Source organism: Acinetobacter sp. 3657 (assembly GCF_031456775.1).
In the GTDB taxonomy this organism is placed as follows: domain Bacteria; phylum Pseudomonadota; class Gammaproteobacteria; order Pseudomonadales; family Moraxellaceae; genus Acinetobacter.
Genome location: NZ_JAVDVH010000002.1, coordinates 1 through 115,343, shown reverse-complemented (window position 1 = coordinate 115,343; position 115,343 = coordinate 1). Strand labels below are relative to the sequence as shown.

The following is a 115,343-nucleotide window of genomic DNA, read 5'->3' as shown; positions in this document are numbered from 1 at the left end:
AATGAGTCGCAATAAAGCGAAGTTACTGTTTAGCCAAGAGGATCTTATTCAACAAACCCAAGGCATTGAATGCCGCAAAGATGCGGGAGTGATTGATGAAATCCCAAGCGCATATAAAGATATTGATCAAGTGATGGCAAACCAATCAGAACTGATCGAAATCGTGCATACACTTAAACAAATTTTATGTATCAAAGGATAATCAAATGAAACTGAAAGAGATGCCAAAAATCAAAGTTCGCAATCCTGTAGCTTTGTCCCCTTTACTAAAGAAAGGAGGGATTCACGAAACAGAAAAGCCACGCGCACAACATCGTCGCGATCGTCAACAAGCCAAACAACAATTGAATAAAGGTGTGTGGTAGACATAGCCTTTGATCAAACGACTCAAACTGAGGAGAAGTAAAATGAATATTTACAAGGTATCGACAATAAAAAAAGCGACTCAAATGAGTCGCTTTTTTATAATTTCAATGACTTGAAATTATTGGCCTGGTTGAACTAAAACAGTACGGCTACCAGAAATCGCAGCGAATACGCGACGGTTCATAGCACGACCTTCTTTAGTTTTGTTGTCAGCAATCGGTTGATCCCAAGCGAAACCTTGAGTAGACAAACGAGATGCATCAACGTTGTATTCATTTACAAGTGATGATTTAACTGAGTTAGCACGAGCTAATGATAAACGTTCGTTTAATGCACGTGGACCAGTGTTATCTGTGTGACCTTCAATACGAGCAGTCGCATTCGGGTACTCAGCTAACTTCTCTGCTACTTTCGCAATTTCAGACTTGTATTGTGGCTTGATGTCTGATTTGTTTGTATCAAAGAATACGCGAAGTTCCATGTTAAGATCTTCGACCAACTCTTGTGGCTGTGGAGCAACTGGAGCTGGTTCAACTGGAGCAACTTCTACGACTGGCGCAGCAGGCTTCAAGTGACCACCAAGAACCACGTTTAAACCAGCGAGTGCTGTGTAGTTCCAGAATTTCTCATCAAAATGATAAGTACCACGAGCTTCTGTACGAAGAGACAAAGCATCGTTCAAGCGCCAGAATACACCACCACCAGCATTTGCTAATGTACCTTCTTGCTTACCACCATAGATGTCATCACCTTCATATTTGTAGTGACCAGCACCAGCTAATACGTATGGCTTGATTTTGCTATCATAGTTTTTAGTGATCAAATCAGATGTTACATAAGCATTAGCAGCAATATTACGACCTTTATAGTCGTTATTGGTACTTGTATCGCCTTTGATTTGACTGTATTCAACTTCAGCGCCCAACCAAGGTGTTACTTCAACACCAATCGCAGCACCAACAAATAAATCATCTTCAAGTTCTGGACTTGGTGTTAATTGACCTTTATCACCACGGTTGTTATGTTCAGTATCAAACATTGTATAACCAAGTAATAATGGCGTTATAGTTACGCCGGCATTCGCAGCAGCTAAAGGAGCAGCAACAAGCATAGCAAGTGCAATACGACTCAATTTCATGGATAACCTCCAAAAAAAAATTTGTTTGTTTTCTAAACTTAATCAATTTTGAATACTGAGAAATAGCCTTGTTGTATCTTTTTCAGGTATTCACTTTATGTTGAATCATACAAATACCCAGTCAATTTTCCAAGTATTTAATACCATTTAGCTAGCAGCCACAGAAAACGACTTATTTCTCTTCCAAAAATCTAGAAAACGCTAATCTGACAATACCCAATAAAGCTGTGAGAGATTATCACTTTTTAATCAAAACATTAACAAGATATCATAATTTTTTTTAATAAAACTAAGTAGTCCTCACAATCTATCCAGCATTAAGACAAGATTATTCTAGTTTTTTAGCCATTATGTTTACTTTTACATCAATACCACAAAACGTTTATATCCATAAAAAAAGCGACTCAAATGAGTCGCTTTTTTATAATTTCAATGACTTGAAATTATTGACCTGGTTGAACTAAAACAGTACGGCTACCAGAAATCGCAGCGAATACGCGACGGTTCATAGCACGACCTTCTTTAGTTTTGTTGTCAGCAATCGGTTGATCCCAAGCGAAACCTTGAGTAGACAAACGAGATGCATCAACATTGTATTCATTTACAAGTGATGATTTAACTGAGTTTGCACGAGCCAATGATAAACGTTCGTTTAATGCACGTGGACCAGTGTTATCTGTGTGACCTTCAATACGAGCAGTCGCATTCGGGTACTCAGCTAACTTCTCTGCTACTTTCGCAATTTCAGACTTGTATTGTGGCTTGATGTCTGATTTGTTTGTATCAAAGAATACGCGAAGTTCCATGTTAAGATCTTCGGTCAACTCTTGTGGCTGTGGAGCAACTGGAGTTGGTTCAACTGGAGCAACTTCTACGACTGGCGCAGCAGGCTTCAAGTGACCACCAAGAACTACGTTTAAACCAGCAAGAGCTGTATAGTTCCAGAAGTCTTCATCGATGTTATAAGTACCACGAGCTTCAGTACGAAGAGACAAAGCATCGTTCAAGCGCCAGAAAGCACCGATACCAGCATTACCTAAAGTACCTTCTTCTTTCAAACCACGACCATTACGACCTAACTGAATGTCAGTTGCATCGGTGAACGAGTATTTATAGTGACCAGCACCTAATAAAACATAAGGTTTGATTTTGCTGTCATAGTTTTTAGTGATCAAATCAGAAGTAACATAGAAGTTACCGTTGATTTGTTGTTGCTTATATTCAGAGTTAGCAGCAGCGCTATCTACGTCGCCTTTAACTTGGTTATATTCAACTTCAAAACCTAACCAAGGTGTTAATTCCACACCAATAGCAGCACCAACGAATAAATCGTCTTGTAATTCGCCGCCGTTAGTTAAGTGCTTATCACCATTGTTGTGCTTAGTGTCTTGGAATGTGTAACCAAGCAATAATGGAGTAATTGTTACGCCCGCATTAGCAGCAGCTAAGGGAGCAGCAACAAGCATAGCAAGTGCGATACGACTCAATTTCATGGATATCCTCCAGAGATAACAATTGTTTGTTGTTCAAGCTCAGCCTATGATTTTTGGCCCCTGAGAACAAGGTATGTTCTACAGTATTTTTTTTAAGCTATTCACTTCACTTTGAATCATACAAACACTTGATGAATTTTCCAAGTGCTTGATAACCTTAACCTCGTAAATTATTGACAAATTTTCTTACAATTTCCGTTGTAGTTCAGTAATTTTTAATTCAAAGCGATAGAGAGAATAGCTTATTGTTCACTGTCTTTGATTTTAGCAGTCTTTGCAGTACGAAGTAATCATTAGTTTGTCTAAATACTAAACTTAACCGAATAAATACAGCCGTTACTTAACACTTTGTTAATAAAAAAATTACAGAAATATTATATGGGTCAAACAATGTTTAAAATTTTAGGTCTCACAATCAGTGAATTAATCACGTGTATCGCAATTTTTGCAATTTTAGTGTGTCTCAGTCTACCCCATTTTAATGACTTAATGATGTCAAATGAAGCCATTCAACTCAAAAGAACACTCACAATTCATATACAAAAATCAAAATCTGATGCACAAACCTACCGAAGAAATGTGACGCTGTGCGCAAGTCAAGATTTATTGACCTGTGATCGGGATTGGAATAAAGGATTTATAAGCTTCATTGATACAAATAACAATCGACAACGTGATCCCAGTGAGACCCTCCTCTATGCCACATCACTTAACTATAAATATGGAAGCTTAGACTGGAGAGGTACACTAAGAATCAATTCGATTACGTTCCAAGGCGATAGTGGGTTACCGAGAGGTTCAAATGGTAGTTTCTTTTATTGTGCAAATTCCCCCAAATATCATACGCGAATAAAATTAAGCCAAATGGGTCAAATTACCCCTGAACCTCTAGCCACTTGCTAAGAACTGTTCAGTCTAGCTTAAGCGATGTAAAACACTTTCTTCATTGCTTTTTTTTACTATACTGCATAGGTTTTGAACATTCTCTGCAAACGAATTATTTGCTACAAACTATAAAGTCTGGAGACACATAATGACTGACATCGTAATTGTCAACGGCGCTCGTACAGCAATGGGCGGCTTCCAAGGTGCATTATCAAGCGCAACTGCACCTGAATTAGGTGCAATCACAATTAAAGAAGCAATTGCTCGCTCAGGCCTACAACCCACTGATGTAGAAGAAGTCATCATGGGTTGCGTTTTACCAGCAGGCTTAAAACAAGGCCCTGCTCGCCAAGCAATGCGTAAAGCAGGTCTGCCAGACTCTACAGGTGCCGTGACCATCAATAAACTGTGTGGTTCAGGCATGAAAGCCGTCATGCAAGCAGCCGATATGATTAAAGCTGGCAGTGCAGAAATCGTTGTTGCGGGCGGTATGGAGTCAATGACCAACGCACCTTATGTTTTACCAAAAGCGCGTGCCGGTTATCGCATGGGACATGGTGAAATTAAAGACCACATGTTCTTGGATGGTTTAGAAGATGCTGAGACGGGTCGTTTGATGGGTTCATTTGCGCAAGATATGGCAAACAAGCGCAATTATACACGTGAGCAAATGGATGACTTTGCTATCCGTTCATTGAAGCGTGCACAAAAAGCCATTACTGAAGGCTATTTCAAAGATGAAATCGTTGCAGTCACCGTATCGAGCCGTAAAGGCGATGTTGTGGTTGATCAAGATGAACAACCATTAAATGCAAAAATTGATAAAATTCCAAGTTTAAAACCTGCTTTTGCAAAAGATGGAACGATCACAGCAGCAAATGCCAGCTCAATTTCTGATGGTGCATCTGCTTTAGTATTAACATCAAGTGATGTTGCTGCTCAACGTGGTTTACAACCTTTAGCAAAAATCATAGCAACGGCTTCAAACTCTCAACATCCATCTGAATTTACCATTGCGCCAGTTGGTGCAATCGAAAAAGCCTTGAAAAAGGCAGGTTGGGATGCACAAGACGTTGATCTATGGGAAATCAATGAAGCGTTTGCGATGGTCACCATGTGTCCAATCGATGATTTCAAACTCGATGCAGAGAAAGTAAATATCAATGGTGGTGCATGTGCACTTGGTCACCCTGTGGGTTCTACAGGTTCACGTATCATCCTGACACTGATCCATGCGCTTAAACGTACTGGCGGTAAGAAAGGTGTTGCGGCACTTTGTATCGGTGGTGGTGAAGCAACGGCGGTTGCGATCGAATTGATCTAAGTTCTAACCGATCTCATAAAAGATCTTGCTTCATGCAGGATCTTTTATTTTCAGAATTACAAAATAATAATCAACCAATCGTTAAATTCCCGCTATGTTATGCATTGTATAAAAAAACAACAATGGAGCTATCTTATGCAACTGAATCATTATTTAAATTTTCAAGGACAAACTGAGCAGGCATTTAATTTTTACAAATCAGTTTTTGGTGGTGAGTTTGCAATGATCAGCCGCTATGGTGACTTACCGCCTGAAGAAGGTGTGACATTGACTGAGGAGGAGAAAAATTCCATTCTCCATGTCTCTTTACCAATCAATGACTTCACGGTACTGATGGCTTCAGACGTCAATGATCAATTTTGTGCCCCAAACAGCATATTCACGCAAGGGAATAATCACTATATATCCATCAATTTAGATGCGGATGAAATGGATGAAGCTAAACGTTTATTTGATGCCCTTTCTGTCAATGGCCAAATCGAAATGCCACTAGAACAGACCTTTTGGGGCGCACTGTATGGTGCTTTTACCGATCAATTTGGGGTGAAATGGATGGTGAACTGTCAGTTAGATGAGTAAGTTAAATCAATAAAACATAACTTCATAGAAATACATCGTTATTTCTATGAAGACTACACATCAATATTGGAATAAATACTGCACGATAATCATAAGCCCAATCGTAATAAAGCCAATGCCAACCCAGCCCGCTAAATCAATATACTGCCCTAAAAAGACCTTAGTCAAAGCAGCTGTTGCAATAACACCAAGCCCCGACCACAGCACATAAAAATCCCAGCCTGCATATATTTCAGAGCAATCGCAGCACACGCAAAAGAGATTAAGTACAAAATCAATGCAATGCCTTGATCGAGTTTATTCACTAAACCATTGCCCTTTGCAGAATAAAATGTAGATAGCACATCAGCGGCAATCGCAAAAAGTAACCACACTACCCCAGGATTTATTTTTGAAAATAATGTAATTATCTATATTTCATTAGAACTTTACGACCTTTTCTCGTAAGCCAATATTCATCATTAAATCCTTGTCCTACCAGTTCTTTTTCTACAAGATTATCTAATATATAACGTAGTTCAAGTAAAGTGGTTGGATTAATATCCTTATTCAAAGAAATTATTTCAGTTGAGTGATGACCGATAGTTTTTAAAACCTCGTACTCTTCTTTTGTGACTTTATAACTTTGAGCAACAGAATATTTTGTTTTTAGATACTCCACAAAGTCGCACAATAAAAAAATAAGCCCAAGAAACAATATAATAAAAGTAGCACTTTTTATTTTGCTCTCAACATTAAATAAACTAATATATTTTTCTTGTAATAGTATAAGCATACAAGAAATTGTCAAAGTAACGACTATTTTTCTTGAACTTTGTAAGACATCAATAATCTCTTTAAAATTCATATTCTTCTATGAGTTGTTAAAATTTAACTTTAGCATAGAAAAGCTGAACCGTAGTTCAGCTTTTTCTATTTCGTCTGGTTTATGCCCCAGTCTGATAGCTCGCTTGTGGTACAGCCGTCGAAGCTTGATAAGGATTGGTAAAATCTTGAAGCCCAGCAGCCGCTTCATGAATATCCTTACCTTCTTTCACGACAAAGGTATCGAATCCAGAGCGTTTTAAATAATTTAAAACATCCTTAAAGATATCACCCACCGCACGTAATTCACCTTGGTAACCTTGACGACGCAATAACGCAGCAAATGAATAACCACGACCATCGTTAAAACCAGCAAACTCAATGAAAATGGCATCAAAATCATTTAATGGAAATTGATTCGTTTCAGGAGAATCATTCACGGTCAAATAAAGTGCTTTTTTACCTTGCACATTTTCCAATTGATCGATTTGCGCAGTTGTTACAACCACATCACCTTGAGGAATCACACCATCTTCAGCGATGACTTGATAAGTATTGTCGGCAATGGTGCCATCTTTAGAAAGCACTTGTAGCGTTGTATTAAGCATAAGCACGCTCCTTAAATGGTTGAATCCCCACACGACGATAGGTATCGATAAAACGCTCGTCTTCTGTACGTAGATCAAGATAAGTATTCAAAATCTCTTCAATCACATCAGGGACAACGTCCGCAGCAAAAGATGGCCCTAAAATATCACCAATCGATGCATCATGATCTGCATGACCACCTAAAGTGATTTGATAGAACTCTGCACCTTTTTTATCGACACCGAGGATTCCGATATTACCGACATGGTGATGACCACAGGCATTCATACAACCAGAGATATTCAGATCAAGTTCACCTAGATTGTAAACAGTATCTAAGTCATCAAAACGACGTGTAATCGCTTCTGAAATTGGAATCGATTTGGCATTTGCCAATGAACAGAAATCACCACCTGGACAGCAAATAATGTCCGTAATAAAACCAATATGCGCACGCGCCATATCGTTCTGGTCAAGTGTTTGCCACAATTCGAACAAATCTTTTTGTGGAACATCAACCAGTGAAATATTCTGTTCGTGTGTGGTACGGAACTCACCAAAAGTATACTTATCCGCTAAATCTGCGATTAAGTTCATTTCTTCAGAAGTCACATCACCTGGTGCAATACCTGCCCGTTTCAAAGAAATCGTCACGATACGATAACCTTTAACCTTATGGGCATTGGTGTTGACGTTAAACCATTGTTTGAATTTTGGATACTCAGCAAACAATGCAGTAAAATCTTGGTCTTCTAATGCTTGATAATCAAATGGCGTAAATTCTTGATCTAGTTTTTTCAATATTTCAGGTTGAATCTTTAATGATTCACGGGTGTGTTCAAATTCAGCTTCAACTTTTTGTGCAAATACTTCAGGCGTTAATGCTTTTACCAAAATTTTGATACGCGCTTTGTATTTGTTATCACGACGACCATGTAAATTGTAGACACGTAAAGTCGCTTCCAAATAAGCAATCAAATCTTCGCGTGGTAAAAACTCACGAATGACATTACCAATAATCGGTGTACGACCTAAGCCACCACCAACCATGATTTTATAACCCATTTCGCCCGCTTCATTACGTACCAGATAAATACCAATATCGTGGAATGCAGTTGCCGCGCGATCTTTTTCTTCTAAAGCAGAAACAGCGATCTTGAATTTACGAGGTAAAAAGGCAAACTCAGGATGGAAGGTACTCCACTGGCGAATTAATTCACAGGTCGGACGTGGATCAGCAACCTCACCTGCAACCACACCTGCAAATTGGTCAGTTGTGGTATTACGGATACAGTTACCAGAGGTTTGAACGGCATGCATTTGAACAGTTGCAAGTTCAGCAAGAATATCAGGCACATTTTCCAATGCAGGCCAGTTCAATTGAATATTTTGACGGGTTGATACGTGAGCATAACCACGATCATATTCAGTCGCAATTTCTGCAATTTTACGTAACTGTTTAGAATTCATTAAGCCATACGGCACAGCGATACGCAGCATTGGCGCATAGCGTTGCACATATAAACCATTTTGCAAACGTAATGGACGGTACTCATCTTCAGTCAATTTTCCCGCTAAATAGCGTTCTGTTTGATCACGGAACTGAGCAACACGTTGATTAATCAATTGTTGATCGAAATCAGTATATAAATACATGGCGTACGGCTAGTAAATTCATGATAAAGGCGACTAGCATAACCAGCTTTCCTTCATCAACAAAATGCTTTTTTTGCATATTTAATAACTGTTTTATTGATAAGCCTATATCACGACTCAAAAAAAAGCCCAGATGAATCTGGGCTTTCAATCTCCCCTAGCCCCTCTTTTATAAAGAGGGGAACTCCTCCCTTTATGAAAGGGAGGCTGGGAGGGATTTAAGGCAATGCGTACGCAACGAGGTAATCACCCATTTTTGTACCAAATGAACCATGTCCACCAGCCATAATCACCACGTATTGTTTGCCATTAATTTCATAAGTCATTGGTGTTGCTTGTCCACCCGCAGGTAAACGCGCTTCCCATAACTTATCACCATTACTGACATTAAATGCGCGAATATAATTATCTTGTGTCGCTGCTACGAACATCACATTACCCGCAGTCGACATTGGACCGCCTAGTCCTGGCACACCAATTTTCACAGGTGGTAATTGGAATAATGTTGGCAAACTATCACGAATCGTACCGATACGTTTCTTCCAAACCACATCATGGGTCTTCAGGTCGACACCAGCAACAAAGCCCCAACCTGGTTGCTTACATGGCAAGCCAAATGGTGAGAGGAACGGGCTAATATCAACACCATAAGGCGTACCATACATTGGCTGCATACCGTGTTCAGTACCCGCACCACGCGCAACCGCTTGACGATTTGGGTCTGCTGGTATTAAACGACTTACAAACGGTAAGCCAATTGGATTCATGACTGCAACTTGACGATCCGCATTGACTGACATGCCGCCCCACTCAAACACACCTAAGTTACCCGGGAAAACTAAAGTACCATTTTCAGATGGTGGCGTATAAATACCATCGTAGTTCAGACGTTTAAATTTCACACGACACATGAGCTGATCAAACATCGTGGCACCCCACATGTCTTTATCAGTTAACTTATCTTTCGGTGCTAAATTAAAGTCAGAGAACGGCTGAGTTTTTGCGTAAAACTCACCTTTGGTTTGTGGTCCCCATTTCACTGTTTGCGGTACTGGTTTCTCATTAATCGGTACAACAGTCTCACCAGTACGGCGATCTAACACAAATACATTACCTGTTTTTGTTAATACATAAATCGCAGGAATGGTTTGACCAGATTTATCTTGAATATCAGCGAGCGAAGGTTGCGATGGTACATCCATATCCCACAAATCATGATGTGTGGTTTGGAAATGCCAGACCAACTTACCTGTGGTTGCGTTAATTGCGAGCATTGAGTTGGCATAACGCTCTTTTAACTCAGTACGATCTCCGCCCCAAATATCAGGGGTACCCACACCTGTCGGCACGTAGACAATATCAAGTTTTGCGTCATAGGCAAGTGGCGCCCATGCATTCGGAGAGTTGTGAACAAAAGTTCCACCCTCACCTGGCAATGCATTTGGATTTTCAGCACCCGTATCAAATGCCCACAGCAATTTACCTGTATTTACGTCATAACCACGAATGACACCAGATGGTTCTTTATTCGAGTGGTTATCTGTCACAGAGCCTGCAATCACTACAGTTGTACCTGATACCACTCCCGGTGAAGTCGGGTTATAGCCACCTGGATAGGCAAAAGGCATAAAGGCTTGTAAATCGACTTCACCATTGTCACCAAAGTCAGAGCATGCTTTACCCGTATCTGCATTGACCGCAACCAAACGACCATCATTGACAGGAACAAAGACTTTACGCGGACATTCTGTCGAACTTGATTTTTTAGCCTGTAAGCTTGTTGCAAACTTGGTGGTATTATCCGCATCGTAGTACATCACACCACGACAGGTTAAGTGTTGGAAGGTTTTATCCGTTTTCAGTTTTGGATCAAAGCGCCATTTTTCTTGACCAGTTGCAGGATCAATCGCAATTAAATGCTGATGTGGCGTACACATAAACAGATTATTACCAATTTTGATCGGTGTAACCTGATTGGTGGTTTCACCTGAATCATTTTCGGTTCTAAAATCACCAGTACGGAAAGTCCAAGCAACTTTCAAATCTTTGACATTTTGGTCATTAATCTGTGCAAGTGGAGAATAACGCTCGCCACCTTGGCTACGACCATAAGCTGGCCAATCCTCAGGTGCAATCCCTTCAAGCGCTTTTGCTTGTTCAGGTTGCGGCGTTTCGATCACACCATTGATTTCTTGTGGATCATTAAAGATCGAATACACCATTACCACGATGGCAATCGCCAAAGTAGAGGATAATGCAACTTTACTTGAGGTCAGATTATCAATTCCTCGCGTTACCGCAGGAACTAAAAGCCACAAGCCTAATATACCTAATATATCTAGACGTGGTGCTAGTGCCCAAAAGTCAGTACCAACTTCCCAAACACCCCACACCACACTGCCTAACATCAAAGCTGCATAAACCCATAAAGGTCCAGATGCGCGCTTATACAGTTGCACCGCTACGATAAGCAACAACACACCAGCAATTACATAATAAAAAGACCCGCCGATTGCTGCGAGCCAGATACCGCCAACGAGCAAGAACAATGCAATGAGGGCAAGAATTATTACCGTCAATGTTCTAAGCCCCGATTTTGAAGCAGATTGATTCATACGATCACCTTGCATCTTTTGTATTTTGAGGTCCATCAACAAGACGATCAATCTTGTAAATGGTCGAGTTCAAATCACAACGAAAAACCTTGCAGATCTCACCCAATAGATGAATCAAATCTGCAAAATTTTTCGAATGTAGAATTAGAAAATAGTTTGGAACTTAATGCCGCCAACCCACGTTTTATCGCCATTCTTCAATGCACCCACATGGTGTACATATTGAATATTTGGTCGAATGGTTAGCCAGTTAGTCGCATGAATGCCGTAATACAATTCAGTGTTGTATTCTTCATTCAATAAACTGTTGTTTTTGTCATTGGCATGAATACGCGCAACACCCAAAGCAAGTTCGTCTTGGGGACGTTGATCAAGTAAGCCTTTATAAATCAAACCGACATTTTGCATGTCTTTGACTGAGTTGGTTTTAGAATCATGCACCGTGACATTGACGAAACCTGTTAGACCACGATCAGATTGACCATCATGACGGGTTAACTGTTGCTTGGCAGTAAACCAACCACCCTGCTTATGTGAAGTTTTCGCTGGATTCGCAATTTCTTCAGCATCCGCTGTACTGTAGTAATAGCCAAAACGGTACTCACCAGCTAAAGCTAGCTCGCCTAATTTTGGTGTCCAAACCACTTCTGCTGGAATAATCGCACCATGAGAGCCATCAGTACTTAAGTTAAAACCTTTGCCGCGCTGCAAGTTTTCAGGGTTATATTCATATGCCCCGATTTGCGCATAAAGATTTGGTTGTAGGTTATATTTGACACGCAATGCCCACTGGCTTACAGGCCAGTTGTACCATTGGTCACCCACCCAGTTACCGACTTGTGAACCACATAGTGCTAAGTTTTGGAAATCACAATCAAAACTGTTGAAATCTGCACCTTCACCAAAACGCCCGACTTTAATATCGAGCGCTTGATCTAAAAATTTCTTTTTGATCCACAATTCAGTTAAGCGCCAAGTTTGACCACGCCCCCAGACTTCTTGTGCAGAACTTAAATGTCCTTGCAAACCATCTGCAGTTTGCGACAACGACTGACCATCACGATAAGTTAAAGTGAGTTGTGCTTCGGTGTCTTGCCAACCTAAAATTTTATTTAGGTCGAGATGCGTGCCTAAAGCCAACTGTCCAGTATATTCACTGCCATGACTAGAATGCTGTTTGGAGTCTAAAACTCCTGCGAATTCACCCGTGTAACCTGCAGAAAACTGATAACCCTGTTCCTGTAACGCAGTGCGTTGACCGTTCCAATCACCAAACATCCACTGACCATTTGGATCAAATGCTGCGGCTGCTTGAGTATGATGTGAAAAAAGACTCAATGATAGAACGGATAAACAAGAAACAATCATAGATTTAGAGATTGTCATGTTTACGTAACCTTTTATGTTATTGTCTATAAAAGGTTACTCCGATTTTTAAATAACAATTTATTCAAAATGTTAACGATCTGTACAATATTTTAACAATCAGTGATTAAATGCACATATTTTCTACCATTTACCTTCACCCAAGCCCTGACCAATAAAAGCGTACTGCATTTTTGAACGTGAAAATTGAATCGGACAGCCCAATTGAGGCTCGGTCTGTTCAGCATTCTCAGATACCGGAACATCCACGACCCAACCTCGTTGTTGAGCAATTGTCGATACCAATGCCTCATCCAGCGTTAATACAGGTTCTACGCAAATATCTAACGCTTGGAATATTGACTGCCAAACTGCGAAGTCTTGAGTTTTAAATTTATCTTTTAAAGCTTGTTTTACTGTTTGACGATCTTCTGGATCGAATGATGTGCCTTTTGCCAAAAGTAATGGCAACTCTAAAGCAGCAGCTAAACCAGCCATGAATTGAGGTTCTAAACTCCCAACTGAGAAATAGCGACCATCTTTGGTTTCATAATAGTCATAGAAACTCGCGCCGTTTAACATTCCAGCTTCAGGTGCTTGTGGTGTTTTCCCAGCAAGACTGGCTGAAGCCGCCATACTATTTAGACTCGCCACACAATCGGTCATGGAAATATCAATATATTGTCCCATACCACTGCGTTGGCGCTCTACAACTGCGGCTAAGATTCCAATCACAGCATGTAAAGAACCACCTGCAACATCAGCAATTTGAATCCCCAGTGGCGGTGGTCCACTGTCTTGACGCCCACTATGACCTGAAATACCAGCCAGAGCTAAATAGTTAATATCATGCCCCGCTCGATCCTTATATCCTCCCGTTTGACCATAGCCCGTAATCGAACAATAAATTAAACGTGGATTTATCTCTGCCAAGGTTTCATAATCCAAACCTAGACGGCGCATTACATCAGGACGGAACTGCTCAAGCACAATATCAAACTCAGAAATTTTATTTTTGATCAGTTCAATATTTGCCGCATCTTTCAAATCTAGTGCAATCGACTGCTTATTTCGGTTGAGATAACTGTGTGCAGTGGCTTGACCATTGGCATAGGGTGGCATAATCCTTACAAGATCTGGACGCGTTGGAGATTCAACATGGATCACTTCTGCACCCATGTCTGCTAGATACATACTGGCAAATGGACCTGGTAATAATGTGGAAAAATCTAGGACTTTCAATCCCTTTAGTGCAGATGGCATAATAATTTTTACTCAATTTGTTCAAATTTTCTTTTATACTAGGTGTGGATAAACACAAAAACAATGTCATGTTCAGCCATTTACCTTGATAGTTTCGGCAATTTAACATGTACGCATTGGGCAATTATTTTTATTGTCAATTGCCCAATTTGATATTTTAGACGGTTATTTAGGTCAATTATCGTGAATAGTAAAGAAACTGAAGGATTCAATATGAGCCGTGATACGATCAGCATCCACTTCGTGAATGCGGCTTTAACAGGTGTAAAACGCCTAGGCATGGACGTTGAAACATTACTTTCACATGTCGGTATAGAGGCTGAGCTGCTGCGACAACCCAAAGCACGGATCTCCCCAGAGCAGTACACTCGCTTTGTCAAAATGTTATGGATGGTCACCCAAGACGAGCATGTTGGTTTCGATGTCCAACCGCGTCGTTTAGGTACATTTGCCATCATGTGCCAATTAATAATTCACTCGAAGACACTTGGACAAGCACTTGAGCTGTCATCCCAATTCTACAAACTGTTTGGGGATGAATGGTCAGTAAGCTTAGAACGCGATAAACATGAAGCGCGTTTGGTTCCACATATTCCTAAAGCATTAGACCCAGATCATTTCATCACTGAAAGTATGCTGATGATTTGGCATGGACTTGCCTCATGGTTGATTGAACGTCGTTTACCCTTAGAGCGTGTTCATTTTGGTTATGAACGCCCAAATCATGCCGATGAATATGATGCGCTGTTTTTTGCGCCTGTGATGCAATTCGACGCACCACGTACCGAAATTACTTTTGCCGCAGATTATCTTGATTTACCCATTCGTCAAGATGACAAAAGTTTAGAAGAATTCTTGAAAGCTGCACCAGCTCAATTATTGGTGAAATTCAAAAACACCAACTCGCTGACGTCACGTATTCGTGATGTGCTAAAAAGCCAAATCGGCGAAGAGATGCCAACACTCAATGATGTTGCGTCAATGTTGTATTTATCTCCACAAACCTTGCGTCGTCGTTTAGCTGCCGAAGGTAAGAGTTATCAAGGTGTGAAAGACGCATTACGTCGTGATGCTGCGATTCACTTATTGTTGACGCCGAATCTCACCCTTGAAGATGTTGCTCAACAAGTCGGCTTTAGTGAAACCAGTACTTTCCACCGTGCCTTTAAGAAATGGACAGGTGTCACGCCGGGTTTATATCGCCAGTTGCATGGGCATCACAATTAATTAGTTCGATATGGTGTTCAACTTATCAAAGTTGAACACTTATTAAAAATTATGGTATTTATCTACCATAGTTATCAACAATCAAAATGAATAATGATTTTTAAAAAAGGTGATTTTTCACATCCGCAAGTTCAGGAATTAATTCGTATCCATTTATATGGTATGCATCAAAACACCCCAATTGAAAATAGTTTTGCATTAAATCTAGACAGTCTACAAAAGGACAGTATTAGTTTTTATACTCTTTGGAATGAAGACAAATTATTAGGTTGCGGCGCTATTCAAGAATTGACACATCAACATGCTGAACTCAAATCAATGCGAACTCATCCTAATTATTTGCGAAATGGGGTAGCCACGCAAATTCTAGATTATTTATTAAGAATAGCAAAACAACGTCAATATCAAAAAATCAGTTTAGAAACTGGAAAAGATTCAAACTTTGATGCCGCAATCCATCTGTATAAAAAGTTTGGTTTCATACAAGGGGCGGCTTTTGCTGAATACACAGAATCTGAGTACAGCCAATTTTTTCATTTAGATTTATCAAATAAATGAAAGCAGTATATCTATTCTGTAAATAGCCACTGCTCTATTCCTTTGGGATAAAAAAGATGTCATTCCAACATATCAATCTTCTTTAAAAATTCTTCTGTCTGCTTAGGCGAAGTTAAACGAATAAATCGAATATGCTGATATTCTGGATTTTGCATCATGGCTAAATATCTGTGTTTATTTTGTGGATATTTCTGAAACATCCACAGAAAGATTGATTGTTTAGAGAGCATCATTTTCCAACTTTCTCTGTTATTAGAATTTTCCCATAGCGGTTTCCGACTCAGAGCACGCCACAAAGTTCGTTTCGTTAGTCGATATAAATTTATAGAAAATGAATAGTCGAGCCAAATGACGGTATCAACCTCAGACCAAATCATATCGATACTACGTGTATAAAGATTATCAATGACCCAACCTGTTGATGCGGCATCCATGCTCGATTTAAGCTTGCAAAAAAATGCATCATTTGGCGATTCCTGCCAATCATCCAGCCAAAGTAAATTATCAAGTTCGATATATTGCAATTGTCGTTTTTGTGCCAGTTTCCGAGCAAGCGTAGACTTACCTGAACCTGTTATACCAATAATATTAATGAATTTCATCAAGATAATTATGTTGAATTATGGCTGCCTATTTTACTGAACAATTCACTTATCAGACAATCCAGTAAATTGGCGAAAAACATCAGATTTGCCAATGTTTATCATCATTGCACTGACATTTAAATTGAGTACACTCAATACACAACAATTTTAAGGTGACACAAGGAAAAGCTATGAGCGAGGCCTATATTATTGATGCCATTCGCACACCACGCGGAAAAGGAAAAAAAGACGGCTCACTGCATGAAGTCAAACCTATTACTTTACTCACAATATTACTGAATGAATTACAACAACGTCATCAACTCGATACCTCAAAAGTCGATGATATCGTTTTAGGTTGTGTAACCCCTATTGCTGACCAAGGCGGTGATATTGCCAAAACCGCAGCGATTGCAGCAGGTTGGAATGATGATGTTGCAGGTGTTCAAATCAACCGTTTCTGTGCGTCTGGTTTAGAAGCCGTAAATATGGCAGCACAAAAAGTTCGCTCAGGTTGGGAGGATATCGTGGTTGCTGGTGGTGTTGAATCAATGTCACGTATTCCAATGGGTTCAGATGGTGGTCCATGGGCGCTTGATCCTGAAACCAACTTAAAATCATCTTTTGTTCCTCAAGGTGTTGGCGCTGATCTGATCGCAACGCTTGATGGTTATAGCCGCGAAGATGTCGATGCTTTTGCTGTAGCTTCACAACAGAAAGCTGCAACGGCACAAGCCAATGGATATTTTGATAAATCTGTAGTCCCTATCAAAGATCATTCAGGAGTAATGATTTTAGACAAAGACGAGTTCATTCGAGGCAACACCACCGTTGAAGGTTTGGCAAAACTGAATGCCAGCTTTGAAATGATGGGACAAATGGGTTTCGATGCCGTTGCACTACAGAAATATCCAGAAGCGCAAAAAATTAACCATGTGCATCACGCAGGTAACTCATCAGGTATCGTGGATGGTGCAGCAGTTGTATTGCTTGCTTCTGAAAAAGCAGTCAAAGAACAAGGCTTAAAACCTCGTGCCAAAGTACTTGCAACCGCATTGGTGGGTACAGATCCAACCATTATGCTGACTGGTCCTGCACCCGCTGCACGTAAAGCATTAGCCAAAGCTGGCTTAACCATTGATGACATTGACCTGTTTGAAGTGAATGAAGCTTTTGCCGCAGTGGTCATGCGTTTTATCACTGAACTTAAAGTTCCTGCTGAGAAAGTCAACGTCAATGGTGGTGCAATCGCAATGGGCCATCCATTGGGTGCAACTGGTGCAATGATCTTAGGCACTTTACTTGATGAATTAGAGCGTCAAGGCAAAAAACGTGGTCTGGCAACTTTATGTGTTGGTGGTGGTATGGGCATCGCTACGATTATCGAATTGGTATAAAAACTGGCTGCATTGATCTTGCCACGTTGAAAACATCTTCAAAAATGCTCATTTACACATCGTAAACTGCGCTTTTTCAGATATTTCCGCCTTGCAAGCTCTGCTTCGCCAGCGTTTTTAAGAAATAAATTTAGGACGATGATGTATGAGCGCTATTAAATACGAAAAAAACGCTGACAATATTGTAATTCTTACCCTTGATTCATCTGGTCAATCTGCAAATACCATGAATGCAGAGTTCCGTGATGCTTTAGATGAAGTGAGTCAAAAGCTCAAAGCTGAAACTGATCTCAAAGGTGTTATTTTCCGTTCAGCCAAGAAAACCTTCTTTGCTGGCGGCGATCTTGATGAACTGATTCAGGTTCAACCTGAACATGCCACTGAATTTTTCAACATGATTGAAAAGCTCAAAGGCGACTTGCGCAGCATTGAAACGTTAGGTGTGCCTGTCGTTGCTGCTTTAAACGGCACTGCCCTCGGCGGTGGTTGGGAAATCGCTTTAGGTTGTCATTATCGTATTGCCATCAATGATCCGAAAACCAAGTTCGGTTTACCTGAAGTGACCTTAGGCTTACTTCCGGGTGGTGGTGGTATTGTCCGTATGGTACGCCTACTCGGCTTACAAAATGCATTTCCATTCCTCATGGAAGGGAAACAGTTTGGTGTAGATAAAGCAAAATCTCTCGGTTTAATACATGACACGGCTGAGAATGAACAAGAGCTGTTAGATAAAGCCATTGCTTGGATCAAAGCCAATCCAAAGTCTCAACAACCCTTTGATGTGAAAGGCTACAAAATCCCGGGTGGCGATCCAAAAACCCCAGCAGTCGCTCAAGTGCTTGCGATTGCACCAGCCATGCTGCGTGATAAAACCAAAGGCTGCTACCCTGCACCTGAAGCCATCATGGCCGCGGCAGTTGAAGGTGCACAAGTTGATGTGGATACCGCTTTACGCATCGAATCTCGCTACTTTGCCCAATTAACAATTGGGAATGTCGCCAAGAATATGATTGGTACTTTTTGGCATGGTCTGAATGCGATCAAGTCAGGCGCAAGTCGTCCTGCCGATGTCGCAAAATGGCAAGCGAGCAAAGTCGGTGTACTTGGTGCAGGTATGATGGGTGCAGGTATTGCCTATTCAACCGCGATCAAAGGCACACCTGTCGTACTCAAAGACGTATCTGTCGAAAATGCAGAAAAAGGCAAAGCTTATTCGCAGAAACTATTGGATAAACGCGTTTCACAAGGTCGTATGACTGCGGAAAAACGTGATCAGGTTTTAGCATTGATTACCGCCACAGCAGATGCAGCAGACCTACAAGGCTGTGATTTGATTATTGAAGCAGTGTTTGAGAATCAAGCACTCAAAGCCAAAGTCACCCAAGAAGCTGAACAGTATTTAGTCGAAGGTGGTATTTTTGCATCAAATACCTCGACATTACCTATCACGGGTTTAGCGCAAGCTAGCAAAGATGACAAAGCATTTATTGGCTTACACTTCTTTAGCCCAGTCGACAAAATGCAATTGGTTGAAATCATCAAAGGCAAAAACACATCTGCTGAGACTTTAGCGAAAGCCTATGACTTCGTTCAACAAATTGGAAAAATCCCAATTGTAGTCAATGACAGTCGTGGCTTCTTTACCAGTCGCGTGTTTGGTACGTTTATTCAAGAAGGTATGCGCTTACTGGCTGAAGGTGTACACCCTGCCAAAATTGAAATGGCGGCACTGAAAGCAGGTATGCCCGTTGGTCCACTCGCCATTCAGGATGAAGTGTCACTCACTTTGACTGAACACATTACCAATGAAACTCGTAAAGCACTACAAGCCGAAGGCAAAGACTTACCCAAAACACCTGTGGATGATGTGGTACACAGCATGGTTCACGAGTTAGACCGTAAAGGTAAAGCTGCGGGTGCAGGTTTCTATGAATATCCTGAAAGTGGTAAAAAGCATCTATGGGATGGACTCAGCCGTTGGCAGAAAGACAATGACATTTCTGAACAAGAAATGATTGATCGCTTCTTGTTTGTTCAAGCACTTGATACTTTGCGTTGTTATGAAGAAGGCGTTTTGGAATCTGTGATTGATGCCAATGTCGGCTCGATTTTTGGAATTGGTTTTGCACCGTGGACTGGCGGCGCGATTCAGTTCTTAAATCAGAATGGTATTGAAAAATCATTGCAACGTGCTGAACAATTGGCTGCTCAATATGGTGAACGTTTCAATCCACCACAATTGTTGAAAGACAAAGCACAAAAGAAAGAAATCATCCAATAATTGATTTCTTTCTAATAAGTTAAAGCCCATATCGATCGTCATGATCGATCTGGGCTTTTTACTATTCGACAAAATCACTGCAAAACTTCTGCCTAATACATCACAAAATATGCTATAAATTCTCCTAATTCTGCCTTATTTTTTGTCCTTTGGAAATTTGTCTTATGTCTGAGAAATTGTGCCCAGAAACTTCACCTTGGGGGTGGAAAGCGCTGATTATCACGATCATTCTAAGCTTTGTTTTTATGGTTATTTTTTACTTAGCGATTACCAACGAACCTGACTATATGCCAAGTCACAAACAAACCAGTAGCCAACAACATGCATTGAAAACTGCACCAGCAATGTCTCCTGAAGCCTTAGAAGCGGCTAAAAAAAATGCGGCAGCAACAGTTGCCCCTGAATCAGAGCATCATCAGCACTAAAGTGCTATTGTCGAACATGATAAATCCGTGTTAAACAGGGATTTATCATGTTATTCGAGATTTTCAATGCTTCAACAAAATCGTCAGGCACTCGTCGTTGAAGGTGGTGGAATGCGTGGTGCATTTACCAGCGGTGTCTTAGATGCATTTTTACAGCAACAATTTAATCCTTTCGATCTGTGTATTGGTGTTTCCTCAGGCTCAACCAATGTTGCAAATTATCTTGCAGCCCAACACGGACGTACACTAGAAATTTGTCTAGATCACTCCCTTCGTTCTGAATTCATCCATTATGGTCGCTTTTTCAAAGGCGGTGACTTACTCGATTTAAAATGGATGTGGGATGTGGTGGAAAAAGAGCATCCACTAAATCAAAGCCATCTATTTTCCAATCATCCAGAATTTTATATGGTGCTGACTCATGCCATTTCAGGTGAAGCAACCTATATCAGAGCCTCTAGAGACAATATTCTTGATGGGTTAAGAGCATCCAGTTCTATTCCTGTGCTGACACGTCAAGCCGTTGAAGTCTTCGGTGAACCTTACTTTGACGGTGGAGTGGCAGATGCATTGCCTGTGCATTGGGCAGCCAAACAAGATCATGTTTCCAAACTGATGGTATTGCGAACGCGCCCTAAGAATTACTATAAAGCCAGTAGCAAAGGCGATCAGTTTTTGGCGAAATATTTATTTAAACAACAACATGGTTTTGCTCAAAGTCTACTAGCAAGAACCCAACGTTATAATGATGCGGTCAATTTCGTACGCTCGTCATCGGAACAAAAAATCCTAGAAGTCTGCCCACCTGATTTAAAAAACATGGCAAGTCGACTTTCCAAAAATAAAGCGAAGATTCGCTATAGTTATGATGTCGGCGTAGAAACAGGTCTAAAAGCCATTGAAGACTGGCATTCTCTTTAGACCTGATAATCTTCCGAGTTTATAAGCTAAACAAAAGAAACGATTAGATCGCTTCCATCATTAATCACATCCTCTTTGTGTTTCTTCTATCGGGAGGAGCACAAGGAATCGTGTAAGAAGTCTATTTAAGGTATTGCACAACAAAGCATAAACCTCTCCAAGTCCCCCCCTTGTCAACGGATATAAAAAAGGCGCAAAATCAAATTTTTATATTTGGAATCTCTTATGAGCAATCAACCATCCCCACAAAAAGATTCAAATGAAACGGTATTGGGATGGAAGTTTGTCATCATTGTTGGGATATTAAGCACGATCTTTTTAAGCTTTTTCTATTTGGCGATGACCCAAGAGCCTGACTATATGCCTGGCGCTCAACGTAAAATTCAACAAGAAAAAGAGCTGAACCATAGCCATTCCGCAGCCTCAGAAGTTGCGGAACAACATCAACATCCTTAATACCCATTCAAACCACCAAGCAATCAAATAAGTGATGAGTTCACCTGCTGACTCGACTTATTTGATGATTGGCATCATCATTTCAATATGCGGAATACCACACTCATCATATTCATCACCTTGCACCGTAAATCCAAGCTTTTCATAAAATGAAGTCGCATGCGTTTGTGCAGATAGCTGTAACAATGGATGATTTTGGGATTTAGCATAAGCAATCATATCAAGCATGATCAATCGCCCAATGCCCTGCCCTCGGTATTCTGGTAGTACCGCAACACGTCCTAGATGATGATCTGGCAATAACCGAGCCGTCGCAATCGCTCGATCTTGGTCATAAACCACAAAATGTTGTGACACTGGATCTTGATCATCCCATTCATCTTGTTCAGGAATATTCTGTTCCTGAATAAAGACCAATTCTCGAATGAATTTAGCGTCTTGCTGTAGCTGCAATTGACTCCATTGCCCATTTTCAACTTTAAACATATCTTTCTCAGTTTGAATTAACATTTACAACCCAAGTTCTCGATTGGCATTTGATCTTGCAACAACAATTCCAAACTTTGTTTTTCAATGCCATACATGGTTTTCAAGGCTTGAATTTGTTGCATAATTTTAGGGTCAGGTTGTTGAACATTTTTACGCTTGGTCGCCAAGATCATCTTGTTTTTACTGGTATGTTCCAAAGACACGAATTCAAACACTTTGGTTTCATAGCCATAAGCCTTAAGCAACAAAGCACGTAAAGTATCTGTAAGCATTTCTGCCTGTTGCCCAGCATGAATCCCAAATTGCAACATCGGTTGCAACACTTCTGGACTTTTGAGTTGTGGTCTTAATTCTTTATGACAACACGGTGCGCACATGATCATCGAAGCATTGAGACGGATCCCTGTATGAATCGCAAAATCCGTTGCCACATCACAGGCATGCAGTGCGATCATCACATCTAAGTCACTCGAACGAGGTTCTCGCCTTGCGCTCGGATGAAGCGATGCTTCATTTAATCCTCGCTCATCATCAGGTTGATAACTACGTACGTCCCCCTCAAAGAAATCGAGGTGATTAAATCCTACCTCATCAGCCACTTTCTGACAAAACTCAACCAAGTTTGAGCGGAGTTCAACCCCAGTAATCAGTGGTGTCTTGCCTTGTGCTTGTAAATAATCATATAAGGCAAACGTTAAATAGCCTTTACCTGAACCAAAATCAACGATCTTCAATGCTTGTTGTGAGGCATCAATTTGCTCATAGGCATTGGAAAAGATCTCGATAAACTTATTAATCTGTTTCCATTTACGCGCCATGCTTGGAATAATTTGGCCATTGGCATCGGTAATACCTAAATGTGTTAAGAACGGACTTTGCTGTTGAATATAACGTTGCTTTTCCCGATTGTGCTGTTGTTCAACGATGCCTGTTGCCTGTTTTTTCTGTGCATTTAACATGGCTTTCTTTTTATTTTTCTTGAGTTGAATCTCTTGTGTTGCGCTAAATAAATTCGCCTGCTTAGACTGAGCTAACAATGCTGCAATTCTCTCTACACCCTCGTCCATAGTATAGTTCTTGGTGATGTCTTGCGTCTTATGGTGATATAAACAGGACAAAACCGCCCGCCCTTGCAGCTCAATAATCCGAAACGTCATTTTCTCTAAATCTGCCAACTCACCTTTATATTGACTGAGAATCAGGCGATCAAAACTTCTATTTTCAATAGCTTGCTGTACTTCTAGAAAAAACTGCTGTTCTTGTTCAAAAGAAAAAATCGGCGCAAACATAATGAAAACCTAACAAATAGAAACTAAATTTTAAAGCGTCTTACTTTAAAAGGGAAATTGCATTACGATACAGTCGTATTTTTATGCAAAGCGTATTGCCATGAACATGAACTCACTGTTGGATTATGATCCAAAAGAAGAACGACTAAACGCTTATAGTCATGCTATTGGCGCAATATTCGCTTTAATTGCCTCAATTTTTCTCATTATCAAAGGTTACTATCTCCCTTTAGCTCAATGGATGAGTTTATGGATCTATGGTTTTAGTCTGGTGCTATTACTCCTTAGCTCAACGCTCTACCACTTCGCCCAAGATGAAAACAAACGATATTGGTATAAAAAACTAGATCATACGGCGATTTATTATCTCATCGCAGGGACATACACGCCTTTTTTAAGTATCGCGATTCCAACGGCAAAAGCACATTACCTACTCATTGCACTTTGGGTTATCGCAATGATCGGAACACTGTTTAAATTAGTGTTCATTCACCGTTTCCAAAAGCTTTCACTGGCAGCGTATTTGGTCATGGGTTGGCTCGCTGTTCTACTGATGGATGATATGCAACTCTATCTCTCTCGAGAGGCGCTAGAGCTATTAATCGCAGGTGGACTGGCTTATACCGTCGGTACATTGTTTTATGCCTTAAAAAAGGTAAGATATAGCCACGCAATTTGGCATGTTTTTGTGCTGCTAGGAGCAGGGTTACATTTTTTAGCGATCTACTGTTATGTCCTATGATGAGCACCAATAAATACGCGCTCCATAACATCAGGTTTCCTGAGTAAACTCCGCATTAAAAAAGGAATATCCAAACAATACATCTATCTATGTCTTGGATAATGAGAATTAAGGTCTTGTATGTCGTCAAACGCTACGGCTGCCACCCCTGAAGTGGCAAGCAATTCAAAAGTACGGGTATTATTTGCCAGTCTGGTTGGTACTACGATTGAGTTTTTTGACTTTTATATCTACGCCACAGCCGCAGTACTGGTTTTCCCCCATCTCTTTTTCCCTGAAAGTAGCGATGGCGCAGCCGTATTACAATCCCTTGCAACTTTCGCACTTGCCTTTATTGCCCGCCCGATTGGTGCTGCAGTTTTTGGACATTTGGGTGATCGAATCGGACGTAAGGCAACCTTGGTTGCCGCCTTGCTCACCATGGGGATTTCAACCGTCTGCATCGGCTTACTGCCAACCTATGTACAAATTGGTATTGCAGCACCTCTACTGCTCGCCTTATGTCGTTTAGGACAAGGTTTGGGCTTAGGTGGTGAGTGGAGTGGTGCGGTTTTACTCGCCACTGAAAATGCGCCTGAAGGAAAACGCGCTTGGTATGGAATGTTCCCTCAATTGGGTGCGCCGATTGGCTTTATCCTTGCAACAGGTTCATTTCTATTATTGAATGCATTCATGTCGGAACAAGCCTTTATGCAATGGGGCTGGCGTATTCCGTTCATCGCCAGTGCAGTACTGGTGTTAGTCGGTTTATATATTCGTTTAAAACTGCATGAAACGCCTGCTTTCCAAAAGGTCTTAGATAAGCAAAAAGAAGTGAATGTACCCTTCAAAGAAGTCATGACCAAACACTTCAAAATGTTGGTACTCGGCACAGTTGCTGCGATTTGTACTTTTGTGGTGTTCTACCTGACAACGGTATTCGCGCTGAACTGGGGAACCACCAAACTGGGTTATGCACGTGGAGATTTTCTTCAGCTACAACTGGTTGCCACCTTATGTTTTGCTGCATTTATTCCGATTGCAGCTATTCTCGCAGAGAAATTTGGTCGTAGAAAAACCTCCATCGCAGTCTGCATACTTTCTGCTTTATTTGGATTGTGTTTTGCGCCCCTACTCGATTCAGGTAATCCAATACTGGTATTTTTATTCTTATGTATTGGTCTTTCGATCATGGGACTCACCTACGGTCCAATCGGTACGATTTTGTCTGAACTTTTCCCAACTTCAGTCCGCTACACTGGCTCAGCGTTGACCTTTAACTTGGCTGGCATTTTTGGTGCTTCATTTGCACCTTATATTGCAACCAAACTGGCTGAAAGTTATGGACTTGGTGCGGTGGGTTTGTATCTCAGCTTGGCTTCAATTTTATCGTTGATCGCATTTTTAATGATGCGTGAGACTAAACATGACGATGTAAATAACCAAGTTTAATCACGTCTTTCGTCGAAAATACACCTCCCTTACACAAGGGAGGTTTAAATAAATATACAAAAAATCACCGAATTGGCATCCATTCATCGCATGGCGCGGCAATCAATAAAATTGATTTTATCGCAACATTCTACACAATATTTTTTATGCTAAAATGGCCGCCTCCCATTTTCTAGATGATTGCACTTATGTACGCAGTGATTATCGTTGCCGTATTTTTAGTCAGTTTTTTATATACATATTATCGTGGCAAAGAGCGATTAAAAGCATCTCGACAATTATTCGATCATTCGACCTTCTTAGCTCCTATCAATATGTTTATGACTGGTTTCTCGAAGTTACCGAACCAGCCATTTTTTGATGTGGCGCAATTCCCTGAACTCAAACCACTACAAGATAATTGGCAAATGATTCGGGAAGAAGCGATTCAACTACAAAATCAAATCAAAGCCGCTGAAAAAAATAATGATGCAGGTTTCAACACGTTCTTTAAACGTGGTTGGAAGCGTTTTTATTTGAAATGGTATCGGGATAGCCACCCTTCCGCACAACAACTTTGCCCAAAAACTGTGGCATTACTAGAAAGCATCCCATCAGTCAAAGCCGCTATGTTTACTGAACTTCCATCTGGAAGCTATTTGGGTAAACACCGTGATCCTTATGCCGGTTCAGTTCGTTATCACTTGGGTTTAGTGACGCCCAATAGTGATGATTGCTTTATCGAAGTCGATCAGGAACGGTATAGCTGGAGAGATGGCGAAGCCACTGTATTTGATGAAACCTATGTACACTGGGCACATAATAAAACCGATCAAACTCGGATCATCTTGTTCTGTGATATTGAACGTCCAATGAAATGGGGCTGGGCGCAAAGATTTAATCACTGGTTTGGTCGCAATATTATGTCGGCAGCAAGCTCACCAAATGATGATCAAGATAAGACTGGTTTTATTAACCGTATTTTCAAATATGGTTATGCCGTTCACCACTATGGTCGTGGCTTAAAACAACGCAATCGCCCACTGTACTATGCTTTAAAATGGTTAATGTTTGCGATCCTTATTGGTTTGATTTTATTACCAAGCCTCTTATAAAGGCTGGTATTAAAATAAAAAAGAGATGCCTTAGCATCTCTTTTTTATTGAAAAAATGATCAATTAATTTGTTTTCGCTGTTTGAGTGCTTGCTGTCTGTGGTGCTTGTGCACTCGCAGTTTGTGCAGCTGCTGCATTCGCAGCTTGTACCGCTGCTTCACCAATTAAAGCAATCTTGGCTTTTTCTTGGCTCTTTTCAGAAAGTGCAGGATTTGATGCCACGATACGATTGATATTGGCAGAATTTGCTGGTGCAATCGCAGCGGTTTGCAACACGATTGGACGGTTACCCGTATCGCCTAAAGTATAGCGAATGCCCGTACGTGGACTAATGACCGTTGTGACATCATGCTTAACCTGTGCTTGAGCAGAAGTCTCTCCTTTTGCAGCCTGCACTTTATCCACTGTCGTAGTTTGTGGAACATCTGCCGCAAGTGCAAAACCTGATGTCGTCGCACTTGCTAAAATTAAAAGTTGTAATGCTTTTTTCATTGTCTTCCCGCTTCTAATATCAATTCAACGAAGAACTGTAAGTCTGCTAATAAAACTACAAAGCTTGATTCCACTCAAGTAGTTTATCGTAAAAAAAGCAGAGTCTATGCTCTGCTTTTCTATCATGACCAAATAAAACCTAAGCTTAGATTTTACCGTGACACTGCTTGTATTTTAAACCAGAACCACAAGGACAAGGTGCATTGCGACTCTCAGGCACTGGGAATACTGCATTTTGCTGTTCTGTTTCTTCAGAAGCAGTCACTTCACCCGTTAAACCATCGACCTCATCATGCTCAAAAGAAAGACGCATCGATTCAGCTTGACGCTGCTGCTGTGCTTCCATTTCTGCAAGTTCTTCAGCAGTCGGAACATGTACGCGAGATAGATCAGTCACTACATCAGATTTGATCACACCCAACATATTCACGAATAAATTGAATGCTTCTTTTTTATATTCTTGCTCAGGATTTTTTTGCGCATAACCACGTAAATGAATCCCTTGACGCAAGTAATCCATCGCAGCCAAATGCTCTTTCCAGTGACGATCAAGTGAATTCAACATAAAGTGACGCTCAAGCATAACTGCTGACTCTGCACCCATTTGCTCGCGACGCTGAAGATAGCGGTTCACAATTTCATCAGAAATACGCGCAACTAAACCTTCTTCATCTAAACGACGATCTTGGTCTAACCACTGTTGCACTGGCAATTCAACGCCCAAATCGGTACGTAAAGCAGTTTCTAAGCCTTCAACATCCCACTGATCATGTACCGATTCTGGTGGAATAAAGTTTGCAATCACACCCTTAATCACATCTCGGTGCATTTCTTCAATGTAGTCTTGTAAAGTGCTTTCAGTGAGGACTTCATCACGCTGAGCATAAATAATCTTACGTTGCTCATTATTGACATCATCGTACTTCAATAGATTCTTACGAATATCAAAGTTACGTGCTTCAACTTTACGCTGCGCATTTTCGATCGAACGACTGACCATCTTGTGTTCAATGGCTTCATTTTCTTGCAAGCCCATTGCACGCATCATCGCGACAACACGATCACCGGCGAAGATACGCATCAAGTCATCCTCAAGCGATAAATAGAAACGAGATACACCTGGGTCACCTTGACGACCAGCACGACCACGCAACTGGTTATCAATACGACGAGACTCATGACGCTCAGAACCAATGATATGCAAACCACCAGAACTTAGAACATCCTCATGGTCTTTTTCCCATTGCGCTTGTAAACGTGCTTCATCTTCTGCTGTTGGATTTTCAATTTTCGCCAGTTTTGCTTTCCAGTTACCACCTAGCAAAATATCTGTACCACGACCTGCCATGTTGGTGGCGATCGTGACTGCATTTGGGCTACCTGCTTGGGCAATAATATCGGCTTCGCGCTCATGTTGTTTTGCATTCAAAACTTCATGCTGAATACCCGCCTGTAATAACTTAGAAGATAAGATTTCACTGGCTTCAATCGTTGCCGTACCGATCAGAATCGGTGCAACACCCTGCTGACGAATATTGGCAATTTCTTCAATGATGGCACTATATTTGCCATTACGATTTAAATAAATTAAGTCATTATGATCTTTACGCACCATCGGACGATGCGTTGGAATAATGATCACATCCAAACCATAAATCTCTTTCATTTCTGCTGCTTCTGTATCAGCAGTACCAGTCATACCTGAAAGTTTTTTATAGAGACGGAAATAGTTCTGGAATGTCGTTGTAGCAAGCGTTTGATTCTCAGGTTGAATTTCCATACCTTCTTTGGCTTCAACCGCTTGATGCAGACCTTCTGACCAACGGCGACCAGGCATAGTACGACCTGTGCTTTCATCCACAATAATGACTTCTTCTTTTTGAGTCTGTGGATTTACACCGATGATATAGTGCACATTCTTTTGATACAGATAATGCGCACGAATCGCAGCCGTAACATGATGAACCAAGTTCAGATTGGTTGCTGAATATAAGCTCTCGCCTTCAGCCAATAAACCCATACGAATCAGTTCATCTTCAACTGTTTCATAACCGATTTCAGTCATTTCAACTGAACGTTGTTTTTCATCAACCCAAAAGTGCCCACCATCAGCCACTTTTTCTTCTTTCTGTGGGCGTAATGTTGGTGGAATACTATTGATTAGCTGGTAAAGATGCGATGAATCTTCACTTTGCCCAGAAATAATCAATGGTGTACGTGCTTCATCAATCAGGATGGAGTCAACTTCATCAATAATCGCATAACTTAAACCACGTTGTTTTTTCTCTTGTAGAGAAAACACCATGTTGTCACGCAAATAGTCAAAACCAAATTCGTTGTTGGTTCCGTAAGTAATGTCGGCAATATAGGCTTGCGCTTTTTCATCTGGCATTTGCATGGAATAAATCACGCCAATGCTTAAACCTAAAAACTCAAATAATGGGCGGTTAAGCTCAGCATCACGTTGTGCTAAGTAATCATTTACAGTGATCACATGCACACCTTGTCCACTCAACGTATTGAGGTAACATGCCAAAGTACCCATAAGGGTTTTACCTTCACCTGTACGCATCTCAGCAATTTTACCTTCGTGCAAGGTAATACCACCAATCAGCTGCACATCATAATGACGCATGCCCATGACACGCTTTGCAGCTTCACGGCAGACCGCAAATGCTTCAGGCAATAATTGATCTAAACTTTCACCGTCTTTATAACGTTGTTTGAATTCTTGAGTTTTTGCAGATAGGTCTGCATCGTTAAGAACAGATACCGTCGGTTCGAGCGCGTTAATTCGTTCGACGATTTTACGCATACGTTTGAGCTCACGCTCATTTTTAGTACCGAAGATACCTCCGATCAGACTTGCCAACATGAAGAACTCTCTAATCCTGTTTGTTTAAGTTTAAATAGGTAATTTTTTCTTAGCTGTTATTATGGAGTCAGAAATAAGAACTACAAGGGCTTTACATTCAAACAGGTAAAAAAATCTGCCCTACGATTCTGACATCACACAACCAAAGAGCGTTAATGTAGCAAATTTGCATTTAAGTTACACCGATTTAAATGTGAATTCCTGATCAATTTTTTGACCCCTCTACTTATTCGATATCTAAAAACATCATAAACATATGAAAAAACATTAATTTTATTTATAAAATCGATACTGCATATTAAAGACAGCACACATAAAGTATGTATTGAGGATTGATATGACACTACGTTTAGGCGACATCGCCCCGAATTTCCAGCAGCAATCAAGTGACGGTACGCTTGATTTTTATGATTTTTTAGCCGATGGCTGGGGAATATTATTTTCACACCCAGCAGATTTTACGCCCGTTTGTACCACTGAACTTGGCTTTACCGCCAAGCTTAAAGATGAGTTTATAAAACGTGGCGTCAAAGCGATTGCGCTTTCTGTGGATGATGTTGAATCTCATCAAAGCTGGATTCAAGATATCAATGAAACCCAAAATACAACAGTGAACTTCCCGATTATTGCAGATAAAGACCGTAAGGTTTCTGAGTTGTATGGATTTATTCACCCCAATGCCAGTGAAACGCTAACAGTTCGCTCGTTGGTGATTATCGACCCAAATAAAAAAGTGCGTTTGATTATTACCTATCCTGCCTCTACAGGTCGGAACTTCAATGAGGTGTTACGTGTGGTCGATTCATTACAGTTGACGGATAAACATAAGGTTGCAACACCAGCAAATTGGCAACAAGGCGAAGATGTTGTCATTATTCCATCACTAAAAGATGAAGAAGAAATTAAACAACGTTTTCCTCAAGGCTATACAGCGGTAAAACCGTATTTACGATTAACCCCCCAGCCTGAGCAAGATTGAAGCCGATTAAAGGCTTCAAGCGAAGCGCAAGACAAACGAAGTGCGTAGGAATAAAAACGAGCAACGCTCGTTCCTGAGAAGCGACTAAAGCTTCGCAAGAAGTCGAACAGCTATGCTGTGAGTTAAGAGATAAGTGAATGCTTTAATCGAAGTGCAAGGTAATCAAGTCCATCATTGAATAAGTTTAGCAAACTGAAATTGTGAAAAAATTACAATATCACGCTCAAAAGTAATGAAATATTGCGTTAATTTGTGCGCAATCCACGATCAGATTCAATTGCTATCTTTACCATGAAAAAAACACTCATTTCCGTTATGCTCGTTTCAAGTTTAAGCTTGGGTGGATGTATGAAACACCCAAGTTTGAGTGACGATCAACGTCCCCAAAACTGGGGAACGCTTATTTCCAATACTCATAATTTTTATCAAATTAGCCCAGATGTATTTCGTAGCGATCAACCAGATACTGATTTAATCGCCAGTTTGAAACAGCATCAGATTGGGACTGTGATTAACCTCAGAGCGAAGAATAAAGATGCCCATGTTCTCAATGATCAAGCCTTTGATCTTGTACACATTCCAATTTATACATGGGCGATCAATCGTAATGACCTCTTACAGGCCATGCGTGCCATTCAAACAGCAAAACAACACAATCAAAAAGTCTTGGTACATTGCTATCATGGCTCTGATCGTACAGGCGCTACGATCGCAATGTATCGTATTATCTTCGAAAACTGGTCAATTGATGATGCAAAACAAGAAATGAAGCAAGGGGGCTACGGCTATCATGTCATTTGGAAGAATATTGATCAGTTGCTTAGCCCTGAAAATGTAAAATGGATTCAACAGCAACTGAAGAACCCATTAACTTAGCACTTTGGTTTGGGATGAAATTCTATTTAAAGCAAGCCTCATTTAACTTTGCGGTTTTGCAAAAGCAGAGCTGCTCAGCAGCACCGTCAAAACTTCAGAATCGCCGCCATCACTATCCGTTACCAATAAAAATACCTCACCATCGTCTCTCGATTCTAGCCAAGTAATACCTTCGACTTTAATTGGAAGGGTTTGTCCCTTGTCATTTTGAATCAAATGAGTATCTAAAGTTTTACCGTCAGGCGAGAACACCAAAATAAAACTACCCAACACCACACCGTCATCATAGGTATTTAATGTTTGTTCAACTGAAGCAGTGGCAACGATCAAACTTTTATCCACCAAAAAACATGTATCAGAAATGCCACTTGCTGAACCTTTAATCTCAGGTAATGTAAGGTTAAGCGAATTTATGAATGCACTTTCTAACGAACGTCCCTCTTGAATTTTTGCTAAATCAAACACTAAAACACCATGGCAGCGATTAATATTACCACGTTGAAAAATATAGAGATGACGATCGTCTGAACATACTGCTTCTATATTAAGACCAGCTCCACCGGTTAACTCAAAACTATGTTCCAAAAAATGGTAATCAACCGCATCCAACAAAGTTCTAATTTGATTATTGGATGGATTATAGAGCAAAGCTTGTTTCCGATTGTCCGTAGAACCCGACCCCATAATCAGTAGCTGTGGTTGTCCGTTAAAGATTATGCAAGTTAATGCTTCAAAATCAGGCTTTTTTTCTTTGCTCAATGCGGTAAGTGGTATTCGCTCAGACGGTTCAAATAACGGAATTTTTTCAAAAACCGTCACACTGGTCATGTTTTTTTTACGATTCGTTTTGAGTAAGTAACAAACATCATCACCAACAAAATAGAGGTCGTCCCCCACGCAAGCGACACCAGACAATGCACTAACAACAGAATCTGGTGCAAAAACAACCTGCTCTATTATCCTAACACCTGTATTCATCATTCCCCCTATTCAATGCAATAGTCGCAGTGAGACAAAGCCTGTGAAGCTTTCCTGATTTGATCTAGGGGGTTATCACCATTTAACGTTGTTCGAGTGGCACCCAGTCAATCACCCAAGCTGATTTCATATTTAAACTTTCATCTGCCGCAATTTTCTTACGCGCGGCATCCGCAGTTTCTCTGTCTTTGGATGGACCAACCATGATGCGAATCCCTTTAGAGGTTGGGCTGGTTGTAACTTTATAGCCTTTCGCTCTTAACTTGGATACCACGGCATCTGCATTGGCTTGGTTTGCAGCCAAAGCCACTTGTACCATCCAGTTCTTGTCGCCATTTTCCAAAAGTTCGCGTGCCTTTTCAGCATCTGCTTTCTTCTTCGCATCTTCTTCGGCTTTGCGTTTTTCATCAGCAGCTTTCTTGTCTGCTTCGGCTTTACGCTTATCTTCGGTAGCTTTCTTATCTGCTTCCGCTTTACGTTTATCTTCAGCAGCTTTCTTGTCTGCTTCCGCTTTACGCTTATCTTCGGCAGCTTTCTTGTCTGCTTCCGCTTTACGCTTATCTTCAGCAGCTTTCTTGTCTGCTTCGGCTTTACGTTTATCTTCAGCTACTTTTTTGTCCGCTTCCGCTTTACGTTTATCATCAGCGGCTTTCTTGTCTGCGTCCGCTTTACGCTTCTCTTCTAACTTACGCTTTTCTTCAGCAAGTCGTTGTGCTTTGACTTTGTCATCTTCAATCAACTCTGGTGGAATATTATCCGAGCTTTCTTGTGCAGCATTTCGACGGGCATTAATTGCAGCATATTCCTCCGCTGCCTTACGTGCGGCAGCAGCTTCTGCTTCTTGTTGCATCTTTAAAAAATCAGCCGCAAGCGCTTCTTGTTCAGCAACGGCTTTTTCACGCGCTTGGCGCTGCTCTTCAAGCAAACGTTTTTCGGTTTCAATGTCAACAGCCATGGGTTGTAACGATACCATTTCACTGTCTTGCGCAGGCTGTGCAAGTTTTGGTTTAGACTCAGTTTGAGCACTTGGGTGTTCAATCTGAGTTTGTGTCTTGTCTTGTTCTATTTCTTCATTACCTTTGAGAAGTAATGCTGCCAATAAAACACCACCTCCAAGTAAAACAACGCCGCCCATCCAGCGTTGTTTGTTATTCATTGACATTGTTCTAAATACTCCCAGACCGCTTCTAAGGTATGAAACGAACCACAGACTAAAATCAGCTGATTGTTATTACATTTGTTCAGCGCAGTTTCAAAAGCTTGTTGGATACTGCCAAACTCATGCACCTGTTGACCGTGCAATGCATCATGTAACTGTTGCACAGGCGCGGCTCTAGGCACATCTAAATTAGCAATAAACCAATTTTTTACTGTTGTTTTTAGTAAATCAGTGACCGATGCAATGTCTTTATCTGCCAACATTGAAAATACCGCAACAACTTCTGTGTACTGTTTATTGTATTTTAGGAATTTTCGCAACTGCTTCAATAAAAATTCAACACCATGCGGATTGTGACCTGCATCAAAAACAACCGTTTTACCTTGAATTTGACGTATTTCAAAACGACCTTGCAAACACGCTTGCTGAATTCCTTGTGCGATTGCTGTTTGGGATATTTCTATGCCACTCAAGAGCACAGCAGCAACAGCCGTAGAAATATTATCAAGCGCTAACTGCCCGACTGGGAGCTGTAATGTCGTTCCTGATGATGCAAATGACCATGTTTGACCATCATCATTGGGCTGATAAAAATAATCTCGATTTAAAACAGACAAGTGAGCTTGAGTCTCGGTCACTTTATCTTGCACTGCTTGAGGTAGCTGTTGTTGCCCTGCAAAAATGACGGGGATATTTGGGCGAATAATGCCTGCTTTCTCAAACGCAATTTTTTCGATGCTATCGCCAAGCCAATCAGTATGGTCTAAACCGATATTGGTAATGACTGCAATGTTAGGATCGATGACATTGACCACATCTAGACGACCGCCAAGACCGACTTCAAGCACCCAAATATCACATTGTTGTTGTTTAAAAATAACAAAAGCAGCCAAAGTGGTTGCTTCAAAGAAAGAGAGTGATAAACCACATTCACGGCGAGCTTGATCGACCAAAACAAAAGCATCAATCAAAGTTTGATCATCGACTTCCACACCAGCCAACTTCACACGCTCGTTGAAACGATAAATATGCGGTGACTGATAGAGACCGACTTTATAGCCTTGTGCATTTAAAATAGCGGCTAACGTGGTTGTGGTTGAACCTTTACCATTGGTACCCGCGACTGTAAATACTTTCGCATCGGGCTGCATCACACCTAACTTTTCAGCGACTGGAATGACACGTTCTAGGCCTAAATCAATGCCTGTAACATGAACATGGCTCCAATAATCGAGCCATGTTGTTAGGGTATCTTTTGAATGTGGGTCGTGCGGTTTCAAGGTAAATTCATCAGCTTTGCAACAAGTCGATATACAGTATCACGTAACGCATGACGGTGAACAATCTGATCGATCACACCATGATCGAGTAAATATTCTGCGCGTTGGAATGGTTCTTCCAGTTTTTCACGTACAGTTTGTTCAATCACACGTTTGCCCGCAAAACCAATCATGGCTTTCGGTTCAGCAATATGTACATCACCCAGCATCGCCAATGATGCAGTTACGCCGCCATAAACTGGATGCGTCAATACCACCACATAAGGTACACGTGCTTCTTTCATTTTTTGAATCACAGCCGAGGTACGTGCCATTTGCATGAGAGACAACATCCCTTCTTGCATACGTGCACCGCCCGAAGCAGCAAAACAAATCATAGGTTGATGCAGTTCAATCGCGCGTTCAGCCGCTTGTACAAAGCGATCACCCACAACTGTACCCATTGAACCGCCCATGAAATCAAATTCAAAAGCACAAGCAATCAAATCTAAACCTTTCAGAGAACCTTGCATGACCACGAGTGCTTCTGTCTCACCCGTTTTATCTTGTGCTTCACGCATACGATCTGGATAAGGTTTAGTATCTACAAACTTCAATGGATCTTTGGCGCTAAACTCTTGACCTAACTCAGTATTGACTTGATCAAAAAACCAATTCAAACGATCACGCGCACGCATGCGTAAGTGTTCATCGCATTGTGGGCAAACATAAGCATTGAATGACATCGCAGTACGAGTAACCAGTGCATGACACTCAGGACATTCAATCGTCGGTTCAGTAAAGGTCGCTTTGAATATCTGTTGTTGATCCGCGACCTGAATCCCAGGAACTTCACGCTCCGTCCAAGGGGTTGCAGGGTGAAGTACTTTCCCTGTTATGATTTCTACGTCTTGACTCATACTAACTCATCGAGCGCAGCTCGAAGCTCCTTCACTTTATTCACCGTCTGTTGCACAGCCTCATCGACTGGCAATGTTGCAAAAGATTTAACGAAAGCACTACCTACAATCACGGCGTCGGCAACTTGTCCCATAGCTTTTGCAGATGCAGCATCACTAATCCCAAAACCCACACCGACTGGCACATTAGTTTTAGATTTAATTTTTGCAATCCGCGCTGCTGCTTCTGAGGTATCTAATGTTGCAGCACCTGTCACACCTTTGAGTGACACATAGTAAACAAAGCCACTGGCTTGATTGACCACATGTTGAATACGCTGATCTGTCGAAGTTGGTGCAAGCAAGAAGATTTGATCCATCTCATTTTGTTTTAAGATGTCTCCCAACTGCTGTGATTCTTCTGGTGGTAAATCCACGAGAAGAACACCATCAACGCCACAATCTTTCGCATAAGCGGCAAACTTTTCATAACCAATCACTTCAACAGGGTTTAAATAACCCATTAAAACAACTGGTGTCGTTTGGTCTTGTTGACGAAATTCTTTCACCATATTCAAAGCATCTAAGGTATTTGTTCCACCTGCTAAAGCACGTTCAGCGGCTAAGGCAATGACTGGACCATCTGCCATTGGGTCAGAAAATGGCAAACCCAATTCAATGACATCAACGCCTGCTTCAACCATTTGGTGAAGTAAGGGAACGGTTACCTGTGGATGCGGATCACCTGCCATCACATAAGAAACAAGCGCTTTACGTTGCTGAGATTTAAGCTGTTCAAAACGAGTGGCAAGACGTGACATAGGATTATGCTTTCCTTGATTTATGTTGAGGAGTTGTTTGTAGTCGTACAAAAAACACTGCATTGTAACGCTATTTTTTGTACATTGAACAGCGTTTGACGTGATTGCACGTGCTGATTATGACCACCAACAACAGCCCTAATACATTTATCTATATTTTGGACTTTTTCTCAATGATCAAAGCTTCCTAATTTTAGACCAATCGCACTACATTTTAGAAATCCGCCAAGCTCCTTTATACTATGCGCAATTTTTGAATGTTCTTTTGATTTTATGTCTGCCCACTCTCAGGAAAAAGTACAAAGCAATGCACTTGCTTTGCTACCACTATTGGTATTTTTGGTCATCTTTCTCGGGAGTGGTATTTATCATTCAATGATTGGGACAGAATTTGCCTTTTATCAGATCAAAGCCCCTATTGCTGCTATTCCAGCCGTGATTCTTGCTTTACTTATTTATAAACAAAAACTCAATACTGCAATTGAAGATTTCCTACAGGGCGCAAGTCATCCCAATCTGATTCTAATGTTTATGGTGTTTATGTTGGCGGGGGCATTTGCCAGCGTTTCCAATACCATTGGCAGTGTCGATGCTACGGTCCAACTAGGGCTTTCATTGATTTCAGCAGCGTATGTTTTGCCGATGCTGTTTATCATCTCCGCGTTTATTGCCACAGCAATGGGCACATCGATGGGTACGATTGCAGCCTGTGCCCCGATTGCGTTTGGCTTTTCTCAAGCGACCGATATTGCCCCAATTTATGCGATTGGTGCGGTGGTGGGTGGCGCAATGTTTGGCGATAATTTATCAATGATTTCAGACACGACCATTGCCGCAACACGCAGCCAAAATGTTGAATTAAGAGATAAGTTCCGTGTCAATATTTGGATCGCTTTGCCCGCTGCATTGATCAGCTTGATCGTTTATATTTCATTGAGCCAGCATGCCGAGGAGATTCAATCCAAGCCGTATGATTTATGGCTAATTCTGCCTTATCTAGCCGTTTTCTTGCTCGCATTTAGTCGCTTACATGTACTTGCTGTTTTAATGATTGGTGTGATTTTATCAGGTGTTATAGGACTCATTGAAAAGCCAGAATTCAACCTGCTGCAATTGAATAATTCAATTTATAACGGTTTTGTGGGCATGTTTGAGGTGGCATTACTTTCCATGCTCCTCGGCGGACTGTCGGCTTTGATGCAAAAAGAAGGCGGTTTACAGTGGTTAATCCAACGGATCTACGCCATTACTCGCTTATTTAAATTTGGAAGACAACGTGCAGGTGAATTAGGCATTAGTTTCCTTGTGGTTTTCTCAAATCTATTCGTTGCCAACAATACTGTGGCGATTATTTTATCGGGAGATATGGCACGTGAAGTCGCCAAAGAATACGGCGTTGATCCAAAGCGTAGTGCCGCTTTACTTGATATTTTTTCTTGTGTGACTCAAGGGATTATTCCTTATGGTGCACAGTTGCTTCTCGCGTGTTCGATTGCCAAACTTTCGCCCTTAGAATTGATTGGACATATCTACTATTGCTGGATTTTGGCCATCTTTGCGATACTTGCGATTGTTTTTCATTATCCACGCTTAAGAACATCTTAAAAATTCATATGAGTCTCTTTAGTTTTGTTCTGAAAACTAAAGAGACTTTAAAAACTGTTTCGGTGTAAAACCTGTCCAACGCTTAAACGCCCGTCCAAATGCACTTTGATCCGCATAATTTAAACGCTCAGCAATCTCAGAAAATGATTTTCCTTGCTGCAAATAAAGCTTACTTTGCTCCAACCGATATTGATCTAAGAGATCTTGAAAATTCAGTTGATACCCTTTGAGCTGACGCTGCAAAGTCCGTTCGGAACAATGCAATCGCTTGGCGACATAGCGTTGCAAAACATCTTCTTGCTGCAATAAACCTTGCTCAATATAACTTTGTATTTTCTGTTTAAATTGTTGTTGCTGAATTTCAACGGAACTGGTGCTATTCAGGGATTGCTGTGCTTGACTCGATAAAACCTGATTGAGCTGTTGATCTGCGGCAATACTTTTGGCTTTTAAAATCTGATGGGGAAAGCGAATAGCGTATTGTCCAGCATGAACTTGTATTGAACATCCATAAAACTTTTCAAAATGAAATAATGCAGTATGCGGCGCATAACCAAATTGAATCATTTGTGGTGGAATGAGCGTATCTTGTGCAATTGATTCGGCAATTTTAAAAATCAGCGCCAAGTTCAACTCATACATCTCACGATAATCAGGATACGAGGCACTCCATACAATTTGGATATAATCTGAAAATTGTTGTACATCGAGTTGTTCTAAATTGGTCTGTTTAAAAATCAGAGAATAATAACGCTGTAATAACTGTAACGCTTGCTGTAGGTCTAAGCTGGTTGAAGCCAAATACCCCATTAAACCGAGATCTTGTAAATTGGCATGTTCAGCTAAAACAAGCGTAATTGGTCGGGTAAAATAAGGTTGAGCAGCGCGTAACAGTACGACATAACGCTCGACATCAAACTCTTGTTCATCTGGGTTTTCTAAACACGCAGCAAAATCCTGCAAAAGCTTAGGCGCAACAACTTTAGACAAATCAATGTGTTCTTGTTGCAAAACACGATTCAACAATCGTAAGTATCCAATAATTATTTTAACTGACATGCGCCAATCTCATCCTAATCTGTCGCTATTTGTATAAAACTTGGCTGTAACTGTCAAAACATTTCATCAAACTTTCCCCATACTGAGTACATTAAAAGAAAAGGAAGAGCACCGATGAATGCACATGTATCCTATCAGGTTGATCCAATCGTAAGAACGAACTTAGACTTCCACTTAAATGAAGCACCTCGTTTTTGGTTTGGTGGCGATCCGTTCCGTACCCGTATGTTTGATGCATTGAGCCTCACATTCCCTGATGGTGAGCGCTATTTTATTGAATGTGTTCGTTTATTTCGTGACAAAATCAATGATCCTGAGTTGCAGGAACGCGTGACGGACTTCATTCGTCAAGAAGCTCAACATGGGATTGCGCATGACAAAATGAACCAAGTCATGAAAGAGCAAGGTATGCCTGTTGATCAATTCACCCATCGTTTAAAGAAAATATTTAAATTTGAATTGAAGAATCGTTCTCCACAATACAACATTGCCATGACTGCGGCAGCAGAACATTTAACTGCACTGATGGCCGATACCTTCTATAGTCAAAAAGAAACTTTGGCAGAAGCAGACCCTTTTGTTCGTGCCCTGTTTGCTTGGCATGCGATTGAAGAAATGGAACATCGTGATGTGGCTTTTGATGTGATGCGTGAAGTCGGTGAAGTGCCTGAAGCAACCCGTCGCTTCGCCTTGGTGTTCACCACCGTGATGATGTTTGGTTTTACCCTTTATCGTACCGACGTGATGCTTAAAACTGATGGTTTCAGTTTAAGACAACGTTTTGATATGGCGCGTAAAGGCTTGCCTTGGTTCTTTGGTCGAAACGGTATTTTAACGGCAAAAAGAGCGCAATATAGCGACTGGTTTAAAAAAGACTTCCATCCGAATCAGCATCCTGTGATTCGTCAATACGATGTCTGGATTGATACTTTAGCTAAAACCAATGACCCAATTGCAGCGGGTGAGGCTTTTTGGCAAGCAGGGTTATAATATTTAAAGAGAAGAATCCCCCTCCTTTTTAAAAGGAGGTTTGGGAGGATTTCTCACCCATCACCACTTTGCATAATGCTGTTCCAATAAACCATACTGATCACTCAATACCAATAATTCACCATTTTCTTGCTCAATCGTGCCACTCACTTTGGCTTGCCATTGATTGAACTGGCTTCCGATCAAACGCAAATTGATATTTTCAAAACGACACCACCCTGTTTGCACCAACAAGTTTAATCGGGCATCCAAAGAGCGAATTGTCCAATTTTTTTCATCTTGTTGTTCAAATAAAACATCCGTAAGTGGATATAAACGCCCATCAACCCACAAGGCATTTTCATTGCCAAAGCTTTCATTCACACCAGAAGCAAGGTTAAGCCCAATGCGATGATCATTTGCATCACGGAACTGACAAGACAACCAAAACCATGCTGTCTCTGGGCGTAAAAAACCACAGGTATCATCTAATGATGCAAGACTTTGCGCATTGAATTGTATCTGTTGCTGATCGGGAGTGATAAAAAAACCTTCAACCGCTAAGGTGGTTTGCTTTTGTGTATACGTCCAACCATTGATCCCAGTCGGGCTACATAAACTCAGTGCATCAGTCCCCGCACAAAAGATACGCGCTTTAAGCTGGACCTCACCATGTCTAGTAATTTGGATATAACGCACGCCATTGGCATGTTTCATGTTGAAACAATAGCCTGATTTTTTAAAATAGCTTTGACTAAATAACGGTTGTTCATCCAGTTTGGTTTGATAACCAAAAGGTTGAATCGCATTACATTCAATTACTTTTTCAGATTGATGATCATAGATATAAAAGAAAGCATGTCCCGCCCAAGATAAATCAACAATGGCAACGCCGATACTGTAGTGCTCATGCTGTATACCGCAAAACTTGAATTTCTTATATTTTAATTGTTTACGCCAGCCTTTGAGTGGATGACCATAAGGCGTTTTATAAATATAATCATCTAGGTTAATTCGGGAGGGTAGCTGATCAAAACGTCCATAACGTGGCTGACCATTGGCTTGTATCAAATCCATGATTTTTGGTTCCGTGATCGATTGAGAGCATCCTGCCTATCATAGCCGCTAATTCATAACATTTACCCAAACCAGACCACAATTTTTTGAGTACAGTTCAACTGCACCCTAATCTCTTTGCACTGAGATTAAAGTTCAATATTTCATCAAATATTCATACATAAGTTTTATCTTTAAAAACAATCTTATACCACTTGATCAAAAAATCATGAAGACGCGTACTCTTTTTAAAGTAAATGCATTGTGTGTAATGCTATTGGCGCTAACCGCCTGTAATGATAATGATGATAATCAACCACCCAAAACTGAACGAAAAAATCAAAGTATCAATATTCTTGCCTTTAATGACTTTCATGGCAATTTAGAACCACCTAAACGCTTCATTGAGGCAGATGATCCCCATGATCATAGTAAAACGGTACAAATACCTGTCGGTGGTGTCAGTTATTTTGCTGATGCAATCAAAAAATTACGGGCACAATATCCCAATAATGCGGTGGTGTCTGCTGGCGACTTAATTAGTGCCTCTCCATTAATCTCATCATTGTTTTTAGATGAACCGACCATTGAAGCAATGAACGATATTCAAATCGATTTTAATGCGGTGGGAAATCATGAGTTTGATCGTGGAACCGATGAACTTCGCCGTTTACAAAATGGCGGCTGTCAGCAATATACCAGTACCAAACCTTGTCAAATCAACCCAAACTTCTCTGGGGCAAAGTTTAACTTTCTCGCTGCCAATGTTTCGATGAAAGCTGACCCAACCAAGACACTTTTCCCTGCTTATAAAGTTAAAACCTATGGCGGTATTCCTGTTGCCTTTGTAGGGCTGACTTTAGAGGCAACTCCGAGCATCGTTTCTGCTGCTGGGATTACCGATGTCAACTTTCATGATGAAGCAGATACCGTCAACGCATTGGTTCCTGAGTTAAAGAAACAAGGGATCGAAGCGATTGTGGTGGTGGTGCATGAAGGCGTTGCGCCAAGTACCAAATTCAATAAGAAAACCTGTGATGGGTTGAGTGGTCCATTAATCGATGTATTGGAACGCTTAGATCCTGCGGTTGATGTTGTGGTATCTGGTCATACGCATCAATCTTATATCTGTGACTATGCAACCAAGAATCCACAAAAACCGTTCTTACTCACATCTGCGGGGCAATACGGTACAGCCATTACCAATATCCAACTCGAACTGGATGGAAAAACAGGTGATGTCATCAAAAAAGATGCGACACAAGTACCAGTACAAAGTGAAAGCTATACCTCGGGCACAACGACAGTCAACTTAACCGATCTGTACCAAAAGTTTAGTAAAACGCCAAGTATTGAAGCGATATTAGATAAATATCGTCCAGCCGTTGCGACAATTTCCGCACGCGTGGTCGGATCAGCAAGCACTGTTATTGATCGCAATCGTACTGAAAGTGGCGAAACCGCGCTGGGTAATTTGATCGCCGATGCTCAACAAGCAGCAGCACTGGCAGCAAGCAATCAAGGTTCCGATTTTAGCTTAATGAATTCAGGTGGTGTCCGTGCAGACTTACTGATCAATAGCAGTAATCAAATTACCTTTGGCGATGTGTTTAGCGTACAGCCGTTTGGCAATTCATTGGTCACGTTGAGTCTCACTGGCAAACAAATTCGTGCACTCTTAGAACAACAATGGTCTGGCGCGAATGCAACAACACCTCGCATCTTACAGCCGTCAAAAGAGTTCAGCTATTCTTATAAAAAAGATACGACTGCCACACCTCGAGCGAGCAATATCTTTGTCTCTGGGCAAGCGCTGGTCGATACTCAAATCTATCGTGTCACGGTTAATAACTTCATTGCCGATGGTGGTGATAACTTCACCGTTTTAAAACAAGGGAAGAACCCAATTGGTGGCGGACAAGATATTGATGTTTTTGAGAAATACGTGACTCAAAACTCACCACTCAGCGCACCTGCAACAGATCGCATCAAGCTGATTCCATAATCGATTTTAAACAATAAAAAACAGGGAAGCATATTGCTTCCCTATTTTGCTTGTAAAGAACTGAAGTGCTTTACATCTCAACCATTTCGACACCATCAATTCGTGCAACAGTCATCAAGTCTTTATCACCGCGACCTGAAACAGTGGCGATAATGATTTGATCTTTAGACATCGTTGGCGCAAGTTTGGTGACATAGGCCATGGCATGAGCGCTTTCAAGCGCAGGAATAATCCCCTCGATCTTGGTTAAATCACGGAAACCTTGTAACGCTTCTTCATCATTGATCGGCACATATTCAACACGGTGCATATCTTTTAAGAAACTATGTTCTGGTCCTACACCAGGATAATCCAGACCTGCCGAAATACTATGGGTTTCAATGATTTGACCCTGTTCATCCGACATCAAGTAGGTACGGTTGCCATGTAATACGCCCACATGACCTGCATTCAATGGTGCAGAATGCTTGCCTGTTTCAATGCCATAACCTGCAGCTTCAACACCGTACATTTTCACATCTTGATCATTCAAGAATGGATAGAACAAGCCCATTGCATTTGAACCGCCACCAACACAAGCCACCAAAGCATCAGGTAAACGCCCTGCTTGCTCTTGGATTTGACGGCGCGCTTCACGACCAATAATCGACTGGAAATCACGAACTAACTGTGGATATGGATGTGGCCCAGCCACAGTACCAATTACATAATAAGTGCTATCAACATTGGTGACCCAGTCACGCATCGCTTCGTTCATAGCATCTTTCAATGTTTTTGAACCACTTTGCACAGGCACAACCTTGGCACCGAGTAAACGCATGCGGTATACATTCATCGCTTGGCGTTTAACGTCTTCCGCACCCATGAATACCACACACTCTAGGCCTAAACGCGCTGCAATCGTTGCCGTCGCAACGCCATGCTGCCCCGCACCAGTTTCGGCAATGATACGTTTTTTACCTGATAGTTTTGCCAATAAAGCCTGACCAATGGTGTTATTGACCTTATGTGAACCTGTGTGATTCAAGTCTTCACGTTTCAAGTAAATCTGCGCACCGCCGAGTTGCTGCGACCATCGCTCTGCATGATAAAGTGGGCTAGGACGACCAACATAGAACGCAAGATCACGGTCAAATTCTGCCAAAAACTGTGCATCATTTTTCATACGACCATAAAGATTTTCTAAATCTTCAAGCGCAGCCATCAGCGTCTCGGACACAAAACGTCCACCATGAATACCAAAATGCCCTCGAGCATCTGGAAACTGGGTATAGTCAATTGCCTGATTTTTTTGACTAAGATTTTGCTGATCCACGTTGGACTCCTTGCATAAATTTTTCAATGAGTTGTTGGTCTTTTATACCTTTTGCGGACTCTACGCCTCCGCTGACATCCACAGCAAAAGCAGCTGTAGTATCAATAGCTTCACTCACATTTTCAGGGGTTAGTCCGCCTGCCAAAATTAGTGGAATATCAAGTTGTGGAAATTGATTCCAATCAAAGCTGTGCCCTGTTCCACCCTTCAACTCAGGATGCCATGCATCTAATAAGACTGCACTAGCACCCGCAGCTTGATAACGTTGAATTTCGGTCACAACATCGATATCAGGTTTTACCTGAATCGCTTTATACCAACGACGCTTGCAGTGTTGAGCAATCTGTTGGCATTGTTCGGGTGTTTCATCACCATGTAGTTGTAATACATCCAAAGGAACTGAATCAAGCACCGTTTGTATTTCTGCGGGGCTTGCATTGACAAATAAGCCCACCAATTGCACGTATGGCGGAATGAGCACGGCTAATGATTGAGCTTGTTCAATGCTGACATGACGTGGACTCGGTGGAAAAAATACCAAACCGATCGCATCTGCACCAGCTTGCACAACAGCATGAATATCTTGTGTTCGGGTAATTCCACAAATTTTGGCGCGAGTTCGCAGTTGGATTTGGCGCATGTCATGTCCAATTTTAAATGAATACTTTTAAACCATCGTATTGTAATGCAATTTGACCTTCATAGGGCAAAGTTCATTCCGAAATGCGATTGTTTAAAAAACGTTAACACTTTATACTTTGATAAATTTTGCAACAAGTCTAAAGCAATTTCTTTTGCTTATAGGGAAGTTGGTGTAAGTCCAACACTGCCCTCGCAACGGTAACACCGTATTATTAATCTTAGCTCAATGCCAAATCACTGCATCTGAATGATGTGGGAAGATGATTAATAGCATCATTATTGTGATGATATAGTGAAGTCCGGAGACCTGCTTGTTGTTATCTTCTACGCAAACATTCACGAAGGGTGAATGTATGGAGCAACATCATGTCTACTACTTTTCAACCGACTCGTTTAGTTGGTGCTATCGCTATTGCGATGGGGTTTTCCTCTCCTGCTTTTGCTCAAAGTCAATCTAGTGAAAAAACAGCCTCACTTGATACCATCGTTGTAACAGCTTCTCGTACTGAACAGAAAATTGAAAATGTTCCTGTACGAATCAATGTAATTGATGAAAAGACAATTCAACAATCACCTCTTGCTGATTTAGGACATCTTCTACAACGTGATGCTGGTTTACATATCCTTCAACAAGGAGGAATGGGACAAATATCATCTTTATTTATTCGTGGTACAAACTCAAACCATAGTCTATTTTTGAAAGATGGTGCACGATTAAATACCGCACTAGATGGTGGTACAAGTATTCCTTATATCGATTTAAGCGATGTGAGCCAAATTGAAATCCTAAAAGGGCCTGCATCAGTTCAATATGGTACGGATGCTATTGGTGGAGTAATCAATGTACGAACAGCACCACCAAAACAACAAAAACTATTTTTAACAACTGAAGCAGGCGAAAATAAAACTTATAAATCTATCATAGGTGCAGATCTTGTTTCAGATACTGGCTTGTATGCTCAAATTCGAGCACAACGCCAAGAAAGTGATGGTACAGCCGTAACTAATAAGTCCAACAAAAAAGCCAGTTATGATCAAAAAGGTTACAGTGCAAAAATAGGTTATGAACAGACTCAATATGGCGCAAATGTGAGCCTCAATGAAAATAAAGGTACTAACATTTATTATGGCGGCTCGCATGACTTCCTCAATCGCCTGATCAATACCAACGCCTATTATCAAGTTCTCGATAACTTAAAAATTAATGCTCACTATTCAAACTTTAAAGATGAGCTCACGGGAAAAAGCTCAACCTATTATTTTGATACTGAGCGCAACGAAGGCGATATCAATCTTCAATGGAATTTTACTAAAAATCAAAATTTATTAGTAGGCACTTCAATCAATAATGCTGATGTTAAAAGCCTAGCAATCAAAGGCAATAAGCAAAGCCTAGACTCAAATGGTTACTATATTCAGCATCAATATAACGACCAAAATGGCCTTAGTACGCAAGCGGGTATCCGTGTAGAAGATAATGATCAGTTTGGCACTAAAACCGTAGGCCAAATCGCTGGTCGCATTCAAATTGCACCACTTACCAGTATTTATGCGAATGTAGGAACCGCATTTAAAGCACCAACAGGAAATCAACTCTATTATTCATCACAATTTAAGGATGAATACGGTACTTATATCACCGTAGGGAATCCTGATTTAAAGCCAGAAAAAAGCCTGTCATATGAAATTGGTATTGACCAAAAATTGGCGTATGGAATATCTGCTTATGCATCGGCATACCACACAAAAGTTAAAAATCTGATCCAATACGTTTCAAATTATGATCCAGTAAACAAAATATCTGATGCGACATATAACAATGTGAATAAAGCAAAAATGCTTGGTGGTGAAGTAGGTTTCAAATGGAAACAAGACGAGCTGTTCTTAACAACCGAATATGGTTATGTAAAAACAGAAAATGAGGAAAGTGGATATGAATTAGTTCGTAGACCACGTCAAAGTTTAACCTTGACCGCAGGACTCGAGAATGAAGTTTATGGATTAAGCACCTCTTTAGTTGCTAAATCACACTCAAAAATTTCAGAATCAAAAACATCCAAATATACGCCAGGTTATGCATCAGTAGATTTAAATGCATACTGGAATGTCACCTCAAATGTGAAATTGTTTACCAATATCGAAAATGTAGGTGATGTTAAATATAAAACTGCTAACTTTGGCGGAGATGAGTTTTACATCAACGGTGGTCGCTTAGCTTCAGCGGGTGTCACATTCCGTTATTAATCTTGCGATAACATCATAAACATATTTTCTTAACTCCAGTTTCGAGGTAATGTCTTGACCGCATTGCCTCTTTTTTATTTTAGGAAATCCGATGGGACATCGTTTAAGTAAAATCTATACACGTACAGGTGATTCAGGCACAACAGGTTTAGGTGACGGTTCACGTGTTGCCAAAGATGATTTACGTATCACTGCTTTGGGTGATGTCGATGAGCTCAATGCAACGATTGGCGTACTTCGCGCACAAATTAGCGCGAGTCAAATCAGTGATAAAAACCAATGGGACCAAAGCCTGAGCTTGATTCAACATTGGTTATTTGATTTAGGCGGAGAGGTTTGTATTCCAAACTATCACCTACTTCAACCTGTTTGTATCGAATTTCTAGAAAAAGAAATTGATCGCATGAATGAATCTCTACCGATGTTGAAAGAGTTCATTTTACCGTCAGGTACTTTAGCGTGTAGCTATGCACACCAAGCACGTGCGGTATGTCGTCGTGCAGAACGCGCATTGATGTCAGTGCATGCACGCGACCAAAATATCCAAGCAACCGCATTACAATTACTCAATCGTCTATCAGATTGGTTATTTGTTGCTTCTCGTGCGTTACAACGTGCTGAAGGTGGCAGTGAAGTGTTGTGGCAAAAAAATATTAATGACAGTATTGATCCAGAATAACCATTTTAAGGTAGCACACAAATGCGAATCATCGGTCATCGTGGAGCACGTGGTGAAGCACCAGAAAACACCTTAGGTGGGTTTCATTATCTGCATGGTCTTGGCGTTCGTGCTGTCGAATTTGATGTTCGACAACTTCAAGATGAGCAACTGGTTGTAATTCACGATGACAACTTTATTCGTACCACAGGTCTGTCGCAGCATGTCGAAAGCTGCAGCTTAGCTCAGGCTCAACAATTCGACCATCGCCATCTATGGCAAACTTGGGCTGAACCAGAATACACGCCGAGTTTAGTGCAAGTCATGGCATGCTTAACCGACTTCGAGCATATCGAAGTTGAAATCAAAGCGGTGCCTGATGAAGCTGCTGCGGAAAAACTGATTATCCAGCTATACCATGATCTTAAAGGCTTTGAGCAAACAGCAACTATTACCAGTTTTGATCTCAAAATTTTAGCGGCATTACAACAGTATCAGAGTCATTTTAAACGTGGCTTATTGGTCGAGATACCAATTGCTGAACATGCAATCGAATTGGCTCAGCAATATGGATGCCATCAGATTGGTTGGAAAGATCAGCTTGCAACGGATGAAATCATTAAAATCACTCAGCAAGCTGATCTAAGTATCAGTGTTTGGACCGTTAATGATATTGAACGAGCAAAACACTTACAGCAGTTAGGTATTCAGGGTTTAATTACTGATATTCCAACCACCATGTTGCAACATTTATCCTTATAAAAATGGTGGAATAAATTCCACCATTTTCCTTTATTTTTTCTTTTGTGCCTGAATCAAACGCTGCCCTTTCGCATCCAGCAAATATAAGTTTGTGCCATCAAATTGAAAGCGCTCAACACGTTGGATCGCATCCAACAGATCAGCCTCTTGTGCCAATGCTTTATTACAACTCAAATGTCCCGCCCTTACATCAAAATCAAGTTTGCGTTGAGCAAAATCAAAGGTATAGCGGCCATAGATATTATTACAGCCTGTATGCCCAGAAACACTTTTAGCAATTGAGTTCAGCGAAAAACTTGGATACTGGTTAAAGAACAATGCCCGTTTGTTGTGGATCATGGTAATTTGCCAATCAACATCTTGAATTCCATCAAGACTTTTACGAACCTGCAAACTCGGAAGTTGGTTAGCGTGTTTGGGTTGTAAGGTGTTTTTTTGCACTTTAGTCGGTTGGCTTTGACAAGCGGCAAGCATCAAAACAGCAGAAAGTATTAAAGTTTTGTGAACATATGCCTTCAAAGCGTAAATAGGATTTTTCACGATAATTTGCTCAGACATTGATTTGTTTCACCTTTTAATAGATAAGCCGATGTGGTAAACGAATTCTGTTACGGTTCTTTCGATACAACTGTAGAATAATACTAGTGCTTATTGATTTGAGCATGTTAATATCAGGACTAAAATAGCAATATATCGTCATGATTGGTCTTGCTATCTCGTTTAGTTTTATTATCTTGTGTGAACAAGGTTATTAGGAGCGCTGACGGATATGAATTCCGCCCCACTCAAAAAAGCACCCATTAACTGGACTGCTAGCATTACCTTAATTGGAACTCCAATTCTTGCTGCTATTTTAATCCCTTTATATGCTTATTATTATGATTTTAGTGTAAGTGCTTGGGTCAGTTTGTTTTTCCTTTTGGCTTTAAGTAGCTTAGGAATTACAGCAGGTTACCACCGTCTTTGGGCACATCGTGCTTATGATGCGGCATTACCACTCAAAATCTTACTGATGATTGGCGGTACTTTTGCAGTTCAGAACAGTATTTTGTTTTGGGCTTCAGGTCACCGTACTCATCACCGTCATGTCGATGACATTGATCAAGACCCGTATTCAATTAAACGCGGCTTTTGGTATGCTCATTTAGGCTGGATGATTCGTGATCACTCACCATCTGAACCTGACTATAAAAACTCACCTGATTTATTGAATGATAAATTGGTGATGTTCCAACATAAATACTATGTCCCACTGGTGATTGCTGTCCATGTTGGTGTCTTAGGTGGTATTGGTTGGGCTGTCGGCGATATTTGGGGCGTGGTTTTACTTGGTGGTTTACTGCGTCTCATCATTAGCCATCATGTTACCTTCTTTATCAACTCACTTTGCCACATGTGGGGCAAACGTCCTTATACCGATGAAAATACTGCACGTGACAATTTTGTCTTGGCTATTTTCACTTGGGGTGAGGGCTATCATAACTATCACCACATTTTCCAATACGATTATCGTAACGGCGTGAAATGGTGGCAGTATGACCCAACAAAATGGTTGATTTGGACCAGTTCTAAACTCGGTTTAGCCAAAAATTTACGTCGTATTCCAAGCTTTAATATCAAAAAAGCTGAGCTTGCAATGCGCTTTAAATATGCTGAGCAGGATTTGGCGATTTATGGGCATGACGTCAATACTGACATCGTACAAATGAAACAACGTATTGCTCAAGAATATGAAGCATTTACCCATACCTTAAATGATTGGGCAAAATTGAAAGAACAAGAGCTTCAAGCAAAAAAAGCAGCGATGGCTGAAAGAATCCATCAAATCGACCACAAGCTGAAAGTCGATTTCCAATTGCTTGAACATCGTTTAAGCCACCACCGTGAATGTTTAGAAACGCTAATGCGCAACATCAAAAAAGCGCCTGTTTCTGAATAACTGACTAAATAATTTCTAAAATGGTCTCTTTATGGGGCCATTTTTTATGCCTAAGTGCATGTACAAGCAGCCCCCCTTACACGGCTTTAATCGCGACTCAAATCAAAATTTGCTATAGTCTTTGCTCTGCCCTTTCAAGATTTCTATCTTATGCATTTTAACCCACGTTATGCGTCTCTCGATTCCAAGCTTTATCATCAGCAACAGCCCACCCCCTTACGTGGTGCGAAAGCAGGACATTTCAATGAAAGCTTAGCTGACGAATTGCAATGGAGTGAAGAAGATAAAGCCAACTGGGTTGAGATTTGTAGTGGGCAAAAAACTTTTTCCGAATTCACCCCATTGGCAATGGTCTATGCAGGTCATCAGTTTGGACAGTGGGCTGGGCAGCTTGGAGATGGCCGTGGTTTGTTGATTGGGCAAATTTTAAATCAGCAAGGTCAAACCATAGACCTACATCTCAAAGGTGCTGGTGCGACCCCCTACTCTCGTATGGGTGATGGTCGCGCGGTACTTCGTTCAGTCATTCGTGAGTACTTAGCTGGTCATGCACTCAATGCCTTGGGGATCGCCTCAAGTCATGCAGTTGGTTTTACCACCTCGACCCAAGGGGTCCAACGTGAAACATTAGAACTGGGGGCAATGTTATTACGCACCTCAGAATGTCATATTCGTTTTGGGCATTTTGAGTGGATCAATCAATATGCACCTGAACTTTTGCCAGAATTCACACAAAAATGTATCGAATGGCATTATCCAGAATGTTTAAATGCTGAACAGCCAATTCTCGCTTTTGCTCAAGCGGTGATTGATCGAACTGCGCTGATGATTGCCCAATGGCAACTGGTCGGTTTTGCACACGGTGTCATGAATACCGACAATCTAAACATTACTGGTTCAACGCTAGATTTTGGGCCTTATGGCTTTTTGGAACGCTTCCGACCAAACTGGATCAACAATCATTCGGACGATCAAGGCCGATATACTTATCAAAACCAACCGAGTATTGGACATTGGAATCTTTGGAAATGGTTAAATACACTGATTCCATTGGCAAAGTCTGAAGATAAAGAACAATTCAAACATGATTTGGCGCATTGTTTAGAACAATATGAACCGACATTTTTACAATATTATAGTCAAGGTTTATGTCAAAAAATGGGACTCCCCAATTTTCATAAAGACAGTTTAGATTGTAGTTTTGCTTTCCTCGGAATTTTGCAAACAGAGCAACTGGATTACACCCAAAGCTTTATTCGTTTACAGCAACACGAGTACAAAGCTTTGAGAGATGATTGTATCGATGTGCAACAGTTTGATAACTTCCTCACACGTTATCAAAACATTCGTCAGCATCAAGACACTGATGAATTGGATCTGGCGATGCAACAAGTAAATCCACATTATGTTTTACGCAATCATATGGCGCAAAAAGCCATCGAACTGGCTGAACGCGGTGATTTTAGTGAGGTAGATCGCTTATTCAAACTTTTAAATCAGCCGTATCAGAAGCAATCTGATTTGGAAACTGAACAAGATATCGCACCATTACCAAGTGATGTGCCTGAAGTTGTAGTGAGCTGTTCATCTTAAAAAGAGGTTCAATTAATGAAAGTTTGGCTGGCACTGTGCATTTTTGTAATTCTAATCATCATTGGCGTTGTGGTTTATCATTATAAACAATACCTCCCCAGTTCGATTTCGACACAGCAAACACTCGTGCCCAAAGCACTTTCAACCGAAGATATTCAGCAACTTAAACAAAGCAAGCCAATTACCGAGATCGAAGTCTTTAAAGAAAAACGTCGTCTTCATCTTAAACACCATGATGAGATCGTACGTGATTATCCAATGCGTTTAGGCTTTGATCCAATTGGGCATAAACAATTTGAAGGTGATGGAAAAACGCCTGAAGGTGAATACCGAATTGATTGGCGCAATCCACAAAGTGCTTTTTATAAATCACTGCATATTTCTTACCCCAATCAAGCTGACCTTGCCTATGCACAGCAACATGGTCAATCTGCGGGTGGCGATATTATGATTCACGGCACAGTTCCCAAAGATCGAACATCCATCCCTTCTAGCGCAACTTATATGCCGCAAGGAGATTGGACTTTAGGCTGCATCGCTGTACGCAATATTGATATGGATGAAATCTGGCAATTGGTGGATAACAATACCAAAATCAAGATTCATCCATAATATCGAAACAATCTAGACTAGCAGTAGATATAAGCAGCACTATATAAAGAAAACTATCCACATTTTCTGTGGATAAACTTGTGGTTACCCACAGGATAAAATCTGAAGAATCTTTATCAGTATAAAAAATGCATTTTAACAACGAAAATTGAAGGATCAGCAAGCTGCTAAGTGACTGAAGAATTATTTATAGAGTCATCCTGTTCCAAGATTCAAAACTTAGATGAAATAAATATGGCAAAATAAACTCAATAGAGTCTGGGGATTTAAGATGTCTCAAAAAAGTTTAATCACAATAATTTTAATTTGCACGCTTTCAGGTTTTAACGTAGCCAATGCCACATCTGTTTCTGATCAAGACACACAGGTGATTTCTCGATCATCTTTAGGTGTCTGGATGTTAAAACAGGATTTAAACCAACCTAAATTCAACTGTGCCATACGATTTATATCTGCAAAGGATAGCCAAACCAGTTTTTCTATTTTTGGCCCAACAAAACAAACTTCACATGCAACGATTCTATTTCAAGCTAAAAATATTCCAACAACATATACGCCACAAGAAATACAAATTCAACTTAGGCAGCAAAATTTAGCTGCCACGCCTTTAAAAGCTCAACTTTTACCAAGCTCACAGACAGGCATGCTCGCAGTCAACACAGGAGATATTCAACAAACACTTAAATCAATGCGTGACCAAGAGAAAGATATGCAGTTAAAGTTGAATGATGCAACTATTTACACACTCAACTATGAAGGTCTTGCTCAAGCACGTACAGCAATGCAAGATTGTCTCGCAGGTAAAGCAGTCAAAACTAAATCATTAAAACAAGCAACGGCTGAAATTAGACCTTTAGGAAATTCAACAATTACAGGGCAAGCCTTTTATAAAGGTGCAATACTTGCTAAAAAACAATATCCACCCAAAGACAGTCAAGCTGTTGGTTTAATCTGGATGACAGACGAATTTAAAGCTTGGTATGACCAAGTCAAACGAAATAAAAAACTCCCTGCTCACATTCCAGAATCTATTCTCAAGCATTTCATGTCAACACGTATCCTAGATGATCAAGGGCATTTCAAATTCACAAACTTGCCTGCTGGCGACTACATACTGATTGCAAATTTTTCTTATGATAAAAATGTCAGCCATACCGAAGTAGTTGGACGAACTGATGTATATGCTGGGAATCAATATATCGGTTCAAATGACCAAATTGCACGTTGGAATTATGTGGTAAAAGAAGGAACATCTTTTGAGAAACCTGTGACAATTTCTAAAGATGGTGAAACAATCAATGTAAGTTTAGACAAGTCACAAATTATGTGCTTCTTGGTTTGTTTCTAATCTTCTAGGTTAACTAGGGCCTGCCTTATGATCATCACAAGGCAAGCCTAACATTATTCTGGATATTCAAAACGATAGCCTACGCCATACACAGCTTGAATCCATTCATGACGATTTCCTGTTTCGGCAGCATCAGAGATCTTGCGGCGCAGATTCTTAATATGACTATCAATCACACGGTCTGCCACATCAAAACTATCTGGGTTGATGTGATCCAATAACTGCGCCCGTGAATACACCTGACCCAAGTGCTCTAAAAATAGCTCCAATAAACGGAACTCTGTCGGGGTTAAGGTCAACGCTTTTTGTTGATACCAAATCCGTTGCTGTGCTTTATCAATACGGAATAAATCATTTTGCTCAGGCTCGGCTTTACGTTCTAAGCGGCGTAAAACTGCTTGCACACGTGCGACCAACTCTTTCGGGCTAAAAGGCTTACAAATATAATCATCCGCACCCATATTTAAACCCAGTACCCGATCAATCTCTTCAGTGCGGGCTGTCACCATAATGATGGGTAAATCTGACTGTTCACGCACTTTACGGCAAATGGTCAAACCATCCATCCGTGGCACCATCAAATCTAAAATCATCAAGTTTGGTTTGCGTTGTTGAAAATGCGTATAAGCCTCCTGACCATCATGAAACATACTGACTTCAAAACCAGCCGCTTCTAAATAATCACGAACCAACTGCGCCAGTTCCACTTCATCTTCAACCAACATAATATGTTTCATGTCTTCATCCTATTCATTATCCTCAAGCTAAAGAGGATCTCAACGTTATTTCATTTGTTTGGGAAAAGTCAGCACACAACGCAATCCACCTAATGGTGAATGATCAAAAGTCAACGAACCACCCAATGCCTGTGCCAATTTACATGAAAGTGCCAAGCCTAAACCTGTTCCACCTGTGCTGCGGGTACGTGAGTCATCAACGCGATAGAAACGCTCTCCTAATCGTGCCAATTGTTCGTCATTGACCCCAAATGGACTATCGTCCACATACAATATCCATTGTTGCTCATCTTGTTGAGTGTGAATCTGTATTTTTCCACCCTGTTCTGTATAGCGAACACAATTGCCTAATAAATTCACGATAATCTGTTTAAACCGATCTCGATCTAAAGATAAAGTTGCATCCTCTCCTGCAAGCAATACTTCCAACTGATGTTGTTCAAAGGTTGACTTAAAATTCTCAACTTCTTGTAAAACCACATCCCAAGGATTCACTTCAGCAAAATAACATTTCAATTGTTGCGCTTCGGCTTGCGCTAAATCGGCCAAATCCTGCGTCAGCTTCTTTAAACTGGCGACTTGTCGCATCATTGCATCTAAATGCTCTGGTGTCGCTTTACGAATCCCATCTTGCATCGCCTCAATTTGCGCTTGCAATACAGCCAATGGGGTTTTTAGCTCATGTGAAGTATCGGCGACCCATTGACGGCGTGATTGTTCATGTTGATGCAGAATATCAGCCAAATGGTTCAACTGATTGGACAAATCACCCAATTCATCATTTCGTCTAATCTTAACTTGGTACTGATAATTGCCTCGCGTCAGCTCCAATGTGGCATCAAGCAAACGACGAATCGGATTTCTAAAGTAAGCGGCCATCAGTAAAGCAGCCACCATACTGGATAACACGGTTAATGCGTATACTAAAAGTAAATAGCGCTTTTGATTGCTAAAAAAGTTAATACTTGATGCATCATCTTGATCTAGCACAGGCTTTAAGCCGAGATAGCCCACCACCTTTTGCTCAACCATAATCGGACGATACGAAATTTGATCTGTGGTTGGCTCACCCACAATAAATTGTTGTTTTTCATTATATAAAGATAGTCGAGAACTTAGCCCCAGACGATCAGGAATGGATACAAAGCGCTTTTTCCCTTGCGCATTCACATTATTCGATTTACTTTCCTGTTCACCTTCTGAGCCTTCTTTCTTTAGACGAAATTGACTCGGACTGAGCGGAAAGCGTAAGCCCTCAAAGGGTTGGTATTCAGAAGGCAAATTCTGCTTTAAAACACTGAGTTCTTCTTCATTGAAAATCTGACGATTTCTTATTTCAGTATTGTTTTGAGTCAAAGCTGGAGAAAGGTTTAATAAAGTATGCTCATTAAAATAGCGCTGTTGCAGTGCAATATCATATTGACGACGCAACCACCACTGAGATAAACGATCATAATCGTCAGGCGCAGCAGTACCTTCAATCTGTAAAATTTGTGCCTGAACCGCATTGCCCCAATCATGATAAATCGTATACACATTGGCTAAGTTGGCAATCAGTCGATCGAGCTTCTGCATTTCTACATCAGCAACATAACGTGCAAAGTTCTTTTGCATGGTCCAATGCAAAACACCCAAGCTGATCGTCGCGATCAGCAAAGTGGTCAGTAGCACAGTCAGAAATAAACGTAAGGCTATCGGAATACGACGAACATTCAAAAGCTAAGTCTCAATAGTGTTCTATTTATGGATTGTAACCAACATGGTCCAAAAAAACTCTCCATTGTTTCTTCATGTTTATTATCTAATCTTTAACCATCAAATCACAACCTATTTGCTGGATAAAACAATGAACAAAACAAAAGTTGCCTTTATGACTACACTACTCGGTTCCATGTTTGCTTTAACCGCATGCCAATCAACACCACCAAGCAAATATGCAAATGAAAGACACCATCATGGTAAATATCAAATGCAACGAGACGGTGACTATCGTGATCACAAACAACGCCCACAGCTTACACCAGAACAACGTAAAGAATGGCAAGCAAAACGTGATCACCGCCAACATCAACAAGGGAAAATCCGTCAAGAACGCCAACAACAGCGCGCATTAATTGAAAAAGCCTGTGTCGGCAAAAAAGCAGGGCAAACTGTTAAGGTACGATGGCAACAACGTACCATTCAAGGCAAATGTGAAATGCGCTTTAGCCCTGAAAAATCGCAATATAAACGTCAAAGTAATTAAACAACATAATTTGGATTTCCTCAAAGGCGCACTAAGCGCCTTTTTGGTGTGCACCATTGATTAGCATGAATAAATGAAGGCCCAATACCTGATACACAGCTGCTTACGATTTTCAGTAAGCAGTTGGAGTAAAAAACAATAAAACCGCTACAATCTAATGGTTTGAGCAGGTGACATCACAAACTTTGACTTAGCAGTCACTAAGAAATGACCTGCAAGAGCTTGTACCGAACTATAACTTGTTGCACGATTAGCGGTACAAAATGGTGCCATTGGGCACATTTATCATTGACTAAGATTATAACTCTGGTTTAACCAGTATTGAGGAACCCGCTATGCCACAATACAAAGCACCCTTACGTGATATGCAGTTCGTATTGCACGAATTATTAAATGCTGAAGCACATTACGCGAAACTTCCTGCATTTCAAGACACAGTAAGCCGTGAATTGGTTGATCAATATCTAGAAGCAGCGGCTGATTTCTGTGAGAATGAACTTTCTCCTATTAACCAAACAGGCGACCGCGAAGGTTGTACTTGGAATGATGGTGTTGTTACTACACCGACTGGCTTTAAAGAAGCGTATCAAAAATATATCGAACTTGGCTTCCCTTCTCTTTCTGCAGATGAAGAATTTGGCGGTCAAGCATTACCGAACTCTTTAGGGATTACCATCTCTGAAATGGTGGGTACAGCGAACTGGTCTTGGGGTATGTACCCAGGTCTTTCTCATGGTGCTGTTCGTACAATTGAACACCATGGTTCTGATGAGCAAAAAGCGACTTATATGCCAAACCTTGTATCAGGTGTTTGGACAGGTACAATGTGCTTAACAGAGTCTCATGCTGGTTCAGACCTCGGTATTATTCGTACTAAAGCAGAACCAAATGATGATGGTAGCTATGCAATTTCTGGCGAGAAAATCTTTATCTCTGCTGGTGAACATGACATGGCGGATAACATCATCCATATCGTACTTGCTCGTTTACCAGGTGCACCTAAAGGCACGAAAGGGATTTCACTCTTCATCGTACCTAAGTTCCTTGTAAATGCTGACGGTTCAGTTGGCGAGCGTAACGCTGTACGTTGTGGTTCTATCGAACACAAAATGGGTATCCATGGTAACGCAACTTGCGTGATCAACTTTGATCAAGCAAAAGGTTACTTAATTGGACCAGAAAACCGCGGCCTAAACTGCATGTTCACCTTCATGAACACTGCACGTATTGGTACGGCAGTTCAAGGTCTTGCTGCATCTGAAGGCTCTTTCCAAGGTGCTTTAGCATATGCGAAAGATCGTTTAGCAATGCGTTCACTTTCAGGTCCGAAAGCACCTGAAAAAGACGCTGATCCAATTATTGTTCACCCTGCTGTTCGTAACATGCTTTTAACGCAAAAAGCATTTGCTGAAGGTGGTCGCGCACTTGTTTACTTATTGGCTCAATATGCAGATATCGTTGAAAAAGGCGAAACTGAAGAAGAGCGTAAGTTTGCTGACAACATCTTGTCTTTATTAACGCCAATTGCTAAAGCATTCTTAACTGAAACTGGTTCTGAATCTGCGAAGCACGGTGTACAAGTCTTTGGTGGCCACGGCTTCATTTCTGAACACGGTATGGAGCAAATCGTACGTGATACACGTATCGCTTGCTTATACGAAGGTACAACTGAGATTCAAGCGCTTGACTTGTTAGGTCGTAAAGTATTGCAAACTCAAGGTGCAATGCTGAAAGACTTCACCAAGATCATCCATAAATTTGTTGAAGCAAACAAAGACAATGCTGCGATGCAAGAATTTGTTGCACCATTGGCTGCTGCAAACAAAGAATGGGGCGACATCACCATGCAAATCGGTATGCGTGCGATGCAAAACCCTGATGAAGTGGGTGCAGCTGCGGTTGACTACTTATACTTCGCTGGTTATGTAACACTTGCTTACTTATGGGCACGTATGGCACTTGTTGCTCAAGAGAAATTGGCTGAAGGTACAACTGAAGTTGACTTCTACAATGCGAAAATCACGACAGCTCGCTTCTACTTCAAGAAGATCTTGCCACGCGTTCGTTCTCACGTAGATGTACTTTCAACTGGTGTTGAGCCATTGTTTGAACTCGATGCGGAACACTTCGCGTTCTAATCATAGATTAGAATGGGATGCAACGTTCATCACAAAAAAAGGACTGGTCAGTTTTGACCGTCCTTTTTTTGTTTAATCAGTGCTAAATTTATAGCATTGATTTATTTCTTCGTTTTATTTGATCACTTTGCACATAAGTTGTGCGTATAAGGGAACGATTATGCCAGTTTACAACGCGCCTTTAGCAGACATGAAATTCATCTTAAATGATGTATTTAAAGCAGAACAATTTTGGCAGTCTAATGAGAAACTTGCTCATGTAGATGCTGCAACCGCTGAAGCAATTTTAGAAGAAATGGCTAAATTTGCTCAAAACGTCACTCACCCGCTTAACCGCACAGGTGATGAAGAAGGCGCACGTTGGGAAAATGGTGAAGTATTCACACCTGCAGGCTTTAAAGAAGCTTTCCGTCAATACGCTGAAGGCGGTTGGATTGGTTTAGGTGCTGAGGAAGAATGGGGCGGTCAAGCAATGCCAAAGATGCTGACTGTACTTTCTGATGAGATGTTATTTGCGACGAATCCATCATTCATGCTTTACCCACTGCTTTCTGTGGGTGCTGGTATGGCGTTAAACAGCTATGCATCACAAGCACAAAAAGAAACTTACTTACCTAAGATCTATTCTGGCGAATGGTCAGGTACCATGTGCTTAACAGAACCACATGCGGGTACTGATTTAGGTATTATCAAAACTAAAGCTGAACGTAACGAAGACGGTACTTATAACATTACGGGTACTAAAATCTTCATCACTGGTGGTGATAACGATTTAGCAGAAAACATTATTCACCTCGTGCTTGCGAAAACCCCTGATGCCCCTGCTGGCTCACGCGGTATTTCTTTATTCATCGTACCAAAGTACCTTGTAAATGAAGATGGTTCTTTAGGCGAACGTAACCCAGTTGGTCCAGGTTCTATCGAACACAAAATGGGGATCAAAGCATCTGCAACTTGTGTCATGAACTTTGACGGTGCAAAAGGTTACCTCGTTGGCAAAGAAAATGAAGGTCTGGCAGCAATGTTCGTAATGATGAACTACGAACGTTTGTCTATGGGTATCCAAGGTCTTGGTGCTTCTGAATTTGCCTATCAAAATGCAGCACAATATGCGACTGACCGTTTACAAGGTCGCAGCGCTGCCGGTGCTCAATCACCAAACAAACCTGCTGACAGCATCTTAGTACATGGCGATGTTCGTCGTATGCTACTCAACGTACGTGCTAACAATGAAGCTTCTCGTGCATTTGCGGTCTATGTCGGTCAACAACTTGATATCACTAAGTTCTCGACTGATCCTGAAGCAGTGAAGCAAGCCAACAACCGTGTTGCATTGTTAACACCAATCGCAAAAGCATACCTTACGGATACCGCATTCCAAGCAACTTTAGATGCACAAATGGTCTTTGGTGGTCACGGTTATATTCGTGAATGGGGTATGGAACAATGTATTCGTGATCTTCGTATTGCTCAAATCTACGAAGGTACCAACGGTGTTCAATCACAAGACTTAATTGGTCGTAAAACCATTAAATGTGGCGGTGCATTCATTGCAGAATACATCACTGAAATCCGTGACTTTGCGAATACCTTAGATGCTGATTTAAACTTCATTAAAGATGCAACACTAGATGCTGCAACTGAAATTGAAGCAGTTACCCAGTTCATTATTGAACAAGCGGCTGAAAATGTAGACTTCCCGAATGCTGCTGCAGTTGATTACTTGCATGCGGTTGGCTTACTCAGCTTTGCTTATATGTTCGCTAAGATTGCTGCGGCAGCTAAAGACAAGTCTGGTGATTTCTACCAAAACAAACTTGCCTTAGCGCAATACTTTGTAACGCGTATCTTGCCTGAGTTAGATTCACGCATTAAGAAAGTTGAAGCAGGTTCTGACTTGCTAATGAACTTCAGTGAAGATTACTTCACCAATCAAGCTTGATCATCTAAGTAAACAAAAAAGCGTCTGATTATTCAGGCGCTTTTTTGTTTAAGGGATTGATCATAAATTTAATATTCAGATGATCCATCAGGACTCTGTTTAAATAGATCAGGAAGCCGAGCATTTTCATCAAACAAATCGCCTTTAAAGACCTTTACGATTTCAATTTCCCCGATAATTTGCTGATTAAACTCATCCAATCTTTCCGCTGGAACCCACAGCTCTTGACAAAAATCATCGCCAACCACATGTACTTCAAATTGTGCTAAATAGGTATCGTCCAATTCAAAGCGCGTAACATAGCCTATATAACCACTCGCTTGATCTTGAGTATTCCAATCTAAAGCAATTTTTTCCGCATATTTTTGATTTAATACAGGATAAAAAATAGGTTGCCAGTATAGGCGGGGTGGAAATTGTTTAAATCTACTTTTTTCAATGAGTTGATATTCAAATAAGCCAATAGGTCGATATAAAAACATGATTTATTCCTTTTTTTAATTTTCAGGTCACTATATATAAAAACTAAAAGGATTGTAAATAATCTAAATTTGATAATATTTTTTTAACCTAGATTCCGCTAATTTCAGTACTTATTGTGCACGAAATTTGCTGTATATTCTCGACATTCCTCTGAGATTATTCAATCCATATGTCTACTCAAAAAGATAAACTTGCAAGCTATCACCGCTTATTCGATCGTCTAGGCCACTATGCGGTAGAGGCTTTTCATTATACTGCGCTGTTTATTATCGGCTGTATGATTGCTTGGTCAGCAGTGCATACCATCATCGAAATGCTGACGGTTAAACAATACGCAACGATTGACGATATCCTACTGCTGTTTATTTATCTTGAACTCGGTGCCATGGTCGGTATCTATTTCAAAACCAATCACATGCCTGTGCGCTTTCTGATTTATATCGCCATTACCGCACTCACTCGCCTTCTAATTGCCGATATTCAACATAATCATAAAGCATCCATGGATTTAGTGATCATTACTGGCTCTATCTTGATTTTGGCGGCCGCCATCTTAGTGGTGCGTTTTGCATCATGGCATTATCCTTCTGTACTTCGCGGTAAAGATCAAGAACAAGCTTTAGCTGCCAACAAAACACCAAAACCACAAGATGATGAACTGGCATAAAAAAAGCAGGCAAATGCCTGCTTGGATTTTTGACCATACTTATGCAACACGATACACACGGTATTTGGAATCGACTAGTACATAGCGACCTTGTACTTGCATCCACTTATAACCACGCGGTGGTTGATACAGGCGATGCTGGCGATAGTTTGATACGACATAACGGCTACTACGGAACTGTGATGGTAAACGTTCTCCACGTTTAAAGCTAATGCGTTGACCATAATGATGCCCTTTGTTGGCATTTGACCAATGTGGCGGATTACGATGGTCTTGACGGTGATCATAGCGTTGATCGTAACGATCTTTATGCTCGTTTTTCCAACGATTTGATGAGTCTGCCATCGCAGATGCTGACATGCCTAGCATAAGGGCTGAAACAAGCAATACTAATGTCTTTTTCATTCTTTGATCCTCAGTGTTTTGATCTAAATTCAGATTAAAAGAAACTCAAGGAGAAACCATGAATAAAACAAAGGACATTGCAAAGCTTTGTAATGATATCCAAGAAATTGTGGAGAGCTATCACCTGAGCAGATCTCCAACACTTCTATTCATTACCGAATAATCTCAATGGTAAAGTTATCATTGGTGACCAGAAAGTAACGACCATCAACCATCACCCAGTGTCGCCCTTTTGGTGGTTCGCGCAATGAATAATATCCCCAATCCCGAACCACATAACGCTCACTACGAAACTCACTCGGCAAGGCATTGCCAACTACGAAAGACTCTCGACTATAGCGGTACTCAGTTTGAGTATCTGGATAATACTCTATCCGTACTCGCGGCTGTGGATAGTGAGGATAAGGATGGTTATTTTGGTAAGGCTGATAGTAATATCCTTTCGGCGGTGCTGTAGGGGTATAGCGCTGATTTGAAAATGCAAATGGGTCTTGCGCAGGCGCTTGATAAGACGGCGACGTTTGATGGTATGAACGACGCTCTACCCCACTATAACCACCCCAAGCATTGTCGGCATACAGCAGTGTAGGGAAACAGCTGAACACACCAATCAAAGCATAATGATAATATTTAGATTGCAGCATTGCGCTCTCCCCATATTGAGTACTATTGTCTTATTTTAGAACAAAAAAACAGCAGTGACTGTTACCTTTCTATACTTTTTGGCGCAGATTGAGGATGAAATTAGGAGGCCATTTTTAGCTCACTTTTAGAATATGCTAGAATCCATTTTTCAGTTTTGAGTCAATAGCTGTGTCGGAAATGAACTTTGATCGTCTCTATCAGTTTTTTTGTCATGTTCCTAGTGTTCAAGAGTCTCGTATTGTTGCGCATGGCTCAGATGGTCAACATGCGTGGTGGTTTAAATTTAGCATTGATGTACAACATCCACTCGCTTGGCAAACGGTTCAAGAACTAGGGCATGTACTGAATTATTTATCCACCAATGAACGTTTACCGACACAATTCTTTCCTGTATCGCCCCCACCGTATATGAATGGGGAAGCCAAAGACTTTTTGGCTTGGGTGATTCAATGTAATCATGCAGACTTTACGCCTGATGTCGTTTGTGACTGGTTAGAAGGTCGTCTGCCGAATCCTGTTGATGATGAAAAGCAGTGGGCGATTAAAACCGATCTCAATGAATTAGAAAAGTTAAGCGATAAAGATTTGGATGCCTTAGTTCCACCTAGTCCGTGAATTTAAACGTAGTGAGGAACGCAGTTCCGTAAGACTGTGTTCGCCCTATACACTTAAAAAGTCGATAACCCTGACCATTCCATAAAACGATACACCCAGTACTTGGTTTTCGACTCGTCAGCATACTTTTTATAGTCAAGCGTCACTTGACGACCATTGGCATTGTTCCAAGAAGAATCAAAATACTGTCCAGCATCCTTAAACACAGACGCTTGAGCTGAACCAATCACACGCATATTGGTTTCAAGATTATAGTTTTTCAGATTGCGTGCCGTTAGGTTTGCAGAACCCAAAATCAACTCAGCTTGTTGAGAATTGTATTTCAACAGCATTTTACTGTGGCATTGCTCACCATGCGTATCACACCAGCGAATTGGAATACCAACTGCATTGAGTTCAGAAGCCACTTGTCGATTTGGCATACCATTCTTTTGACGACCAAATGCATCTTTATTTGGATCAAGCACCATACGGATGCGGACACCACGCTGTTTAGCTTGCTTTAATGCTGAAATAATCTTCCGTTCAGACAAGTAGAACATCGCGATATCCAAATGTTCATCTTGTTTAGCGGTGTTTATCATTTCCAATACTGCATCATAAATTGCTTTTTCAGTCAGCACCTGAACTTGGGGCAAGCTTTTATCTTCCGTTAGCTCACCCATGATCACAATTGGGCTTCCCCCCTGCGACATTTGCGCAACCGCCTGTTCAGTTTGCAGCATATCAATCGCTGTAGCACCATCGACCACCAAAGCGACATTGGTATGATGCGAACTTCCATCATGTGGATTGGCCGAAGTCACTAGACTTTTCCAACCTGCCTCAGTATCCACTACCAAGGTTTTACGGTGATTGGCTTTAAAATTAAACAATGCGAGATAACTGCGCAGCGTGATTTTCTGCTCACCAAATGGATTTTTAAGCCAGCCTTTTTCAGGATTATTGCCGACATCTTGACAACAGATATACCAAAATCCCGACCATAGTGGATTCGATGCACGCAATGGTTTTAAATCGGTTTCGATCACTTCAATGTTTGCTTGGCGGAGTTGTTCATAATGCTTTGGTTTAAGCCCACCATAAACAGAATTAATGGGATCGGTAATCACCACAATTTGTATCAATGGATTTTGATGGCGCTTGGCAATCAAAGCGTCAGTCAACTGTTGCATCAATGGAATCTGCTTGATTTTGGATGCGCCAACTTCTTGATTGAAGAGAAACATATCCAAAACAATGGTGCTTCTCGCCTCTTCAATCAACTGAAACACTGCTTTAAAAATCTGCTGATCCACTTGCTGCTGACCCTGAGCATCTAGATAGGTCTGATCGGCTAAAAACTTCACATTGGCATGCCGTAGTTGACCAGTAAAATCCAATCCTTTCGGAAGTGGTTTTACGGTATGGTAAATTGCAGAAGCAAGATACCCAATCACCAAAATACTCAATATGACTGCCATGTAACGCCGACCTGACCAGTTTAATTTTTGATGGATTCGTTGGAAGATACGCATAAAAACAGAAAAAGCCCTAGCCTAATGGATTAAGGCTAGAGCTTATGCTTTGATTTTTCAATGCTAATTTGGTGATCGTTTATAAAATCAAAGTTTTATAATCAATTTTACTTAAGCTTAGAAGCTAAAGTTCACACCTACAGTAAAGTTACGCCCAACTTGTGGAATTGTTGATAAGAAAGACGCATGTTGATACACCTTTTCATCCAAAACGTTATTGGCATTGAGGAAAACACGATAATCCCCAGCATTACTATATTGACCTGAATATGCCACACCAAGATTCAACATATTATAACTTTGGGTATCTGTTTCATATGCTGCAATCTTATTTTGCTGGAATACATGATAGTACTCAGCCGAACCGCTGTATCCATCACCAAAATCAGCCTTTACTTTAGTTCCGACGCGACCAGCTGGTACACGTGGTGCATTTTCATTGTCGATCTTACCACGTACATAGTCACCGAATAAGCTGACTTTATAGATTGGTGAGATTTGATAGCCTGCTTCTGCCTCAGCGCCGTAGAAACGCGCTTTATCTTGCGTGTATTCAACCAAACGGAAATCTTCATAACGATCTAAAGTTTGTGCAAAGATGTAGTCATCAAACCAGTTATGGTAGACGTGTACATGATAATCAAACGTGTTATTGTCATAATGGAAACCAAGTTCTACATTGTTTGATTTTTCTTTCTTCAACTGATCATTACCCAATTCATAGGTATTGGTCGCAAAGTGTTTGCCATTTGCGTACAACTCTTGTGCCATTGGCAAACGTTGTTGATGAGAGGCAACAAAAGACAGCTTGTAATCTGGGGCAAATTCCCAGTTGGCTGCACCAGAGAATGAATAAGCTGAGCCATCAAAATCTTTCTTGCTTGAATCATCAATATCGATCTTTTGTTTATCCGCACGTGCTGCGAGTTCAACATGGACATCATTGAATTGTGCGTGTTCTAAAGCAAATACACTCCATTTCTTGGTGGTATTTGGTGCCAAGAATGCTTCTTCGCCTGTTAATGTGAGTTTTTGCTGACTGTATTGAGTCCCAATCACCCCTTCCCATGCACCGAGTGGATTATGAACCAGCTCAAAACGCCCATCATAACCTTTGTTTTTAAATCGGGTTGTGATGGTATCTTCTTCAAGTTCATCATGGCGATAATCGGTATAGCTTGCTTGCGCACGCATCTTTTTAAAGCCTGCAAATGGATCGTCTAATTCTGTACGGAAGTCATAACGCTCAGACTTTAGGTCAATCCATGGTCCGCCATGTGCATGGTCGTGATCGTGATCGTGATCGTGATCGTGATCGTGATCGTGATCGTGATCGTGATCGTGATCGTGATCATCATGACCGCCATGTCCATGATCATGATCGCCACAATGTAAGTGAGGTCGTCCCGTTAGATGCGCATCACAACTTTCATATTCATGGCTGTGTCCAGGCAAACCATATTTATCTTGACGGTTACTATATGAAATACCAGTAAAACCACGATCATAGATCCAAGACAAACCGACATTTACCGTTTGACCTTCTGCAAAGGTGTTATCAACACGACGTTCCTTTTCGCCCTCATGGAAGTAATTAGGAGCGATATAGTCATTTGCTTCGCGCTTGAGTCCTTCAACACGCAAGGCAACTTGGTCACCTAAACCGACAGTTACACCAGCACTTGCTAGTTTTTCATCACTGCCCGTGTTGTAACGTAGACCCACATTGCCTTCATAACCCTTTTCTGGCATTTGGGTTGGGATTTTGTTGTCCGTTACATTAACCAAACCACCGACAGTGCCAGCGCCAAATAATAACGTTGATGGCCCACGAATCACTTCAACCTGCGAGGCCAATGCTGGATCGACAGTCACAGCATGGTCGGGTGAAAGGGTTGAGACATCAATATTTTCAGAGGAGTTTTGCAACACTTTAACACGTGCACCGTCTTGTCCACGAATCACAGGACGGCTTGAACCAGCACCAAACTGGTTAGAATAAATACCAACTTCGTTGGCTAATGCATCCCCAATGGTTACCGCACCTTGCGCTAAAGTTTTTTGATCAACCACCGTATCTGCAACCGCAAAGTCCTGTGAAGTTTGCTCAAGCGGATGCGCTTTAATTCGTATTGTTTCTAATGTTTTAACTTGCTCATTTTCTGCTGCAAATGATGATACTGATGCAGCAGCTAATATTGATAAAGTCAGAATACTTTTTGAAAATGACATACCGTGTCTCGGATCAGCTCAAATATTAACTGTTATACTATAACATTTCACTTAATTTGCAATAAAAAACATAGCTGAAAAAAACATTTGCTACACTGTCGCTCCATGATTTTAAAAAACTCGTTTTCTAACGATATGCCTTTTACCCTGTCTCATGCAGTTCTTGCACCACCATTATCAAAAATCAGTAAAGGTCATTTGCCCATCGCAGCTTTAGCGATTGGCTGTATGACACCTGACTTATATCGTTTATTTACACAAGGAAATATTGCACTGACCCACCAATGGAGCGGCATTTTATTTCCAAATCTTCCAATTGGCCTATTCTTTTGCATCCTGTGGTATTTACTTTATCGTCCAGTGATCTACCGTCTGTTTGCGATCCAAGATCCTTTACATATCCACTCATTTGACCGTTTTATTTCCTTTAGTTTGATGAGTTGTTTTGCTGTTATCGTGGGAACTGCAACACATCTGATTTGGGATGGACTCACCCATTTAGATTTCCGTACTTTTGCATTTAAAACAATGCTTGCTCAGCAAATCTCATTGTTTGGCTTTAATTATCCATTACATTTCGTTTTACAGATTGGCTCATCCATCATTGCACTACCTTTTATCTTTAGGATGTGTCTGAGCTATTTCCAAAAACATAAACAGGACACGATTATTCCAAAAGAGTTTAAAGTTTTTGTATGGAGCAGCTTGATCATTTCAAGCATTGGCGGACTGTTATCACTTTGGGATTATAATCGTCATATCGCATCCGAGATTTGGATGAAAGAGCCTTATTTTTTCATCGGTAAATCAATCAATGAATTTACTCAAACAGGACTAACGATCTTCACACTGTCTTGCTTATTATTGTTATTTTTCGATCGAAAATCACCTCAGCATTTGTGAAGTGCCAATAAACCCGCTTAAGACTTGAGACAATCCGCTCAACAAGGCATAATCTCCCTCTTCATTGGTGCTGCGCTGTTTACGCATTCACCTTTACAGCCAATATAGTTTGGATAAATAATTCAATATGATGCGCACTCATTACTGTGGCTCTTTAACTGAAGCCCAAATCGATCAAACCGTAACTTTATGTGGTTGGGTTCATCGTCGCCGTGACCATGGCGGTGTGATTTTCCTTGATATGCGCGACCGCGATGGTCTCGTGCAAGTGGTCATTGATCCAGATACTCCAGAAGCTTTTGCGACTGCGGATAAAGCACGTTCAGAATTTGTTTTAAAAATTACTGGTCGCGTTCGTCGCCGCTATGAAGGCACTGAAAATGCCAATATGGTGAGTGGTCAAATTGAAGTTTTAGGCAAAGATATTGAAGTACTTGCTGCTTCAGAAACGCCGCCTTTCCCTTTGAATGATGAAAATACCAATATTTCTGAAGAAATTCGTTTGAAATATCGTTTCTTGGATATTCGTCGTCCAGAAATGTTAGACCGTCTGCGTTTCCGTTCTAAATTAACCAACTTAATTCGTAACTATTTCGAAGACAATGGTTTCTTGGACGTTGAAACACCGATTCTCACTCGTGCAACACCAGAAGGTGCGCGTGACTATCTCGTGCCTAGTCGTGTTTCAAATGGTAGCTTTTATGCTCTGCCACAATCACCACAATTGTTTAAACAATTGCTGATGGTCGGTGGTATTGATCGTTACTACCAAATCGCTAAATGCTTCCGTGATGAAGACTTGCGTGCTGATCGCCAGCCTGAATTTACTCAAATCGACGTTGAAACATCGTTCATGAGTGACGATGACATCATGGATTTGATGGAAGTCTTAACAGTGAAGATGTTCGATGAACTTCTTGGTGTTAAATTCGATAAATTCCAACGTATGACTTATGCGGATGCAATGCGTGATTATGCATCTGACAAACCTGATATGCGTATTCCGTTGAAACTCATCGATGTTGCTGATCTGATGCAAGAAGTTGAGTTCAAAGTGTTCGCGGGGCCTGCTAAAGACCCTAAAGGTCGTATCGTTGCTTTACGTGTTCCAGGCGCAGCATCATTACCCCGTAGTGCGATTGATGAATATACCAAATTCGTCGGCATCTACGGCGCGAAAGGTTTGGCATATATCAAAGTCAATGAATTGGCAAAAGGTATTGAAGGTCTTCAATCTCCGATCGTTAAATTCATCGAGCCAATCGTACTTGAACTGTTAGAACGTGTCGGCGCTCAAGATGGCGATATCGTATTCTTTGGTGCAGATAAAGCGAAAGTCGTCAATGACGCGATGGGCGCTCTTCGTGTCAAAATCGGTCATGACTTGAATCTTTCCACTTGTGAGTGGGCTCCACTTTGGGTTGTAGACTTCCCAATGTTTGAAGAAACGGATGATGGTAAATGGACCTCGGTTCACCACCCATTCACACTACCAAAATCAAGTGTTGAAGAAGTGAAGAACAACCCAGGTGCTGCACTCTCGGTTGCTTACGACATGGTACTCAACGGTACTGAAGTCGGTGGTGGTTCATTGCGTATTTATAACTTAGAAATGCAAAAAGCGATCTTTGAAGCTTTAGGTATTTCTGATGAAGAAGCAGAAGAAAAATTCAGCTTCTTGCTTAATGCATTACGTTATGGCGCGCCTCCACATGGTGGTTTGGCATTTGGTTTAGATCGTCTAGTGATGTTAATGACAGGCGCTTCTTCTATTCGTGATGTAATTGCATTCCCGAAAACCAAAACTGCTGAATGTCCATTGACTCAAGCACCTGCACCAGTTGAAGCAAATCAATTGCGTGATTTGGGTATTCGTTTACGCGAACAACAAAAGAAAGAAGCTTAATCATTTAAGCAAAGCAAAGGCGCTGTTTTCAGCGCCTTTTTTTGTAAATTGAGATTGATTCTCTTTAATGGCATAATAAACCAGTTTTTTATTGAAGGTATCTGCCCATGGCCATGCGTCCAGATGTGCGTCGACACACAATTGTCCTTATTGTGTTTTCACTTGCGCAATGGTTTCTTATGCGTTACATCTTGTCGAATGAACTCTTCAATATGACCACCTATCAACGAATTTTATATTTTTGCGTCAGCAGTCTAGCAGGTGCATTAGTGATTTTTGCCGCACTGATTTACATGGTGCTCAAAGGCAATGCAGATAAAAAAGACTAATTCAAATGTCCTTTTATAGCGCACTGCTTCGTCTTTTACCTTTGCCATTTTTGCGTAGTATTGCAAAAGTGGCAGCATACTTGATCAATCAAAATCCAAATAAAAGTATGTTGTGGAAAACGCGAATCAATCTTGGATTAGCCTATCCTGAATTAACTCCTGAACAACAAGAACAACTGGCTCGAGAAAGTGTGGTCAAACAATGTCTAAGCTATATCGAATCAGGAAAATGTTGGGCTATGTCGCCCGAATGGAGCATCCAAAAAATCCAAAAAGTTCATCAATTAGATGTCTTAACAGATGCCTTAAAAGACCCTAAAGGCGCATTGATCATTACACCGCATCTCGGAACTTGGGAAATAATGAATGCGTGGGTACATCAATACGGCATCCCAACCATCATGTATAAACCGATGAAAGATAGTGGCTTTAATTCCTTTGCTTTACATGCTCGCCAGAGGCTCAATGCAACACTTGTTCCTACTGATGCCAATGGTGTAAAGGCTTTATTTAAAAACCTTAAACAAGGCGGGTTTAGCGTGATCCTGCCCGATCATGTACCTCAACCTTCAGGTGGTGTTGTGGTTCCGTTTTTCGGTATCCCGTGTTTGACCAGTACCCTTGCCAGCAAAATGGCACAAAAAACCCAATGTCGTTTAGTTGGATTAAGCTGCTTCCGTCGTGAAGATGGCGAAGGGTTTGAGGTGTATTGTGATGATCTAAATGATCCTCAACTTTATGATCGAGATATCAATGTTGCCACGACAGCATTGAATAAAGCAGTTGAAAAGATGATCAACCGCTTTCCTAGTGAATATATGTGGGGGTATAAGCGGTTTAGGGATGGCCAACAGGATCATTACGTTTGATCCCTCAAAAGTAAGTGATTCACTCCCTACTCTCTTTTAATTTTAAAGCCTGTAACACCGTAGTACGTAGATTTTCTTGAAAACCTTCAACACTATGTCTGTCTTTAATATATTGAATGGCTTGCTTACCTAATGTATGGCGCTTTTCATCATCAAGCATTAGGTTTTTAATTGCATCGACAAAAAGATCAACTTTATCAAAACCATCTCCCAAAACATCACCAACATGAATACCAAACTTCTCGGTTAATTCTTCTGGATTACGATTACTTACAAGTAATGTACCGAAAGACAGAGCCTCTAAAAATGAGATAGGAAGTGCTTCATGAATAGAAGTGTTCACTAATATCTTAGCATCTTTCAAATATTGCTCTTTTTCGAATCCATCAACATGACCAACAAAATGTAAATTCTCAATTGCATAATAATCTTTCATGATTTCAGAGTTCTGTTCGTCCTCTCTAAAAGTTTGACCTAATATAAAAAACTCATATTCAGGTATTTTTTTAGCGATTTCACAAAATAACCAGCCGCGCTTAACGGATTCAATACGCCCTAAAAAAATAATCATATTTTTTTTCTGGTGTATATCAAAATGAAAACTTTCATCGATATCAATTGGATTTGGAAGGTATTGGATATCTACAGTATCTTCTAAATGATACAAGTCTTTTGCTTTTTGATTTAAAAAATATCCTTGCGATATGAACTTAATTCGGTCTTGTTTGTACCAGTTATTAACTAAATCATATATTTTTTGATTATAATATGACGTCTCAGGAAACAACTGAACTGTATTAATTTCATCCCATTCATAGCTTGGTCTAGGATCCTGAATCCATAAAATCAGTTTTTTATTTTTATTAGGTTCATGTTCTAAAACATAACCATAAGTTAATTCGATACTCAAATAAATATCGTAATCCTGTTTTTTTAACCATTGTTTTGCAAACCATTTTCCTCTCGGTAGACGATATACATCGACATCATCTACCTTATAAGATTCAGCAAAAAAACGATGCTTTCCTCGCCCCAATAAAACATCGACTTGAAAATCTTGGTTCGGTAAATACTTTGCAATATGCCTTCTTGCTAAAAAGCCATATCCACCATAAGGTGTCCCAACCGCACCGAAAAACTCATCAATAATTAAACCTATTTTGATTTTTTTATGTACTACATTCATCTTAAATTTTTTCTCTACGCTTAAATTTCATTTCTAAACATTTTAGCCAAAATACTTTCTGGGGCGATTTTCTCTAAGTCGACATTTCTCAACATCTCATTATACAAATGTACGCAGAGCGTCTTAGAGCTTACAATATCTTCAATCTGCAGTCTTGGGTCCATTAACTGTCCAATACACTGATAGTGCACTGGATAAAAAATATCGATAGGTTGGACTTGATCAATTAGTTGAAGTTGATTGACAAAATAAGTAATCGCATCAGGGCCAATCACCCCCCATGGCATATTTGATATGTGTTGCCCGATACCCAACATTTTTTTAAATTTCAATCGTTTTTGTCGAGACTTCTTATACCATGGTGGTACAAAGAATGGATTATAAGCTGCATCTAATAATAGTTTTAATAAAGAACTGTCTTGTGGAAGTGCTAACACCGCACCATTGATCTTGTTGTCACTTTCATAGCCTAAAAGATAACTAGACTCAGGAATTACCATTGGTTTTAAACAATAGACATCACAATCAACATAAATACCACAAATCTTTGTCAACAACTCATATCTAAACACATCAGAGAATAATGCATAACTGCCTGTTTGATTATGCTTAAAAACCTTCTCTGCTGGAATAATTTCATTTGCATCTACACATTGTACGCCTTCCGGCACATCTGAAACTGTACCATAAGTATGCAATAAGACCTTATGTCCTCGCATAACAAATGATTGAAGGCAAGAACTTGATATTTTGCCTAGTGTATGACCAATCCATAGAGCATGAATCGTTGGAAGTTCCATTAGCACCTCATTAACCTAATCTATAAATTACTTAAAGATAATTTTTACTTTAAAAGGCAGTCGATATAATTGTAAAAATACCCTTACTAACTCTCTTTTAATCTTATTTAGAGGATTCCTTTCTTTCTTTTTATAAGAGCTTCTCCAAGATAAACTAGACTGAAATTTCTTGTCATCTGGGTATAAAAGATATTCTTGAATACATAAGGCAGGATTTACCTGATAAATCGGATATGCACCATGTTTTAAATACTTCTTGAATATAATTTGATCGATATGATCAATCGCAGATAAACTCTGTATATAGTAAAGTAGACTTTGAGCCGCCTTATTCGAAAGAATGTATCCTGCCGTACCAAAATTAGGATTCAATAACCTTGAAATTACTCGATCATTTGCTAAAGAGGTCTTATCAGTCAAAGATAAATAGTTAAATGCTGAATTCTTCTCTATTTTGATAATATCCCATTGAGCTTTTATCCACTCATGATCACTGAGAAAAGCTTTGGCATGCTCCCCTAAATAAATATCATCCTCAAAGATCGCAACATAGTCAATATTTTCATCAATTGCTTTTTTCCAAAGTAGAATGTGGCTAAATAGACAGCCAAGCTCACCTTGGCTTAAATGACAATTACCAATACGAATTGCTAATTGTGCTGCAAGATCTTCAACCTGTTGAGGCTCTATAGCATCAAAAAAACTAAAATCGATCTCCTGCTGCATGAATTGATTTTCGATATGTGTTCGACGATCAACTGCTGTTTTCAGGCTTACTACAAAACTTTTCACCACTTACTTTCCTTACTTAAACCCAACTGTCTTAAAGAAAATAAGATTTCTGACTTGCACATAGATTCGGCTTAACTCTAAAAGAATTTTATCAACTCCACGTTTTTTATTATATTTCATTCTAACTTGGCGTTCTTTATATAAATGGCTGGCAAATCTCACGCTATCTTTTGTTGAGTAAAGTGTCACATCTTGAATACATAACGCGGGTTTCATCTGACATACAGATAAAATTTTATCTTTAACCAATTTTTCAAACATTAAATGGTCTAGAGCTATTAGTTGATCCAACGACTGGATATAGTCGAGTAATTTTTTAGCACCACTGAGAGATAAAATGTAACCTGCTGTTCCTAAGTTCTTACTTTTTAACTCAAAAATAGCTCTATCTGGGTTGCTATTGAACTCCTTCAATTTGGGACCTAGTGCAACTTTTTGAGTAAATTCCTCAACTTTAATCAGGTGCCAATTTGGCTCTAACCATAAAGTATCTGAAAGAAACTCTTTAATATTTTCTCCTAAGTAAATATCATCCTCAAAAATAGTCATATAAGATATATTTTCTTGGATCATTTTATTCCATAAGTAAACATGACTCATAAAACATGCAAGCTCCCCCTTTGTCAAAATAGTATCATCAATTCGTAAGCCAAGCTGATTAGCAAACTCTCCTGCAGGTTCAGGCGTTAAGGCATCAAAAAACTTAAAATCCAAGTTTTTTTTAGCAAATTCTTGGTTTATATGTTCTCTTCTTTGAGTTGCCGTGGACAAACTTATGACAAATACTTCCATATCAACCTCTATCATCAATTTTGTAAACAATCTTACACTTCATCTTCAGATTACGATAATTAAAAACTTAAGACATATAGCTTATATATCTAAAAAAGAATCTTTGAAATAAAAATTCTTTGCATAAAATTTATTTAATATCTTTCTTTCTTTTGCTGCTAACTTAAGTAATTTTGGATGCTGCTTTGGTGGGTAATTAATTGCAAAATCAATCAGTGTTCTTTCTTTTACCCACCTATTTTTTACTTGATAAAAAAAAGCATTTTTGTCACAGTTAATCAAAGTCATACTTGGAATATATTCTCTCATTACCTTCTGACATACGACATAAACTGCTAAATACTCTAAACGACCAATGTTTTGAAATAGATCATGGCTATTATCTTGAGTATCAGCAATATTTTGAATATATCCTTTAGGAGTAAGTTCAATTGCATTCCATAACTCTTCCAACCAGTATTTAAAAAACATATTGCCCTGAGTACTCGCTAATAGCCAAGTTTCTATCACAGGGTAACTCATATTGGTAGTGTTATTTTTTCTATAGTAAGCAAAACAATTTGTTCTTTCTTTCCTGATTAACTCTTGAATCCAATCTAAATTTTCATAAACTATAGTACTCGCATCAAGCCATATACCACCATGTAAAAATAAAAGATTAAATCTAATTAAATCAGATCTTTGTTGTGGTGTTGCTTTTTTATAAAGAATTGATTCAAAATCAATAGTACAAAACTCAATTAAGTCTTGTGGTTTTAGAAAAAAAACCTCATAGCTTGGATGCAAACTTCTAAGTTGCTCTACACATTTTTCTACAATAATTGGCAAATCACCTTCCCAATACATCCAAATTTTTTTTGGAATAACAACATTTGGATTTATTGGATTCAATACAATAATATCTGCATAATTATCTATTGCATCATTCATCTCTCTCTTTTCATTCGAATACATCGTATAGAACTTTAAGAGATAAAATATTTTTTTAAATATTTTCATACAGGTCACTCAGCTATATCTTCAAATCACCTTAGCTCAGCTTTGTTCTAAAGTGATTTGCCCAGACAATTTTAATTAAAAGTAAAGATGCTTAAATGCGTAAAAGCGATCACGCCACATCCGTTTCTGTTTTTTTAAGCCATGAGTTGCATCGCGCTTTTCCAGATCTTTACGTTGAATCCCCTGTGTTACGACAGTGCCCAAAATATCACTATCCAGACCCGCTGGTTTTACGAATGGCCGCCAGACCCCGAGTCCTTTCCCATTTTTACTGAGCCAGCCCTGAAAGAAAATATCGACAGGTACATAAATCTCTTTTCCGAGTCTGACAAACTCCTCAGCGCCTTTTCTTGACCACACCAATCCGACGCCACGAATTGGGAAATAGTAGGCATGCCACAAGTTATAATGCTCCATCTGAACAATATCTTTGGCAAGTTTCTTCTTTTTCGCTGCCAGATTCACCACATACCAGTCCAGCGCTTTATGCTGGTCCAGATAGTTGAGAAGTGATTGAAGATTATTTTTAAAGTTTGGCAGTACCTGAATATCATCTTCCAACACCACCAGATAATCGGCATCTGTTTGGAGGAATTGTTCAACACATCCATAATGGCTCAGATAACACCCAAGCTCTGAGTTAATCAGGCTGCGACCTAAAATTCGTTGTGCCTCTGCATCATCATATTGCTTAAACTCGGATAAGGCTTTACCACGGCCATCATAGGCAGAAAAACGGATAAAGGGCCAATCCTCTTGATCCAACTGTGCTGTTGCACTCGCCAGGCGTTGATCACTACCATCCAAATTAATCAGATAAGTTACGACTTTCATTCTTTATCCTTCGGCTGTATGAGCCAATAAAACTTGTGGTAAATATCCAGCCAACTTTTGGTTTAAAGTTGCATAAATTTGATTTGCGGCAGTAGCACTCAACTGATCCAAACTCTGCATACAACCATACTTAATCTGCTCATTTCCTAAATTCTGTAAGAAGCTATTTAAACTCAATTCATTTTTCAAATACGCAATTTCGATATCTGGCTTTAACAATGCTTCACTATTCTTTATCTTCAAATGGTTCATCAGTGAAATCGGGTTAATCTGCTCGACACTGCGAAATTTAGACTGAATCTGTTTTTCTAGAAACTTAGGATGAGCAAGCAAATAATCTTGGAGAATTTTACGATCCACTGCATGCGGATAATGGTGAATTTCAAAAAACTTTTTAAATCCAAGCATATCAGCACCTAACATTTGAGCAATCATATGTTTAGGCTGTATTGGCTTGGCAAAGTATTGGTTTAAAAGTTGGCGATACCAAAGCTTAGCCTTGAGGACTAAACTGCTTTGCCAATGCCCGTAAATCACCATCTTCTGCTCAATAAGAATATCTTCTAATTGTGCTGGCGCGTTAAAGAAGAAATCATCATTCAAATAAAAAAAGTAATCAGATAAGCCTTGAATATTCCAAAGCATAGTTTCTATCGAACGCGTATTGAACGTGGGCAAATGCTGTTCATACCCTAAAAAAATTTCCCTATGATCAACGATTCGGATCTTACCTGATTCACAAATACCGTCTTTAACAAAGTGATCAATCCATTGAGGCTGCTGATTATCAGTCACTATGTAAATATTTCGGCAAAATGGAACATATTTTAAAATAGATGCAACGTTATAATAAATTTCATGATTGCTGGCAAAACGAGTATCACTGACTGCATCAGACGCTTGTGTCTTGCCCAGATATTGCATGCGTTTCTGCTTTAATTTCGGATCATTTCCATCCACCCAAGCAATCACCACGTCAATAGGTTGCATCATTTCACTCATCAACTTACTCATAAACAATTAGAAATCAAGAAAATACTACTAAGTAATCTAATCCAACCGTATAATAACATTACTCATCCATTTACAGTCACTCTCTTTTCGTAATGATTCCAATATCAACATTGATATAAATCAATATATTATTTCAAACTACCTGTATTATATAAGTAGATCACATAAAGAGTTCTCTCCAAGAATACTTTAACCAGAACATTCCTCTCATAATCCCCAACAAAATCAAACATATTTAAACCAATCTATGAGAAAAATGACGATATTTTTATTAGACGAATTTATGGTTTTTTATTATAATTATTGGTTACTTTGATGGAATTTATTTTTTAACTCATGATTGACTATAACTATTTTGAGTATCAAGCAAAAATAATTAGAACCAAGTTTGTCTCAGACAAAGCTTATCTCACCAAACGCTTTGTCTGCAAATTAGGCTACACCCCTAATTTTTGCTCACCCCAAAGCTTCAATGAAAAAGTTACCGCTCGAATGCTTTTCGAACGCAGTCCATTATTCACCAAATTGGCTGATAAATGTGCAGTAAGAGAGTTAATCGCCACTAAGATTGATGAGGCATTTTTTGTCCCTTTGGTTGGGGCTTATAAATGTTTTGATGAAATTAATTTTGAACAATTGCCTAATCAATTTGTTTTAAAATGCACTCATGACAGTGGCAGTGCGATGGTCTGTCGAGACAAGAGCGGTTTTGATATCACAGCAGCTAGAGCGAAGATAAAAAATCACCTCAAAATGAATATGTATTTTAGAAAACGTGAGTGGCACTATAAAGATATTTGCCCTCAGATTCTAATTGAGCACTTCATTGATTTATACATTGATCCGAAGAGTCACTCAACGATTACCACATGCCGAGTGCACTGTTTTGAAGGCAAACCAGAGTTCTTGGAAATTGATGTGCAAGACACCCAAGGAAACGATTATTCAAATATGTATAATACTGATTGGGAGTTACAACCCTTCAGAGTCGATCTAAAAGAGAATTCTCCTAGCCCCTTAGCGAAACCACAACAGTTGAAAGATATTATTGAGTTATCTAAGAAACTTTGTTTTACATATGGTTACAGTCGTATAGACTTCTTATTGTCTCAAGATCATATTTATTTTAGTGAAATTACACTCACCCCAAATGCAGGCCGAATGGTCATTACACCAGCAGAATGGGATTTTAAATTAGGTTCTCTCTGGCGTTCTTATTAATCATCCACCATATATTAGGTTTTTATGAAAATAGCGATTGCTGGAACTGGGTATGTAGGCTTGTCAAATGCTATGCTATTTGCACAACATCATGAAACCATTGCACTTGATATCCTACAAAGTAAAGTCGATTTACTGAACAAAAAAATATCTCCGATCCAAGATCATGATATTTCCCTTTTCTTAAAAGAAAAACAACTCAATTTTACAGCGACCACGGATAAGCAGCAGGCTTTTCAAGACGCTGATTTTATTATTATTGCCACCCCTACTGACTATGATCCTCAGACCAACTACTTTAATACCCAAAGTGTAGAAAGTGTCATTCAGGATGTATTGGCTATTAACCCAAACGCGACCATGATCGTCAAATCTACAGTTCCTGTAGGTTTCACCGAACAAGTTAAAAACAAATACCAGACTGAAAATATTATTTTCTCGCCTGAATTTCTGCGCGAAGGTAAAGCACTCCACGACAACCTCTACCCATCGCGTATTATTGTTGGAGAACAGTCTGAACGTGCCCAGCAATTTGCAGATTTACTGGTAAAGGGTGCGATCAAGCAGGATATTCCTGTATTGCTGACCCACTCAACTGAAGCTGAAGCAATTAAGTTATTTGCCAATACCTATTTAGCAATGAGAGTCGCTTTCTTTAATGAGTTAGACACTTATGCACAAAGTTTTGACTTGGACACGAAACAAGTGATTGAAGGAGTGTGTCTCGATCCACGAATTGGTAACCATTATAACAATCCATCTTTTGGTTACGGTGGTTATTGTCTACCAAAAGACACCAAGCAATTACTTGCAAACTATAGCAATGTACCAAGTAATTTGATTGAGGCTATTGTGGATGCAAATCGAACCCGTAAAGATTTTATAGCAGATTCGATTCTTGCTCGAAATCCTACAACGGTAGGTATTTATCGTCTAGTCATGAAGAGTGGTTCTGATAATTATCGCGCCTCTGCAATTCAAGGTGTAATGAAACGACTCAAAGCGAAAGGAGTGGAAATCATTGTTTATGAACCAACATTCCAAGAAGACAGCTTCTTTAAATCTAAAGTGACTCAGGATCTCAATGAGTTCAAGCAGTCCTGTGATGTGATTATAGCTAATCGCCTGTCGAGCGAATTATTTGATGTACAGGATAAAGTTTACACACGAGATATTTTTGGAGGCGATGAATGAAAGTTCTAGTCACAGGTGCTGCTGGTTTTATCGGTTTTAGCGTTGCACAGAAATTGCTTGCACGTGGTGATGATGTGATTGGTTTTGATAATTTTAATGATTATTATGACCCCACCCTAAAAGAAGCCCGTGTAAAACAGTTACAGCAACTCGCTGAACATAAAGATACGGGCAGTTTCACCCTCATTCGTGACAATCTAGCCAATAAAGCCGTGGTAGATCAATGCTTCCAAGCACATCATTTTGATCGTGTAATTCATTTGGCAGCACAAGCAGGTGTACGTTATTCGCTTGAAAACCCACATAGTTATGTGGAGAGTAACTTGATTGCGTTTACCAATATTTTGGAAGCTTGTCGCTATGCAGAAACACCGCACTTGACTTATGCAAGTACCAGTAGTGTTTATGGTGCTAACACGACCATGCCATTTAGCGAACAACATGGCGTAGATCATCCGCTTCAATTCTATGCCGCAACCAAACGTGCCAATGAATTGATGGCACATAGCTACAGTCATTTATTTAAGTTGCCAACCACTGGTCTACGCTTCTTTACCGTCTATGGTCCTTGGACACGCCCAGACATGGCCTTGTTTAAGTTCACCAAGAATATTTTTGAAGGCAAACCAATTCCAGTATTTAATCATGGTAATCACACCCGTGACTTCACGTATATCGACGATATTGTTGAAGGCATCATTCGTACCAGTGATAAAATCGCTACACCTGATGAGAATTGGGATAGTAAAAACCCAAATCCATCGACCAGTAATGCTCCGTTTAGAGTTTTCAATATTGGCAACAACCGCACCGTCAAGCTGATTGAATATATTCAGGCCATTGAGAAAGCAGCAGGCAAAGAAGCGATTCTAGACCTCTTGCCCTTACAGCCAGGCGATGTGCCAGATACCTTTGCCGATAGTTCTGCGCTAGAAAACTATGTGGACTATAAGCCCGCTACTTCGGTGGTCGATGGGGTCAAAAACTTTGTTGATTGGTATCGCCAATATCACAATATTTAAATTAATTAAGACAAAAAATCAGGCATCACGCCTGATTTTAATTATGCTTAGCTACACTTTTGCTTACTGCCAAGCGTCTTTAATCCAATCCGATGGCAATACATAACGATACCACTTCCCACCGCCGCCGCTGACTGCATCAGGTGGATTAATCTCACCATGGAAAATAATAATTTTTGCACCTTTGGGTTTGATTGGTGGCTTAAAATAGGCGAGTGGAATTTTTTGTAGACAATGGTATTTATAACTTTTACACCAATCATCATGCCAATAACTGAGCTTACCTTCTTTATGCACAAACCAAGATAAATAAGCCTGTTCATTACGGAACTTTTGACGGATATCATCAAAATTTTCACGGAAATACGGCAAAATTTCGGGGAAAGCACCCAGTTGAAAACGATAAACGGAACTATTACCTGTAATCCGCCACGGACGTTTCCAATCGTGAATGACGAGGAATTCACCATCTTCCTGAAAGAAGCAATCTATATTATCAACAATCACCACATCCAAATCGAGGAATAATGCATTACCTTTCAAGCCGTATAAATCAGGCTCAAAGGTAGAAAGTTTATTCCAACCACGTTCAGGCGCACCTGCTGGCAAATCTAAAGGTGGGATTGGGAAACATTGTACATTGGGGTCAATCCCTTCGGTACGATCAGTGAGACAGACCATTTTAAAAGGTAGAGTCAGGTGGCGTTTGACCATGTTATACAAACGATTGACGTATTCAGCACCGTATTTGGTTCCCCATTTCATACACAAAATGATATTTTCTTCGTGTGTTGCTGAGCTTTGTTGAATGTCGACCATTTGATAACCTTGAATGCCTGAAATAATATTTTTTGCGTTGCGCGTCCGATATCGCAAGCCTTAAATAGTACGCACCGAATATTGAGCTATCTTAGCATAGGCATGATTAAATTGATTATTATAAATTCGTCAAACGATTAGGATTATTTCATAAGGATTGATGATGCTTTGATTGCAATCTGTTGACATCTTCACTATTAAAAAGCAGCTAATAAAAAAGCGAAGCCTGAGCTTCGCTTAATCGATGGTTATTTACTTATTTCACATAAGTTAACCAATGCGCATATTTATCATTACGGCCTTGAACAGCATCAAAGAAAGTCTTTTGAATTTCAGTGGTGATCGGACCACGTGAACCACAACCGATCTCACGATCATCATATTCACGAATTGGGGTTACTTCAGCAGCAGTACCCGTGAAGAAAGCTTCGTCAGCAATATAAAACTCATCACGAGTAATACGGCGCTCTACGACTTCATAGCCGAGGTCTTTAGCAATGGTCATCACTGTTTGACGAGTAATCCCTTCAAGTGCACCACCTGCTAAATCTGGGGTATGTAACACACCATCTTTGATCAAGAAGACATTTTCACCAGCGCCTTGGCAAACGAAACCTTGTGGGTCAAGCAGCATGGCTTCGTCATAACCCGCTCGAGCAACTTCTTGGTGTGCCAAGATTGATACTGTGTAGTTACCACAAGCTTTTGCTTTACACATGGTCACGTTTGGATGGTGATGCGTAAATGAAGACGTTTTTACACGGATACCGTGCGCCATTGCTTCGTCACCAAGATACGTTCCCCAAGACCATGCCGCAACCGCTGCATGAACGGTATTATCCGTTGCAGCGATGCCTAGCTTCTCAGAACCAATCCAAATCAATGGACGTAAATAGCATGACACCAATTTATTTTCACGCACGACATCAATTTGTGCTTGTTCTAAAGTCGCTTGATCAAATGGAACTTTCATTTGATAAATTTTTGCTGAATTTAATAAGCGTTTGGTGTGATCTTGCAAACGGAAGATTGCTGTACCATTCGGCGTTTCATAGGCACGAACACCCTCAAACACACCCATACTATAATGTAGTGTATGTGTTAAGACGTGAATCTTTGCATCACGCCAATCAACCATTTTTCCATCTTGCCAAATAAAACCATCACGATCAGCCAAACTCATCGCACATACTCCATTTTTTTCACTATTATTCACTTTCCAATGCTATTGCATTTGGATCAACTAATCTTTGCCATAACTTGCAAACGATCTCGCGGGTATCGTGCCAATCCGCAGCATTGACTTGCATTGATTGATTTGCAAGCGCTAGACGGTGACTCTCAGCTCGTTCACGGAGGTAAGCTTGTATTAATGCTGTGGCATCTTCACTGGATAAGCAGCCTGCTTTAGCAGCATCCTCTAAAATTCTCACATTGTCGGAAAAATGGGCGAGATCTGTATTCGTCCCACTCCATGCAAGCACTGCATACTGTGCCATAAATTCTATGTCAACGATACCACCCGCATCCTGTTTTAAATGAAAAATGCCATGTTTTTTTTGCTCAGAAGATGAACCCAAATGATCTTTCATTTTTTGGCGCATTTTGATCACTTCATCACGTACTACGTTTTCATCACGAACTTGAGTGAGGATTTTGCACCGGACCTCTTCAAACTGCTGGCACAACTGCAAATCTCCCGCAATCGAACGAGCACGCACCAAAGCTTGATGCTCCCATAACCATGCATGTTTTTGTTGATATTGCTCAAAGGCTTTCAGGCTAGTGACCAACATCCCAGCCTCGCCTGAAGGCCTTAGACGAGTATCAATTTCATAGACACGTCCATCCAAAGTTTGCGTGGTCATGAGTGACATAAATTTCTGTGCTACACGAATCGCAAACTCAGCACCACTAATACGCTTTCTTCCATCCGTTTCGCTTTGTTCTTCAAAGGCATGAATAAACACCAAATCCAAATCAGAGGCATAACCCAGTTCAATTCCACCGAGCTTGCCATAGCCAATCACAGTGAAGCCTTTTACATCTAGACTGCAACGCTGTCCATTGCTCCCCATCGGATAACCATGTCGTTGCGCAACCGCTTCATAGGCCAGATTCAAGGTTGCTTGTACGCTGACCTCCGCGATATCGGTTAGGGCATCTGAAACTTTCATCAATGGACTTTCAGCCAATACATCACTGGCAGCCACGGTTAAAACGTTGCTCTTTTTGAATAACCGCAACACACGCATTTGATCTTCAACTTGATCAATCTCGATACGCAGTAATTGCTGGCGTAGAGAATCCTCTAAGTCTTTACGTAAGGGCAAACCAAAGTCCATCGACAAGAATTCATCGAGCAATACTGGATATTGTGCTAACTCCTCACAAATCCACGGACTCACCGTTGCCATTTTCACCAAGCGTTGCAAAGCACCACGGCTTTCCATCAACATAACCAAATACACAGTACGGCGCAGTACCGACTCAACCAAAGGCATCAAACGTAACAATGCCATTTGCGGCTGATCAGACTGTAAAATCGCTTCAATCAAATGTGGCCAAAACTTCTTTAAGCGTTCGAGTGCACTTGCAGGAATTTTCTTTAAGGCTTGCCCATGCCAGAAGTTCTGAATCAGATTCTGCGCAGCGTCATCCAATACCGTATTGAGCTGCTGTTCCAACTGCTCGAAATCATCAACTGGCTCAGAAAATTCGTTTTCTTGAATCAATTGTTTAAATTGGACTTTAACCTTATCGCGCTTCTGGTTCAGCACATTTAAAAATGATGACCAATCCGCAAAGCCCAAAGTGTCCAACATACGTTGTCTAAGTTCAGGCTCAGTCGGTAAGGATTGTGTTTGCTGATCATTGAGTGCTTGGATCGCATGTTCGATGCGTCTTAGAAATAGATATGCATCTTCAAGATCAGACACCGCCTGTTGATCCAATAGTTCCGCCTGAGCCAAATGCTGCAAATTGACCAAGCATTGGCGATCGTGCAACTCTCGTCTTGATCCACCATAAATCAACTGGAAAACTTGGACGATGAACTCAATTTCACGAATCCCCCCCGCACCGAGCTTAATATCATCCTCGATATTACGGCGCATCACCTCACGCTCGATCATGGCTTTCATTTCACGCATCGCAGCAAATGCAGAATAATCAACATAACGACGAAACACAAAAGGGCGTGCCATCGCCATTAAATCTGCACCCTCTTTTCCACCAGTAATTACCCGCGCTTTAATCCACGCATAGCGTTCCCATTCCCGACCATGCTGACTTAAATATTTTTCTAAACCTATGTGGCTAATGGCCAGCGCGGAACCATCTCCCCACGGACGTAACCGCATATCCACGCGAAACACAAAACCCTCAGCGCTAATGTGATCAAGTAAATAAATGAGTTTCTGTCCCCATAAAATACAGAACTGTTGCACATCAATACACTTACGACCATTGGTTTCACCCTGTTCATCAAAGGCAAAAATCAAATCAATGTCGCTAGAAAGATTGAGTTCCTGTGCACCAAGCTTACCCATACCGATGACAATCAGGTCTTGCACCTGACCAGAATAACCGATCGGTTCACCATGCTTGGCAATCAAAGGGGCACGTGCAAAGGCTTTCGCAGCACAAATACTGGCATCTGCAAAGTCGGAAAGCTCACGAGTCAGCGTAACCACATCCGTCAGCTGATTGGCATCTTGCCAAATCCATCGAAACATCAATTTGGCACGTAAAATACGCAGCGTTTTCATCCATGCCTGTTCATCACTGATCTCTGCAACAGCAGCTTGAACCTTTTGAAAAATACTTTCTGTCGAGAGTGCGCAAAGGAATTGATCTTCGGCATAATCTTGTTCTAATTCTATTGAATATAAATTTAAAACTTGTTCAGCATACTGACTGGCAACTAAGGTTTTTTGTAGCTGTTCTGCATTCATATAAAAAAGCTCGACTAATGTCATCTTAATGAGGTCTGTAGACCTTTCTAGTTATATCAGTTACATGCTTATCTTTAAAATCTCTTTAGACCAATTTTTCTTGGCTTTTATGCTGTTCGATGCATGAATCTACATGTTCACGTGCAGCAGGTAAAAGGACGGTAAATTGAGTACCTCCGCCTTCCTTCGAGCTCGCACTAATTTCACCAAGGTTCATTTCCACGAACCGTTTACACAAGGCAAGTCCCAAACCAGCGCCTTTCTCTCCAGCTGTCCCTTTTAAACTAACGGTAATGCGGGGTTGAAATAAATCTTTTATTTGTGCTTGAGTCATACCCAAACCCGTGTCTTTAACACAAATTTCCACATGGTCACCCTTGCTTTGCGCTCGAATAAAGACTTTTCCAGCACTATCCACATCAGTAAATTTCAAGGCATTTGAAACGAGGTTCTGTATCACCGATGTGATCATATTCATATCGGCATAGACTTTAAGATTCTCATCGACTTCATTGACCAATTCAATATGCTTTTTCAAAGCCAATGTTTTTAAGATATCAGTGACAATGTTGGTAATCTGCCGCAACTTAAAGTTGATGGGATGATAAACAAAACGGCCACCCTCAGCCATTGCCCAATTCAGCAAACTTTCCAATAAGTTATAAGTCGATTGCGAAGTATCATGGAGATAGTCTGCGATATTTTGGATACTGGATTCATCTAAAGTATCACGCTCTTTCGCCAATATTTCAGAAAAGCCAAGTAAGCCATGAAATGGAGCACGTAAGTCATGTGAAATGATCGAAAAGAATTTGGTTTTACTGACATTCAAAGCCGCTTCTTGTTCGTATAATTCTTTTAATTCATCATGATTAAATTTCAACTCAAGCTGTTGCATAAAATTAACGCAGTGGGCTTGTAAGAGCTGTTTTTGTAATTCACTAAATGCTTGGGCATCCTCATCAAATAAAACCACATATCCTAATGAGGTCTGATCAGGATGTCTGAGATGCAGTGCAATGGCACTTTGAACTTTTCGCTTAAACGTATTTAAAAAGGCAATCAAGGTTGGATAGCGCGGATGCTCACTATCGATCAGATCATCATTAACAAATAATGTATTTAAACTTTTTGCAATCTTTGTAGAATCAATTGCTTGTAGTTTTTCAGGGCAACGGTGCCAAAGATAAGGTTCTTGGTGAAAAGCGAGCAATGCGGTACTGGCCTGCATCAATTTACGATTAAATTGCAGGAAATGTTCAATCAAGTTCTGTTCAGTGTTTAGGCCTAAAGACAAAGATATCTTACAAGCACTTAACTTTTCGGCCTGCTGTAATTCTAATAGTTGAATAGCCATGCCCGCCTCTCGAATATTATCATTATACGGTTGCTTACGTTTTATTAAGAAAAATGTGACAACTATCACTTAGTATTAACAAAGTTTAACATAAAAGGCAATAAATGCTTCTCATTATTTCGAAACAAAACGTGAAATTTCATTAAATTTTAACATGAACATTTGATTAAAGAGAACCGTATCACACAAGCGCTCTTCTATCATTTTAGCCGCTTTGTATTCCCCCCATCGAGAGAATGTGGAACGATTGAAGTTCCGCAAGGGCATGTATGAAAGAAGTCCACTAAAACTTGCAGACGAATAAAGCAGATAACACATATCATCAATGAGCAAAGAAGCAGTCATAGACCACTGCTCTTCGCCATTCATGTTTGTTTAAAGATTATTTAACGACAAGCAATTGAAAATTATTAATTTATAAAAGATGAAGTAATAAAAATCTTTTTATGCATAGTTATAGTATAGCGCAGTGCCATAGTCATAAAAACTCACATTATTTCCCTGACATGCAATCGAATAATAACGACCGCTTCCATAATGATACCCCTCGTAACAACCAGCAGATTTTTGTTTTATCGAGATGTATTCACCATGCCCATAGTCATAAAGGCGATATTCACCGTCATTAAACCGTCCCTCAAAATAGGTATTTCGATCATAATCAAAAAACTTTATGCACTCTTTATCGGCATGACCTGAAATACGAGGATAACAAGACTGAGTATAATCATAGATATTGCGTTTTGTGTTATTGGTTTCCAGCTTTAGTACTGCCAAAGCAAGTGCGGCTCTTTGATATGGCTTCATTATTTATCCTTTTCATAGGATCTGCTGACATTACACAAATACTGGCGACTCTAGTGTTTTCGACTTAAGCAATCCTAAACAGTACAAGGCATAACATAATGAATGATTAGAATGACAACAGATCCTGATTATTCTTCAAAAAATTTACGCCTATGGCTATAAAGCAACCACGACCTAAACTAGAGTAAAAATTAAACAAGCTTCTTAGACTAACATTTTTAATCGCCATAAAAAAACCCCAAGCCTTTAATACCAGCTTGGGGTCTTTGAATCTTGGTCCCGAGGGTCGGACTCGAACCGACACGTCATCTCTGACAGCGGATTTTGAGTCCGCCGCGTCTACCAATTTCACCACCTCGGGAAGAGTGCGATGCTTTGTGTTGCGTATCATAACCTGTTTGATTTTATTGTCAAACCCCATCTCGCACTTATTGCTCACTTTTAAATCACTCAGATATTTTTCTAGCTATAAACATCAAGCTCAGCGAAAAAACACAAAAAAGACTATACTACGCCCAATTCTTTGCAATGTTTTAGATGTATGCAACTCTCCGACTTTTCTTTTGATCTTCCAGATGAACTTATCGCTCGCTACCCATTAGAAAGCCGTAGCGCATCACGCTTATTGCATATTGATACAGCAGGTCAGTATCACGACCATGCTTTTACCGATATTTTAGATTTATTGGAAGATGGCGATTTACTGGTTCTGAATGACACCAAAGTCATGAAAGCACGATTAAAAGGGAAACGTGCCACTGGCGGTGCTATCGAAGTTTTGGTTGAACGTATGTTGGATACGCATACAGCACATTGCCATATCAAATCGAGCAACTCACCTAAAGCAGGCGCAGAACTGTATATTGGTGAAGATGCAGTTCCTGTGACGGTACAAGGTCGCCACGAAAATCTATTTGTGGTGAAATTTTCACAACCAATTTTGTCGGTGTTGGATCAATACGGTCAGTTACCGATTCCGCCTTATTTCAATCGTGAAGCTGAAGAGATTGATACAGAACGTTATCAAACGGTTTTTCATGACCCTGAAAAAATTGCCAGTGTCGCTGCTCCGACTGCAAGCTTACATTTCGACCAAGATTTGTTAGCAAAATTGGCAGCAAAAGGCATTCAAAAAACTTTTGTCACTTTGCATGTTGGTGCGGGAACCTTCATGCCAGTTCGCACCACAGACATTAGTAACCATATTATGCACAGTGAGTGGTGTGATGTACCTCAAGCGACGATTGATTTAATTTTAGCAACCAAAGCACGAGGCAATAAAGTGATTGCCGTTGGCACAACCGCGACACGTGCCTTAGAAAGTGCAGCGCAAGCAAATGGTGGTAAGATTGCAGCTTGGACAGGCGACACCCAAATCTTTATCTACCCAGGTTATCAGTTCTGTATCGTGGATCGTTTGATTACTAATTTCCATTTACCTGAATCTACGCTATTGATGCTCGTTTCAGCACTATCAAATCGGGATAATATTTTGGCGGCATATCAGCATGCAGTTGAACAACGCTATCGCTTCTTTAGTTATGGCGATGCGATGTTGATTGATCAACTCGCATAAATATCACTCATAGGCTAAATCATGGTTTAGCCTATTTTTTCAGAATGATTATTTTAAAAAAAACTATGCTATTCATATCCAATAAAATTAAAAAAACTTTTCAAAATCAATCTACTCATAATCAGTCGACCTTAAAAAATATTGAGGCCATTCGCCAATTGCTAGAGAAACAACCCTCACCAGAACTTTTAATTAACGTCTTAAAACACTGGGATGGCGAGCAAAACCTGTATATCAAGAATTACCTATACTGGACAATGTGCACGCTGAGTCTGATTTTTTTATTGGCAGGCCTTTTGTTCTCAGCTTACTATCTGATTCTTTGTGTTGTTCTGTTTGATGTTGGTACTCGTTATCGTATTCCGACAACTGAATTAGACAGCCTAAAAGAACAATTAAGAATCTATGTTCTAGAGCAGACCTATCAGGTTAAGTTTCATGCTGATAGCCCCCCCTTAAATCCTGCTTTACTGGATCATCCCTTATTTAAATTAGGTAATAAAGACAATACTGTTAAAATATTGCTAGATGGGCAATTAGTGATTAAACAAAAAACATATGATTATTCTGTTTTTAATTATCACTACACCTATCAAACAAGGACAACCGATGATCAGGGAAAAGAAATTTGGCAAACAACCCATTGTGATCTATGGGGCGTACTGATGAAGAATTTTCCATTCAAAGGCATCAGCATCTCAGCTCACTATAAACATCAATGTCATCTAGGTATAGAGTGGAAATCTAGTGATATTCTCTTTAATAAGAAGTATCAGCAAACTGGCGTAAATGAATACGAGTTTGTTAAGTTTTTAACTCCAGAAAGACTATTGTCACTGGAAAAAATGATGCAAACTTTTCATGGGGATTTTTATGTACCTCCACAAACTAATGTAATGTACTGGTTATTCAATGAATCCCCTTTAATCGAGAGTAATTATTTATTTCAGGCAATCACGGTTAATAAACTTGCTGAAACACTCGAACAACTTAAAATGCCAAAACTTCAACGTTTACAAGAAGCACTCACCAGTTTGCTCAAGACTCTCTAATTCCATCCATACTGATTAAAATAGCCCACAAGGCACTTCTTAGTTTCTGAAATTTAAAGCATAATCTATACCTCACCAATCTAATATAATGAATTGATCATCGCCATGCCGATCGACACTGTACAACAAGCACTCCATATAAGACGCAAAAAAAACGCTCAAGTTTTTCGCAATATTGCTCGGCTTTGGGATATCGGAAATAAGTCAACAACCGATCAAGAACTGCTCGATAAACTACATCCTTGGGGTGAAACGCATAGCTTGCATTTCTTTAACATACTGCCCCTACTCCTTGCGATTATCAGTGCATGCTGTTTGGTCTTCGGCTATTTTATTCATCCACACATTCAGTTTATTTGGAGCTTTTTAGGCGCATTTCTTTCTGGATTTTTAGCCTATTTGCTTTATGAACCGAAACAGCCTTTGATACAAGTAACAGAATATCTAGAACAACGCTTGATGACCCTACGTTATCATTTAAACTTCCAACAACTCCCTGCTTATCTCCCGATTCAGGCGCAGCCAACACTGGTGATCAGTCGACTTAAACAATTTTTTCCATTGTTTCATCGTGGCACGGAATCTAATGACATTACGCAATACGCCTCCACAACATGGCATGATGGTGTCACGGAACATCAGGTGCTGATCTTCCAATATCATTATGTCAGCGAACTGCCCATTCTCAGAAATGGTGATAAGAATCAACAGATCAGTAAAGAAATACACAAGGATTTATGGGGTGCATTTATTTTTCAAATGCCTGCTTTAGGAATTGCTGTCAGTAATCAACGCTCTCGTTTTTTTGAACCGTATGGCAGTGCTTGGGAAAGTAGTGATATCTCAGTCAATCGTAATCTTAAAATTTTTGGGCGAAGCCAACATGAACTCGCTAAAAGCATTAGCCCAAGTATGACCTTAAAATTACATGATTTTTTTCAACATTTTAAAGGCGATTTAATCTATCATCATCAAGAGCAAATTCTTTGTTATGTTGGTGAACAAAACCTATTAAAAACAACGAGTAAGCGCGATCAAATCAATGATATTCCAGCACTACGTGGCCATCTTCGTACCATGACCATGCCTCAATATCAAAGATTTCAAGAAATGATGCTCAATTTAATTAAATAACTCATCCTAGCCCTGATCCACAACTAAAACGGCATAAGGGATGAGGAACGATAAAAGTTCGACTAGGTAAATAATAAAGGGGAATGGCAATGACAGGTTTACTCATTTTCTTGGGGATTTTTGTTGTACTCATCGTTTGGGGGATTCATATCCGCAACACGATCGTGCGGTATTTCAATGCCACCAAACGTGCTTGGGCAGAAGTTGCCAATTTTGAGCGCCAGAAAGTCAAAACACTAGAAGCACTCGAAGATACTCTAAGTAAGTACACAGTCTTTGAGAAATCGACCTTAGAGCAAGTAACTGCATTACGTCAGCAGATCATGAATCTCAATATCAATGATACCGATATTGCCAAGTTACAACACATCGAAAAATTAAATAGCGATTTGATGCGTAGTTTAAATGTTGTGGTTGAAAATTATCCAGAGCTGAAAGCAGATACGCTATACACTAAGATGATGGATGATATTCAAGAACTGAATGAAAATGTCGGTGCAGCGATTACCATCTTTAACCGCAATGTCGAATTGTTTAATAATCACATTCAAGTTTTTCCAAACAATTTGGTCAATACCATCACTTTATCAAAGAAAGCGATTCGCCCTTTCCGTGATCCCGTGATTGATCGTAATTTTGACTATAAACCGAATTTTTAACGCCAGCTACATTTAGTAGTAGAACTGCGCGCCATAATCAAGGAAAATAGCCGTTTTTGATCAGCGAACTGTTTTTTCGCCTCCTAGTACTCCCTTAAAGGGTACTTCGATCTTGCTCGGGTTATGACATGAAATTTGAAAAATTAGGCCAGTCGGGACGCGCCCGTCGTGGTCGACTCACTCTAGAACATGGTGTGGTTGAAACGCCAGTGTTCATGCCTGTCGGTACTTATGGTACGGTCAAAGGCATGTTGCCTCGTGATCTTGAAGAAATTCAAGCACAGATTATCTTAGGCAATACCTTCCATTTATATTTACGCCCCGGCTTAGAAGTCATTAAAGAGCATGGTGGTCTACATGAGTTTATCAAGTGGGATAAACCAATTTTGACCGACTCAGGCGGCTTCCAAGTGTTTAGCTTGGGTGCAATGCGTAAAATTAAAGAAGAAGGCGTGACGTTCCGTTCTCCAATTGACGGCTCAAAAGTCTTCTTATCTCCTGAAATTTCGATGGAAATTCAACAAGTCCTCAATTCAGATATCGTTATGATCTTTGATGAGTGCACGCCCTACCCTGCAACCCATGAAGAAGCGCAAAAATCTTTACAGCTTTCTTTACGTTGGGCCAAGCGTTGTAAAACCCACCATCATGATGAACTCAAGAATAAAAATGCCCTATTCGGCATTATTCAAGGTGGCATGTACGAAGATCTGCGTGATGAATCACTCACAGGTTTGTTAGACATTGGCTTTGATGGCTATGCGATTGGTGGTTTATCTGTCGGCGAGCCAAAAGATGAAATGATCAAGGTGCTTGATTATTTACCTAATAAAATGCCAGAGGATAAACCACGTTACCTTATGGGTGTCGGTAAGCCTGAAGACATCGTGGAAGCGGTTCGTCGCGGTGTTGATATGTTTGACTGCGTGATGCCGACACGTAATGCACGTAATGGGCATTATTTTGTCACTGATGGTTTGGTCAGAATTCGTAATAGTCGATATCGTCATGATCAAGGTCCTTTAGACCCACATTGTGATTGTTACACTTGTAAAAACTTTAGTCGTGCCTATTTATATCATTTAGAGAAGTGTGGAGAAATGTTGGCATCGATGCTCGGCACAATCCATAACCTCCGTTACTACCAACGCTTGACGCAAGGGATGCGTGATGCGCTGGAAAACGATACATTTGATGCCTATGTACAGGACTTTTATGCACGTCGTGGATTAGAAGTTCCACCTTGTCCAAATTAATTCATCTGGATTTGCACGCAAAGCCAAGACAAGGTACATTGCAAAACGAATTGGAACTTATTGTCAATTTTTTGACCTTTTTTAAACTTTAGGAAATCAAAATGAGCTTTTTCATTTCTACTGCCCACGCTGCTGATGCTGCTCAACAAGGCCCAAGTCTTATGGCAAATATATTGATGATCGCGGTATTTGTTGCGATCTTTTATTTCTTAATCTGGCGTCCTCAAGCAAAACGTGCCAAAGAGCATCGTAGCTTGGTTGATAGTCTTGGTGTTGGTAGTGAAATCGTATTTGCTGGCGGCTTAATGGGCAAAATCATTCGCTTAGATGGTGACTTTGCAACTGTTGAACTGAGCCGTGGTGTAGAAGTTAAAATTCAACGTGCAAGCGTTATTTCAGTGTTACCTGAAGGCACACTCAATAACCTTTAATCATAAGATAGTCGTGCCTCAGCACGACTTTTTCATTTAAGAAGAAAGCGAATGCGTTACCCTGCATGGAAATATTTACTGATCATTGTGGTATTTGTGATCAGTACGTTATATGCACTTCCTAGTCTGTATCCTGATGAACCTGCTGTCCAAATTTCGGGCGCAAAAGCAGGTACTCAGATTGATCAGAGTGTCGTGCAAAAAGCTGAGCAGATTTTAAAAACTGCCAATATTAGCAGTCACGATAATAGTTTCTCTAATAATGCAGCTTTATTACGTTTAGACTCATCAGAAGAACAACTGAAGGCGAAAGCGATTCTGAGCCGTGATTTAGGCGAAGACTACGTGATTGCGCTCAATCTTGCGCCAACAACACCAGAATGGTTGCAAAAGATTGGGGCTAAACCGATGAAACTCGGCTTAGACTTACGTGGTGGTGTACATTTCTTGCTCGAAGTCGACATGGATAAAGCCATTAGTCAGCGAATGGAAACATCTGCGACTGATTTGCGTCGTCAATTTCGTGACAATAAAATTAAATTCAATAATCTCGCTTTAAGTAACAACACCATTACCGTCCAGTTTGCAGAGAATGCAGACCGAGAAGCTGCGGCTGATTTCTTACGTCGTAACGGTAACGAGTTTACGCAGCAGCCAGTTGCTACCGCAACAGGTGCAACCTTAAGACTGAGCTACACTGATGCACGTCGTCAAGAAATTCAATCTTATGCAGTGAACCAAAACTTAACCACCTTACGTAACCGTATTAATGAATTGGGTGTTGCTGAGGCATTGGTACAAACCCAAGGCAGCAATCGTATCGTGGTGGAGTTACCAGGGATACAAGACACTGCTGAAGCAAAACGTGTTTTAGGTCGCACAGCGAACTTAGAATTCCGCTTAGTTGCCGATAGCAATGATCAATATATTGATCCTTACACGCGTCAATATAATGGGCAACCTGTTCCTCCTGGAACAGAAGTGTTTGCTTTTGAATCAATGGATAGTGGTCGTCAATTATTGCTCAATCGTAGTCGTATTTTGACTGGCGAACGCGTTCAAAATGCAAGTTCGGGCTTTAGCCAAGATTCAGGTGGCGCGGAAGTAAATATTACCTTGGATAGCGCTGGCGGCAAACTCATGGCTGACGGCACACGTAATGCGGTTGGTAAACGTATGGCGGTTTTGTTTATCGAAAATAAACAAAGAATCAGTTATGTTGCCGATCCGGAGACTGGTGCACAAACTGAGGTGCGCACGCCATATACCGAATCTGTGGTCATCAATGCAGCCACGATTCAAGCGGTATTAGGTTCACAATTCCGTATTACGGGCTTAGATTCACCACAAGAAGCGGCTGAACTTGCACTGATGCTTCGTGCAGGTGCTTTGGCTGCACCGATGTATTTCGTTGAAGAACGTGTGGTTGGTCCTAGTCTCGGTAAAGAGAATATTGAGAAAGGGGTTCAGTCGACCATTATCGGCTTTATCTTAGTCGCAATTTGGATGGTGGTTTTCTTCCGTCTATTTGGTTTCATCGCAAACTTTGCACTCGTCTTAAACTTAGCAATGATTTTGACTGTGATGTCATGGTTAGGTGCATCCCTTACCCTTCCAGGGATTGCAGGTATCGTCATTACCATTGGTATGGCGGTTGATGCTAACGTTCTGATTTGTGAGCGTATCCGAGAAGAAATACGATGGGGCGCTTCACCAAAACAAGCCATTGTGGCGGGCTATGATCGTGCCTATAACACGATTCTTGACTCCAACTTAACCACTTTCCTTGTTGCATTTATCTTATTCGCTATTGGTACGGGTCCGATCAAAGGCTTCGCTGTGACGCTGATGATTGGTATTGTTTGTTCGATGTTTACTGCGATTACAGTCACACGTGCAATTGTGCAACTCATTTATGGCAAACGCCGTAATTTGACCAAGTTGAGTATTTAAGGAGATTGATATGACTAATCTGACTCAACGAGATTCAAAGCAATACGGTCGTCCCGATGATTTAAAAATCATCCCATTTATGAAGATTGCCAAACCTGCGGCAATCATCTCAATCTTACTGACGATTGCCAGTCTGTTCTTTATTGCAACCAAAGGTCTAAATCTCGGTTTGGACTTTACCGGTGGTGTTTCTGCTGAGTTGAATTATGAACAAGCCGTTCAACCATCGCAGATTGTACAAGCACTGAGTCAAGCTGGATTTAAAGATGCAGTTGTTCAGACCCTAGGCAGTAATACGGACCTCATCGTTCGTATGCCTGTACAGGATGATTTAGAGGTTGAAGACCTCAGCAACAGCATTACCAAAGCAGTTCAGCTACCGAATAATACTGTTAACGTTCATAAAGTGGATGCGGTCGGTGGTGCGGTTGGTAACGAACTCTATGTTCGTTCTGCTGGTGCGGTTGCACTTGCGCTGATCCTGATGTTGATCTATGTCACCATTCGTTTCGAGTTTAAGCTTGCGATGGGTGCTGTGATGTCGTTATTCCACGATATTGTCATCATTCTAGGTGCATTTGCATTGTTCCAATGGCCATTTGACTTGACCGTTTTGGCAGCATTGTTAGCGATTATCGGTTTCTCGCTCAACGATAACATCGTGGTATCGGATCGTATTCGTGAAAACTTCCGTAAGATCCGTGACACCAGTTCGCAAGAGATCATTGATATTGCCTTAACCGAAACCTTACGTCGTACTCTCCACACTTCTGCAACGTTATTGCTGGTTGTGGTGGCTATGTTCTTCTTGGGTGGTGATGGTCTACATTGGTTCTCGGCGGCGATGATTGTCGGTGTGTTTGTCGGTACTTATTCATCTATTTATATCGGTACTGCATACGCATTATGGCGTGGTCTAGATCGTCAAGATTTTATCGTACAAGTGAAGCCTGAATTTGAAGAAGACGAGATTCCTTAAACCTCTCCCCTCTTTTTGATTCAAAGAAAATGCCAGTGTAATCACTGGCATTTTTTTGAGTAAAGGATTTGAACATCTATGAAAAGCCAACTAAAAACAGTAAAAACTAATGCTGAATCATCTGGATTTGTGGAAACTGAAACCCTCGACAAGACTGCTCTGCTCGCCATGCAACTGTCACCACAACACGATTTAAGATGAAATTCTGATAGGCAAAAGTGCCGATCAATGGATGCGTACACATTCCACCATGATTTGATGAATGAACTTGCGTATTTAAGCTATTTAAATCTAATCGAATACCTAGGCCAGAAGCTTTTAAAATCGCTTCTTTTGTGGTCCAAACTTTAAACCAATACTCCTGATCTTGTTCAGATTGCTGCCATATTTGATATTCTTCAGGATGAAAAGCATGTTGCGCCAAAGCATCAAAACGTACTTTTCGATCCAACTCTTCGACATCGACCCCAATATCCCTCACTCGCTCGCTCATGGCCAAAGCATAGTATTGTTGACTATGTGAATGGTTAAAATGTAGTGAATGCGAGTTTAAAAAAGGTTTGCCCTGTTCATGTTTGGAAATGTTTAAATCTTCAATTTCGCAGGCTAACTTTTTTGCGAGTAGCTGGTTGCGATAAGCTTGAATCTGATCTTTTTTATAATGGTTAAATGAACGCAAATCAGCAAAGTCTGTTTTATTCTGATCAAGAAGCTGAGCCAATGCCTGAACATGTATTTCGATTTTAGATGACATGATTAACAGCCTCTCATTATAAAAAAGCCCAAAACAAAGTTTGGGCTTTTGACTTTATCTTTGATTAACGCTTCATCTTCTTCTCAGCTTTTTTGAACTTCTGTACATAACGGCGTTTACGTGCAGCAACACGCTCATCGACCATAGATTTACGACCTTCAAATGGATTGTCTGAAGTTTTGAAATCAACACGAACAGGCGTTCCTTCCAACTTATACACTTTACGGAACACATTTTCGAGATAGCGACGATAGTCCGCAGGGGTTTTATCAACCTTATTACCGTGAACAACGATCGTGGGTGGGTTTTGTCCACCCATATGCGCATAACGCATTTTAATTCGCTTACCACCAATCATTGGCGGTTGATGCGCTTCTGTTGCATCATTCAAAATCTGGGTGAGTTTTGCAGGTGAAACTTTTAAATGTGACGATTCATAAGCACGATGGATGGTTGGATACATTTCCCCCACACCAGTACCATGCAATGCAGAGATTAAATGTACTTTCGCCCAAGGAATAAAATCAAAGCGACGATCGACATCCAACTTACATTGTTTACGGTCATATTCGGTCATGTTGTCCCATTTATTAATGGCAATCAACATGGCACGTCCAGCTTCTAGTGCATAACCAATCAGATGCAAATCTTGTTCGACCACACCTTCACGCGCATCCAGAACCACAACAATGACATGTGCATCTTTAATCGCTTGCAGCGTTTTAACAATTGAGAATTTCTCAATCATTTCGTCTACTTTACCTTTACGGCGCACACCAGCAGTGTCAATCAAGGTGTATTTACGACCATCACGCTCAAACGGAATATAGATAGAATCACGTGTTGTACCAGGCTCATCAAATGCAACCACACGGTCTTCGCCGAGCAAACGGTTGACCAAAGTCGACTTGCCCACATTTGGACGACCAATAATAGCTAAGCGTAAGCCTGTAGCCTTATCATGTGCTTCATCGCTTTCATCTTCAGGAACATCAACTAAGACATCCTCAAGCATTTGCTGCACGCCACGTCCGTGACTGGCAGCCACTTGTAAGGGTTCACCCATGCCAAGCTTATAAAACTCAACCAAAGCCGCTTCAGCGTGAACACCATCCACTTTATTGGCAACGAGGTAGATTTTTTTGCCTAATGTACGTAGTTCACGTGCGATTTGTTCGTCCGAAGCCAATAGACCTGCACGGGCATCGACTACAAAAACGATAATGTCAGCTTCATTGATTGCAGTTTTTGACTGCTCTGCCATGTACGAATCAATACCGCCTTCATTTTCACCGATACCACCTGTATCGACGACAATAAATGATTTATTTTGAAAAACCGCATCACCATATTTGCGGTCACGAGTTAAACCAGCGAAGTCAGCAACCAAAGCATCACGACTTTTTGTGATTTGGTTAAATAGCGTTGATTTTCCGACGTTTGGACGACCAATGAGCGCAATAACGGGTTTCATAAATTACCTTAATCTGAGTTAGATTTTTAAAATCATCATAACGGTGTCTTGCCGAATTCTCATCCAACACTTGGATAAGCCTTCAGCTGGACTTACTTTGGTTTTGCCCTGAGAAGCGTTTGAAGCTTCGTAAAGGCAAAGGCAGTTATCCATACTCCACAAGACTCAATTCTCATACCATACTCGCAGCACAGCTACTCGTCTTACACTCAGACAAAGCGTTGCTTTGTTTATCTTCGCTCAGGTTGCGGATGATCCTAACGAGTATCATATTTGGATTGAAAAAATTTATGCTGAAATTTAGATTCTATAAAAAATGCAGGGCATGGTATTTTGCCATGCCCTATTTTTTAATTTTACCACAAGCTTGGATAAAATTAACGATTCTGCCAAATGCTTAATGCACCTTTTTGAGTAGCGACGTAAAGTTGGTTGTCGAGGACACGTAATGTGCGGACATCTCCACGTGTTTTAGCGCGTCCAACCAAGCGACCAGTTGCAGGCTCAATCAGATGTAAAACACCATCCAAATCACCAACTACAAGATTCTGTCCCAACATCACAGGATTACTCAACTTACGATTCAATAAGCTTTCATTCTGCCACACCAACTCACCTGTACCGAGATCATAGGCATTCAACTTACCATCAACAGTTGAAACGAAGACTTTATCTTCAGATACTTCTGGACGATTGGTACTGCTCGCGTCTTCGCTCCACACCACACGTTGTGTCGCTAAATCAGTAACAGTCACTTGGCCTTGAAAGCTCGTGGTCACTAAATATTGACCCGCAACCACTGGATCACCATTGATATCAATCAAACGTTGAATATCGGAACGACCTTCGCTAATGGCAACGCGACGCTGAAACTGCGGTATACCGCTAATCACATCGATTGCGTAGATATACGCATTTGCTGAAGCAATCAGTACCGTGCGTTCATCCAAAGGTACAGGAGCAGCTTGGCCTCGCAAGCTAAACTGAATATTTGGCAGCTTATATGCCCAAACCTGTTGTCCTGAAACCGCATCATGTGCAAATACAGTCCCATCATTTGCCAGTGTAATCACCCGCCCCAACTGTATCGAGGATGGAGATAAAATCGCACCAGACAACTGTGTTACCCACTTCTGCTCACCTGTAGCTTGGTCTAAAGCGAACAATTGCCCTTTACGATTACCAACGACAACAATCCCTTCACCGGCTTCAACGCCAGCAGTTAGCTCTTGTTTGGTTATCTTACTTTTCCAAAGACGCTCTTTGCCCTTATAAGCTGAAACTTGCCCATCAGGATCAGGCGTAAAAATCACGCCATTGTCCGTATCCAACTGCAAACGTATTGACTCAGCTGCATTGGTAGAGGAAACACTTTGTGAAAAAACAAGGTTTAAACTCTGTTCTTGCGTGATTTTTGGCAATGGGTTTGGTTTCACTGGCTTAACTTTATTACTCGAACATCCAACGAATAAAGCTGAGGCAATGGCGATTGCCAATGGTAGTTTTAGTTTATTCTGCATTAAGACTCATCCACATTGGTATCTAAGATCGGGCGCTCAATTTCAGGATCATCTACTAAAACGCCAACACTTTCGAGTTTAATTTGTAAAAGCTGACGCTCTTTTTTGCGTTCGATCAAACTATCCCATGCACTTTGATAGGCTTTACGTGCTGATTCAGTATCTTTCTTCGCAACAAAAATATCACCGCGAAGTTCGTCTACTGTCGCTTTAAACGTAGGCTCAGTCACATTGGCCAGTGTTTTTAAGGCTTCGTCATACTTTTTCTGAGCGAGTTGTGCATCGGCTAAACGTAGTTTAACAATTTGTACTAAACCAGCATCTTTGACTGCTGAGTTTTCGACTTTCTTTAATGCTTTTTCCGCAGCAGCATAGTCATCTTTATCATAAGCTAACTTAGCTAACAGGAATTGTGTCTGGATTGCATGTACCGAATTTGCATCTTCTTTCACAATTTTATCTGCTGATTCAGATATCGTCGCAAAAGCATTAGGCTGACCTGCCAAGACATTGGCTTCGTCCATCAACTTTTGCACTTTCGCCGTTTGACTCTGCGCTTCAGCAAGCGTTTTCTTTTGCCAATATTCCCATCCGAAAAAGGCAATCAAGGCAATGAGAATTCCGCTAATGATTGCAGAACCATATTTTTTGGCAAACGACTTAAATTGGTCGAATTGTTCATCATCACTTAAACTCATGTGATTGTCCTTTTCCTAAATATTTTATTGTTTAAATTTCTCGATAAAAAATGAAGTCAGCTCTGCTATGGCAACTTGTGACTGCTCTGCAGTTGCAAGCTCTTTTACCAAAAGCTGCTGTGATTCCCACTCGCGCTCACCCAATATCACCGCATAGATCGCACCCGACTGATCCGCCTTTTTCATTTGGCTTTTCATACTGCCTTGAGAACCTGTTTTAAGGCGAATTGGACTATTTGCAGCTTCGAGTTGATCACGAATTTGCTCAGCCAATAACAATGCTTTGGCTTGATAAGCAGGCTCAGCCAATAAGAACACTTCACAGTCGCGTACAACCTTCTCTTGTTCTACTTGCTCAAGCAACAGCAACAAACGCTCCATTCCCATCGCGAAACCGACAGCAGGTACAGATTGATCCGCTTTACCTTTTAACTGCCCAACCAAACCATCGTAACGACCACCCGCACAGACTGTCCCTTGTGACCCCAACATCGTTGTCGTCCACTCGAAAACTGTCTTGTTGTAGTAATCTAAGCCACGCACCAATTTTTGGTTAATCACAAATTCAATGCCAGCATCGGTTAAGTATTGCTTTAATTGTTCAAAGTGATTGATAGAATCTTCTTTTAAGAAATCATGCAACTTAGGCGCGTTTTCTAAAATCTTTTGCGTTGATTCACTCTTAGAGTCCAAAATACGCAATGGATTGGTGCTGAGACGGCGTTGAGAATCTTCGTCTAATGCTTCTTTATGCTGATTTAAAAACTCAACCAAAGCTGCGCGATACTCTGCTCGTTCGTCTGTTTCACCCAAAGTATTGAGCTCTAAACGGACTTTGTCTGCGACACCCATGCGCTTCCACAGACGTGCAGTCATTAAAATGAGTTCAGCATCGATATCAGGCGTTGCCACACCAAAGGTTTCCACACCGAACTGATGGAACTGACGATAACGGCCTTTTTGCGGTTTTTCATAGCGGAACATTGGGCCAACATACCAAACACGTGGTGTTGCACCACGCAATAAGTTATGTTCCAACATGGCGCGTACACAGCCCGCTGTGCCTTCAGGACGCAAAGTTAGTGATTCTGGCGGTGTTCCTTTGTCGAAAAAGGTATACATTTCTTTTTCAACAATATCGGTTGCATCACCAATGGCACGTTTAAATAAACCCGTTTGCTCTACGATAGGCAAACGAATTTGTTGATAGCCGTAAGCATCCATTAAAGATGCAAGTTGTTGTTCCAGACTTCTCCAAGCCGCAGTTTGCGTTGGAAGGGTGTCATTAAAACCTTTGATCGCGACGATTGAACTCATGACCTACTCAAAAACTTGTACGAATAATTTCTTTAGATTTTGCTTCTTCAATCTCTTGAACACGCTGACGAACCATGGTCTCTATTTCATCAACCAACTGATTGGTGTCAATTAAATGACTTTTTTCACCATTTCGATAGACCAGTGAACGCGGTGACGCACCAACGATACCAATATCGGCTTCTTTGGCTTCACCAGGACCATTCACTTTACATCCGATCACAGATAAATCCATCGGTGTACGAATATCTTCTAAACGTTCTTCTAATGCTTGCATCACTTGAATCACGTTGAATTCTTGACGTGAACAACTCGGGCAAGCAATAAAGTTAATTCCATTTGAGCGCAAACCCAAAGATTTTAAAATATCAAAGCCAATTTTGATTTCATCTTCGGGTTCAGCAGCCAGCGAAATTCGCATGGTATCGCCAATACCTTCCATCAGTAATCCGCCAAGTGCGATCGCTGATTTCACTGTACCTGTACGATAAATTCCTGCTTCAGTGACACCTAAATGCAATGGATTATCAATCTGTTGTGACAACAAACGATAAGCATCCATGGTTAAAAACACATTGGATGCTTTGACACTAATTTTAAACTCATGAAAGTTTAAACGATCAAGGATATCAATATGACGCATCGCAGATTCAAGCAAAGCTTGACCTGTTGGTTCGCCATATTTCACTTGTAGATCTTTTTCTAGTGAACCCGCATTGACCCCAATACGAATTGAAATATCATGATGTTTGGCAGCAGCGACGACTTCACGTACTTTTTGATCAGAGCCAATATTACCAGGATTAATCCGTAAGCAATCAGCACCATAATCAGCCACAGCCAATGCAATACGATGATCAAAGTGAATATCTGCCACTAAGGGCACAGAAACACGTTTACGAATCGCACCGAACGCCTCTGCTGCTTCCATCGAAGGCACAGAAACACGCATAATGTCTGCACCTGCTTCTGCACAACGCTCGATTTGCGCGACAGTCGCATCCACATCACAGGTTTCAGTATTGGTCATACTCTGAACACTAATCGGGGCATCACCACCGACATACACCGATCCCACACGAATTTTACGTGTTGGGCGGCGCTTAATTGGGTTCACGATCATCGTATAGCTCTACCTTTGATTAGCGAGACAAACGGAATTCAGCTTTACCATTTACGGTATAAGGACGCAAGGAAATCTGCTCTTGATTTAAGCTGAGTGATACAGCAGTTGCATCATCCAAACGGATTTGGAATGGTGATTCGCCAGTCAACGTAAGCGTCGATGCTTGGCGACCAGTTGCCAAAACTTTAGCGGTTGAATCCACAATATGCACGGATGTTGGTCGGCTAAAATTCAATACAAGCTGATCACCTGATGTTGCAACTGTATTTGCCATTGGAAGAATTTCAATATTTGAATTGGTGATCTTTGGCACATCGATATCATCTTTGCTGCTTGATGACCAATTTTGCACAGCAGTAACTGCTAACCAACCCAACAAACCGACAATCACCAGAATCGCAATACGCTTTAACCATTGACGATTACGAACACTGTTTGAACCTGAAAGCTTCCCCATGATTTTGATTGGTGAGTTATTCAAAGCATGGCTTGCTTTTAACCCAGTATCATTGACATAGATTTCATCAAAACGATGGATTATGGCACTGGCATCTGCATTTAAGTATTTTGCGTAAGCGCGATAATAACCTTTGATGAAGGTTGCTTCAGGCAACGAGGTATAATCGTCTTTTTCTAATGCCGTCAAGGTTTTGACGGGCATATTCATTTCACGCGCAATCTCTTCAAGTTCTTTCTTTTGTGCAATACGAATTTGACGCAAATACTCACCAGGTCGTTGAATATTTCCCAAAGTTGACGAAGGAGAGTTTGAGCCAGTTGGCTGATGTGAATTTGGATTTATTTCCATACGGCCTCAGTACTGTACTGTAATTGCAAATAACGTTGATATTCTAGACTTTCTGGAAACAAAGCACGCAATTGATTGACTAACACTTGCATTCCCAATTGATCCGCATTCGCTCGAGCTATGCGTATACCCAGCCAAAGCGCACGTGCACCTTGGTTTTTTTGTCCCACATTACGAACATATTGTTCATATAGTTGTGACGCGTCTCTATTGTTTTGTTGCAAATAGAAAATTTCCGACAACTCTAACATTGAAATGGTTGCATTTCGATTTGCTTGTAGTGCCTGTTTGAATGATTTTTCAGCATTCGCAACATCATCTGTGATTAGATAGATCCGCCCTAAATTTTCCAACGCCTGAGAGCGTTGATCATAACCTAAGGTTGCACCCGCACGGGCGAACTGCTCAATCGCTTCATTATAGCGCTGCATTTGATACAAATATGTACCGTAATTATTACGAGCTTGTGCATTTTTCGGTTCAGCAGAAATTGCGCGCTTAAAATAAGCGTCCGCTTTTTCCATATTGAGCTTACTGCCCTCTTGTTGCAGTAAAATGCCCATCATCATATTGGCATTTGCATCACGGGAATTGATTTTTAAGGCTTGGTCAAGTGAACGTTTAGCAGCATCGAGATCACCGTTACGAATATATTCCGCTGCTAACTGGCTACGAACCTGCACGGCCTTTTCAGGGTTTTTGGTCGATGATGTGGTTTGGCAAGCTGTTAAACCCCACACAGCAAGTACAACTGTTGTCGCTATAATCGTTTTTAGTCGAGTTGTATTCAACGCTTTATCCCCAAGTATTATCCTTGTGTGCGCAAAATTTCTTGTCGTTGCGCCACTTTCTTTTTCCACTGTTCGGCGCGACGAGTACGGTCAGCAACTTGTCCCACCAATTGTCCACACGCTGCATCGATATCATCACCACGTGTCTGACGAATCGTACACACAAATCCTGCATCAGACAAAGTTTTTTGGAACGCAATGATGCGATTACGACTAGAACGTCCATAAGGCGCATGCGGAAATGGATTAAATGGAATTAAGTTAATTTTACTCGGTAAATTTTTTAACAACTTCACTAGTTGTTGTGCATGCTCTGGATGATCATTGACCCCTTCAAGCATGACATACTCAATAGTCACATGCTTACGTGCACTTTCATTGCCATCTTTGGCCAAATATCGCTGACACGCAGCAATCAATTGTTCTAATGGGTATTTTTTATTAATTGGCACCAGTTCATTGCGCAACTCATCATTCGGCGCATGCAATGAGATCGCCAATGCCACATCAATATCTTGTATTAACTGATCAATTTTAGGAACAACACCAGAAGTTGATAAAGTCACACGACGTTTAGACATGCCATAAGCAAAATCATCCAACATCAAGCGCATTGAGCTGAGGACCGCATCATAATTTAATAATGGCTCACCCATGCCCATCATCACCACATTGGTCACAGTACGTTCCCGTTCTGCCACAGGCACTTCTTCCATATAGGAATAATTGGCCATCCAAAGCTGACCAATGATTTCCGCAGGGGTTAAATCACGTTGGAAACCTTGTTTACCTGTCGAACAAAATGAACAATCTAATGCACAGCCCACTTGAGAAGAAATACATAAGGTCTTACGAGAGCCTGTTTTATCTTCCGCAGGAATCAAGACTGTTTCAACGAGCGATCCTTCACCCTCTCCTACTCGGAACACCCACTTACGTGTCCCGTCTTTTGAATAGTTACGATGAACTACCTCAGGTGCTTTAATTTCACAAATTTTTTCGAGTTTTTCACGCAATTTACCTGAGATATTGGTCATCTCAGCAAAATCAGTCACGAAAAATTGATGAATCCACTTCATGATCTGACCGGCACGAAACTTTTTTTCGCCCATGTCTTCGAAGAATTTTTCGAGTTCAACTCGCGACATGCCAAGTAAATTTACTTTATTGTCGGCAGCTTGAACGACAGGCGTAGTGAATGACTGTTGTTTTTCATCTGAATTTTCTGATGAAACGACGACTGCAGAACTCATGTGAATTTACCTAAACAATATCAGCGCTAGAAAACACTGTGCGTTATTTGCACAATACAATCTATAAAAAATAAAAAACCAGATAAGTAGTATACCACTTATCTGGCTTGAATACTTTGGATTAACGAGTGCGTGGGCAGATCTCGTTATCAGCAAAGAAGTAAGCGATTTCACGCTCAGCAGAAGCAACTGAATCAGAACCGTGTGCAGCATTTTCATCGATGCTTACAGCGAAATCAGCGCGGATTGTACCAGGTGCTGCTTCTTTAGGATTTGTTGCACCTAAAATTTCACGGTGAGCAAGAACAGCATTTTCACCTTCAAGAACTGAAACAACCACTGGACCAGAAGTCATGAAAGCAACCAAGTCACCAAAGAAACCACGTTCTTTGTGCTCAGCATAAAAACCTTCAGCATCAGTTTGAGAAAGCTGTTTCATTTTAGTTGCAACAATTTTCAAACCTGATTTTTCGAAACGAGCAAAGATGTCGCCGATGTGGTTTTTAGCAACTGCATCTGGTTTTACGATAGATAACGTACGTTCAATCGCCATGATTGGCTCCTATTATGGTCTAAACATTAAAAAATTTGCCGCATTATACCGATGTCATCATGAATAATCAGCTTGAATCTGTAAAAGTTCAACGATTTCGGATGAATTTCTAACGAACCTCATCCAGCCATGCCATCTGAATCGCCTCAAGCAAACCTTCTGTTGATTTCGATGGGTCATCACTAAAGTCAGGCAAAGCACATACCCACGCATGAAGATCGGTAAAACGGATCCATTGCGGATCCACCTCTGGATGTGCTTCGACCAATTCAATCGCGATATCCATGGTATCTGTCCAACGTAAGCCCATATAGCAACCTAAGTAAATAATATGATTAGCGCTACTTTAACAAATCATCGGATTTAAGCGGTAGTATTCTGTTGCTAAATTCGTTCGCAAGCGCTTATAAAAGGATATTAAAGCTTGGCGCGAGTAAAATGATAGCACTGGCAACCGACGCACCAATCATCGCTCCCACAATCACATCACTTGGATAATGCAGCCCTAGAACCATCCGAGACAATGCAACAAGCAGGGTAAATGGCAGCATCAGTATCAGTAAAATCGGCTGAATATATCCCAATGTAATCGTCAACATGACCGCATGTAAGGTATGCCCCGATGGAAAGCTGAAATGATCCAATGGTCGCTCACCCAAGACAATGACCTGATGGACTTGATAAGGTCTCGGACGCGTCGTTTTATGTTTTAAAAATTTATAAATTGCGGTACCAAGCAAACCCGCTGCAATCAAATACAGAATTTGCAGACCATAAGCCAAGCCTTGCATCGCCCAGACAGACAACAACATGACATACCAAAATGGACCATCGCCCAAACGACTAATCGTTTTAAAAAATAAGGCAATGCGTTGTGACTGGGAGAGATGGTTAAGGTATAAACACCCTTTTAAATCAAGATCTAACATTTTTATTTTTGCATTTTGAAAGTTCATAATCTTCTCCTATTTGAGAATACTTTAGGTAGAGCGCATAGGTGACTCCTTCGCTACCTGATAAAGTGCTTGTTCTAATTGTTGTACAGGAAATTGCCAACTCGATTGTTGTACGCTTTCACTGGCGAGTAAGCCCATTTGTCGCAACTGCGGAAGTGCAGGTAAATGACAAATGGATTGAATTAAATCGGCTGTGTTCCCTAGTGGACTCAACCATCCCGTAATGTCCTGTTTGACATGCTGATGTGCGCAAACGTAATCATAAGCCACGACAGCTAAACCACTGGCAATCGCTTCGAGTACGACATTGCCAAAGGTATCGGCTTGGCTTGCAAAGGCAAAAACATCCGCGCTTGCATATGCAGCCGACAATTCACGACCACTGAGGCTGCCCATAAAAATCACATCTTGCGAGGTAGTTAATTTGCTTAAGCGCGCGCGATCAGGGCCATCACCGACGATCACAAACTTAAAATTTGTGCCTTGCTGTGCCTGTAACGCATGGAAACTTTTAATCAACACATCCACTTCTTTTTCTGGCGATAGGCGCCCCACATACAACATTACCCGCGTATCAGCATCAGCACCCCATTGTTGGCGTAATTGTGCTGAGCGATGTTTTGGTGAGAATTTTGCAGTATCCACACCGCGCCCAACCACCACCAAGGGACAGGTCACACCGAAGCCACGTAAGGCTTGCTCGGTATATTGACTTGGCACACAAGTCACATCGGTACTGTTATGGAACCATGTTAAATAGCGTTGAATCGGCTTTACTAAAAAGGCCAAGTCAAAGAAGCGACTAAAGTCATGAAATGCAGAATGAAATCCACTTGATACCGCGATTTTTTTAGATTTAGCGGCTTGTAAAGCGGTCAATCCTAAAGGTCCCTCAGTCACTATATGCACCACATCTGGCGCAAATTTTTCAAATGCTTTTGAAACCTTTAAATATTGTGGCCAACCAAATTGAACGCTTGGGTACTTTGGGATGGGTTGTGCAAGAACAAAACATTCCTGATCAGGATGAAATTCTGTACACACGCCTTTCTGTGTCGGACGAACCAATAAAATCTTATGACCTAGACGTTGTAAACCTTGGCATAACTGCATCATCGACAAAGCCACACCATTGATTTCTGGCGGCCATGTTTCAGTCACGATTGCAATTCTTAAACGAGGACGAACCAAATCTTGAAGTTCAGATAATTCATTTTGTTGATCTTTAAGTTGTTTCCTTTTAAAGTAAAATTTTATACTTTCGGGAAACTGATCTTGCTTTAATAGAGATGTCGCGTATGTACTTTGCATATCGCCATCCATTTGTGTCGTTATTTTCATGCTTTAAGCTTATAAAAATTTTTTGACACTTTAATGATCAATAGATGACAGTTTTTTGACAGTGTTAAAATAAAAAAGCCCTCTCCCAAACTGAGACAGAGCGTAAAAATACTCAATACTTTATTAGTTCAATGGATTATCCACTGCAAAAAGTTGCTCATCCTCCAAACGGTAAGCAATCAATTGCTGCCCCCAAACACAACCGCCGTCAACACTCTGAATTTTTGGACTTACGGTTTTGCCGTGTAAAGCCGCCCAATGCCCGAAAAGAATGTGGTGTGTTTGCGCAGTCTGACTTTCAAAATCAAACCAAGGCTGAAACCCTTCTGGCATCGGCGCGTCTAAACCATCTTTAAAACTAAACTCAAGACGACCATCTACATCAGTCAAACGCATACGGGTTAAATAATTGGTAATACAGCGCAGACGCGCCATACTGGTTAAGTCCTCAGACCAAACATCCGGTTGTGTACCAAACATTTCTGCCAAAAAATGATCCAGCACACTTAAATCATCATGACCAACAACGTCTTGTACTTCACGCGCATAGCGTTCAGTTTGCTGAGCATCCCACAACAAAGGAACACCGGCATGCGTCAAAATCGTGTGTTGATTTGGCAATAAACACAAAGGTTGTTTACGCAGCCAGTCAATCAGTTCATCACCATCAATCGCATCAATGATATCTTGCGTACCATCTTTGTCTTTGATTTTTTTAAAACCGCGTGCGCAAGCAATTAAGGTCAAATCATGATTGCCTAAAACAGTTGCAGCAGCACCCCGATCAGCGAGCTTTTTAACAAAGCGTAATGCGCCAACCGAGTTTTCACCACGCGCAACTAAATCACCAGCAAACCACAAAAAGTCTTGATCGGGATCAAAGCGAATTTGTTTCAATAATGCTTTAAGTGCCTCGAAACAACCTTGCACATCACCAATGACATAGTTATAACGCTTTGACATTAAGACACCATTTGATCAGATAACGCGACGAACTGAGCCAAGCTTAACGTTTCTGGACGCGCCATCGGGTCAACACCTGCTTTTTCAAAGCCATCTTCAGCTAACATCCCTTTCAGGCTATTGCGCAACGTTTTACGACGTTGCGTAAAAACATGCCCCACCAGACGCGCTAAAGCTTTTTCATTATTTGCCACAATTGGCTTGGTTTCATACGGCTCTAAGCGGAATACGGCAGAAGTTACTTTTGGCGGTGGATTAAATGATCCCGGCGGCACTTCAAATAAGAATGTCGGTTTGCAAAAATACTGAATCATCACTGACAAACGACCATATTCCTTGGTATTTGGTACAGCGGTAATACGATCCACAACCTCTTTTTGCAACATAAAATGCATATCTTTGACTTTGCTACCAAACTCCAAGAGATGGAACAATAAAGGCGTTGAGATGTTATATGGCAAATTCCCTACGACACGAAGTGGACGACCCTCTTGAAACAATTGAGTGAAATCGTATTTCAATGCATCCGCTTCAATTATCGTCAAACGCTCAGGGTGTGGTACACGCGCAGGTAAGCCTGCTGCCAAGTCGCGATCTAGCTCCACGACAGTCAGAGCATCACATTCACCGATGAGAGGCGAGGTCAATGCAGCCAAACCAGGACCAATTTCGACAATATTTTCGCCCGTACGCGGATTTACAGAGCGTACAATTTTGGCAATTACACGTTGATCATGTAAAAAGTTCTGACCAAAACGTTTTCGAGCCTGATGCCCTTCATCTTTAGGGTTTAGGGCATTAATTTGATACATATATTTATACTCAATATTTCAAACTTAATTCTCCCCTCGTTGATATAGAGGGTAAGAAGTGACTAAAACTTCGCAAGGGAGGTTCGAGCTAAATCAAGGGCTAAATCGACTGCTACATGCAAACTCGATGATTTTGCTTGCCCAGTGCCTGCAAGAGAAAGAGCTGTACCATGATCGACTGAGGTTCGAATAAATGGCAAGCCTAAAGTAATATTTACCGCTTCACCAAAGCCCTGTGATTTTAACACAGGTAAACCTTGATCGTGATACATTGCCAAAACAGCATCTGCATCTTTAAGGTTTTCAGGGGTGAATAAAGTATCTGCGGGCAAACTCAAACTCATATCAAGGCCTTGTATACGATAGCTTTCCAGCACAGGATTGATGACTTCAATCTCCTCTCGTCCCAAATAACCATCCTCACCCGCATGAGGGTTTAATCCACACACTAAAATTCGCGGCGCTGCAATTTTAAATTTTGTTTTTAAATCATGAATCAGAATATCAATCACTTGATGCAAGCGTTCTTTGGTAATTGCATCTGGGACATTCCGTAAGGGTAAATGCGTGGTGGCTAAGGCAACGCGTAATGTTTTGGTCGCAAGCATCATCACGACACGATCAACACCTGCAAACTCTTGGTAATATTCAGTATGACCACTAAAGGCAATACCTGCATCATTAATAATAGACTTCTGCACAGGTGCTGTCGCAACGCCCACACTCGCGCCTGCCATTGCATAATCTGCGGAACGGCGCAATTGTTCCAATACATAGGCAGCATGTGCTGGATTTAATTGCCCCAATTCAACTGGCTCAGTTAAAGGCACATGCTCAACAAAGAGTTGTCCTGTTTCACTCGATTGGCGCTGTCCTTGATATGAGATTAATTCAACAGAGATTTTCAATTGATCAGCGCGCTGCTGCAACATGTCCCTATCCGCGAGAACCACAATTGGACGCTCATCCACTCGCTCTGCCAAAGCTAAACAAATATCAGGCCCAATGCCTGCTGGTTCACCTGAAGTAACATATAAAGGGAGCATACTTACCGCCAATCATTCATGATTTACACTTAGTGTAACCAAAATCTAAAATCAGCTATAGCGTTTCCTTTTATAGTTCGGTCACATTATTCGCTGCTGGTATTTTTAGGTAAATTTTGCGGCACTAAATTCGAAGGTGAAAAATGTGGGGTTCGGGTCCAAGGGTTAATTTTTGATGGTGTTTTTTTCTCTGTTTGCACAACCTCAGTTAAATCCACCTTTTTCTCAGTCACAAGAACCGTGCTACTTGGCTTCTCGACCAGCGGATTGGGCGTGATCTCTTTCTTTTCAACGATCTGAACGTGCTGGACAGGCGACGCTTCTTTTTTATCTAGTGACGGCGTAACGGCGATCGCAGAAGTTGGGGGTAAATAAGCCGTTGTCGGCATCCCTTGCTTCACTATGGTTTGCGTTGTTTGTTGAGACTGAGTTGGTGGTGCGACCACGCCTGTAGAGGGTGATTGAAGATGCGTCTGATCCACAGGAATCTCGATTGCTTTCATTTCGGCAGTGACTGCCATCGCAGGGTCAACATAGCCATTACCACGACTTTCCAAAACCTCAAGCTTGCGACTGGTTCCCTCTCTAGGCTGAAATTCTGAATAATTGGTGACACTGCCCTGATCTACCCATTTATAAAGCCGTCGCGCATTTGTCTGTGCTGAACAAACGCAGATTAATATTGTAACTACAATCATTTTTGTAGAAGACGACAACTCCATCAAATTCCCCAAAAGAAGAGGTTAATACTTCTATTTATTTCAATTAATTAATATAAAATCATAGGGCAAAGCCACATTTGTCACAAGGCAAATAATATTGCTTAAAATTAAAGTCCTGTTGTTGACCAAATCAGTCACATTGCAGCAAATTCTAGTCTCTTGAGTGAATTATTGTTGTGCGTGTTTATAAATTCATGTAAAATTCCGTCTCCTTTTGTTTGGACAGATTCCACCGTCCAAACCAACTATAATAGGTAGTGGTTTAATGAAAACTCTCAGCGCTAAGCCTGCTGAAGTTCAACATGACTGGTATGTTGTTGATGCTTCTGGCAAAACTTTAGGTCGCCTTGCGACTGAAATCGCTCGTCGTTTACGCGGTAAGCATAAAACGTCTTATACTCCTCACGTTGACACTGGTGATTACATCGTTATTATCAATGCTGAGCAAATTCAAGTGACTGGTAAAAAAGCACTTGATAAAAAATATTATCGCCATACTGGTTTCCCTGGTGGTATCCGTGAGACTAACTTCGAGAAGTTAATTGCTCACAAACCTGAAGCAGTTTTAGAAAAAGCTGTTAAAGGTATGTTACCAAAAGGTCCTCTTGGTTATGCAATGATCAAAATA

The 115,343-nt window shown here is 40.7% G+C and carries 108 protein-coding genes, 1 tRNA gene and 1 riboswitch (1 of these 110 running past the window's edge); of the genes, 48 read left to right on the top strand and 61 right to left on the bottom strand.

What is annotated here, in order from left to right:
• Both J2Y37_RS03750 and J2Y37_RS03745 read left to right on the top strand, forming a co-directional pair.
• Positions 1–202, top strand: the end of a protein-coding gene (locus J2Y37_RS03750) for an RtcB family protein (RefSeq protein WP_349031921.1). 1,004 nt of this gene lie to the left of the window's left edge; 202 of the gene's 1,206 nt are visible here — the last part of the coding sequence; its start codon lies off the left edge, out of view; its stop codon occupies positions 200–202.
• Positions 203–206: 4 nt separating this feature from the next.
• Positions 207–365 carry a hypothetical protein gene (locus J2Y37_RS03745; protein WP_004669472.1) on the top strand — a complete coding sequence of 53 codons (159 nt, stop codon included), beginning with the start codon at positions 207–209 and terminating at the stop codon, positions 363–365.
• A gap of 119 nt (positions 366–484) precedes the next feature.
• Here the strand turns inward: J2Y37_RS03745 and omp38 (J2Y37_RS03740) are convergent, their stop codons facing one another.
• Positions 485–1,504: an outer membrane protein Omp38 gene (gene omp38, locus J2Y37_RS03740; RefSeq protein ID WP_349031920.1), complete on the bottom strand. Its 1,020-nt coding sequence runs from the start codon at positions 1,502–1,504 to the stop codon at positions 485–487.
• 443 nt (positions 1,505–1,947) lie between these two features.
• The gene (gene omp38, locus J2Y37_RS03735) at positions 1,948–2,997 is read right to left on the bottom strand and encodes an outer membrane protein Omp38 (RefSeq protein WP_349031919.1); all 1,050 of its coding nucleotides are present in this window, start codon (positions 2,995–2,997) and stop codon (positions 1,948–1,950) included.
• A gap of 390 nt (positions 2,998–3,387) precedes the next feature.
• On the opposite strand from omp38 (J2Y37_RS03735), the gene J2Y37_RS03730 reads away from it, so the two are divergent.
• From J2Y37_RS03730 to J2Y37_RS03720, 3 genes are all read left to right on the top strand, one after another.
• Positions 3,388–3,900, top strand: coding sequence for a GspH/FimT family pseudopilin (locus J2Y37_RS03730; protein ID WP_349031918.1), 513 nt, complete (start codon positions 3,388–3,390; stop codon positions 3,898–3,900).
• Positions 3,901–4,030: 130 nt separating this feature from the next.
• Positions 4,031–5,206 carry a thiolase family protein gene (locus J2Y37_RS03725; RefSeq protein ID WP_349031917.1) on the top strand — a complete coding sequence of 392 codons (1,176 nt, stop codon included), beginning with the start codon at positions 4,031–4,033 and terminating at the stop codon, positions 5,204–5,206.
• Positions 5,207–5,341: 135 nt separating this feature from the next.
• The gene (locus J2Y37_RS03720) at positions 5,342–5,785 is read left to right on the top strand and encodes a VOC family protein (RefSeq protein ID WP_349031916.1); all 444 of its coding nucleotides are present in this window, start codon (positions 5,342–5,344) and stop codon (positions 5,783–5,785) included.
• Between the two features lie 164 nt (positions 5,786–5,949).
• On the opposite strand, the gene J2Y37_RS03715 is transcribed toward J2Y37_RS03720, so the two are convergent.
• From J2Y37_RS03715 to J2Y37_RS03685, 7 genes are all read right to left on the bottom strand, one after another.
• Positions 5,950–6,159 (bottom strand): hypothetical protein, encoded by a 210-nt coding sequence (locus J2Y37_RS03715; protein ID WP_349031915.1) that lies wholly within the window; start codon positions 6,157–6,159, stop codon positions 5,950–5,952.
• Positions 6,160–6,191: 32 nt separating this feature from the next.
• Positions 6,192–6,632, bottom strand: a complete 441-nt coding sequence (locus J2Y37_RS03710) for a hypothetical protein (protein WP_005296628.1) — start codon at positions 6,630–6,632, stop codon at positions 6,192–6,194.
• Positions 6,633–6,711: 79 nt separating this feature from the next.
• A complete protein-coding gene (locus J2Y37_RS03705) occupies positions 6,712–7,197 on the bottom strand; it encodes a DUF934 domain-containing protein (RefSeq protein WP_349031914.1) in 486 nt (161 codons plus the stop codon).
• Positions 7,190–8,833 carry a nitrite/sulfite reductase gene (locus tag J2Y37_RS03700; RefSeq protein WP_349031913.1) on the bottom strand — a complete coding sequence of 548 codons (1,644 nt, stop codon included), beginning with the start codon at positions 8,831–8,833 and terminating at the stop codon, positions 7,190–7,192. Before J2Y37_RS03700 ends, J2Y37_RS03705 begins: the two co-directional genes overlap by 8 nt.
• Positions 8,834–9,051: 218 nt before the next feature.
• On the bottom strand, positions 9,052–11,448 hold the full coding sequence (locus J2Y37_RS03695) for a glucose/quinate/shikimate family membrane-bound PQQ-dependent dehydrogenase (RefSeq protein WP_349031912.1): 2,397 nt from the start codon (positions 11,446–11,448) through the stop codon (positions 9,052–9,054).
• A gap of 144 nt (positions 11,449–11,592) precedes the next feature.
• A complete protein-coding gene (locus tag J2Y37_RS03690) occupies positions 11,593–12,834 on the bottom strand; it encodes a carbohydrate porin (RefSeq protein ID WP_349031911.1) in 1,242 nt (413 codons plus the stop codon).
• 123 nt (positions 12,835–12,957) lie between these two features.
• Complete coding sequence (locus J2Y37_RS03685; protein ID WP_349031910.1) at positions 12,958–14,076, bottom strand: CaiB/BaiF CoA-transferase family protein; 1,119 nt, start codon at positions 14,074–14,076, stop codon at positions 12,958–12,960.
• 213 nt (positions 14,077–14,289) lie between these two features.
• Here J2Y37_RS03685 and J2Y37_RS03680 point away from each other — a divergent pair, with 213 nt between their 5' ends.
• The gene (locus J2Y37_RS03680; protein WP_005195376.1) at positions 14,290–15,303 is read left to right on the top strand and encodes an AraC family transcriptional regulator; all 1,014 of its coding nucleotides are present in this window, start codon (positions 14,290–14,292) and stop codon (positions 15,301–15,303) included.
• A 93-nt stretch (positions 15,304–15,396) separates the two neighbouring features.
• The gene (locus J2Y37_RS03675) at positions 15,397–15,861 is read left to right on the top strand and encodes a GNAT family N-acetyltransferase (protein WP_349031909.1); all 465 of its coding nucleotides are present in this window, start codon (positions 15,397–15,399) and stop codon (positions 15,859–15,861) included.
• Positions 15,862–15,920: 59 nt separating this feature from the next.
• On the opposite strand, the gene J2Y37_RS03670 is transcribed toward J2Y37_RS03675, so the two are convergent.
• Positions 15,921–16,463 carry a hypothetical protein gene (locus J2Y37_RS03670; protein WP_349031908.1) on the bottom strand — a complete coding sequence of 181 codons (543 nt, stop codon included), beginning with the start codon at positions 16,461–16,463 and terminating at the stop codon, positions 15,921–15,923.
• A gap of 173 nt (positions 16,464–16,636) precedes the next feature.
• Here J2Y37_RS03670 and J2Y37_RS03665 point away from each other — a divergent pair, with 173 nt between their 5' ends.
• The 5 genes from J2Y37_RS03665 (at position 16,637) to J2Y37_RS03645 (ending at position 21,925) form a co-directional block, all read left to right on the top strand.
• Positions 16,637–17,842: an acetyl-CoA C-acetyltransferase gene (locus J2Y37_RS03665; RefSeq protein ID WP_349031907.1), complete on the top strand. Its 1,206-nt coding sequence runs from the start codon at positions 16,637–16,639 to the stop codon at positions 17,840–17,842.
• Positions 17,843–17,987: 145 nt separating this feature from the next.
• A complete protein-coding gene (locus J2Y37_RS03660) occupies positions 17,988–20,123 on the top strand; it encodes a 3-hydroxyacyl-CoA dehydrogenase NAD-binding domain-containing protein (RefSeq protein WP_349031906.1) in 2,136 nt (711 codons plus the stop codon).
• Between the two features lie 164 nt (positions 20,124–20,287).
• On the top strand, positions 20,288–20,548 hold the full coding sequence (locus tag J2Y37_RS03655) for a hypothetical protein (protein ID WP_004669488.1): 261 nt from the start codon (positions 20,288–20,290) through the stop codon (positions 20,546–20,548).
• Between the two features lie 66 nt (positions 20,549–20,614).
• Complete coding sequence (locus J2Y37_RS03650) at positions 20,615–21,469, top strand: patatin family protein (protein ID WP_349031905.1); 855 nt, start codon at positions 20,615–20,617, stop codon at positions 21,467–21,469.
• 225 nt (positions 21,470–21,694) lie between these two features.
• On the top strand, positions 21,695–21,925 hold the full coding sequence (locus J2Y37_RS03645) for a hypothetical protein (RefSeq protein ID WP_005195365.1): 231 nt from the start codon (positions 21,695–21,697) through the stop codon (positions 21,923–21,925).
• Between the two features lie 57 nt (positions 21,926–21,982).
• On the opposite strand, the gene J2Y37_RS03640 is transcribed toward J2Y37_RS03645, so the two are convergent.
• Positions 21,983–22,435: a GNAT family N-acetyltransferase gene (locus tag J2Y37_RS03640; RefSeq protein ID WP_349031904.1), complete on the bottom strand. Its 453-nt coding sequence runs from the start codon at positions 22,433–22,435 to the stop codon at positions 21,983–21,985.
• Entirely contained in the window at positions 22,429–23,703 is a 1,275-nt protein-coding gene (locus tag J2Y37_RS03635) for an SAM-dependent methyltransferase (RefSeq protein WP_349031903.1), read from the bottom strand. The genes J2Y37_RS03640 and J2Y37_RS03635 overlap by 7 nt, the downstream gene beginning before the upstream one ends.
• Before the next feature lie 100 nt (positions 23,704–23,803).
• Here J2Y37_RS03635 and J2Y37_RS03630 point away from each other — a divergent pair, with 100 nt between their 5' ends.
• The 3 genes from J2Y37_RS03630 to lpxO all read left to right on the top strand — a co-directional run bounded on the left by J2Y37_RS03630 (position 23,804) and on the right by lpxO (position 26,970).
• Complete coding sequence (locus tag J2Y37_RS03630; RefSeq protein ID WP_349031902.1) at positions 23,804–24,445, top strand: hemolysin III family protein; 642 nt, start codon at positions 23,804–23,806, stop codon at positions 24,443–24,445.
• 120 nt (positions 24,446–24,565) lie between these two features.
• Positions 24,566–25,876 carry an MFS transporter gene (locus J2Y37_RS03625; protein ID WP_004669500.1) on the top strand — a complete coding sequence of 437 codons (1,311 nt, stop codon included), beginning with the start codon at positions 24,566–24,568 and terminating at the stop codon, positions 25,874–25,876.
• 188 nt (positions 25,877–26,064) lie between these two features.
• A complete protein-coding gene (gene lpxO, locus J2Y37_RS03620) occupies positions 26,065–26,970 on the top strand; it encodes a lipid A hydroxylase LpxO (protein WP_349031901.1) in 906 nt (301 codons plus the stop codon).
• Positions 26,971–27,033: 63 nt separating this feature from the next.
• Here the strand turns inward: lpxO and J2Y37_RS03615 are convergent, their stop codons facing one another.
• Together J2Y37_RS03615 and secA are read right to left on the bottom strand one after the other, a co-directional pair.
• The gene (locus J2Y37_RS03615) at positions 27,034–27,462 is read right to left on the bottom strand and encodes a hypothetical protein (RefSeq protein ID WP_004669504.1); all 429 of its coding nucleotides are present in this window, start codon (positions 27,460–27,462) and stop codon (positions 27,034–27,036) included.
• Between the two features lie 145 nt (positions 27,463–27,607).
• Positions 27,608–30,337 (bottom strand): preprotein translocase subunit SecA, encoded by a 2,730-nt coding sequence (secA, locus tag J2Y37_RS03610; protein WP_004669506.1) that lies wholly within the window; start codon positions 30,335–30,337, stop codon positions 27,608–27,610.
• A gap of 337 nt (positions 30,338–30,674) precedes the next feature.
• On the opposite strand from secA, the gene J2Y37_RS03605 reads away from it, so the two are divergent.
• Together J2Y37_RS03605 and J2Y37_RS03600 are read left to right on the top strand one after the other, a co-directional pair.
• Positions 30,675–31,316 (top strand): peroxiredoxin, encoded by a 642-nt coding sequence (locus J2Y37_RS03605; protein ID WP_349031900.1) that lies wholly within the window; start codon positions 30,675–30,677, stop codon positions 31,314–31,316.
• A 291-nt stretch (positions 31,317–31,607) separates the two neighbouring features.
• Positions 31,608–32,192, top strand: a complete 585-nt coding sequence (locus J2Y37_RS03600) for a dual specificity protein phosphatase family protein (protein WP_241322098.1) — start codon at positions 31,608–31,610, stop codon at positions 32,190–32,192.
• A gap of 42 nt (positions 32,193–32,234) precedes the next feature.
• Here J2Y37_RS03600 and J2Y37_RS03595 read toward each other — a convergent pair whose 3' ends face one another.
• The 5 genes from J2Y37_RS03595 to trpA all read right to left on the bottom strand — a co-directional run bounded on the left by J2Y37_RS03595 (position 32,235) and on the right by trpA (position 37,308).
• The gene (locus J2Y37_RS03595; protein WP_349031899.1) at positions 32,235–33,170 is read right to left on the bottom strand and encodes a hypothetical protein; all 936 of its coding nucleotides are present in this window, start codon (positions 33,168–33,170) and stop codon (positions 32,235–32,237) included.
• A gap of 82 nt (positions 33,171–33,252) precedes the next feature.
• On the bottom strand, positions 33,253–34,332 hold the full coding sequence (locus J2Y37_RS03590) for an SPOR domain-containing protein (RefSeq protein WP_349031898.1): 1,080 nt from the start codon (positions 34,330–34,332) through the stop codon (positions 33,253–33,255).
• Positions 34,323–35,609, bottom strand: coding sequence for a bifunctional tetrahydrofolate synthase/dihydrofolate synthase (gene folC, locus J2Y37_RS03585; protein ID WP_349031897.1), 1,287 nt, complete (start codon positions 35,607–35,609; stop codon positions 34,323–34,325). Before folC ends, J2Y37_RS03590 begins: the two co-directional genes overlap by 10 nt.
• Positions 35,606–36,508 carry an acetyl-CoA carboxylase, carboxyltransferase subunit beta gene (gene accD, locus J2Y37_RS03580; protein ID WP_005195349.1) on the bottom strand — a complete coding sequence of 301 codons (903 nt, stop codon included), beginning with the start codon at positions 36,506–36,508 and terminating at the stop codon, positions 35,606–35,608. Before accD ends, folC begins: the two co-directional genes overlap by 4 nt.
• Positions 36,505–37,308, bottom strand: coding sequence for a tryptophan synthase subunit alpha (gene trpA / locus J2Y37_RS03575; RefSeq protein WP_005195347.1), 804 nt, complete (start codon positions 37,306–37,308; stop codon positions 36,505–36,507). Before trpA ends, accD begins: the two co-directional genes overlap by 4 nt.
• A 273-nt stretch (positions 37,309–37,581) precedes the next feature.
• Here trpA and J2Y37_RS03570 point away from each other — a divergent pair, with 273 nt between their 5' ends.
• Positions 37,582–38,913, top strand: a complete 1,332-nt coding sequence (locus tag J2Y37_RS03570) for a Na+/H+ antiporter NhaC family protein (protein ID WP_349031896.1) — start codon at positions 37,582–37,584, stop codon at positions 38,911–38,913.
• 36 nt (positions 38,914–38,949) lie between these two features.
• Here J2Y37_RS03570 and J2Y37_RS03565 read toward each other — a convergent pair whose 3' ends face one another.
• A complete protein-coding gene (locus J2Y37_RS03565; RefSeq protein ID WP_349031895.1) occupies positions 38,950–39,972 on the bottom strand; it encodes a helix-turn-helix domain-containing protein in 1,023 nt (340 codons plus the stop codon).
• A gap of 114 nt (positions 39,973–40,086) precedes the next feature.
• On the opposite strand from J2Y37_RS03565, the gene J2Y37_RS03560 reads away from it, so the two are divergent.
• Positions 40,087–40,962: a metal-dependent hydrolase gene (locus tag J2Y37_RS03560; protein ID WP_349031894.1), complete on the top strand. Its 876-nt coding sequence runs from the start codon at positions 40,087–40,089 to the stop codon at positions 40,960–40,962.
• A gap of 60 nt (positions 40,963–41,022) precedes the next feature.
• Here the strand turns inward: J2Y37_RS03560 and J2Y37_RS03555 are convergent, their stop codons facing one another.
• Positions 41,023–42,018 (bottom strand): DUF2804 domain-containing protein, encoded by a 996-nt coding sequence (locus J2Y37_RS03555; RefSeq protein ID WP_349031893.1) that lies wholly within the window; start codon positions 42,016–42,018, stop codon positions 41,023–41,025.
• 208 nt (positions 42,019–42,226) lie between these two features.
• On the opposite strand from J2Y37_RS03555, the gene J2Y37_RS03550 reads away from it, so the two are divergent.
• Complete coding sequence (locus tag J2Y37_RS03550) at positions 42,227–44,002, top strand: bifunctional metallophosphatase/5'-nucleotidase (protein ID WP_349031892.1); 1,776 nt, start codon at positions 42,227–42,229, stop codon at positions 44,000–44,002.
• Between the two features lie 70 nt (positions 44,003–44,072).
• Here J2Y37_RS03550 and trpB read toward each other — a convergent pair whose 3' ends face one another.
• A complete protein-coding gene (gene trpB, locus J2Y37_RS03545) occupies positions 44,073–45,317 on the bottom strand; it encodes a tryptophan synthase subunit beta (RefSeq protein ID WP_241322080.1) in 1,245 nt (414 codons plus the stop codon).
• Positions 45,298–45,942 (bottom strand): phosphoribosylanthranilate isomerase, encoded by a 645-nt coding sequence (locus J2Y37_RS03540; protein ID WP_349032013.1) that lies wholly within the window; start codon positions 45,940–45,942, stop codon positions 45,298–45,300. Before J2Y37_RS03540 ends, trpB begins: the two co-directional genes overlap by 20 nt.
• 133 nt (positions 45,943–46,075) lie before the next feature.
• Positions 46,076–46,289: riboswitch (cobalamin riboswitch) on the top strand.
• 36 nt (positions 46,290–46,325) lie between these two features.
• On the opposite strand from J2Y37_RS03540, the gene J2Y37_RS03535 reads away from it, so the two are divergent.
• The 3 genes from J2Y37_RS03535 (at position 46,326) to J2Y37_RS03525 (ending at position 49,623) form a co-directional block, all read left to right on the top strand.
• Positions 46,326–48,203, top strand: coding sequence for a TonB-dependent receptor (locus J2Y37_RS03535; protein ID WP_349031891.1), 1,878 nt, complete (start codon positions 46,326–46,328; stop codon positions 48,201–48,203).
• Between the two features lie 91 nt (positions 48,204–48,294).
• Positions 48,295–48,882, top strand: a complete 588-nt coding sequence (locus J2Y37_RS03530) for a cob(I)yrinic acid a,c-diamide adenosyltransferase (RefSeq protein WP_004669538.1) — start codon at positions 48,295–48,297, stop codon at positions 48,880–48,882.
• Between the two features lie 21 nt (positions 48,883–48,903).
• On the top strand, positions 48,904–49,623 hold the full coding sequence (locus tag J2Y37_RS03525) for a glycerophosphodiester phosphodiesterase (protein WP_349031890.1): 720 nt from the start codon (positions 48,904–48,906) through the stop codon (positions 49,621–49,623).
• A gap of 30 nt (positions 49,624–49,653) precedes the next feature.
• Here J2Y37_RS03525 and J2Y37_RS03520 read toward each other — a convergent pair whose 3' ends face one another.
• Positions 49,654–50,181 carry an META domain-containing protein gene (locus tag J2Y37_RS03520; RefSeq protein WP_349031889.1) on the bottom strand — a complete coding sequence of 176 codons (528 nt, stop codon included), beginning with the start codon at positions 50,179–50,181 and terminating at the stop codon, positions 49,654–49,656.
• A gap of 211 nt (positions 50,182–50,392) precedes the next feature.
• Between J2Y37_RS03520 and J2Y37_RS03515 the strand changes: the two genes are divergently transcribed.
• From J2Y37_RS03515 to J2Y37_RS03500, 4 genes are all read left to right on the top strand, one after another.
• Positions 50,393–51,562: an acyl-CoA desaturase gene (locus J2Y37_RS03515; RefSeq protein ID WP_004669543.1), complete on the top strand. Its 1,170-nt coding sequence runs from the start codon at positions 50,393–50,395 to the stop codon at positions 51,560–51,562.
• Between the two features lie 150 nt (positions 51,563–51,712).
• The gene (locus J2Y37_RS03510; RefSeq protein ID WP_349031888.1) at positions 51,713–53,155 is read left to right on the top strand and encodes a protein adenylyltransferase SelO family protein; all 1,443 of its coding nucleotides are present in this window, start codon (positions 51,713–51,715) and stop codon (positions 53,153–53,155) included.
• A gap of 15 nt (positions 53,156–53,170) precedes the next feature.
• Positions 53,171–53,767: a L,D-transpeptidase family protein gene (locus J2Y37_RS03505; protein ID WP_004669545.1), complete on the top strand. Its 597-nt coding sequence runs from the start codon at positions 53,171–53,173 to the stop codon at positions 53,765–53,767.
• A gap of 271 nt (positions 53,768–54,038) precedes the next feature.
• Positions 54,039–55,115 carry a hypothetical protein gene (locus tag J2Y37_RS03500; protein ID WP_349031887.1) on the top strand — a complete coding sequence of 359 codons (1,077 nt, stop codon included), beginning with the start codon at positions 54,039–54,041 and terminating at the stop codon, positions 55,113–55,115.
• A 53-nt stretch (positions 55,116–55,168) separates the two neighbouring features.
• On the opposite strand, the gene J2Y37_RS03495 is transcribed toward J2Y37_RS03500, so the two are convergent.
• Positions 55,169–55,852, bottom strand: a complete 684-nt coding sequence (locus J2Y37_RS03495) for a response regulator (protein WP_349031886.1) — start codon at positions 55,850–55,852, stop codon at positions 55,169–55,171.
• 45 nt (positions 55,853–55,897) lie between these two features.
• Positions 55,898–57,568: a sensor histidine kinase efflux regulator BaeS gene (gene baeS, locus J2Y37_RS03490; RefSeq protein ID WP_005195326.1), complete on the bottom strand. Its 1,671-nt coding sequence runs from the start codon at positions 57,566–57,568 to the stop codon at positions 55,898–55,900.
• Between the two features lie 130 nt (positions 57,569–57,698).
• On the opposite strand from baeS, the gene J2Y37_RS03485 reads away from it, so the two are divergent.
• The 3 genes from J2Y37_RS03485 to J2Y37_RS03475 all read left to right on the top strand — a co-directional run bounded on the left by J2Y37_RS03485 (position 57,699) and on the right by J2Y37_RS03475 (position 62,177).
• A complete protein-coding gene (locus J2Y37_RS03485; RefSeq protein ID WP_349031885.1) occupies positions 57,699–58,097 on the top strand; it encodes a hypothetical protein in 399 nt (132 codons plus the stop codon).
• Positions 58,098–58,432: 335 nt separating this feature from the next.
• Positions 58,433–60,235 (top strand): acyl-CoA dehydrogenase C-terminal domain-containing protein, encoded by a 1,803-nt coding sequence (locus tag J2Y37_RS03480; protein WP_004669550.1) that lies wholly within the window; start codon positions 58,433–58,435, stop codon positions 60,233–60,235.
• 160 nt (positions 60,236–60,395) lie between these two features.
• A complete protein-coding gene (locus J2Y37_RS03475) occupies positions 60,396–62,177 on the top strand; it encodes an acyl-CoA dehydrogenase C-terminal domain-containing protein (RefSeq protein ID WP_349031884.1) in 1,782 nt (593 codons plus the stop codon).
• Positions 62,178–62,245: 68 nt separating this feature from the next.
• Here the strand turns inward: J2Y37_RS03475 and J2Y37_RS03470 are convergent, their stop codons facing one another.
• Entirely contained in the window at positions 62,246–62,659 is a 414-nt protein-coding gene (locus J2Y37_RS03470) for a hypothetical protein (protein ID WP_349031883.1), read from the bottom strand.
• 170 nt (positions 62,660–62,829) lie between these two features.
• On the opposite strand from J2Y37_RS03470, the gene J2Y37_RS03465 reads away from it, so the two are divergent.
• Positions 62,830–63,327: a phosphate-starvation-inducible PsiE family protein gene (locus J2Y37_RS03465; protein ID WP_349031882.1), complete on the top strand. Its 498-nt coding sequence runs from the start codon at positions 62,830–62,832 to the stop codon at positions 63,325–63,327.
• Between the two features lie 39 nt (positions 63,328–63,366).
• On the opposite strand, the gene J2Y37_RS03460 is transcribed toward J2Y37_RS03465, so the two are convergent.
• Complete coding sequence (locus J2Y37_RS03460; protein WP_004669556.1) at positions 63,367–63,732, bottom strand: RcnB family protein; 366 nt, start codon at positions 63,730–63,732, stop codon at positions 63,367–63,369.
• 152 nt (positions 63,733–63,884) lie between these two features.
• On the bottom strand, positions 63,885–64,376 hold the full coding sequence (locus J2Y37_RS03455; RefSeq protein WP_349031881.1) for an RcnB family protein: 492 nt from the start codon (positions 64,374–64,376) through the stop codon (positions 63,885–63,887).
• 178 nt (positions 64,377–64,554) lie between these two features.
• Between J2Y37_RS03455 and J2Y37_RS03450 the strand changes: the two genes are divergently transcribed.
• On the top strand, positions 64,555–64,992 hold the full coding sequence (locus tag J2Y37_RS03450; RefSeq protein WP_349031880.1) for a hypothetical protein: 438 nt from the start codon (positions 64,555–64,557) through the stop codon (positions 64,990–64,992).
• Between the two features lie 53 nt (positions 64,993–65,045).
• On the opposite strand, the gene J2Y37_RS03445 is transcribed toward J2Y37_RS03450, so the two are convergent.
• Both J2Y37_RS03445 and znuD read right to left on the bottom strand, forming a co-directional pair.
• Positions 65,046–66,455 (bottom strand): phospholipase D family protein, encoded by a 1,410-nt coding sequence (locus J2Y37_RS03445; RefSeq protein WP_349031879.1) that lies wholly within the window; start codon positions 66,453–66,455, stop codon positions 65,046–65,048.
• A gap of 171 nt (positions 66,456–66,626) precedes the next feature.
• Positions 66,627–68,741, bottom strand: a complete 2,115-nt coding sequence (gene znuD, locus J2Y37_RS03440; protein ID WP_349031878.1) for a zinc piracy TonB-dependent receptor ZnuD — start codon at positions 68,739–68,741, stop codon at positions 66,627–66,629.
• 105 nt (positions 68,742–68,846) lie between these two features.
• Here znuD and J2Y37_RS03435 point away from each other — a divergent pair, with 105 nt between their 5' ends.
• The 4 genes from J2Y37_RS03435 (at position 68,847) to J2Y37_RS03420 (ending at position 72,748) form a co-directional block, all read left to right on the top strand.
• Positions 68,847–69,644, top strand: coding sequence for a DUF4184 family protein (locus tag J2Y37_RS03435; protein WP_349031877.1), 798 nt, complete (start codon positions 68,847–68,849; stop codon positions 69,642–69,644).
• Positions 69,645–69,774: 130 nt separating this feature from the next.
• On the top strand, positions 69,775–71,550 hold the full coding sequence (gene aspS, locus J2Y37_RS03430) for an aspartate--tRNA ligase (protein ID WP_349032012.1): 1,776 nt from the start codon (positions 69,775–69,777) through the stop codon (positions 71,548–71,550).
• Between the two features lie 107 nt (positions 71,551–71,657).
• Positions 71,658–71,879, top strand: a complete 222-nt coding sequence (locus tag J2Y37_RS03425) for a hypothetical protein (protein WP_004669570.1) — start codon at positions 71,658–71,660, stop codon at positions 71,877–71,879.
• Positions 71,880–71,884: 5 nt separating this feature from the next.
• A complete protein-coding gene (locus J2Y37_RS03420) occupies positions 71,885–72,748 on the top strand; it encodes a lysophospholipid acyltransferase family protein (protein WP_349031876.1) in 864 nt (287 codons plus the stop codon).
• Positions 72,749–72,767: 19 nt separating this feature from the next.
• Here the strand turns inward: J2Y37_RS03420 and J2Y37_RS03415 are convergent, their stop codons facing one another.
• From J2Y37_RS03415 to J2Y37_RS03385, 7 genes are all read right to left on the bottom strand, one after another.
• Positions 72,768–73,934: a glycosyltransferase family 4 protein gene (locus J2Y37_RS03415; protein ID WP_349031875.1), complete on the bottom strand. Its 1,167-nt coding sequence runs from the start codon at positions 73,932–73,934 to the stop codon at positions 72,768–72,770.
• A gap of 20 nt (positions 73,935–73,954) precedes the next feature.
• Positions 73,955–74,734, bottom strand: a complete 780-nt coding sequence (locus tag J2Y37_RS03410) for a glycosyltransferase (RefSeq protein ID WP_349031874.1) — start codon at positions 74,732–74,734, stop codon at positions 73,955–73,957.
• Positions 74,735–74,761: 27 nt separating this feature from the next.
• A complete protein-coding gene (locus tag J2Y37_RS03405) occupies positions 74,762–75,526 on the bottom strand; it encodes a glycosyltransferase family 25 protein (protein ID WP_349031873.1) in 765 nt (254 codons plus the stop codon).
• 12 nt (positions 75,527–75,538) lie between these two features.
• Positions 75,539–76,318 carry a glycosyltransferase family 25 protein gene (locus J2Y37_RS03400; RefSeq protein ID WP_349031872.1) on the bottom strand — a complete coding sequence of 260 codons (780 nt, stop codon included), beginning with the start codon at positions 76,316–76,318 and terminating at the stop codon, positions 75,539–75,541.
• A gap of 81 nt (positions 76,319–76,399) precedes the next feature.
• Positions 76,400–77,317 (bottom strand): capsular polysaccharide synthesis protein, encoded by a 918-nt coding sequence (locus J2Y37_RS03395; RefSeq protein WP_349031871.1) that lies wholly within the window; start codon positions 77,315–77,317, stop codon positions 76,400–76,402.
• Between the two features lie 75 nt (positions 77,318–77,392).
• Positions 77,393–78,151 carry a glycosyltransferase family 25 protein gene (locus tag J2Y37_RS03390; protein WP_349031870.1) on the bottom strand — a complete coding sequence of 253 codons (759 nt, stop codon included), beginning with the start codon at positions 78,149–78,151 and terminating at the stop codon, positions 77,393–77,395.
• 3 nt (positions 78,152–78,154) lie between these two features.
• Positions 78,155–79,153: a Stealth CR1 domain-containing protein gene (locus J2Y37_RS03385; RefSeq protein ID WP_349031869.1), complete on the bottom strand. Its 999-nt coding sequence runs from the start codon at positions 79,151–79,153 to the stop codon at positions 78,155–78,157.
• Between the two features lie 348 nt (positions 79,154–79,501).
• Here J2Y37_RS03385 and J2Y37_RS03380 point away from each other — a divergent pair, with 348 nt between their 5' ends.
• From J2Y37_RS03380 to J2Y37_RS03370, 3 genes are read left to right on the top strand one after another with little or no spacing between them, the layout of a single operon-like run.
• A complete protein-coding gene (locus tag J2Y37_RS03380; RefSeq protein ID WP_349031868.1) occupies positions 79,502–80,386 on the top strand; it encodes an ATP-grasp fold amidoligase family protein in 885 nt (294 codons plus the stop codon).
• Positions 80,387–80,410: 24 nt separating this feature from the next.
• Positions 80,411–81,580 (top strand): nucleotide sugar dehydrogenase, encoded by a 1,170-nt coding sequence (locus J2Y37_RS03375; protein ID WP_349031867.1) that lies wholly within the window; start codon positions 80,411–80,413, stop codon positions 81,578–81,580.
• Positions 81,577–82,602 (top strand): NAD-dependent epimerase, encoded by a 1,026-nt coding sequence (locus J2Y37_RS03370; protein WP_349031866.1) that lies wholly within the window; start codon positions 81,577–81,579, stop codon positions 82,600–82,602. Before J2Y37_RS03375 ends, J2Y37_RS03370 begins: the two co-directional genes overlap by 4 nt.
• A gap of 63 nt (positions 82,603–82,665) precedes the next feature.
• Here the strand turns inward: J2Y37_RS03370 and J2Y37_RS03365 are convergent, their stop codons facing one another.
• From J2Y37_RS03365 to J2Y37_RS03340, 6 genes are all read right to left on the bottom strand, one after another.
• On the bottom strand, positions 82,666–83,421 hold the full coding sequence (locus J2Y37_RS03365) for a glycosyltransferase (RefSeq protein WP_349031865.1): 756 nt from the start codon (positions 83,419–83,421) through the stop codon (positions 82,666–82,668).
• Positions 83,422–83,677: 256 nt separating this feature from the next.
• Positions 83,678–84,604 (bottom strand): branched-chain amino acid transaminase, encoded by a 927-nt coding sequence (locus J2Y37_RS03360; protein WP_004669582.1) that lies wholly within the window; start codon positions 84,602–84,604, stop codon positions 83,678–83,680.
• A 25-nt stretch (positions 84,605–84,629) separates the two neighbouring features.
• Positions 84,630–87,377 carry a bifunctional [glutamate--ammonia ligase]-adenylyl-L-tyrosine phosphorylase/[glutamate--ammonia-ligase] adenylyltransferase gene (glnE, locus tag J2Y37_RS03355; protein ID WP_349031864.1) on the bottom strand — a complete coding sequence of 916 codons (2,748 nt, stop codon included), beginning with the start codon at positions 87,375–87,377 and terminating at the stop codon, positions 84,630–84,632.
• 85 nt (positions 87,378–87,462) lie between these two features.
• Positions 87,463–88,734, bottom strand: coding sequence for a HAMP domain-containing sensor histidine kinase (locus tag J2Y37_RS03350; protein ID WP_349031863.1), 1,272 nt, complete (start codon positions 88,732–88,734; stop codon positions 87,463–87,465).
• 444 nt (positions 88,735–89,178) lie between these two features.
• A complete protein-coding gene (locus J2Y37_RS03345; protein ID WP_005195291.1) occupies positions 89,179–89,541 on the bottom strand; it encodes a hypothetical protein in 363 nt (120 codons plus the stop codon).
• A gap of 274 nt (positions 89,542–89,815) precedes the next feature.
• Positions 89,816–89,902, bottom strand: a tRNA-Leu gene (locus J2Y37_RS03340).
• Between the two features lie 180 nt (positions 89,903–90,082).
• On the opposite strand from J2Y37_RS03340, the gene queA reads away from it, so the two are divergent.
• The 8 genes from queA (at position 90,083) to secF (ending at position 98,581) form a co-directional block, all read left to right on the top strand.
• Complete coding sequence (gene queA, locus J2Y37_RS03335; RefSeq protein WP_349031862.1) at positions 90,083–91,117, top strand: tRNA preQ1(34) S-adenosylmethionine ribosyltransferase-isomerase QueA; 1,035 nt, start codon at positions 90,083–90,085, stop codon at positions 91,115–91,117.
• A 44-nt stretch (positions 91,118–91,161) separates the two neighbouring features.
• On the top strand, positions 91,162–92,169 hold the full coding sequence (locus tag J2Y37_RS03330) for a hypothetical protein (protein ID WP_349031861.1): 1,008 nt from the start codon (positions 91,162–91,164) through the stop codon (positions 92,167–92,169).
• A 105-nt stretch (positions 92,170–92,274) separates the two neighbouring features.
• Positions 92,275–93,303 (top strand): hypothetical protein, encoded by a 1,029-nt coding sequence (locus J2Y37_RS03325; RefSeq protein ID WP_349031860.1) that lies wholly within the window; start codon positions 92,275–92,277, stop codon positions 93,301–93,303.
• Positions 93,304–93,392: 89 nt separating this feature from the next.
• A complete protein-coding gene (locus J2Y37_RS03320; RefSeq protein WP_349031859.1) occupies positions 93,393–93,962 on the top strand; it encodes a LemA family protein in 570 nt (189 codons plus the stop codon).
• Positions 93,963–94,090: 128 nt separating this feature from the next.
• The gene (tgt, locus tag J2Y37_RS03315) at positions 94,091–95,218 is read left to right on the top strand and encodes a tRNA guanosine(34) transglycosylase Tgt (RefSeq protein ID WP_004669594.1); all 1,128 of its coding nucleotides are present in this window, start codon (positions 94,091–94,093) and stop codon (positions 95,216–95,218) included.
• A gap of 101 nt (positions 95,219–95,319) precedes the next feature.
• Positions 95,320–95,649: a preprotein translocase subunit YajC gene (yajC, locus tag J2Y37_RS03310; protein WP_004669596.1), complete on the top strand. Its 330-nt coding sequence runs from the start codon at positions 95,320–95,322 to the stop codon at positions 95,647–95,649.
• Positions 95,650–95,700: 51 nt separating this feature from the next.
• Positions 95,701–97,602 (top strand): protein translocase subunit SecD, encoded by a 1,902-nt coding sequence (gene secD / locus J2Y37_RS03305; protein WP_349031858.1) that lies wholly within the window; start codon positions 95,701–95,703, stop codon positions 97,600–97,602.
• A gap of 10 nt (positions 97,603–97,612) precedes the next feature.
• Positions 97,613–98,581: a protein translocase subunit SecF gene (secF, locus tag J2Y37_RS03300; protein WP_349031857.1), complete on the top strand. Its 969-nt coding sequence runs from the start codon at positions 97,613–97,615 to the stop codon at positions 98,579–98,581.
• Between the two features lie 106 nt (positions 98,582–98,687).
• Here secF and J2Y37_RS03295 read toward each other — a convergent pair whose 3' ends face one another.
• The 17 genes from J2Y37_RS03295 to J2Y37_RS03215 form a co-directional block, all read right to left on the bottom strand.
• Positions 98,688–99,335 (bottom strand): 4'-phosphopantetheinyl transferase superfamily protein, encoded by a 648-nt coding sequence (locus J2Y37_RS03295; RefSeq protein ID WP_349031856.1) that lies wholly within the window; start codon positions 99,333–99,335, stop codon positions 98,688–98,690.
• A 64-nt stretch (positions 99,336–99,399) separates the two neighbouring features.
• Entirely contained in the window at positions 99,400–100,809 is a 1,410-nt protein-coding gene (gene der, locus J2Y37_RS03290) for a ribosome biogenesis GTPase Der (protein ID WP_004669600.1), read from the bottom strand.
• A gap of 377 nt (positions 100,810–101,186) precedes the next feature.
• On the bottom strand, positions 101,187–102,329 hold the full coding sequence (bamB, locus tag J2Y37_RS03285; RefSeq protein WP_349031855.1) for an outer membrane protein assembly factor BamB: 1,143 nt from the start codon (positions 102,327–102,329) through the stop codon (positions 101,187–101,189).
• Complete coding sequence (locus J2Y37_RS03280; protein ID WP_004669602.1) at positions 102,329–103,027, bottom strand: tetratricopeptide repeat protein; 699 nt, start codon at positions 103,025–103,027, stop codon at positions 102,329–102,331. Before J2Y37_RS03280 ends, bamB begins: the two co-directional genes overlap by 1 nt.
• A gap of 24 nt (positions 103,028–103,051) precedes the next feature.
• The gene (gene hisS, locus J2Y37_RS03275) at positions 103,052–104,344 is read right to left on the bottom strand and encodes a histidine--tRNA ligase (RefSeq protein ID WP_349031854.1); all 1,293 of its coding nucleotides are present in this window, start codon (positions 104,342–104,344) and stop codon (positions 103,052–103,054) included.
• Positions 104,345–104,351: 7 nt separating this feature from the next.
• A complete protein-coding gene (ispG, locus tag J2Y37_RS03270; protein WP_004669604.1) occupies positions 104,352–105,467 on the bottom strand; it encodes a flavodoxin-dependent (E)-4-hydroxy-3-methylbut-2-enyl-diphosphate synthase in 1,116 nt (371 codons plus the stop codon).
• Between the two features lie 19 nt (positions 105,468–105,486).
• Positions 105,487–106,278: a RodZ domain-containing protein gene (locus tag J2Y37_RS03265; RefSeq protein ID WP_349031853.1), complete on the bottom strand. Its 792-nt coding sequence runs from the start codon at positions 106,276–106,278 to the stop codon at positions 105,487–105,489.
• The gene (gene pilW / locus J2Y37_RS03260; protein WP_349031852.1) at positions 106,269–107,069 is read right to left on the bottom strand and encodes a type IV pilus biogenesis/stability protein PilW; all 801 of its coding nucleotides are present in this window, start codon (positions 107,067–107,069) and stop codon (positions 106,269–106,271) included. The genes J2Y37_RS03265 and pilW overlap by 10 nt, the downstream gene beginning before the upstream one ends.
• A 17-nt stretch (positions 107,070–107,086) precedes the next feature.
• Complete coding sequence (gene rlmN / locus J2Y37_RS03255; protein ID WP_004669609.1) at positions 107,087–108,322, bottom strand: 23S rRNA (adenine(2503)-C(2))-methyltransferase RlmN; 1,236 nt, start codon at positions 108,320–108,322, stop codon at positions 107,087–107,089.
• A gap of 121 nt (positions 108,323–108,443) precedes the next feature.
• Entirely contained in the window at positions 108,444–108,875 is a 432-nt protein-coding gene (ndk, locus tag J2Y37_RS03250) for a nucleoside-diphosphate kinase (protein ID WP_121930680.1), read from the bottom strand.
• A 109-nt stretch (positions 108,876–108,984) separates the two neighbouring features.
• Complete coding sequence (gene iscX, locus J2Y37_RS03245) at positions 108,985–109,185, bottom strand: Fe-S cluster assembly protein IscX (RefSeq protein WP_349031851.1); 201 nt, start codon at positions 109,183–109,185, stop codon at positions 108,985–108,987.
• Between the two features lie 94 nt (positions 109,186–109,279).
• Positions 109,280–109,831 (bottom strand): phosphatase PAP2 family protein, encoded by a 552-nt coding sequence (locus J2Y37_RS03240; protein WP_005195220.1) that lies wholly within the window; start codon positions 109,829–109,831, stop codon positions 109,280–109,282.
• A gap of 24 nt (positions 109,832–109,855) precedes the next feature.
• Positions 109,856–111,172 (bottom strand): glycosyltransferase family 1 protein, encoded by a 1,317-nt coding sequence (locus J2Y37_RS03235; protein ID WP_349031850.1) that lies wholly within the window; start codon positions 111,170–111,172, stop codon positions 109,856–109,858.
• 123 nt (positions 111,173–111,295) lie between these two features.
• A complete protein-coding gene (locus J2Y37_RS03230) occupies positions 111,296–112,135 on the bottom strand; it encodes a symmetrical bis(5'-nucleosyl)-tetraphosphatase (protein WP_349031849.1) in 840 nt (279 codons plus the stop codon).
• Positions 112,135–112,947 carry a 16S rRNA (adenine(1518)-N(6)/adenine(1519)-N(6))-dimethyltransferase RsmA gene (rsmA, locus tag J2Y37_RS03225; protein WP_130162568.1) on the bottom strand — a complete coding sequence of 271 codons (813 nt, stop codon included), beginning with the start codon at positions 112,945–112,947 and terminating at the stop codon, positions 112,135–112,137. The genes J2Y37_RS03230 and rsmA overlap by 1 nt, the downstream gene beginning before the upstream one ends.
• Positions 112,948–113,009: 62 nt before the next feature.
• Positions 113,010–113,993, bottom strand: coding sequence for a 4-hydroxythreonine-4-phosphate dehydrogenase PdxA (pdxA, locus tag J2Y37_RS03220; protein WP_349031848.1), 984 nt, complete (start codon positions 113,991–113,993; stop codon positions 113,010–113,012).
• An 86-nt stretch (positions 113,994–114,079) separates the two neighbouring features.
• Positions 114,080–114,715 (bottom strand): hypothetical protein, encoded by a 636-nt coding sequence (locus J2Y37_RS03215; RefSeq protein ID WP_349031847.1) that lies wholly within the window; start codon positions 114,713–114,715, stop codon positions 114,080–114,082.
• 265 nt (positions 114,716–114,980) lie between these two features.
• Here J2Y37_RS03215 and rplM point away from each other — a divergent pair.
• Positions 114,981–115,343: 50S ribosomal protein L13 (rplM, locus tag J2Y37_RS03210; RefSeq protein ID WP_349031846.1), on the top strand; the 363-nt coding region annotated here is incomplete at its 3' end.

Excerpts from the sequence above, each read along its gene's own strand:
- J2Y37_RS03745 (WP_004669472.1), top strand. The coding sequence starts at position 207 with ATGAAACTGAAAGAGATGCCAAAAATCAAAGTTCGCAATCCTGTAGCT.
- omp38 (WP_349031920.1), bottom strand. The coding sequence starts at position 1,504 with ATGAAATTGAGTCGTATTGCACTTGCTATGCTTGTTGCTGCTCCTTTA.
- omp38 (WP_349031919.1), bottom strand. The coding sequence starts at position 2,997 with ATGAAATTGAGTCGTATCGCACTTGCTATGCTTGTTGCTGCTCCCTTA.
- J2Y37_RS03730 (WP_349031918.1), top strand. The coding sequence starts at position 3,388 with ATGTTTAAAATTTTAGGTCTCACAATCAGTGAATTAATCACGTGTATC.
- J2Y37_RS03725 (WP_349031917.1), top strand. The coding sequence starts at position 4,031 with ATGACTGACATCGTAATTGTCAACGGCGCTCGTACAGCAATGGGCGGC.
- J2Y37_RS03720 (WP_349031916.1), top strand. The coding sequence starts at position 5,342 with ATGCAACTGAATCATTATTTAAATTTTCAAGGACAAACTGAGCAGGCA.
- J2Y37_RS03710 (WP_005296628.1), bottom strand. The coding sequence starts at position 6,632 with ATGAATTTTAAAGAGATTATTGATGTCTTACAAAGTTCAAGAAAAATA.
- J2Y37_RS03705 (WP_349031914.1), bottom strand. The coding sequence starts at position 7,197 with ATGCTTAATACAACGCTACAAGTGCTTTCTAAAGATGGCACCATTGCC.
- J2Y37_RS03700 (WP_349031913.1), bottom strand. The coding sequence starts at position 8,833 with ATGTATTTATATACTGATTTCGATCAACAATTGATTAATCAACGTGTT.
- J2Y37_RS03695 (WP_349031912.1), bottom strand. The coding sequence starts at position 11,448 with ATGAATCAATCTGCTTCAAAATCGGGGCTTAGAACATTGACGGTAATA.
- J2Y37_RS03690 (WP_349031911.1), bottom strand. The coding sequence starts at position 12,834 with ATGACAATCTCTAAATCTATGATTGTTTCTTGTTTATCCGTTCTATCA.
- J2Y37_RS03685 (WP_349031910.1), bottom strand. The coding sequence starts at position 14,076 with ATGCCATCTGCACTAAAGGGATTGAAAGTCCTAGATTTTTCCACATTA.
- J2Y37_RS03680 (WP_005195376.1), top strand. The coding sequence starts at position 14,290 with ATGAGCCGTGATACGATCAGCATCCACTTCGTGAATGCGGCTTTAACA.
- J2Y37_RS03675 (WP_349031909.1), top strand. The coding sequence starts at position 15,397 with ATGATTTTTAAAAAAGGTGATTTTTCACATCCGCAAGTTCAGGAATTA.
- J2Y37_RS03670 (WP_349031908.1), bottom strand. The coding sequence starts at position 16,463 with ATGAAATTCATTAATATTATTGGTATAACAGGTTCAGGTAAGTCTACG.
- J2Y37_RS03665 (WP_349031907.1), top strand. The coding sequence starts at position 16,637 with ATGAGCGAGGCCTATATTATTGATGCCATTCGCACACCACGCGGAAAA.
- J2Y37_RS03660 (WP_349031906.1), top strand. The coding sequence starts at position 17,988 with ATGAGCGCTATTAAATACGAAAAAAACGCTGACAATATTGTAATTCTT.
- J2Y37_RS03655 (WP_004669488.1), top strand. The coding sequence starts at position 20,288 with ATGTCTGAGAAATTGTGCCCAGAAACTTCACCTTGGGGGTGGAAAGCG.
- J2Y37_RS03650 (WP_349031905.1), top strand. The coding sequence starts at position 20,615 with ATGCTTCAACAAAATCGTCAGGCACTCGTCGTTGAAGGTGGTGGAATG.
- J2Y37_RS03645 (WP_005195365.1), top strand. The coding sequence starts at position 21,695 with ATGAGCAATCAACCATCCCCACAAAAAGATTCAAATGAAACGGTATTG.
- J2Y37_RS03640 (WP_349031904.1), bottom strand. The coding sequence starts at position 22,435 with ATGTTAATTCAAACTGAGAAAGATATGTTTAAAGTTGAAAATGGGCAA.
- J2Y37_RS03635 (WP_349031903.1), bottom strand. The coding sequence starts at position 23,703 with ATGTTTGCGCCGATTTTTTCTTTTGAACAAGAACAGCAGTTTTTTCTA.
- J2Y37_RS03630 (WP_349031902.1), top strand. The coding sequence starts at position 23,804 with ATGAACATGAACTCACTGTTGGATTATGATCCAAAAGAAGAACGACTA.
- J2Y37_RS03625 (WP_004669500.1), top strand. The coding sequence starts at position 24,566 with ATGTCGTCAAACGCTACGGCTGCCACCCCTGAAGTGGCAAGCAATTCA.
- lpxO (WP_349031901.1), top strand. The coding sequence starts at position 26,065 with ATGTACGCAGTGATTATCGTTGCCGTATTTTTAGTCAGTTTTTTATAT.
- J2Y37_RS03615 (WP_004669504.1), bottom strand. The coding sequence starts at position 27,462 with ATGAAAAAAGCATTACAACTTTTAATTTTAGCAAGTGCGACGACATCA.
- secA (WP_004669506.1), bottom strand. The coding sequence starts at position 30,337 with ATGTTGGCAAGTCTGATCGGAGGTATCTTCGGTACTAAAAATGAGCGT.
- J2Y37_RS03605 (WP_349031900.1), top strand. The coding sequence starts at position 30,675 with ATGACACTACGTTTAGGCGACATCGCCCCGAATTTCCAGCAGCAATCA.
- J2Y37_RS03600 (WP_241322098.1), top strand. The coding sequence starts at position 31,608 with ATGAAAAAAACACTCATTTCCGTTATGCTCGTTTCAAGTTTAAGCTTG.
- J2Y37_RS03595 (WP_349031899.1), bottom strand. The coding sequence starts at position 33,170 with ATGAATACAGGTGTTAGGATAATAGAGCAGGTTGTTTTTGCACCAGAT.
- J2Y37_RS03590 (WP_349031898.1), bottom strand. The coding sequence starts at position 34,332 with ATGTCAATGAATAACAAACAACGCTGGATGGGCGGCGTTGTTTTACTT.
- accD (WP_005195349.1), bottom strand. The coding sequence starts at position 36,508 with ATGAGTCAAGACGTAGAAATCATAACAGGGAAAGTACTTCACCCTGCA.
- trpA (WP_005195347.1), bottom strand. The coding sequence starts at position 37,308 with ATGTCACGTCTTGCCACTCGTTTTGAACAGCTTAAATCTCAGCAACGT.
- J2Y37_RS03570 (WP_349031896.1), top strand. The coding sequence starts at position 37,582 with ATGTCTGCCCACTCTCAGGAAAAAGTACAAAGCAATGCACTTGCTTTG.
- J2Y37_RS03565 (WP_349031895.1), bottom strand. The coding sequence starts at position 39,972 with ATGTCAGTTAAAATAATTATTGGATACTTACGATTGTTGAATCGTGTT.
- J2Y37_RS03560 (WP_349031894.1), top strand. The coding sequence starts at position 40,087 with ATGAATGCACATGTATCCTATCAGGTTGATCCAATCGTAAGAACGAAC.
- J2Y37_RS03555 (WP_349031893.1), bottom strand. The coding sequence starts at position 42,018 with ATGGATTTGATACAAGCCAATGGTCAGCCACGTTATGGACGTTTTGAT.
- J2Y37_RS03550 (WP_349031892.1), top strand. The coding sequence starts at position 42,227 with ATGAAGACGCGTACTCTTTTTAAAGTAAATGCATTGTGTGTAATGCTA.
- J2Y37_RS03535 (WP_349031891.1), top strand. The coding sequence starts at position 46,326 with ATGTCTACTACTTTTCAACCGACTCGTTTAGTTGGTGCTATCGCTATT.
- J2Y37_RS03530 (WP_004669538.1), top strand. The coding sequence starts at position 48,295 with ATGGGACATCGTTTAAGTAAAATCTATACACGTACAGGTGATTCAGGC.
- J2Y37_RS03525 (WP_349031890.1), top strand. The coding sequence starts at position 48,904 with ATGCGAATCATCGGTCATCGTGGAGCACGTGGTGAAGCACCAGAAAAC.
- J2Y37_RS03520 (WP_349031889.1), bottom strand. The coding sequence starts at position 50,181 with ATGTCTGAGCAAATTATCGTGAAAAATCCTATTTACGCTTTGAAGGCA.
- J2Y37_RS03515 (WP_004669543.1), top strand. The coding sequence starts at position 50,393 with ATGAATTCCGCCCCACTCAAAAAAGCACCCATTAACTGGACTGCTAGC.
- J2Y37_RS03510 (WP_349031888.1), top strand. The coding sequence starts at position 51,713 with ATGCATTTTAACCCACGTTATGCGTCTCTCGATTCCAAGCTTTATCAT.
- J2Y37_RS03505 (WP_004669545.1), top strand. The coding sequence starts at position 53,171 with ATGAAAGTTTGGCTGGCACTGTGCATTTTTGTAATTCTAATCATCATT.
- J2Y37_RS03500 (WP_349031887.1), top strand. The coding sequence starts at position 54,039 with ATGTCTCAAAAAAGTTTAATCACAATAATTTTAATTTGCACGCTTTCA.
- J2Y37_RS03495 (WP_349031886.1), bottom strand. The coding sequence starts at position 55,852 with ATGAAACATATTATGTTGGTTGAAGATGAAGTGGAACTGGCGCAGTTG.
- J2Y37_RS03485 (WP_349031885.1), top strand. The coding sequence starts at position 57,699 with ATGAACAAAACAAAAGTTGCCTTTATGACTACACTACTCGGTTCCATG.
- J2Y37_RS03480 (WP_004669550.1), top strand. The coding sequence starts at position 58,433 with ATGCCACAATACAAAGCACCCTTACGTGATATGCAGTTCGTATTGCAC.
- J2Y37_RS03475 (WP_349031884.1), top strand. The coding sequence starts at position 60,396 with ATGCCAGTTTACAACGCGCCTTTAGCAGACATGAAATTCATCTTAAAT.
- J2Y37_RS03470 (WP_349031883.1), bottom strand. The coding sequence starts at position 62,659 with ATGTTTTTATATCGACCTATTGGCTTATTTGAATATCAACTCATTGAA.
- J2Y37_RS03465 (WP_349031882.1), top strand. The coding sequence starts at position 62,830 with ATGTCTACTCAAAAAGATAAACTTGCAAGCTATCACCGCTTATTCGAT.
- J2Y37_RS03460 (WP_004669556.1), bottom strand. The coding sequence starts at position 63,732 with ATGAAAAAGACATTAGTATTGCTTGTTTCAGCCCTTATGCTAGGCATG.
- J2Y37_RS03455 (WP_349031881.1), bottom strand. The coding sequence starts at position 64,376 with ATGCTGCAATCTAAATATTATCATTATGCTTTGATTGGTGTGTTCAGC.
- J2Y37_RS03450 (WP_349031880.1), top strand. The coding sequence starts at position 64,555 with ATGAACTTTGATCGTCTCTATCAGTTTTTTTGTCATGTTCCTAGTGTT.
- J2Y37_RS03445 (WP_349031879.1), bottom strand. The coding sequence starts at position 66,455 with ATGGCAGTCATATTGAGTATTTTGGTGATTGGGTATCTTGCTTCTGCA.
- znuD (WP_349031878.1), bottom strand. The coding sequence starts at position 68,741 with ATGTCATTTTCAAAAAGTATTCTGACTTTATCAATATTAGCTGCTGCA.
- J2Y37_RS03435 (WP_349031877.1), top strand. The coding sequence starts at position 68,847 with ATGATTTTAAAAAACTCGTTTTCTAACGATATGCCTTTTACCCTGTCT.
- aspS (WP_349032012.1), top strand. The coding sequence starts at position 69,775 with ATGCGCACTCATTACTGTGGCTCTTTAACTGAAGCCCAAATCGATCAA.
- J2Y37_RS03425 (WP_004669570.1), top strand. The coding sequence starts at position 71,658 with ATGGCCATGCGTCCAGATGTGCGTCGACACACAATTGTCCTTATTGTG.
- J2Y37_RS03420 (WP_349031876.1), top strand. The coding sequence starts at position 71,885 with ATGTCCTTTTATAGCGCACTGCTTCGTCTTTTACCTTTGCCATTTTTG.
- J2Y37_RS03415 (WP_349031875.1), bottom strand. The coding sequence starts at position 73,934 with ATGAATGTAGTACATAAAAAAATCAAAATAGGTTTAATTATTGATGAG.
- J2Y37_RS03410 (WP_349031874.1), bottom strand. The coding sequence starts at position 74,734 with ATGGAACTTCCAACGATTCATGCTCTATGGATTGGTCATACACTAGGC.
- J2Y37_RS03400 (WP_349031872.1), bottom strand. The coding sequence starts at position 76,318 with ATGGAAGTATTTGTCATAAGTTTGTCCACGGCAACTCAAAGAAGAGAA.
- J2Y37_RS03395 (WP_349031871.1), bottom strand. The coding sequence starts at position 77,317 with ATGAAAATATTTAAAAAAATATTTTATCTCTTAAAGTTCTATACGATG.
- J2Y37_RS03390 (WP_349031870.1), bottom strand. The coding sequence starts at position 78,151 with ATGAAAGTCGTAACTTATCTGATTAATTTGGATGGTAGTGATCAACGC.
- J2Y37_RS03385 (WP_349031869.1), bottom strand. The coding sequence starts at position 79,153 with ATGAGTGAAATGATGCAACCTATTGACGTGGTGATTGCTTGGGTGGAT.
- J2Y37_RS03380 (WP_349031868.1), top strand. The coding sequence starts at position 79,502 with ATGATTGACTATAACTATTTTGAGTATCAAGCAAAAATAATTAGAACC.
- J2Y37_RS03375 (WP_349031867.1), top strand. The coding sequence starts at position 80,411 with ATGAAAATAGCGATTGCTGGAACTGGGTATGTAGGCTTGTCAAATGCT.
- J2Y37_RS03370 (WP_349031866.1), top strand. The coding sequence starts at position 81,577 with ATGAAAGTTCTAGTCACAGGTGCTGCTGGTTTTATCGGTTTTAGCGTT.
- J2Y37_RS03365 (WP_349031865.1), bottom strand. The coding sequence starts at position 83,421 with ATGGTCGACATTCAACAAAGCTCAGCAACACACGAAGAAAATATCATT.
- J2Y37_RS03360 (WP_004669582.1), bottom strand. The coding sequence starts at position 84,604 with ATGAGTTTGGCTGATCGTGATGGTTTTATTTGGCAAGATGGAAAAATG.
- glnE (WP_349031864.1), bottom strand. The coding sequence starts at position 87,377 with ATGAATGCAGAACAGCTACAAAAAACCTTAGTTGCCAGTCAGTATGCT.
- J2Y37_RS03350 (WP_349031863.1), bottom strand. The coding sequence starts at position 88,734 with ATGGCTATTCAACTATTAGAATTACAGCAGGCCGAAAAGTTAAGTGCT.
- J2Y37_RS03345 (WP_005195291.1), bottom strand. The coding sequence starts at position 89,541 with ATGAAGCCATATCAAAGAGCCGCACTTGCTTTGGCAGTACTAAAGCTG.
- queA (WP_349031862.1), top strand. The coding sequence starts at position 90,083 with ATGCAACTCTCCGACTTTTCTTTTGATCTTCCAGATGAACTTATCGCT.
- J2Y37_RS03330 (WP_349031861.1), top strand. The coding sequence starts at position 91,162 with ATGATTATTTTAAAAAAAACTATGCTATTCATATCCAATAAAATTAAA.
- J2Y37_RS03325 (WP_349031860.1), top strand. The coding sequence starts at position 92,275 with ATGCCGATCGACACTGTACAACAAGCACTCCATATAAGACGCAAAAAA.
- J2Y37_RS03320 (WP_349031859.1), top strand. The coding sequence starts at position 93,393 with ATGACAGGTTTACTCATTTTCTTGGGGATTTTTGTTGTACTCATCGTT.
- tgt (WP_004669594.1), top strand. The coding sequence starts at position 94,091 with ATGAAATTTGAAAAATTAGGCCAGTCGGGACGCGCCCGTCGTGGTCGA.
- yajC (WP_004669596.1), top strand. The coding sequence starts at position 95,320 with ATGAGCTTTTTCATTTCTACTGCCCACGCTGCTGATGCTGCTCAACAA.
- secD (WP_349031858.1), top strand. The coding sequence starts at position 95,701 with ATGCGTTACCCTGCATGGAAATATTTACTGATCATTGTGGTATTTGTG.
- secF (WP_349031857.1), top strand. The coding sequence starts at position 97,613 with ATGACTAATCTGACTCAACGAGATTCAAAGCAATACGGTCGTCCCGAT.
- J2Y37_RS03295 (WP_349031856.1), bottom strand. The coding sequence starts at position 99,335 with ATGTCATCTAAAATCGAAATACATGTTCAGGCATTGGCTCAGCTTCTT.
- der (WP_004669600.1), bottom strand. The coding sequence starts at position 100,809 with ATGAAACCCGTTATTGCGCTCATTGGTCGTCCAAACGTCGGAAAATCA.
- bamB (WP_349031855.1), bottom strand. The coding sequence starts at position 102,329 with ATGCAGAATAAACTAAAACTACCATTGGCAATCGCCATTGCCTCAGCT.
- J2Y37_RS03280 (WP_004669602.1), bottom strand. The coding sequence starts at position 103,027 with ATGAGTTTAAGTGATGATGAACAATTCGACCAATTTAAGTCGTTTGCC.
- hisS (WP_349031854.1), bottom strand. The coding sequence starts at position 104,344 with ATGAGTTCAATCGTCGCGATCAAAGGTTTTAATGACACCCTTCCAACG.
- ispG (WP_004669604.1), bottom strand. The coding sequence starts at position 105,467 with ATGATCGTGAACCCAATTAAGCGCCGCCCAACACGTAAAATTCGTGTG.
- J2Y37_RS03265 (WP_349031853.1), bottom strand. The coding sequence starts at position 106,278 with ATGGAAATAAATCCAAATTCACATCAGCCAACTGGCTCAAACTCTCCT.
- rlmN (WP_004669609.1), bottom strand. The coding sequence starts at position 108,322 with ATGAGTTCTGCAGTCGTCGTTTCATCAGAAAATTCAGATGAAAAACAA.
- ndk (WP_121930680.1), bottom strand. The coding sequence starts at position 108,875 with ATGGCGATTGAACGTACGTTATCTATCGTAAAACCAGATGCAGTTGCT.
- iscX (WP_349031851.1), bottom strand. The coding sequence starts at position 109,185 with ATGGGCTTACGTTGGACAGATACCATGGATATCGCGATTGAATTGGTC.
- J2Y37_RS03240 (WP_005195220.1), bottom strand. The coding sequence starts at position 109,831 with ATGAACTTTCAAAATGCAAAAATAAAAATGTTAGATCTTGATTTAAAA.
- J2Y37_RS03235 (WP_349031850.1), bottom strand. The coding sequence starts at position 111,172 with ATGAAAATAACGACACAAATGGATGGCGATATGCAAAGTACATACGCG.
- J2Y37_RS03230 (WP_349031849.1), bottom strand. The coding sequence starts at position 112,135 with ATGTCAAAGCGTTATAACTATGTCATTGGTGATGTGCAAGGTTGTTTC.
- rsmA (WP_130162568.1), bottom strand. The coding sequence starts at position 112,947 with ATGTATCAAATTAATGCCCTAAACCCTAAAGATGAAGGGCATCAGGCT.
- pdxA (WP_349031848.1), bottom strand. The coding sequence starts at position 113,993 with ATGCTCCCTTTATATGTTACTTCAGGTGAACCAGCAGGCATTGGGCCT.
- J2Y37_RS03215 (WP_349031847.1), bottom strand. The coding sequence starts at position 114,715 with ATGGAGTTGTCGTCTTCTACAAAAATGATTGTAGTTACAATATTAATC.